At 72.3% G+C, this 111,950-nt stretch carries 110 protein-coding genes and 1 pseudogene (1 of these 111 running past the window's edge); 56 read left to right on the plus strand and 55 right to left on the minus strand.

Translation table 11 applies throughout. The annotated features are described in order from the left end of the window. Nucleotides 1-93: hypothetical protein (locus MTP10_RS42050; protein ID WP_397334528.1), on the minus strand; the 93-nt coding region annotated here is incomplete at its 3' end. 689 nt (nucleotides 94-782) lie between these two features. Here MTP10_RS42050 and MTP10_RS28345 point away from each other — a divergent pair. From MTP10_RS28345 to MTP10_RS28360, 4 genes are all read left to right on the plus strand, one after another. Next, nucleotides 783-1,415, plus strand: a complete 633-nt coding sequence (locus MTP10_RS28345) for a hypothetical protein (RefSeq protein WP_310712813.1) — start codon at nucleotides 783-785, stop codon at nucleotides 1,413-1,415. After that, complete coding sequence (locus MTP10_RS28350) at nucleotides 1,412-2,500, plus strand: NlpC/P60 family protein (RefSeq protein WP_310712815.1); 1,089 nt, start codon at nucleotides 1,412-1,414, stop codon at nucleotides 2,498-2,500. The genes MTP10_RS28345 and MTP10_RS28350 overlap by 4 nt, the downstream gene beginning before the upstream one ends. Then, on the plus strand, nucleotides 2,497-2,889 hold the full coding sequence (locus MTP10_RS28355; RefSeq protein WP_310712818.1) for a (deoxy)nucleoside triphosphate pyrophosphohydrolase: 393 nt from the start codon (nucleotides 2,497-2,499) through the stop codon (nucleotides 2,887-2,889). The genes MTP10_RS28350 and MTP10_RS28355 overlap by 4 nt, the downstream gene beginning before the upstream one ends. A 120-nt stretch (nucleotides 2,890-3,009) precedes the next feature. After that, complete coding sequence (locus tag MTP10_RS28360; RefSeq protein WP_310712820.1) at nucleotides 3,010-4,308, plus strand: hypothetical protein; 1,299 nt, start codon at nucleotides 3,010-3,012, stop codon at nucleotides 4,306-4,308. Nucleotides 4,309-4,389: 81 nt separating this feature from the next. On the opposite strand, the gene MTP10_RS28365 is transcribed toward MTP10_RS28360, so the two are convergent. The 7 genes from MTP10_RS28365 to MTP10_RS28395 all read right to left on the minus strand — a co-directional run bounded on the left by MTP10_RS28365 (nucleotide 4,390) and on the right by MTP10_RS28395 (nucleotide 11,719). After that, a complete protein-coding gene (locus tag MTP10_RS28365; RefSeq protein WP_310712822.1) occupies nucleotides 4,390-5,142 on the minus strand; it encodes a succinate dehydrogenase/fumarate reductase iron-sulfur subunit in 753 nt (250 codons plus the stop codon). Further along, on the minus strand, nucleotides 5,139-7,025 hold the full coding sequence (locus MTP10_RS28370; RefSeq protein WP_310712824.1) for a fumarate reductase/succinate dehydrogenase flavoprotein subunit: 1,887 nt from the start codon (nucleotides 7,023-7,025) through the stop codon (nucleotides 5,139-5,141). Before MTP10_RS28370 ends, MTP10_RS28365 begins: the two co-directional genes overlap by 4 nt. A 9-nt stretch (nucleotides 7,026-7,034) precedes the next feature. Then, complete coding sequence (locus MTP10_RS28375; RefSeq protein WP_310712825.1) at nucleotides 7,035-7,826, minus strand: hypothetical protein; 792 nt, start codon at nucleotides 7,824-7,826, stop codon at nucleotides 7,035-7,037. Between the two features lie 195 nt (nucleotides 7,827-8,021). Continuing rightward, nucleotides 8,022-8,471, minus strand: coding sequence for a response regulator (locus MTP10_RS28380; protein WP_310712827.1), 450 nt, complete (start codon nucleotides 8,469-8,471; stop codon nucleotides 8,022-8,024). Beyond that, a complete protein-coding gene (locus MTP10_RS28385) occupies nucleotides 8,468-9,622 on the minus strand; it encodes an ATP-binding protein (RefSeq protein ID WP_310712829.1) in 1,155 nt (384 codons plus the stop codon). Before MTP10_RS28385 ends, MTP10_RS28380 begins: the two co-directional genes overlap by 4 nt. Next, nucleotides 9,619-10,755 (minus strand): fused response regulator/phosphatase, encoded by a 1,137-nt coding sequence (locus tag MTP10_RS28390; RefSeq protein ID WP_310712831.1) that lies wholly within the window; start codon nucleotides 10,753-10,755, stop codon nucleotides 9,619-9,621. Before MTP10_RS28390 ends, MTP10_RS28385 begins: the two co-directional genes overlap by 4 nt. 34 nt (nucleotides 10,756-10,789) lie before the next feature. Continuing rightward, entirely contained in the window at nucleotides 10,790-11,719 is a 930-nt protein-coding gene (locus tag MTP10_RS28395; RefSeq protein ID WP_310712832.1) for a LysR substrate-binding domain-containing protein, read from the minus strand. 134 nt (nucleotides 11,720-11,853) lie between these two features. Here MTP10_RS28395 and MTP10_RS28400 point away from each other — a divergent pair, with 134 nt between their 5' ends. Genes MTP10_RS28400 through MTP10_RS28410 form a run of 3 tightly spaced genes read left to right on the plus strand, consistent with a single transcriptional unit; the run spans nucleotide 11,854 to nucleotide 15,277 of the window. Continuing rightward, the gene (locus tag MTP10_RS28400; RefSeq protein ID WP_310712834.1) at nucleotides 11,854-12,618 is read left to right on the plus strand and encodes a succinate dehydrogenase cytochrome b subunit; all 765 of its coding nucleotides are present in this window, start codon (nucleotides 11,854-11,856) and stop codon (nucleotides 12,616-12,618) included. Beyond that, nucleotides 12,615-14,540, plus strand: a complete 1,926-nt coding sequence (locus MTP10_RS28405) for a fumarate reductase/succinate dehydrogenase flavoprotein subunit (RefSeq protein ID WP_310712836.1) — start codon at nucleotides 12,615-12,617, stop codon at nucleotides 14,538-14,540. Before MTP10_RS28400 ends, MTP10_RS28405 begins: the two co-directional genes overlap by 4 nt. Further along, nucleotides 14,537-15,277 (plus strand): succinate dehydrogenase/fumarate reductase iron-sulfur subunit, encoded by a 741-nt coding sequence (locus tag MTP10_RS28410; RefSeq protein WP_310712838.1) that lies wholly within the window; start codon nucleotides 14,537-14,539, stop codon nucleotides 15,275-15,277. The genes MTP10_RS28405 and MTP10_RS28410 overlap by 4 nt, the downstream gene beginning before the upstream one ends. A 74-nt stretch (nucleotides 15,278-15,351) precedes the next feature. Here the strand turns inward: MTP10_RS28410 and MTP10_RS28415 are convergent, their stop codons facing one another. Beyond that, on the minus strand, nucleotides 15,352-15,984 hold the full coding sequence (locus MTP10_RS28415) for a phosphotransferase (protein ID WP_310712840.1): 633 nt from the start codon (nucleotides 15,982-15,984) through the stop codon (nucleotides 15,352-15,354). Nucleotides 15,985-16,119: 135 nt separating this feature from the next. Between MTP10_RS28415 and MTP10_RS28420 the strand changes: the two genes are divergently transcribed. Together MTP10_RS28420 and MTP10_RS28425 are read left to right on the plus strand one after the other, a co-directional pair. After that, a complete protein-coding gene (locus MTP10_RS28420) occupies nucleotides 16,120-17,808 on the plus strand; it encodes an ABC transporter ATP-binding protein (RefSeq protein ID WP_310712842.1) in 1,689 nt (562 codons plus the stop codon). Between the two features lie 2 nt (nucleotides 17,809-17,810). Continuing rightward, nucleotides 17,811-19,568 carry an ABC transporter ATP-binding protein gene (locus MTP10_RS28425; protein ID WP_310712843.1) on the plus strand — a complete coding sequence of 586 codons (1,758 nt, stop codon included), beginning with the start codon at nucleotides 17,811-17,813 and terminating at the stop codon, nucleotides 19,566-19,568. 45 nt (nucleotides 19,569-19,613) lie between these two features. On the opposite strand, the gene MTP10_RS28430 is transcribed toward MTP10_RS28425, so the two are convergent. From MTP10_RS28430 to MTP10_RS28445, 4 genes are all read right to left on the minus strand, one after another. Further along, complete coding sequence (locus MTP10_RS28430) at nucleotides 19,614-20,750, minus strand: winged helix DNA-binding domain-containing protein (RefSeq protein ID WP_310712845.1); 1,137 nt, start codon at nucleotides 20,748-20,750, stop codon at nucleotides 19,614-19,616. 8 nt (nucleotides 20,751-20,758) lie between these two features. Then, entirely contained in the window at nucleotides 20,759-21,739 is a 981-nt protein-coding gene (locus MTP10_RS28435; protein WP_310712847.1) for a WYL domain-containing protein, read from the minus strand. 98 nt (nucleotides 21,740-21,837) lie between these two features. Then, entirely contained in the window at nucleotides 21,838-22,959 is a 1,122-nt protein-coding gene (locus MTP10_RS28440) for an epoxide hydrolase (RefSeq protein WP_310712850.1), read from the minus strand. A 58-nt stretch (nucleotides 22,960-23,017) separates the two neighbouring features. Then, complete coding sequence (locus tag MTP10_RS28445; protein WP_310712852.1) at nucleotides 23,018-25,084, minus strand: prolyl oligopeptidase family serine peptidase; 2,067 nt, start codon at nucleotides 25,082-25,084, stop codon at nucleotides 23,018-23,020. 45 nt (nucleotides 25,085-25,129) lie between these two features. Between MTP10_RS28445 and mshB the strand changes: the two genes are divergently transcribed. The 3 genes from mshB to MTP10_RS28460 are packed head-to-tail and all read left to right on the plus strand — an operon-like array spanning nucleotide 25,130 to nucleotide 26,997. Beyond that, the gene (gene mshB, locus MTP10_RS28450) at nucleotides 25,130-26,035 is read left to right on the plus strand and encodes an N-acetyl-1-D-myo-inositol-2-amino-2-deoxy-alpha-D-glucopyranoside deacetylase (RefSeq protein ID WP_310712854.1); all 906 of its coding nucleotides are present in this window, start codon (nucleotides 25,130-25,132) and stop codon (nucleotides 26,033-26,035) included. A gap of 11 nt (nucleotides 26,036-26,046) precedes the next feature. Beyond that, nucleotides 26,047-26,484, plus strand: a complete 438-nt coding sequence (locus tag MTP10_RS28455; protein WP_310712856.1) for a DUF6113 family protein — start codon at nucleotides 26,047-26,049, stop codon at nucleotides 26,482-26,484. Between the two features lie 9 nt (nucleotides 26,485-26,493). Beyond that, nucleotides 26,494-26,997 carry a flavin reductase family protein gene (locus tag MTP10_RS28460; RefSeq protein WP_310712858.1) on the plus strand — a complete coding sequence of 168 codons (504 nt, stop codon included), beginning with the start codon at nucleotides 26,494-26,496 and terminating at the stop codon, nucleotides 26,995-26,997. Nucleotides 26,998-27,269: 272 nt separating this feature from the next. Here the strand turns inward: MTP10_RS28460 and MTP10_RS28465 are convergent, their stop codons facing one another. Further along, nucleotides 27,270-28,223 (minus strand): hypothetical protein, encoded by a 954-nt coding sequence (locus tag MTP10_RS28465; protein ID WP_310712859.1) that lies wholly within the window; start codon nucleotides 28,221-28,223, stop codon nucleotides 27,270-27,272. 75 nt (nucleotides 28,224-28,298) lie between these two features. Between MTP10_RS28465 and MTP10_RS28470 the strand changes: the two genes are divergently transcribed. Together MTP10_RS28470 and MTP10_RS28475 are read left to right on the plus strand one after the other, a co-directional pair. Next, nucleotides 28,299-28,721, plus strand: coding sequence for a hypothetical protein (locus tag MTP10_RS28470; RefSeq protein ID WP_310712861.1), 423 nt, complete (start codon nucleotides 28,299-28,301; stop codon nucleotides 28,719-28,721). A gap of 82 nt (nucleotides 28,722-28,803) precedes the next feature. Beyond that, complete coding sequence (locus MTP10_RS28475; RefSeq protein WP_310712863.1) at nucleotides 28,804-29,832, plus strand: MBL fold metallo-hydrolase; 1,029 nt, start codon at nucleotides 28,804-28,806, stop codon at nucleotides 29,830-29,832. Here MTP10_RS28475 and MTP10_RS28480 read toward each other — a convergent pair. Continuing rightward, the gene (locus MTP10_RS28480) at nucleotides 29,821-31,251 is read right to left on the minus strand and encodes an MFS transporter (RefSeq protein WP_310712865.1); all 1,431 of its coding nucleotides are present in this window, start codon (nucleotides 31,249-31,251) and stop codon (nucleotides 29,821-29,823) included. The genes MTP10_RS28475 and MTP10_RS28480 overlap by 12 nt on opposite strands. 149 nt (nucleotides 31,252-31,400) lie before the next feature. Between MTP10_RS28480 and MTP10_RS28485 the strand changes: the two genes are divergently transcribed. Next, complete coding sequence (locus MTP10_RS28485; protein ID WP_310712867.1) at nucleotides 31,401-32,033, plus strand: TetR/AcrR family transcriptional regulator; 633 nt, start codon at nucleotides 31,401-31,403, stop codon at nucleotides 32,031-32,033. 43 nt (nucleotides 32,034-32,076) lie between these two features. Here the strand turns inward: MTP10_RS28485 and MTP10_RS28490 are convergent, their stop codons facing one another. The 8 genes from MTP10_RS28490 to MTP10_RS28525 all read right to left on the minus strand — a co-directional run bounded on the left by MTP10_RS28490 (nucleotide 32,077) and on the right by MTP10_RS28525 (nucleotide 44,335). Then, a complete protein-coding gene (locus MTP10_RS28490) occupies nucleotides 32,077-34,611 on the minus strand; it encodes a penicillin acylase family protein (RefSeq protein WP_310712869.1) in 2,535 nt (844 codons plus the stop codon). Between the two features lie 166 nt (nucleotides 34,612-34,777). After that, nucleotides 34,778-35,977, minus strand: coding sequence for a cysteine--tRNA ligase (locus tag MTP10_RS28495; protein ID WP_310712871.1), 1,200 nt, complete (start codon nucleotides 35,975-35,977; stop codon nucleotides 34,778-34,780). An 84-nt stretch (nucleotides 35,978-36,061) separates the two neighbouring features. Continuing rightward, nucleotides 36,062-37,837, minus strand: a complete 1,776-nt coding sequence (locus MTP10_RS28500; RefSeq protein WP_310712873.1) for a sigma factor-like helix-turn-helix DNA-binding protein — start codon at nucleotides 37,835-37,837, stop codon at nucleotides 36,062-36,064. A 117-nt stretch (nucleotides 37,838-37,954) separates the two neighbouring features. Continuing rightward, nucleotides 37,955-39,775 (minus strand): UvrD-helicase domain-containing protein, encoded by a 1,821-nt coding sequence (locus MTP10_RS28505; protein ID WP_310712875.1) that lies wholly within the window; start codon nucleotides 39,773-39,775, stop codon nucleotides 37,955-37,957. Between the two features lie 6 nt (nucleotides 39,776-39,781). Beyond that, complete coding sequence (locus MTP10_RS28510) at nucleotides 39,782-41,998, minus strand: hypothetical protein (RefSeq protein WP_310712877.1); 2,217 nt, start codon at nucleotides 41,996-41,998, stop codon at nucleotides 39,782-39,784. Nucleotides 41,999-42,150: 152 nt separating this feature from the next. Further along, entirely contained in the window at nucleotides 42,151-42,927 is a 777-nt protein-coding gene (locus MTP10_RS28515) for a class I SAM-dependent methyltransferase (RefSeq protein ID WP_310712878.1), read from the minus strand. Nucleotides 42,928-43,028: 101 nt separating this feature from the next. After that, nucleotides 43,029-44,087: an ABC transporter substrate-binding protein gene (locus MTP10_RS28520; RefSeq protein WP_310712880.1), complete on the minus strand. Its 1,059-nt coding sequence runs from the start codon at nucleotides 44,085-44,087 to the stop codon at nucleotides 43,029-43,031. A gap of 17 nt (nucleotides 44,088-44,104) precedes the next feature. Then, a complete protein-coding gene (locus MTP10_RS28525; RefSeq protein WP_310712881.1) occupies nucleotides 44,105-44,335 on the minus strand; it encodes a hypothetical protein in 231 nt (76 codons plus the stop codon). 105 nt (nucleotides 44,336-44,440) lie between these two features. Between MTP10_RS28525 and fdxA the strand changes: the two genes are divergently transcribed. The 3 genes from fdxA to MTP10_RS28540 all read left to right on the plus strand — a co-directional run bounded on the left by fdxA (nucleotide 44,441) and on the right by MTP10_RS28540 (nucleotide 46,718). Further along, a complete protein-coding gene (gene fdxA, locus MTP10_RS28530; RefSeq protein WP_310713081.1) occupies nucleotides 44,441-44,767 on the plus strand; it encodes a ferredoxin in 327 nt (108 codons plus the stop codon). Nucleotides 44,768-44,877: 110 nt separating this feature from the next. Further along, nucleotides 44,878-45,948: a succinyldiaminopimelate transaminase gene (dapC, locus tag MTP10_RS28535; RefSeq protein WP_310712883.1), complete on the plus strand. Its 1,071-nt coding sequence runs from the start codon at nucleotides 44,878-44,880 to the stop codon at nucleotides 45,946-45,948. Nucleotides 45,949-46,067: 119 nt separating this feature from the next. Then, nucleotides 46,068-46,718, plus strand: a complete 651-nt coding sequence (locus MTP10_RS28540; RefSeq protein ID WP_310712885.1) for a DUF4178 domain-containing protein — start codon at nucleotides 46,068-46,070, stop codon at nucleotides 46,716-46,718. A 15-nt stretch (nucleotides 46,719-46,733) separates the two neighbouring features. On the opposite strand, the gene MTP10_RS28545 is transcribed toward MTP10_RS28540, so the two are convergent. Continuing rightward, nucleotides 46,734-47,555: a hypothetical protein gene (locus MTP10_RS28545; protein WP_310712887.1), complete on the minus strand. Its 822-nt coding sequence runs from the start codon at nucleotides 47,553-47,555 to the stop codon at nucleotides 46,734-46,736. 37 nt (nucleotides 47,556-47,592) lie between these two features. On the opposite strand from MTP10_RS28545, the gene MTP10_RS28550 reads away from it, so the two are divergent. The 4 genes from MTP10_RS28550 to MTP10_RS28565 all read left to right on the plus strand — a co-directional run bounded on the left by MTP10_RS28550 (nucleotide 47,593) and on the right by MTP10_RS28565 (nucleotide 51,163). Continuing rightward, entirely contained in the window at nucleotides 47,593-48,426 is an 834-nt protein-coding gene (locus MTP10_RS28550; RefSeq protein ID WP_310712889.1) for a 2,3,4,5-tetrahydropyridine-2,6-dicarboxylate N-succinyltransferase, read from the plus strand. Beyond that, entirely contained in the window at nucleotides 48,426-49,481 is a 1,056-nt protein-coding gene (dapE, locus tag MTP10_RS28555; RefSeq protein WP_310713082.1) for a succinyl-diaminopimelate desuccinylase, read from the plus strand. The genes MTP10_RS28550 and dapE overlap by 1 nt, the downstream gene beginning before the upstream one ends. 288 nt (nucleotides 49,482-49,769) lie before the next feature. Continuing rightward, nucleotides 49,770-50,567, plus strand: a complete 798-nt coding sequence (locus MTP10_RS28560) for a TIGR00730 family Rossman fold protein (protein ID WP_310712891.1) — start codon at nucleotides 49,770-49,772, stop codon at nucleotides 50,565-50,567. Between the two features lie 11 nt (nucleotides 50,568-50,578). Then, a complete protein-coding gene (locus MTP10_RS28565; protein WP_310712893.1) occupies nucleotides 50,579-51,163 on the plus strand; it encodes a TIGR00730 family Rossman fold protein in 585 nt (194 codons plus the stop codon). A gap of 114 nt (nucleotides 51,164-51,277) precedes the next feature. Here MTP10_RS28565 and MTP10_RS28570 read toward each other — a convergent pair whose 3' ends face one another. Then, nucleotides 51,278-51,559 carry a hypothetical protein gene (locus MTP10_RS28570; RefSeq protein ID WP_310712895.1) on the minus strand — a complete coding sequence of 94 codons (282 nt, stop codon included), beginning with the start codon at nucleotides 51,557-51,559 and terminating at the stop codon, nucleotides 51,278-51,280. Between the two features lie 28 nt (nucleotides 51,560-51,587). Here MTP10_RS28570 and MTP10_RS28575 point away from each other — a divergent pair, with 28 nt between their 5' ends. Both MTP10_RS28575 and MTP10_RS28580 read left to right on the plus strand, forming a co-directional pair. Then, on the plus strand, nucleotides 51,588-52,463 hold the full coding sequence (locus MTP10_RS28575) for a hypothetical protein (protein WP_310712897.1): 876 nt from the start codon (nucleotides 51,588-51,590) through the stop codon (nucleotides 52,461-52,463). After that, entirely contained in the window at nucleotides 52,460-53,035 is a 576-nt protein-coding gene (locus tag MTP10_RS28580) for a DNA-3-methyladenine glycosylase I (protein WP_310712899.1), read from the plus strand. Before MTP10_RS28575 ends, MTP10_RS28580 begins: the two co-directional genes overlap by 4 nt. Here the strand turns inward: MTP10_RS28580 and MTP10_RS28585 are convergent. After that, complete coding sequence (locus MTP10_RS28585; protein WP_310712901.1) at nucleotides 53,022-53,798, minus strand: enoyl-CoA hydratase-related protein; 777 nt, start codon at nucleotides 53,796-53,798, stop codon at nucleotides 53,022-53,024. The genes MTP10_RS28580 and MTP10_RS28585 overlap by 14 nt on opposite strands. Further along, nucleotides 53,795-54,571, minus strand: a complete 777-nt coding sequence (locus MTP10_RS28590; RefSeq protein WP_310712904.1) for a PaaX family transcriptional regulator C-terminal domain-containing protein — start codon at nucleotides 54,569-54,571, stop codon at nucleotides 53,795-53,797. The genes MTP10_RS28585 and MTP10_RS28590 overlap by 4 nt, the downstream gene beginning before the upstream one ends. Nucleotides 54,572-54,752: 181 nt before the next feature. On the opposite strand from MTP10_RS28590, the gene MTP10_RS28595 reads away from it, so the two are divergent. After that, nucleotides 54,753-54,920 (plus strand): DUF3117 domain-containing protein, encoded by a 168-nt coding sequence (locus MTP10_RS28595; RefSeq protein WP_020545024.1) that lies wholly within the window; start codon nucleotides 54,753-54,755, stop codon nucleotides 54,918-54,920. Nucleotides 54,921-54,999: 79 nt separating this feature from the next. Further along, on the plus strand, nucleotides 55,000-56,409 hold the full coding sequence (locus MTP10_RS28600) for a leucyl aminopeptidase (RefSeq protein WP_310712915.1): 1,410 nt from the start codon (nucleotides 55,000-55,002) through the stop codon (nucleotides 56,407-56,409). Between the two features lie 53 nt (nucleotides 56,410-56,462). On the opposite strand, the gene MTP10_RS28605 is transcribed toward MTP10_RS28600, so the two are convergent. Next, on the minus strand, nucleotides 56,463-57,101 hold the full coding sequence (locus MTP10_RS28605) for an O-methyltransferase (RefSeq protein WP_310712916.1): 639 nt from the start codon (nucleotides 57,099-57,101) through the stop codon (nucleotides 56,463-56,465). Nucleotides 57,102-57,262: 161 nt separating this feature from the next. Between MTP10_RS28605 and sigE the strand changes: the two genes are divergently transcribed. The 4 genes from sigE to MTP10_RS28625 all read left to right on the plus strand — a co-directional run bounded on the left by sigE (nucleotide 57,263) and on the right by MTP10_RS28625 (nucleotide 61,203). Next, on the plus strand, nucleotides 57,263-57,919 hold the full coding sequence (sigE, locus tag MTP10_RS28610; RefSeq protein WP_310712919.1) for an RNA polymerase sigma factor SigE: 657 nt from the start codon (nucleotides 57,263-57,265) through the stop codon (nucleotides 57,917-57,919). Between the two features lie 22 nt (nucleotides 57,920-57,941). Next, entirely contained in the window at nucleotides 57,942-58,448 is a 507-nt protein-coding gene (locus MTP10_RS28615; RefSeq protein ID WP_310712920.1) for a zf-HC2 domain-containing protein, read from the plus strand. A 182-nt stretch (nucleotides 58,449-58,630) separates the two neighbouring features. Beyond that, nucleotides 58,631-60,691 (plus strand): trypsin-like peptidase domain-containing protein, encoded by a 2,061-nt coding sequence (locus MTP10_RS28620; RefSeq protein WP_310712922.1) that lies wholly within the window; start codon nucleotides 58,631-58,633, stop codon nucleotides 60,689-60,691. A 152-nt stretch (nucleotides 60,692-60,843) separates the two neighbouring features. Further along, nucleotides 60,844-61,203, plus strand: coding sequence for a sec-independent translocase (locus MTP10_RS28625; protein ID WP_310712924.1), 360 nt, complete (start codon nucleotides 60,844-60,846; stop codon nucleotides 61,201-61,203). Nucleotides 61,204-61,359: 156 nt separating this feature from the next. On the opposite strand, the gene MTP10_RS28630 is transcribed toward MTP10_RS28625, so the two are convergent. After that, nucleotides 61,360-62,499 (minus strand): Mrp/NBP35 family ATP-binding protein, encoded by a 1,140-nt coding sequence (locus MTP10_RS28630; protein ID WP_310712926.1) that lies wholly within the window; start codon nucleotides 62,497-62,499, stop codon nucleotides 61,360-61,362. 170 nt (nucleotides 62,500-62,669) lie between these two features. Here MTP10_RS28630 and MTP10_RS28635 point away from each other — a divergent pair, with 170 nt between their 5' ends. After that, nucleotides 62,670-63,134: a MarR family transcriptional regulator gene (locus MTP10_RS28635; protein WP_310712928.1), complete on the plus strand. Its 465-nt coding sequence runs from the start codon at nucleotides 62,670-62,672 to the stop codon at nucleotides 63,132-63,134. Here the strand turns inward: MTP10_RS28635 and MTP10_RS28640 are convergent. Next, nucleotides 63,118-63,585: a DUF1003 domain-containing protein gene (locus tag MTP10_RS28640; RefSeq protein ID WP_310712930.1), complete on the minus strand. Its 468-nt coding sequence runs from the start codon at nucleotides 63,583-63,585 to the stop codon at nucleotides 63,118-63,120. The two genes, MTP10_RS28635 and MTP10_RS28640, sit on opposite strands and share 17 nt — an antisense overlap. 43 nt (nucleotides 63,586-63,628) lie before the next feature. Next, nucleotides 63,629-64,834, minus strand: coding sequence for a magnesium transporter MgtE N-terminal domain-containing protein (locus MTP10_RS28645; protein WP_310712932.1), 1,206 nt, complete (start codon nucleotides 64,832-64,834; stop codon nucleotides 63,629-63,631). Nucleotides 64,835-64,930: 96 nt separating this feature from the next. On the opposite strand from MTP10_RS28645, the gene MTP10_RS28650 reads away from it, so the two are divergent. Next, entirely contained in the window at nucleotides 64,931-65,911 is a 981-nt protein-coding gene (locus MTP10_RS28650; protein WP_310712934.1) for an EamA family transporter, read from the plus strand. 65 nt (nucleotides 65,912-65,976) lie between these two features. Here the strand turns inward: MTP10_RS28650 and MTP10_RS28655 are convergent, their stop codons facing one another. From MTP10_RS28655 to MTP10_RS28670, 5 genes and pseudogenes are all read right to left on the minus strand, one after another. Next, nucleotides 65,977-66,348, minus strand: a complete 372-nt coding sequence (locus tag MTP10_RS28655) for a hypothetical protein (RefSeq protein ID WP_310712936.1) — start codon at nucleotides 66,346-66,348, stop codon at nucleotides 65,977-65,979. A 118-nt stretch (nucleotides 66,349-66,466) separates the two neighbouring features. Beyond that, complete coding sequence (locus MTP10_RS28660) at nucleotides 66,467-67,414, minus strand: cytochrome P450 (RefSeq protein ID WP_310712938.1); 948 nt, start codon at nucleotides 67,412-67,414, stop codon at nucleotides 66,467-66,469. After that, nucleotides 67,415-67,561, minus strand: a pseudogene (locus MTP10_RS42055) (transposase family protein); the annotation flags it as partial. 446 nt (nucleotides 67,562-68,007) lie between these two features. After that, nucleotides 68,008-69,177, minus strand: coding sequence for a HAMP domain-containing sensor histidine kinase (locus tag MTP10_RS28665; protein WP_310712940.1), 1,170 nt, complete (start codon nucleotides 69,175-69,177; stop codon nucleotides 68,008-68,010). 74 nt (nucleotides 69,178-69,251) lie between these two features. Beyond that, nucleotides 69,252-69,905 (minus strand): response regulator transcription factor, encoded by a 654-nt coding sequence (locus tag MTP10_RS28670; RefSeq protein WP_310712942.1) that lies wholly within the window; start codon nucleotides 69,903-69,905, stop codon nucleotides 69,252-69,254. A 129-nt stretch (nucleotides 69,906-70,034) separates the two neighbouring features. On the opposite strand from MTP10_RS28670, the gene MTP10_RS28675 reads away from it, so the two are divergent. The 6 genes from MTP10_RS28675 to MTP10_RS28700 are packed head-to-tail and all read left to right on the plus strand — an operon-like array spanning nucleotide 70,035 to nucleotide 76,206. Further along, nucleotides 70,035-71,300, plus strand: a complete 1,266-nt coding sequence (locus MTP10_RS28675; RefSeq protein ID WP_310712944.1) for a lipase — start codon at nucleotides 70,035-70,037, stop codon at nucleotides 71,298-71,300. Between the two features lie 8 nt (nucleotides 71,301-71,308). Next, nucleotides 71,309-72,730 carry a S41 family peptidase gene (locus MTP10_RS28680; RefSeq protein ID WP_310712947.1) on the plus strand — a complete coding sequence of 474 codons (1,422 nt, stop codon included), beginning with the start codon at nucleotides 71,309-71,311 and terminating at the stop codon, nucleotides 72,728-72,730. Nucleotides 72,731-72,743: 13 nt separating this feature from the next. Further along, complete coding sequence (locus MTP10_RS28685; RefSeq protein WP_310712948.1) at nucleotides 72,744-73,286, plus strand: hypothetical protein; 543 nt, start codon at nucleotides 72,744-72,746, stop codon at nucleotides 73,284-73,286. Next, nucleotides 73,283-74,344, plus strand: coding sequence for a peptidoglycan-binding domain-containing protein (locus MTP10_RS28690; RefSeq protein ID WP_310712950.1), 1,062 nt, complete (start codon nucleotides 73,283-73,285; stop codon nucleotides 74,342-74,344). Before MTP10_RS28685 ends, MTP10_RS28690 begins: the two co-directional genes overlap by 4 nt. A gap of 5 nt (nucleotides 74,345-74,349) precedes the next feature. Then, complete coding sequence (locus MTP10_RS28695; protein WP_397334529.1) at nucleotides 74,350-75,000, plus strand: ABC transporter ATP-binding protein; 651 nt, start codon at nucleotides 74,350-74,352, stop codon at nucleotides 74,998-75,000. Beyond that, a complete protein-coding gene (locus tag MTP10_RS28700; protein ID WP_310712954.1) occupies nucleotides 75,001-76,206 on the plus strand; it encodes an ABC transporter permease in 1,206 nt (401 codons plus the stop codon). It begins immediately after the preceding gene. 425 nt (nucleotides 76,207-76,631) lie between these two features. Here MTP10_RS28700 and MTP10_RS28705 read toward each other — a convergent pair whose 3' ends face one another. Both MTP10_RS28705 and MTP10_RS28710 read right to left on the minus strand, forming a co-directional pair. Then, nucleotides 76,632-76,991 (minus strand): hypothetical protein, encoded by a 360-nt coding sequence (locus tag MTP10_RS28705; RefSeq protein ID WP_310712956.1) that lies wholly within the window; start codon nucleotides 76,989-76,991, stop codon nucleotides 76,632-76,634. A 49-nt stretch (nucleotides 76,992-77,040) separates the two neighbouring features. After that, nucleotides 77,041-77,610 carry a biotin transporter BioY gene (locus MTP10_RS28710; RefSeq protein ID WP_310712958.1) on the minus strand — a complete coding sequence of 190 codons (570 nt, stop codon included), beginning with the start codon at nucleotides 77,608-77,610 and terminating at the stop codon, nucleotides 77,041-77,043. Nucleotides 77,611-77,769: 159 nt separating this feature from the next. Here MTP10_RS28710 and MTP10_RS28715 point away from each other — a divergent pair, with 159 nt between their 5' ends. Next, the gene (locus MTP10_RS28715) at nucleotides 77,770-78,708 is read left to right on the plus strand and encodes a CoA ester lyase (RefSeq protein WP_310712960.1); all 939 of its coding nucleotides are present in this window, start codon (nucleotides 77,770-77,772) and stop codon (nucleotides 78,706-78,708) included. 6 nt (nucleotides 78,709-78,714) lie between these two features. Here MTP10_RS28715 and MTP10_RS28720 read toward each other — a convergent pair whose 3' ends face one another. Together MTP10_RS28720 and MTP10_RS28725 are read right to left on the minus strand one after the other, a co-directional pair. After that, complete coding sequence (locus tag MTP10_RS28720) at nucleotides 78,715-79,263, minus strand: DUF6529 family protein (RefSeq protein WP_310712962.1); 549 nt, start codon at nucleotides 79,261-79,263, stop codon at nucleotides 78,715-78,717. Then, nucleotides 79,260-79,994, minus strand: a complete 735-nt coding sequence (locus MTP10_RS28725; RefSeq protein WP_310712964.1) for a hypothetical protein — start codon at nucleotides 79,992-79,994, stop codon at nucleotides 79,260-79,262. The genes MTP10_RS28720 and MTP10_RS28725 overlap by 4 nt, the downstream gene beginning before the upstream one ends. Before the next feature lie 100 nt (nucleotides 79,995-80,094). On the opposite strand from MTP10_RS28725, the gene MTP10_RS28730 reads away from it, so the two are divergent. Beyond that, nucleotides 80,095-81,222 carry a type II CAAX endopeptidase family protein gene (locus MTP10_RS28730; protein ID WP_310712965.1) on the plus strand — a complete coding sequence of 376 codons (1,128 nt, stop codon included), beginning with the start codon at nucleotides 80,095-80,097 and terminating at the stop codon, nucleotides 81,220-81,222. A 492-nt stretch (nucleotides 81,223-81,714) separates the two neighbouring features. Next, the gene (locus MTP10_RS28735) at nucleotides 81,715-84,804 is read left to right on the plus strand and encodes a hypothetical protein (protein WP_310712967.1); all 3,090 of its coding nucleotides are present in this window, start codon (nucleotides 81,715-81,717) and stop codon (nucleotides 84,802-84,804) included. Between the two features lie 30 nt (nucleotides 84,805-84,834). Here MTP10_RS28735 and MTP10_RS28740 read toward each other — a convergent pair whose 3' ends face one another. Next, nucleotides 84,835-85,227: an NUDIX domain-containing protein gene (locus MTP10_RS28740; protein WP_310712969.1), complete on the minus strand. Its 393-nt coding sequence runs from the start codon at nucleotides 85,225-85,227 to the stop codon at nucleotides 84,835-84,837. 73 nt (nucleotides 85,228-85,300) lie between these two features. Here MTP10_RS28740 and MTP10_RS28745 point away from each other — a divergent pair, with 73 nt between their 5' ends. From MTP10_RS28745 to MTP10_RS28755, 3 genes are all read left to right on the plus strand, one after another. Then, entirely contained in the window at nucleotides 85,301-85,927 is a 627-nt protein-coding gene (locus tag MTP10_RS28745; RefSeq protein WP_310712970.1) for a DUF6758 family protein, read from the plus strand. Between the two features lie 41 nt (nucleotides 85,928-85,968). Then, nucleotides 85,969-86,679 (plus strand): MBL fold metallo-hydrolase, encoded by a 711-nt coding sequence (locus MTP10_RS28750; protein ID WP_310712972.1) that lies wholly within the window; start codon nucleotides 85,969-85,971, stop codon nucleotides 86,677-86,679. Between the two features lie 84 nt (nucleotides 86,680-86,763). Beyond that, on the plus strand, nucleotides 86,764-87,672 hold the full coding sequence (locus MTP10_RS28755; RefSeq protein ID WP_310712974.1) for a PD-(D/E)XK nuclease family protein: 909 nt from the start codon (nucleotides 86,764-86,766) through the stop codon (nucleotides 87,670-87,672). A 172-nt stretch (nucleotides 87,673-87,844) separates the two neighbouring features. Here MTP10_RS28755 and MTP10_RS28760 read toward each other — a convergent pair whose 3' ends face one another. From MTP10_RS28760 to MTP10_RS28775, 4 genes are all read right to left on the minus strand, one after another. Next, complete coding sequence (locus MTP10_RS28760; RefSeq protein ID WP_310712976.1) at nucleotides 87,845-88,192, minus strand: MazG-like family protein; 348 nt, start codon at nucleotides 88,190-88,192, stop codon at nucleotides 87,845-87,847. A gap of 108 nt (nucleotides 88,193-88,300) precedes the next feature. Then, nucleotides 88,301-89,203 (minus strand): oxygenase MpaB family protein, encoded by a 903-nt coding sequence (locus MTP10_RS28765; protein WP_310712977.1) that lies wholly within the window; start codon nucleotides 89,201-89,203, stop codon nucleotides 88,301-88,303. Nucleotides 89,204-89,217: 14 nt separating this feature from the next. Beyond that, nucleotides 89,218-90,108 (minus strand): alpha/beta hydrolase, encoded by an 891-nt coding sequence (locus MTP10_RS28770; RefSeq protein WP_310712979.1) that lies wholly within the window; start codon nucleotides 90,106-90,108, stop codon nucleotides 89,218-89,220. A gap of 298 nt (nucleotides 90,109-90,406) precedes the next feature. Beyond that, on the minus strand, nucleotides 90,407-92,302 hold the full coding sequence (locus MTP10_RS28775; protein ID WP_310712981.1) for a DEAD/DEAH box helicase: 1,896 nt from the start codon (nucleotides 92,300-92,302) through the stop codon (nucleotides 90,407-90,409). 349 nt (nucleotides 92,303-92,651) lie between these two features. Here MTP10_RS28775 and MTP10_RS28780 point away from each other — a divergent pair, with 349 nt between their 5' ends. After that, a complete protein-coding gene (locus MTP10_RS28780; protein WP_310712983.1) occupies nucleotides 92,652-93,296 on the plus strand; it encodes a ferritin-like fold-containing protein in 645 nt (214 codons plus the stop codon). Nucleotides 93,297-93,816: 520 nt separating this feature from the next. Here MTP10_RS28780 and MTP10_RS28785 read toward each other — a convergent pair. The 5 genes from MTP10_RS28785 to ligD (MTP10_RS28805) all read right to left on the minus strand — a co-directional run bounded on the left by MTP10_RS28785 (nucleotide 93,817) and on the right by ligD (MTP10_RS28805) (nucleotide 96,899). Further along, complete coding sequence (locus MTP10_RS28785; RefSeq protein ID WP_310712984.1) at nucleotides 93,817-94,047, minus strand: DUF3107 domain-containing protein; 231 nt, start codon at nucleotides 94,045-94,047, stop codon at nucleotides 93,817-93,819. A 121-nt stretch (nucleotides 94,048-94,168) separates the two neighbouring features. Continuing rightward, on the minus strand, nucleotides 94,169-94,789 hold the full coding sequence (locus tag MTP10_RS28790) for a TetR/AcrR family transcriptional regulator (protein ID WP_310712985.1): 621 nt from the start codon (nucleotides 94,787-94,789) through the stop codon (nucleotides 94,169-94,171). Nucleotides 94,790-94,853: 64 nt separating this feature from the next. Then, nucleotides 94,854-95,063, minus strand: a complete 210-nt coding sequence (locus tag MTP10_RS28795) for a hypothetical protein (RefSeq protein WP_310712987.1) — start codon at nucleotides 95,061-95,063, stop codon at nucleotides 94,854-94,856. A 35-nt stretch (nucleotides 95,064-95,098) separates the two neighbouring features. Continuing rightward, a complete protein-coding gene (ligD, locus tag MTP10_RS28800; RefSeq protein WP_310712989.1) occupies nucleotides 95,099-95,974 on the minus strand; it encodes a non-homologous end-joining DNA ligase in 876 nt (291 codons plus the stop codon). 19 nt (nucleotides 95,975-95,993) lie between these two features. After that, nucleotides 95,994-96,899, minus strand: a complete 906-nt coding sequence (gene ligD / locus MTP10_RS28805) for a non-homologous end-joining DNA ligase (protein WP_310712991.1) — start codon at nucleotides 96,897-96,899, stop codon at nucleotides 95,994-95,996. A 96-nt stretch (nucleotides 96,900-96,995) separates the two neighbouring features. Between ligD (MTP10_RS28805) and MTP10_RS28810 the strand changes: the two genes are divergently transcribed. Continuing rightward, nucleotides 96,996-97,895, plus strand: a complete 900-nt coding sequence (locus MTP10_RS28810) for a Ku protein (protein WP_310712992.1) — start codon at nucleotides 96,996-96,998, stop codon at nucleotides 97,893-97,895. An 82-nt stretch (nucleotides 97,896-97,977) separates the two neighbouring features. Here the strand turns inward: MTP10_RS28810 and MTP10_RS28815 are convergent, their stop codons facing one another. From MTP10_RS28815 to MTP10_RS28825, 3 genes are all read right to left on the minus strand, one after another. Further along, nucleotides 97,978-98,274, minus strand: a complete 297-nt coding sequence (locus MTP10_RS28815) for a hypothetical protein (RefSeq protein WP_310712994.1) — start codon at nucleotides 98,272-98,274, stop codon at nucleotides 97,978-97,980. A gap of 153 nt (nucleotides 98,275-98,427) precedes the next feature. Beyond that, nucleotides 98,428-98,763: a hypothetical protein gene (locus MTP10_RS28820; protein WP_310712996.1), complete on the minus strand. Its 336-nt coding sequence runs from the start codon at nucleotides 98,761-98,763 to the stop codon at nucleotides 98,428-98,430. Nucleotides 98,764-99,117: 354 nt separating this feature from the next. After that, entirely contained in the window at nucleotides 99,118-99,429 is a 312-nt protein-coding gene (locus MTP10_RS28825; RefSeq protein WP_310712998.1) for a hypothetical protein, read from the minus strand. Nucleotides 99,430-99,789: 360 nt separating this feature from the next. On the opposite strand from MTP10_RS28825, the gene MTP10_RS28830 reads away from it, so the two are divergent. From MTP10_RS28830 to MTP10_RS28870, 9 genes are all read left to right on the plus strand, one after another. After that, nucleotides 99,790-100,701: an alpha/beta hydrolase gene (locus MTP10_RS28830; protein WP_310713000.1), complete on the plus strand. Its 912-nt coding sequence runs from the start codon at nucleotides 99,790-99,792 to the stop codon at nucleotides 100,699-100,701. Nucleotides 100,702-100,753: 52 nt separating this feature from the next. After that, a complete protein-coding gene (gene moeZ / locus MTP10_RS28835) occupies nucleotides 100,754-101,935 on the plus strand; it encodes an adenylyltransferase/sulfurtransferase MoeZ (RefSeq protein WP_310713001.1) in 1,182 nt (393 codons plus the stop codon). Nucleotides 101,936-102,084: 149 nt separating this feature from the next. Further along, complete coding sequence (locus tag MTP10_RS28840; protein ID WP_310713003.1) at nucleotides 102,085-102,807, plus strand: hypothetical protein; 723 nt, start codon at nucleotides 102,085-102,087, stop codon at nucleotides 102,805-102,807. A 56-nt stretch (nucleotides 102,808-102,863) separates the two neighbouring features. Continuing rightward, entirely contained in the window at nucleotides 102,864-104,081 is a 1,218-nt protein-coding gene (locus tag MTP10_RS28845; RefSeq protein ID WP_310713005.1) for a S8 family serine peptidase, read from the plus strand. A gap of 152 nt (nucleotides 104,082-104,233) precedes the next feature. After that, nucleotides 104,234-105,034, plus strand: coding sequence for a hypothetical protein (locus tag MTP10_RS28850; protein ID WP_310713007.1), 801 nt, complete (start codon nucleotides 104,234-104,236; stop codon nucleotides 105,032-105,034). Next, nucleotides 105,028-106,200 (plus strand): S8 family serine peptidase, encoded by a 1,173-nt coding sequence (locus MTP10_RS28855; RefSeq protein ID WP_310713009.1) that lies wholly within the window; start codon nucleotides 105,028-105,030, stop codon nucleotides 106,198-106,200. The genes MTP10_RS28850 and MTP10_RS28855 overlap by 7 nt, the downstream gene beginning before the upstream one ends. 23 nt (nucleotides 106,201-106,223) lie before the next feature. Next, nucleotides 106,224-106,583: a hypothetical protein gene (locus MTP10_RS28860; RefSeq protein WP_310713010.1), complete on the plus strand. Its 360-nt coding sequence runs from the start codon at nucleotides 106,224-106,226 to the stop codon at nucleotides 106,581-106,583. Between the two features lie 16 nt (nucleotides 106,584-106,599). Further along, the gene (locus tag MTP10_RS28865; protein WP_310713012.1) at nucleotides 106,600-106,905 is read left to right on the plus strand and encodes an MGMT family protein; all 306 of its coding nucleotides are present in this window, start codon (nucleotides 106,600-106,602) and stop codon (nucleotides 106,903-106,905) included. Between the two features lie 102 nt (nucleotides 106,906-107,007). Further along, nucleotides 107,008-109,860 carry a CDP-glycerol glycerophosphotransferase family protein gene (locus MTP10_RS28870; RefSeq protein WP_310713013.1) on the plus strand — a complete coding sequence of 951 codons (2,853 nt, stop codon included), beginning with the start codon at nucleotides 107,008-107,010 and terminating at the stop codon, nucleotides 109,858-109,860. Nucleotides 109,861-109,970: 110 nt separating this feature from the next. Here MTP10_RS28870 and MTP10_RS28875 read toward each other — a convergent pair whose 3' ends face one another. Further along, nucleotides 109,971-110,474, minus strand: coding sequence for a VOC family protein (locus tag MTP10_RS28875; protein ID WP_310713014.1), 504 nt, complete (start codon nucleotides 110,472-110,474; stop codon nucleotides 109,971-109,973). An 82-nt stretch (nucleotides 110,475-110,556) separates the two neighbouring features. Further along, complete coding sequence (locus MTP10_RS28880; protein ID WP_310713016.1) at nucleotides 110,557-111,522, minus strand: YafY family protein; 966 nt, start codon at nucleotides 111,520-111,522, stop codon at nucleotides 110,557-110,559. Between the two features lie 85 nt (nucleotides 111,523-111,607). On the opposite strand from MTP10_RS28880, the gene MTP10_RS28885 reads away from it, so the two are divergent. After that, nucleotides 111,608-111,950 carry the 5' end (the start) of an SAM-dependent methyltransferase gene (locus MTP10_RS28885; RefSeq protein ID WP_310713018.1) on the plus strand. 461 nt of this gene lie beyond the right edge of the window, so the window shows 343 of its 804 coding nt (coding positions 1-343); it begins with the start codon at nucleotides 111,608-111,610; its stop codon lies beyond the right edge, outside the window.

Consider the following 111,950-nt stretch of genomic DNA (forward strand, 5'->3'; position numbering starts at 1 on the left):
GGCGATCGGCACGCCGCCGGCGTAGACCATGTCGAGCACCCCCGCGAACTGGTCGGTGCGGGTGGCGTGCAGCCGCTCGACCAGCTCGACGATCCACCGGTGCGCGAACCGGTCGGTGCGGCCGGTGGTGCGACCGGTGGTGCGACGGGTGGCGCGTCAGGCGGTGCGTCGGGCGGGTCGGGCCCGCGCGTGTCCGGTGGGACCGGTCCGCGGGTGTCGGGCGGCGCGGGCGCGGTGTCCCGGCTGGCGGGAGCGGGCGGCGGCGGCAACCGCGGTGGCAGCGGCGGTGGCGGCAACACCGGCGGTGACGGCGGTGGCGCAGGCTCATCAGGTGGCTCGTCAGGCGGTGGCGGCTGGTTCGGCGGCCGGTCCGGTGGTGGCTGGGCGTCGCGCGGCGGCGGCTCAGGCGGCTCGGGCGGCTCCGGCGGCGGGATCTTCGGAGGCTCGGGGTCCGGCGGGTCACGGTCCGGCGGGTCACGGTCCGGAGGCTCGGGCGGTGGGCTGTTCGGCGGCGGGTCGAGGTCGCGAGGTTCCGGCGGTTCCGGCGGGTCGCGTTCGGGCGGCTCCCGGTGGGGCGACTCGGGCGGCCGGCGGTCGTCGAGCGGCGGCTCCTCGGGCGGCGGGATCTTCGGCGGGTCGTCGCGGCCGGCCGACGCGCCGCGAAGCCGCGCGGAGGAGCCGCCGCCGCTGTGGCTGCCCAGCCGCCGCGGCAACGGCTCCGGCGGTGACGAGCCGCCCGTGCCGTTCTGGCTCAAGCCCGGCGGTCAGGACAGGGACTGACGATGGCCCTGCCCGGTGACAAGCGGGGGCTGGCGTTCGCCGCCATCGTGGTGGTGATCGCCGCCGTCGGCCTCTACGTGACGATGTGGCCCGGCTCCGGCGAATCCGCCGAGGAGGAGCCGGTCGCCGGCCGTACGCCGAGCGGCGTGGTGACCGTGCCGCGCAGCACGCCCCTGGCGACGGCGAGCGACGCCCCGTTCGACATCTACGCGTACCTGCCGATGTCGAAGGAGCAGCTCGCGGCGTCGGCCGATCTGGCCGAGCGGTTCACCGCCGCGTACGGCACCTTCCGCTACGACGAGGACCCGGCGGCGTACGCCGACCGGGTCAAGGCGTTCGCCACGGCGGACCTCGGCGCCGTCCTGGCGCGCACGCTCACCTCGCCCGGCACGGTCGAGCGCAACCGCGCCGACGAGGTGGTGTCCACGGCCACGGCCAAGGTGAAGGAGATCAGGTCGGTGGAGAAGACGTCTGTGGTCCTCGTCGTCACCGGCACCCAGCAGATCACCGCCAAGAGCGGGAACAAGCAGCTCACCGACGACTACGCGGTGACGGTGAGCGAGATGGGCACCGACTGGCGGGTGTTCGACCTGCAACCCGCCGGAGAGGGCCAGGACGGGGACACCACGGGGTGAACCTCTCACGTACCCGCGTGGCCCTGGCACTCGGCGCGGCCGGGGCGGTCCTGCTCGCGCTGGTCATCGTGTCGCCGATGCTCATGACCTCGATCCCGTCGTTCATCGGCAACGGCGGGCAGCAGCCCGACTGCGGGAGCGAGGCGAAGGCGCAGGAGGCGTCCGACTCGGCCGCCTCGGACATCCCGCCCGACTACCTGGAGCTGTACAAGAAGAACGGCGAGAAGCTGGGCGTGCAGTGGACGATCCTGGCGGCCGTGGGCAAGCGCGAGACCGACCACGGCCGGTCCGACCTGCCCGGGGTCACGAGCGGCACCAACTACGCGGGCGCGGCCGGGCCGATGCAGTTCCTCATCAGCACGTGGGGCGGCAAGGCCAAGGTCCCGATGTCGTCGCAGGTCAACGGCTACGCCTCCGACGGTGACGGTGACGGGATCGGCGACATCTACAACCCGGCCGACGCGATCCTCGGCGCGGCCAAGATGCTCAAGCGCAACGGCGCGCCGGAGAACGTGCGGCGGGCGCTGTTCGTCTACAACCGGGCCTGGTGGTACGTGGACCAGGTTGAGGAGATCGCCCGCCGCTATGCCAAATCGGGCGAGGTCCAGGAGCCGCCGGAGGCCGACGGCGCCTGCGACGACCCGCTGGTGGAGGCGGCGCCGAGCGAGGTGGTGGGTAAGATCCTGGCGTTCGCGCTGAAGCAGCGGGGCAAGCCGTACCTGTGGGGCGGCACGGGTCCTGACGCGTTCGACTGCTCGGGGATCATCTACGCGGCCTACCAGGCCGCGGGGCTGCACATCCCGCGCACCACGTTCCAGCAGTGGCCGTACGGCGTGAAGGTGTCGCAGGGCGACGAGCAGCCGGGCGACCTGGTGTTCTTCAACGCGGGGCCGGGCACATCGCCCGACAACCCGGGACATGTGGGGATGGTCGTGTCGAAGGGGAAGATGATCGAGGCGCGGTGCCGGCTGTGCGGGCCGATCAAGGTGACGGCTTACGAGTCGCGTACGAACATCGTGGGCTTCACCCGGCCGCTGCAGAACCCGGACACCCTCGAACAGCTCAAGAAACTGCGGACGCTATGACGGTGGTCGTGGTGGCGGCGGTGATCGTCGATGCGCAGAGGCGGGTGCTCGCCGCGCAGCGTGCCGAGCCGCCCACGCTGGCCGGCGGCTGGGAGTTCCCGGGCGGCAAGGTGGACCCGGGCGAGAGCGAGACCGAGGCGCTCGTGCGCGAGTGCCGGGAGGAGCTCGGCGTGGAGGTCGCCGTGGGGGAGCGGGTCGGCGGCGACTGGGCGCTGGCCGAGGGCTACGTCATGCGGGTGTGGCTCTGCTCCCTCGCCGCCGGCACGCCGGAGGCCAAGGAGCACCTGGCGCTGCGGTGGCTGGCGCCCGGCGAGTACTTCGACGTGGCATGGCTGGGGGCGGACCTGCCGGTCATGCGGGCGGTCGAGGAGGTTCTGCGCGCAGGTTAGCCGGGATTTGTCAGGGAATCTGGCGGTACTTCCGTCTTTACTGTGCCTTTTACCGGACTAAGATTCCTTTGACGATTAAGATCCTCATGACCATGGTTTCGGATCGTGCGGAGGGCACAGGTGGCACGCACGCGAGCGACGGCTGTCTCCGCGATGGTCCTTTCGCTGGGCCTGACCGGCATCGGCGCCGCGCCGTTCGTCATCCAGAGCGCCAGCGCCTCGGTGTCGGCCTACGATCCCGCCGTCGATCCGTGCGACACCGACCAGTTCTGCGAGAGCTCCCCAGAGGTCACGATCACGGTCACCACCACGCTGCCCACGCCTGAGGAGCAGCCGGAGACCACGATCACCAAGACCATCACCAAGTCGCCGCCCGCCACCAAGACCACCCAGCCGACGCCGAAGAAGACCAGGACCAGCACGGCGCCCACCCCGCCGCCCAGCACCCCGGACCAGACCCTCCCACCGGTGGTCCCGCCGCCGCAGACGTCCGCCTCGGTGGAGGATCCGCTCGCGTCGCCGAGCGAGGAGCCCACGGAGGAGCAGAGCCTGCTGTTGCCGAGCGTCGCCGGCACCGACACCCCCACGGCGACGCCCACGGCCACACCGCAGGAGACCTCGACGAGCGAGTCGGTCCAGCTTGAGGTGCGCGCCGCGACTCCGGAGTTCGACCAGGCCGAGATGACGCGCAAGCTCAGCATCCCGGCGCTGGTCATGGTGCTGCTGGTGCTGTTCGCCGTGCTGATCTTCGAGGGGCGGCTGCGCCGCATGGCGCACGCGGCGGCCGTCCGCAGGGCCGGCCCGCAGGTGCCCCGGCCCGACCTGGGCGGCCCGGGGTACCCCGGCGGCTATCCGCCCGGCGGGCCCTACCCGAGTGGTTACCCCATGGGTCCCGGCTACCCGCCGCCCGCCGGTTACCCCGCGGGTCCCGGCTACGCCGCCGCGGGTCCGCACGGCTACCCGGGTACGACGGCGTACGCGCCGATCCTCAGCTTCGTGCCGGTCCAGACGTATCCCGGCGGCCCGCTCCAGTACGGGGCCGTCTACCAGGACCCGAACACGTACGGCGGGCCCGACGCGGGTGTTCCCGTGCTGCCCGGCCTGCCCAGTCCTCCGCCCGAGCCGGCCGCCGAGCCGGTGGTGCTCTACAGCAACGAGCCGGTCGAGGAGGAGCGCCACGGGGCGTACCGGGCGCCGTTCGAGCCGCTGGTCCCGCCGGAGCAGCCGCCGGCCGACATCCCGGCGGGCGGCGCCGCGCCGTTCGAGGCGCCGCCGGAGCATCCCGTGAGCCCGGCATCCGCCGCCGAGACGGGCGACGCGGAGCCCTGGCAGGCGCCCCCGGCCGGCCCCGACCCCAACGCGACGCTGATCGAGTTCCTGCCGGACGAGGACGGCGGCAAGCACCGCCGCAAGCACTGAGCGCTCCGCGCGAGACCCTGACCGAAACGCCGAGGCGGCCGGTGGAATCCCACCGGCCGCCTCGGCGCTTTCAGGCGCGGGTCACTTCGGGCGACGGAAGATCTTGTTGCCGAGCCACACCAGCGGGTCGTACTTGCGGTCCACCACGCGCTCCTTCATCGGGATCAGCGCGTTGTCGGTGATCTTGATGTGCTCGGGGCAGACCTCGGTGCAGCACTTGGTGATGTTGCAGTAGCCGAGCCCGTGCTCCTCCTGCGCCGACTCCTGGCGCTCGGCCACGTCGTACGGGTGCATGTCGAGCTCCGCGATGCGCATGAGGAAGCGCGGCCCCGCGAAGGACGTCTTGTTCTCCTCGTGGTCACGGATGACGTGGCAGACGTTGTTGCACATGAAGCACTCGATGCACTTGCGGAACTCCTGGGACCGCTCGACGTCGATCTGCTTCATGCGGTACTCGCCCGGCCGCACCCCCGACGGGGGCGTGAACGAGGGGATCTCCCGCGCCTTCTGGTAGTTGAACGAGACGTCCGTGACCAGGTCCTTGATGACGGGGAAGGTCCGCATCGGGGTGACCGTGATCGTCTCGTCCTCCTCGAAGGTGGACATCCGGGTCATGCAGCCCAGCCGCGGCTTGCCGTTGATCTCCATGGAGCAGGAGCCGCACTTGCCGGCCTTGCAGTTCCAGCGGACCGCCAGGTCGGGCGCCTGGGTGGCCTGGAGGCGGTGGATGATGTCGAGGACGACCTCGCCCTCGTTCACCTCGACGGTGAAGTCCTCGAGCTTGCCCTCTCCGCCCTCACCGCGCCAGACTTTGAACTTCGCCTTGTAGCTCATCTCGAAATCCCGTCGAACTCTGTCATCTCTTCGTCGGTGAGGTACTTCTTCAGCTCGTCGCGCTCGAACAGCGTGATCAGGTCGTCGCGCATCGCCGGCTGGGTCTTCTCCTCGACGGTGACCGAGGAGCCGTCGGCCGTGGAGCAGACGAGCAGCTTGCGGCGCCACGCGGGGTTCATGCCGGGGAAGTCGTCGCGGGTGTGACCGCCGCGGCTCTCCTCGCGCAGCAGCGCGGCGCGGGCCACGCACTCGGAGACCAGGACCATGTTGCGCAGGTCGAGGGCCAGGTGCCAGCCGGGGTTGTAGATCCGGGACCCGGCGGCGCCGACGAGGCGGACCCGCTCCTTGAGCTTCTCGACGACCTCCAGGGCCTCGGAGACCTCATCGGCCTTGCGGATGATGCCGACCAGCTCGTTCATCGTGCGCTGGAGCTCGTGGTGCACCTCGTACGGGTTCTCGCCGGCGCGCTGCAGCGGGGCCAGCGCCTCCTCCCGGGCCTCGTCCACCAGCTCCTGGACGACCTTGGGCCGGGCGGGCAGCGCGTCCACGTACGCGGCGGCGCCCGCGCCCGCGCGCCGGCCGAAGACCAGCAGGTCGGACAGGGAGTTGCCGCCGAGGCGGTTGGAGCCGTGCATGCCGCCGGAGACCTCGCCCGCGGCGAACAGTCCGGGCACGGCGGCGGCGCCCGTGTCGGCGTCGACCTCGACGCCGCCCATGATGTAGTGGCAGGTCGGGCCCACCTGCATGGGCTCGGCGGTGATGTCGACGTCGGCCAGCTCCTTGAACTGGTGGTACATCGACGGCAGCCGCCGCCTGATCTCCTCGGCCGGCAGGCGGGTGGAGACGTCGAGGAAGACGCCGCCCTGGGGTGAGCCGCGCCCGGCCTTCACCTCGGAGTTGATGGCGCGGGCCACCTCGTCACGGGGCAGCAGCTCCGGGGGCCGCCGGTTGTTGGCCTGGTCGGTGTACCAGCGGTCGCCCTCCTCCTCGGTGGTGGCGTACTTGTCCTTGAACACCTCGGGGATGTAGTTGAACATGAAGCGCTCGCCGTCGGAGTTGCGCAGCACGCCGCCGTCGCCGCGGACCGACTCGGTGACGAGGATGCCGCGCACGGACGGCGGCCAGACCATCCCCGTGGGGTGGAACTGGATGAACTCCATGTTGATGAGGTTGGCCCCCGCCAGCAGCGCCAGGGCGTGGCCGTCGCCGGTGTACTCCCAGGAATTGGAGGTCACCACGTACGACTTGCCGATGCCGCCGGTGGCGAGCACCACGGCCGGGGCGTCGAGGACGACGAGGTTGCCGCTCTCGCGCCAGTAGCCGAAGGCGCCCGAGATGCGCTCGCCGTCCTTGAGCAGGCGGGTGATCGTGCACTCGGCGAAGACCTTGATGTAGGCCTCGTAGTCGCCGTGCTGCTCGTAGTCCTCCTGCTGGAGGGCGACGACGCGCTGCTGGAGGGTGCGGATCAGCTCCAGGCCGGTGCGGTCGCCGACGTGCGCCAGGCGCGGGTACTCGTGGCCGCCGAAGTTGCGCTGGCTGATCTTGCCGTCCTTGGTGCGGTCGAACAGCGCGCCCCACGCCTCCAGCTCCCAGACCCGGTCGGGGGCCTCCTTGGCGTGCAGCTCGGCCATCCGCCAGTTGTTCAGGAACTTGCCGCCGCGCATGGTGTCACGGAAGTGCACCATCCAGTTGTCGTCGGAGTTGACGTTGCCCATCGCGGCGGCGGCCCCGCCCTCGGCCATGACCGTGTGGGCCTTGCCGAACAGCGACTTGCACACGATGGCGGTGCGCTTGCCCTGCTGGCGGGCCTCGATGGCGGCCCGAAGCCCGGCGCCGCCCGCGCCGATGACGACGACGTCGTATTCGTGACGCTCGATTTCCACTGAGATTCCTTACGCGTACGGGAAGGCGATGATGCCCTTGGCGACCAGGCGGACGTAGAAGTCGGCGCCCATGACGGAGAACATCGAGGCCCACGCGAGGGGCTGGTGCTTGGCGTTGAGCTTGGAGACGAAGGTCCAGGCGCGGTAGCGGAGCGGGTGACGGGAGAAGTGGTTCAGCCGGCCTGCGGTGATGTGCCGGCACGAGTGGCACGACAGCGTGTACGCGGCGATCAGGACGGCGTTGAGCAGCAGGATCCAGGAGCCGAGGCCGTTCGGCCGGTGGACGAGCGCGAGGATCGCGTCGTAGGCGAGGATGGCGCCGATGACGATGGCACCGTAGAAGAAGTACCGGTGGATGTTCTGGATGATCAGCGGGAAGCGGGTCTCGCCGGTGTACTTGCCGTGCGGCTCCTGGACGGCGCACGCGGGCGGCGACAGCCAGAACGAGCGGTAGTAGGACTTGCGGTAGTAGTAGCACGTCAGCCGGAACCCGCCGGGCAGGCCGAGGATCAGCAGGCCGGGCGGCAGCGTGTACCAGTCGCCGAAGGGCGCCAGGCCGAAGAGCCTCGCCCCCTCGGGGCAGGAGGTCGCCAGGCAGGGCGAGGAGAACGGCGCGATGTACTCCGGCCCCGGCACGTAGTACGGGGTGTCGAAGATGGCCCACACGCCGTAGACGAGGAAGGCGCTGAGCCCCAGGAAGGTCAGCAGCGGGGCCAGCCACCATCGGTCTGTGCGCAGTGTGCGCACCTTGATCTGCGCACGTTGCCTTCTGACGGGCGCGTCGGGCGTCGTCTGGCTCATCGGGGACCTCTCCACCTCCCGCGGACCCTTCACTCGCCTGGGGTCCGGGTCGTTCGCTGTTGCGCGCGGCGCGGGGCGTCGTCTCCGCTCGGGCGCGCATTGGTGGGGGATACGTTACGACGCCCGCGTGAGCATTTGTGACAAGGGTCACTCACTTTTTCGATGACCCGCTGTGATTCCTGTCACGTCCACGCGTCAGAGGCGCTTCCCCAGGTGCGGCAACTTAACCACCGTGACGAAAAAATCATCTATTTGTCGGACAACTCGGATAAATTGCTCGAAATCGACTGGTTTGGAGACGTACGCGTTGGCGTGCAGCCGGTAGCCCTGGAGGATGTCCTCCTCGGCCTCGGACGTCGTCAGGATGACCACCGGGATGGTGCGCAGGTCGGGGTCGGCCTTCACCTCCCGCAGCACCTCCATCCCGTCCATGCGCGGCAGATTGAGGTCGAGCAGCACCAGGTCGGGCCGCGGCACGTCCTGGTAGCCCTCGTCGCGGCGCAGGAAGGCCATCGCCTGCTCGCCGTCGTTCACCACGTGCAGGCGGTTGCTCACCTTGTTGTACTCGAACGCCTCCCGCGTCAGCAGGATGTCGCCCTGGTCGTCCTCCACCAGCAGCACCTCGATCGGGCGGCCGGCACTCATGCGTCATCACCCGCCGCGGGCAGCGTCCAGCGGAAGGTGGCGCCGGGCCCCTCGGCGTCGCCGTCGAGCCAGAGCCGGCCGCCGTGATAGTCGACGATCTTGCGACAGAGCGCCAGCCCGATGCCCGTTCCCGGGTAGACGTCGCGCGGGTGCAGGCGCTGGAAGATCAGGAAGATCCGGTCGGCGTACTTGCCCTCGATCCCGATCCCGTTGTCCGAGCAGCTGAACTCCCACACGTCGTCCTTCCGCACGGCCTCGATCCGGACGCGGGGCGGCTCCGCGGAGCGGAACTTGACGGCGTTCTCGACGAGGTTCTGGAAGAGCTGCGTGAGCTGGAGCCGGTTGCCGAGCACGCGGGGGAGCGGGCCCGCCGTGACGGTCGCGTCCGTCTCCTCCAGGACCGCCGACAGGTTGTCCAGGGCCGCGGACAGCGCCGGGCCCGTGTCGACGGGCGTCCGCTCCCCGCTCACCCGGCCCACCCGCGAGAAGTCGAGCAGGTCGTTGATGAGGAGCTGCATGCGCTTGGCGCCGTCCACCGCGTAGTGGATGTACTGCCTGGCGCGCTCGTCGAGCCGGTCGCCGTAACGCTGGTCGAGCATCTGCGTGAAGCTGGCGATCTTGCGGAGCGGCTCCTGGAGGTCGTGGCTGGCCACGTAGGCGAACTGCTCCAGCTCGCCGTTCGAGCGGCGCAGCTCGACCGCCTGCTCCTCGGCGCGGCGCCAGGCGGTGACGATGCGCTCGCGCATGGCGTCGACGTGGCCGGACAGCTCCGCCAGCTCCGCCGGGTGCTCGACGGCCGGGCGGTGGTCGTAGTCGCCGGCCGCCACCTGGCGCACCTGCTCGGTGAGCTTGGCGATGGGCTTCAGGACGACGTACCTGACGACGCAGCCCAGCACCACGCCGGTCACCAGCAGGATCAGCAGCAGCACGATCAGCGCCATGTACAGCCTGCCGAGGTGCTCCTCCACCTCGGGGCGGGGCCGGGCCGCGCGGACCTGGTCGATGAGCAGGATCGTGTACACGATGGCGGTCGCGAACGCGAGCGTGACGACCGAGCCGACGACCGCGAACCACCGGCCCATCGGGAGGCTGCCCAGCCCGGTGGTCACGCGGGGCGGCGGCAGCGGCCGGATGCCCGACACATCGCTCATGCCGTCCCCTTCCCGAGGAGCACCATGGCGAGGTCGTCGTCCGGGACGCCCACGTGCCGGATGAGCCGGTCGAGGTCGATGGAGCCGTGCTCGCGTACGAGCTCGACCAGGCCCTCGACGCCGAGCGGCAGGTCGTCCTCGCCGGCCGCGGCCTCGATGAGGCCGTCGGTGTACATCATGATCGCCCAATCCTCTCCGAGAGGAACATCGATGACCTTCCACTCGGCGTCGGCGAAGATGCCGAGCGGCGGCCCGGACGGCGTGCCGTCCACCACGGCCACCGCGCCGTCGCGCACCAGCACGGGCGGCGGGTGGCCTACCACCCGCATCCGGGCATGACGCAGGTCGGGGGTGATCGTGGCCATGCACAGCGTGGTGAAGATCTCCGGAGCCTTGCGCTCGGCCCGCAGCAGCGCGTCGAGCGTGTGCAGCAGCCGCTCGCCGGTCTGCCCGGCCAGCACGAGCGTGCGCCAGGCGATGCGCAGGGCGACGCCGAGCGCCGCCTCGTCGGGGCCGTGGCCGCACACGTCGCCGACCACGACGTGGATCGCGCCGTCGGAGGTCTGCACCGTGTCGAGGAAGTCGCCCGCGAGCAGCGTGCCCTGGTTGCCGGGCAGGTAGCGGGTGGAGTGCTCGACCGCGTCGGTGCGCAGCAGTGCGACGGGCAGCAGGCCGCGCTCCAGCCGGGCGTTCTCCTTGGCGATGAGCTCGGCCTCGACCAGGCGGATCTGGGCCAGGTCGGCCCGCTTGCGCTCCATCGCGTAGCGGATCGCCCGGGCCAGCAGCCGGGCGTCGATGTCCTGCTTGACGAGGTAGTCCTGGGCGCCTGCCTGCACCGCGGCGACGCCCACGTGCGCGTCGCGCAGGCCGGTCAGCACGAGCACGGCCGCGTGCGGCGCGAGGCGCAGCACCTCCTCCAGCGCCTCCAGGCCGGAGGCGTCCGGCAGCGTCAGGTCGACCAGCACGCACTGGATCGCGGTGGTCAGCTTCGGCCTGGTCTCGCGGAGGCTGCGCACCCAGGTGATCCTCGGCGGCGCCTCCGCCTCCTTGAGCAGCTCCTCCACCAGGAAGGCGTCACCGCCGTCGTCCTCGACGAGAAGCAGCGTCAATGTCTCGGAAAGCGTTGCCGTCACACGCGGGCCTCTTCGCAGGTGGAACTGTTGCAGCTCATTGTGCGATGAGCTCGACCCCTTGCGGAAGCGTCCCCTCGTGTCCCGCTTCGACCACGAACGCCAGGAGCGTGGCCCGGAACGCCTGCGCGGCCCTGGTCGGCTCCACGTCCCGGCGGTGCGCCAGCGCCACCGTACGGCTGAGCCCCGGCGGCGTGAGCGGCGTGCCGGTCAGCCCCGGCCGCCCGTCGAGCACCATCGAGGGCACGACCGCGACCCCCAGCCCCGCCTCCACGAAGCGCAGCACCGCGTCCATCTCGCCGCCCTGGACGGCCAGCCGCGGCTCGAACCCCGCCTGCCGGCAGGCGGCCAGCGTGGCCTCCCGCAGGTCGTAGCCGCGCCGGAACATCACCATCGGGCGGCCGCGCAGATCCTCGATGCGCAGGTGCGGCTTGCGCAGCGGCTCGTGGGAGGAGGTCACCACGACCAGGTTCTCCCGCAGGAGCTCCTCGGTGACCAGCGCCGGGTCGTCGCCCTGCAACGGCATGATGATCAGGGACAGATCGATCTGGCCGCGGGCCAGCGCCCTGACCAGGTCCCGCGAGCCGCCCTCCTCGACCAGCAGCTCGATGCCCGGGTAGTCACGGTGGAAGCGGGCCAGCGCGTCGGCCAGCAGCCCCGTGCACAGCGACGGCGTCGCGCCGAGCCGTACGCGGCCCTTGCGCAGCCCGGCCAGCTCGGCGACCTCCTGGCGGGCGGTCTCGGCGTCGGCCAGCATCCGGCGGGCCAGGGGCAGCAGCGCCTCGCCGGCGGCCGTCAGGGTCACGTTGCCGCGCGCCCGGGAGAACAGCGGCGCGCCGAGATCGGTCTCCAGCGCCTTGATCTGCTTGCTGAGCGAGGGCTGGGCGACCCGCATCCGCTCGGCCGCCTGGGTGAAGTGCCTGGTCTCGGCCACCGCGACGAAGTAGGAGAGCTGCTGCAACTGCATGTGATATTCCTCGCACTGACCTGGGCTGTTTCCGCACGCCGGCCGTGCAAACCAGACATCATAGCCGCAGGCTATGGAAACCAGGCCCGTCATGACTTGGACGGATCATCGCTGGATACCTAGCGTCAGAAAACGTGACTGCCACGATAGAGCGCGGCGCCGCCACCGCGCCTGTTAGCTCCCCCAAGTCCGCTCCACCGGCGAAGAAGCCCGCCGCCCGGAGGTCGCAGAAGTTCCTGGCCTCCTCCAACGGCAAGAAGGTCGTCATGGCGGTCACCGGCGCCGTGATGGTCTCCTTCCTCATCCTCCACATGCTGGGCAACCTCAAGATCTTCCTGGGGCGCGAGTCGTTCAACGACTACGCCGACGCGCTGCGCACGCTGCTGGAGCCCATCGCCCCGTACCGGACGGTGCTGACGATCCTCGAGATCGGCCTCGTCGTGTCCGTGGTCCTGCACATGTGGGCCGCGATCTCTCTCGCGAGACGGGCGCACCGCGCGCGGCCGGTGAAGTACGTCGCCAAGAAGTCGCAGGCCGGTGGCTACGCCACGCACATCATGCGGTTCGGCGGCCTCACGATCCTGCTCTTCCTCGTCTGGCACCTGCTGGACCTGACCTTCGGCGTGGTCAACCCCAAGGGCTTCGACTCCGCCCCGGCCGACCGGATGATCGCCGGGTTCGCCGCGTCGCGCTGGTGGGTGACGCTGATCTACCTCGTGGCCGTCGTCATGGTGGGCCTGCACCTGCGGCACGGCATCTGGAGCGCCTTCCAGACGCTCGGCTGGGCCAACCGCGCCCGCTACCGCGCGCTGCGCGCCACCGCCTCCGTCGTGTCCGCCGTCCTCGTCGTCGGCTTCCTCGCCCCGCCGCTCGCCATCACCTTCGGAGTCGTCAAGTGAACTACGTAGAGGGCCCGGAGATCCGGGACACCAAGGCGCCCGAGGGCCCCATCGAGGAGCGGTGGGAGAAGCGCAAGTTCTCGGCCAAGCTCGTCAACCCGGCCAACAAGCGCAAGCTCAACATCATCGTGGTCGGCACCGGCCTGGCCGGCGGCTCGGCCGCCGCGACGCTCGGCGAGCTGGGCTACAACGTCAAGTCGTTCTGCTACCAGGACTCGCCCCGGCGCGCCCACTCCATCGCCGCCCAGGGCGGCATCAACGCCGCCAAGAACTACCGCGGCGACGGCGACTCCATCTACCGGCTGTTCTACGACACCGTGAAGGGCGGCGACTTCCGCGCCCGCGAGTCGAACGTCTACCGCCTGGCCCAGGTCTCGGTGAACATCATCGACCAGGCCGTGGCCCAGGGCGTCCCGTTCGCCCGCGAGTACGGCGGCCTGCTCGACACCCGGTCGTTCGGCGGCGCCCAGGTCTCCCGTACCTTCTACGCCCGCGGCCAGACAGGCCAGCAGCTCCTGCTCGGCGCCTACCAGGCGCTGGAGCGGCAGGTGGCCGCCGGGACCGTGGAGATGTTCACGCGCCACGAGATGCTCGACCTGATCGTCGCCGACGGGCGGGCCCGCGGCGTCATCGTGCGCGACATGGTGACCGGCGAGATCGAGCGGCACGTCGCCGACGCGGTCGTGCTGGCCACCGGCGGCTACGGCAACGTGTTCTTCCTGTCCACCAACGCCAAGGGCTGCAACACCACGGCCATCTGGCGGGCCCACGAGCGCGGCGCGTACTTCGCCAACCCCTGCTACACGCAGATCCACCCGACCTGCATCCCGGTGTCCGGCGAGTACCAGTCGAAGCTGACGCTGATGTCGGAGTCGCTGCGCAACGACGGCCGCGTGTGGGTGCCGCTGCGCAAGGGCGACGACCGCGTGCCCGGCGACATCCCCGAGGACGAGCGCGACTACTACCTGGAGCGCATCTACCCGGCGTTCGGCAACCTCGTGCCGCGCGACATCGCCTCCCGCGCCGCCAAGAACGTCTGCGACGAGGGCCGCGGCGTCGGCCCCGGCGGCCTCGGCGTGTACCTCGACTTCCGTGACGCCATCAACCGGCTCGGCCGGGACGCCGTGGAGAAGAAGTACGGCAACCTGTTCGAGATGTACGAGCGCATCACCGGCGAGAACCCGTACGACACGCCGATGCGCATCTACCCGGCGGTCCACTACACGATGGGCGGCCTGTGGGTGGACTACGACCTGCAGTCCACGATCCCCGGCCTGTTCGTGATCGGTGAGGCGAACTTCTCCGACCACGGCGCCAACCGTCTCGGCGCCTCCGCGCTGATGCAGGGCCTGGCGGACGGCTATTTCGTGCTGCCCACGACCATCGGCGACTACCTGGCGGCCGGCCCGTTCGGCGAGGTCGACGAGGAGGCCGTGGCCGAGGCCGAGGTCAAGGTCCGGTCCAAGATCGAGCGCCTGATGTCGGTCAACGGCAACCGCACCCCCGACTCCTTCCACCGCGAGCTGGGCAAGCTCATGTGGGACTACTGCGGCATGGAGCGCACCGAGGAGTCGCTGCGCAAGGCCCTGGAGCGCATCCCCGAGCTGCGCCGGGAGTTCTGGGAGAACGTCAAGGTCAGCGGCACTTCCGAGGAGCTCAACCAGGTGCTGGAGAAGGCCGGCCGCGTCGCCGACTTCTTCGACCTGGCCGAGCTCATGTGCCTGGACGCCCTGGTGCGGACCGAGTCGTGCGGCGGCCACTTCCGGGCCGAGTCGCAGGACGCCGACGGCGAGGCGCTGCGCGACGACGAGCACTTCGCGCACGTGTCGGCGTGGGAGCACTCCCCGGACGGCGCGCCGGTGCTGCACAAGGAACCGCTCGAGTACGAGTACGTCAAGATGACCCAGCGGAGCTACAAGTGAACCTGACACTGAAGGTCTGGCGGCAGAGCGGCCCCTCCGACGCCGGGCGCATGGTGACGTACAAGGTCGAGGACGTCTCGCCTGACATGTCGTTCCTGGAGATGCTGGACGTCCTCAACGAGCGGCTGATCCTGGAGGGCGACGACCCGGTCGCCTTCGACCACGACTGCCGCGAGGGCATCTGCGGCATGTGCGGCATGGTGATCAACGGCGTCGCGCACGGCGAGCAGCGGGCCACCACGACCTGCCAGCTCCACATGCGGCACTTCGAGGACGGCGCCACCGTCACCATCGAGCCGTGGCGGGCCGCGCCGTTCCCGGTCGTGAAGGACCTCGTCGTGGACCGGTCGGCGTTCGACCGGATCATCCAGGCGGGCGGCTTCGTCTCGGTGCCGGCCGGCTCGGCCCCGGACGCCCACAGCGTGCCGGTCCGCAAGGAGGACGCCGACGACGCCTTCGACGCGGCCACCTGCATCGGCTGCGGCGCCTGTGTCGCGGCCTGCCCGAACGGCTCCGCCTCCCTCTTCACCGCCGCCAAGATCACCCACCTGAGCCTGCTGCCCCAGGGCCAGCCGGAGCGCCTGACCCGCGCCAAGGCCATGGTGGACCAGATGGACGCGGAGGGCTTCGGCGGCTGCACCAACACCGGCGAGTGCACCGCGGTGTGCCCCAAGGGCATCCCGCTGGACACGATCGCCCAGATGAACAGCGACTACCTCCAGGCCAACGCGAAGTAGTCACCCGCGCGCCACGTCGAACCCGTCGACGTGGCGCGCATGACCCTGTTCGGCCAGGGAGAACCGGCGGGCGGTCAGGCCGTCCAGGCGGAGGTCGTGTCGAGGCGGTCCCGCCAGAGCTTCTCGCCGCCGCCTCCCGGCTCCCAGCGGGCCGTGAAGTCCAGCAGGTCGCGGCAGCGGGTCAGCATCGCCGCGTGCCGGTCGCCCCACGAGGGCACCTCCGGGCCGCCCTGCCGGCGGTACGCCTCGAAGAAGCGCGGCAGCAGCGGCACGTGCTCCGGATGGTGCGTGCGGACGATCCACTCGCACCACGACAGGTCCTCGACCGGGGGGCCCGGATGCGCCCACTCCCAGTCGAGGATCGCCACCGGCTCGAACGTCACCGGGTCGAACAGCATGTTCTGCGGGCCGTAGTCGCCGTGGACGATCCCCAGCCGGTGGATGCCGGCCAGCGCCCGCCCGCAGGCGGCCAGCACCTCGGCCGCCCGGCCGTCGTCCAGCAGATCCTGGCCGTGCTCACCGGGCACGAAACGGGTCGTCACGCTCGTCGGCGTGATCTTGTGGACGCGCGGCACCGGCAGACGGCCCCTCAGCCGGCGCAGGAACCTGCTCTCCGTGCGCAGCCGGACCTCCGCCTCGGGGCCCTCGTAACACTTCACGACGAGCGCGCCGTCGCCCACCGTGCTGTTGGTGTACCCGTGCCTCACAGAGACCGATTCTGGCCTACCGACACGCCGGGCGCACCGGGCGGCTCGGCTTGACTATGACGGCCCTGGGAGAAACGTTCCACAGAGTGAAAATGGTTTGCCGCGCGTCGAACCGTTTGTCAACCTTGACTGGCCATGCGCTCCCTTCCTGAAGCCGATCCCGGCATGCCCGACGTCCGCGGCCCGCTCCGCTACCTGTGGTGGAACGCGCGCCGCCAGTTGCCGTCCCTGCTGGGCGGCATCGGCTTCGCGACCGTCTGGTGGCTCGTGCAGGCCCTCGTGCCGGCCGTGCTCGGGAAGGGCGTCGACGCCGTCACCGCCAAGGACGCCCGGTCGCTGGTGCTCTGGTCGCTCGCCCTGCTGGGGCTCGGCCTGGTCCAGGCGTACACCGGGATCATGCGGCACCGGCTGGCCGTCTACAACTGGCTGGCCGCCGCGTACCGGACGGTCCAGGTGACCGCCCGCCAGGCCGCCCGGCTCGGCGCCACGCTGCCCAAGCGGGTCTCGACGGGCGAGGTCGTCAGCGTCGGCAACTCCGACATCGCGCACATCGGCAACTCGATGGACATCCTGCTGCGGGGCACCGGCTCGATCGTGGCGATCGTCACCGTGACCGTGATCCTCATCTCGACCTCGCTGCCGCTGGGGCTCATGGTGCTCGTCGGCGTGCCGATCATGGCCGTGGCCGTCGGGCCGCTGTTACGGCCGCTGCACAGCCGGCAGAAGGCCCAGCGCGACCTGTCCGGCGACCTGTCCACCAGGGCCGCCGACATCGTGGCCGGCCTGCGGGTGCTGCGCGGCATCGGCGGTGAGCGGGTGTTCGCCGAGCGCTACCGCGAGGAGTCGCAGCGCGTCCGCCACGCCGGGGTCGCCGTGTCCCGGGTCGAGTCGCTGCTGGAAGGCGCGCAGATCCTGCTGCCCGGCCTGCTCATCGCGGCCGTCACCGGCGTCGGCGCCTCGTTCGCGCTCGACGGGGAGATCTCCACCGGCCAGCTCGTCGCCTTCTACGGTTACGCGGTCTTCCTGATCGGCCCCATGCGCACGCTCACCGAGGCCGCGGACAAGCTCACCAAGGGCCACGTGGCCGCCCGCCGGGTGGTGCGGATCCTGTCGATGGAGCCGGAGGTGTCCGGCGGCACCGGGACCAGCGGGGGCGGCGTGCTGCGCGACACGTTCAGCGGCGTCACCCTCCAGCCGGGCACGTTCACCGCCGTGGCCGCTGCCGCGCCCGAGGACGCGATCGCCATCGCCGACCGGCTCGGCCGCTACACCGGCGGCGACGTCACCTTCGGCGAGGCCGAGCTGGCCGCCCTGCCGATCGACGAGGTCCGCTCCCGCATCCTGGTCGCCGACAACGGGGCCCGCCTGTTCACGGGCCGGCTCCGCGACGAGCTGGACGTCCGCGGCCACGCCTCCGACGACGACGTACGACGGGCGCTGCGGGCGGCCTGCGCCGAGGACATCGTGGAGGCGCTGCCCGACGGGCTGGAGGCGTCCGTGACCGAGGGCGGCCGGGAGTTCTCCGGCGGCCAGCAGCAGCGGCTGCGGCTGGCCCGCGCCCTGGTCGCCGACCCGGAGGTGCTCATCCTGGTCGAGCCGACCAGCGCCGTGGACGCCCACAGCGAGGCCCGCATCGCCGACCGGCTGACCCGGGCGCGCGCCGGCCGTACGACGCTGGTGTGCACCACCAGCCCGCTGGTGCTGGACCGCACCGACCACGTGATCTACGTCGAGGACGGCAGGGTGCTCGCCGAGGGCACCCACCGGGAGCTCCTGGAGTCCTCGCCCAGCTACGCCGCCACCGTGACCCGAGGGGAGGACTGACGATGGCCCGCGAGATCCTGCCGGTCGCCGACCAGGCGCGGGTGCGCGCCTACGCCCGGCGGCTGACACTGAGGTACCCGCGCCGGCTGGCCACCGCCCTCGCCCTGCACGGGCTGGCCGCCGTCGCCGGGCTGGCCGTGCCGTGGCAGCTCGGCCGGCTGGTCCAGGACGTCGAGAAGGGGGCCGGCGTCAACGTCGTGCTCGTCGCGGGCGGCATCGGCGCCTTCCTGCTGCTCCAGGGCGTGCTGGTCCGCTTCGCGGTGCTGGCCTCGGCCCGGCTCGGCGAGAAGGTCCTGGCCGAGCTGCGTGAGGAGTTCGTCGAGCGGGTGCTCGCCCTGCCCCTGTCCACGGTGGAGCGGGCCGGCTCGGGCGACCTGATCACGCGCACGTCCCGCGACGTCGACTCGCTGTCCCGGACCGTGCGGCACGCCGTGCCCGAGACGCTGATCGCGGTCGTCACGTTCGCGATCACCATGGGCGCGCTCATCCTGGTCGGACCGCTGCTCATGCTGCCGATGCTGGTGGCCGCGCCGCTGCTGTGGTTCGCCACCCGCTGGTACCTCGGGCGGGCCCGCGACGGCTACCTGCGCGAGAACGCCGCCTACGCCGACATGACCGAGGGCCTGGCCGAGACCGTCCAGGGCGCCAGGGCCGTCGAGGCGCTCGGCCTCCAGGGGCGCCGGCGGGAGCGGACCGACCGCGACATCGCCCGCTCCTTCGCGGCCGAGCGCTACACGCTGGGCCTGCGCACGGTCTGGTTCCCGGCCGTGGAGCTGGGCTACGTCGTTCCGGTCGTGTCCACGCTGCTCGTCGGCGGCCTGTTCTACATCGACGGCTGGGTCACGCTGGCCCAGGTCACCGCCGCCACCCTGTACGCCCAGCAGCTCATCGACCCGCTCGACCGGTTCCTCATGTGGATCGACGAGCTCCAGGTCGGCGGGGCGGCCATGGCCCGGCTGCTCGGCGTCGCGGAGGTGCGCGACGACCGCGCCCCCTCCGGCGCGCGGCCCTCCGGCGAGCTGATCGAGGCCGACGACGTCCGCTACGCCTACCGGCAGGGGCGCGACGTGCTGCACGGCGTGTCCCTCACCGTACGGCCCGGCGAGCGGCTGGCCATGGTGGGGCCGTCGGGCGCGGGCAAGTCCACGCTGGGCAGGCTGCTGGCCGGCATCCACGGCCCGCGCGAGGGCACCATGTCGGTGGGCGGCGTCCCGCTGGTGGAGCTGCCGCTGGACGACCTGCGCGGGCACGTCGCGCTGGTCACCCAGGAGCACCACGTGTTCAAGGGCACGATCCGCGACAACCTGCTCATCGCCCGGCCGGAGGCCGACGACGAGGCCGTGCGCGACGCGCTCGCGGCCGTGGAGGCGCTGGACTGGCTCCTGGCCCTGCCGGACGGCCTGGACACGGTCGTGGGCTCCGGCGGGGCGGCCGTCTCGCCGGCGCACGCGCAGCAGCTCGCGCTGGCCCGGCTCGTGCTGGCCGACCCGCACACGCTGGTCCTCGACGAGGCCACCTCGCTGATCGACCCGCGCGCCGCCCGGCACCTGGAGCGCTCGCTCGCGGCGGTGCTGGACGGGCGCACGGTCATCGCGATCGCGCACCGCCTCTACACGGCGCACGACGCGGACCGGGTCGCGGTGGTGGAGGACGGGCGGATCACCGAGCTGGGCCCGCACGAGGAGCTGGTGGCGGCGGGCGGCTCGTACGCGGCGCTGTGGAGCAGCTGGCACGGCGCCCCGGCCCGCACGAGCGGCTGAGGGCCGGGCCCGCGCCCCGGCCCGGACGCGCGGCTGAGGCCCGCCTCAGTCCATGGGCCGGAGGCGGAGGTCGTGCGTCGGCGCGTCGGCGGCGGCGAAGCGGAGCAGGCGCTCGCCCTCCCCGGCGACGGCGGCCTCCTCCGCACCCGTCACAGGCGTGAAGAGGCGGACTTCCAGCGTCGCCGTCCCCTTCGCCCGCCGGATCTCCCACAGCCCGCGCACGAACCCGTCCACCAGCAGCGCCGGGTACACCCCGATGTGCCGGCGGCCCTCATCGGTCATCAGCCGCCGCCGGTCGGCGTGGCCCAGCACCACGTTGTCGAGCGCGGCCAGGAACCGGACCGGGGCGGGGGTGTCCGGGTCGGGCCGGGGCGCCTCCGGCAGGTCGAGCAGCTCGGCGCCCTCCTCGTCCCGGAACACCGCCAGCCGGGGCCGCAGCTCGTCGGCGACCGCCCGCAGCCGGGTCAGCCCGCTCCACGCCTGCGCGTCCTTGACCGTGGCCGGGCCGAAGGCCGCGAGGTAGCGCAGCAGCAGCTCGCGCGCCCTGTCCACAGCCCCGCCAGCGGCCCCGTCCGCGGCCCCGTCGGGGGTCGCGTGCGCGGTCGTGGCCGGCGGGGCGCCGAGCCAGTCGTCCGCCAGCGTGAACGGCGTCGGCCCGCGCCGCCCCCAGGTCCCGTCGGGCGGCGGGTGCACGACCGGCAGCAGCCCCTGCACCGAGCGGGCCAGCGCGACGGGATCCGCCCCCGGCCACCGCTCGGCCAGCGCCCTGCCCAGCTCCGGCCGGGTCAGAACGCCGCCGGAGAGCAGCCCCCGCGCGGTCGCGGCCAGCTCGGCGGGGTCCACGCCCGGCGTCGCCCGGCCGAATGCGCCCCTGCGCCACCGCTCCAGCATCGGTTCCAGCAGCGGACGCAGCCACCGGTAGTCGGCCGCGCTCACGAGGTGCTGGGTGCCCCGGTACAGGGTCGCCCGCACGACCCGGCGCTCGTACAGCAGCGTCGTCAGGTCGTCGTGCCGGAAGCCCGTGACACGACTCCACAGGCCGACGTACGGCGGGTCGGGGTCCTGGGCCTGGAGGCCGGCCAGCCGCTCGACCACCTCCAGCGCCGGCGCGCCGGTACGCGCCAGCAGGAGCTGGCGCTCCAGCGTGGCCCGGTTGAGGGCCCGCCGTGACAGGACGTCCATCGATCTCCTCATTCGTCCTCGCGTGGCCGGTCCGACGGCCATGCCGCGCGCTGGAGGCGCCCCGTGAGGGTGCGCAGGCGCTCCAGCAGCTCCGGAGGCTCCCGCACGTCGAACTCGAACCCGAACGTGGCCACCCACACCGCCAGGTGGTCGAGGCTGTCGGAGCCGATCCGCAGCACACACGTGCGCTCGTCGATCGGCTCCACCACGCCGAGCGTGACCGGCACCTCGCCGGCCACCTCCACCGCCGGTGCGCACATGGTCACGACCGCCTGGTAGCGGTGCGGCCGGGTGGCCGTGGACAGGGTGAGGTAGCGCGCCACGTCCTCGTCGGGCAGCGGGCGCGGCACGAAGCGAGGGCCGTTCGGCACCCGAAGGGACATGCGGTCCACCCGGTACGTGCGCCAGTCGTACCGAGTCGTGTCCCAGCCGAGCAGGTACCATCGCCGGCCGCCGCTGACCAGCCGGTACGGCTCGGCGTCGCGCACGCTCTCCTCGCCCTCGCGCGCGACGTACCCGAACCGCAGCCGCTCCCGGTCGCGCACCGCCGCGGCGATGGCGGTCAGCGTCGCGGGGTCCACCGTGGGACCGGCGGCCGGCATGGTCACCATCGCGGCGCCGAGCGTCCCCACCTGGTGGCGCAGCCGCGAGGGGAGGACCTGGTCCAGCTTGGCCAGGGCGCGCACGGACGTCTCGGCGATGCCGGTGACCGCGCCGCCCGCGGCCGTGCCCAGCGCCACCGCCACGGCCACCGCCTCCTCGTCGTCGAGCAACAGCGGTGGCAGGGCGCCGCCGCTGCCCATCTGGTAGCCGCCGCCCACCCCGCCCACCGCGTCGATGGGGTAGCCGAGCCGGCGCAGCTTGCCGACGTCACGCCGCAGCGTCCGTGGACTCACCCCGAGCCGCCCGGCCAGCTCCGCCCCCGGCCAGTAGGCGCGTCCCTGCAGCAGGCCCAGCAGGCGGAGCAGCCGGGCTGAGGTCTCCAGCACACGACGACTCTGCCATTGATCGCGGCCGGTACCTGACCGCGATCAACGCCGGGTCTCGGGGCGGCCGGCATCGGTCGCGAGCCCGATCGGCGTCCGGCTCAGGTCAGGGCGCGGAAGAACGCCCGGACGTCCTCGGCGAACACCCCCGGCTCCTCCATGGCGAGGAAGTGGCCGCCGGTGTCCTGCTGCGACCAGCGCACGATCGCGTGGTCGCGCTCGGCGTACGGCCGGATGCCGTACTCGTTCGTCCCCGCCAGCAGCACGCCCGTGGGGACGGTGCCGCGCGGCCGGGGCTCCCAGCCCGCCGGGTCGTTGACCTGCTCGTAGTAGATCTGCGCCGCCGAGCCGGCCGTGCCCGTCAGCCAGTAGAGGGTGACGTTGGTGAGGAACAGGTCGCGGTCCACCGGGCCGCCCGCCCAGCGATGGAACATCTCCGCGATCCAGGCGAGCTGCGCGGCCGGGGAGTCGGTCAGGCCGTACGCGAGGGTCTGCGGCGAGCGCGCCTGGATCGCGACGTACCCGGCGGTCGCCTCGTCCAGCGCGGCGGCCCGCTCGCGCTCCACGTCCGTCAGCCGGGCGTCCTCCTCCTCGTCGCCCGCCGGGAACGACAGGATGCCGGTGAGGTGGACGCCGGTGACCCGTCCGGGGGCCAGGCGGCCCATCTCCGGGGCGACGAACGCGCCGGTGTCCCCGCCGTGCACGCCGTACCGGTCGTAGCCGAGGATCTCCATCAGCCGCGTGAACGCCCCGGCGACGCGGCCGGCGGTCCAGCCCGGCTCGGCGAGCGGCGACGAGAACGCGAACCCGGGGATCGAGGGGATCACCAGGTGGAAGTCCTTGCGCAACGGCTCGACCACCTCCAGGAACTCCACGAAGGACATCGGCCAGCCGTGGAGCAGCACGAGCGGCAGCGCGCCGGGATCGTCCGAGCGGATGTGGGCGAAGTGCACGCTCTGGCCGTCGAGGACGGTCGTGAACTGCGGCAGCGCGTTGAGCCGCCGCTCCTGGGCGCGCCAGTCGAACTCCGACCGCCAGTAGGCGGCCAGTTCCTTCGCGTGCTCCACGGGAGTGCCGCGGGTCCAGCCGGTGCCGGGCAGGCCGGCGGGCCAACGGGTGGCGTCCAGCCGGCGCCGGAGCTCGTCGAGCTCGGCCTCGGGGACGTCGATGTGAAAGGGGACGGGCGCGGGCACGCTCGCGTGAGAAGAGGTCGGTGAAGACATGGCCGCGACCCTAGGAAGGATCGCGGCCACCTTCTGTCCTCCGGTGCCGGGACCGGTGTCAGTCGCCCAGCGCGCGCTTCAGGAAGTCGACCTGGAGCAGCAGCAGGTTCTCCGCGACGACCTCCTGCGGCGTCATGTGGGTGACGCCCGACAACGGCAGCACGGTGTGCTGGCGGCCCGCCGCGAGCAGCGCGGACGACAGGCGCAGCGTGTGGGCGGCCACCACGTTGTCGTCGGCCAGGCCGTGCACGAGCAGCAGGGGCCGCTCCAGCTTGGCCGCGTCGCCGAACAGCGAGGAGTTGTCGTACACGTCCGGCTGCTCGTCCGGGTGGCCCAGGTAGCGCTCGGTGTAGCAGGTGTCGTACAGCCGCCAGTCGGTCACCGGCGCCCCCGCGACGGCCGCGTGGAACACGTCCGGCCGGCGCAGCACCGCCAGCGCCGCCAGGTAGCCGCCGAACGACCAGCCGCGGATCGCCACCCGCCCGAGGTCGAGGTCGTCGGGGTACTGTTGGGCCACGCCGTGCAGCGCGTCGATCTGGTCCTCCAGGGCCGGGGTCGCCAGGTCGTCGAGCACCTCGCGCTCGAACGCCGGCCCCCTGCCGGGCGTGCCGCGGCCGTCGGCCACGATGACCGCGAACCCCTGCTCGGCGAACCACTGGCTCTCCAGGTAGCCGCCCCGCCGGTTGAGCACGCGCTGGGCGTGCGGCCCGCCGTACGGGTCCATGAGGACGGGCAGCCGACCCGAGCCCGGCTCGTGCCAGGAGGGCAGCACCACGGCTGTGGCCAGCTCGCGGCGGCCGGAACGGCCGAGCGATACCCGCAGGTCCAGGCCGGGTCGCTCGGCCACGGACGGGATCGGGATGGCCATGCCGTCGCGGCGCACGACCGTCGTGGACACGCCCTCCGCGTCGAGGCTCTGCTCGGTGAGCACGCCGACGCCGCCGGCCATCCGTCCCGAGAACACCCCGGAACGGGTCGAGACCGGAAGCAGCGAGTGGCCGTCCCACGTCCAGAGCTGGATCTCGGTCGGGTCGCCGCTGGCGCTGAACAGCACGCTGTCGTGGTCGACGTCGAGCACGGCCCGCACCTGCAGCGTGGGCGGCGTGACCGCGCGGTCGCCGACGAACAGGCGGTGGCCGCCGTCGGCGGATGCCACCCACACCAGCGAGCCGTCGTCCAGATGGGCCGGCACGCCGTTGACGATGTCCACCCAGGCGGGGTCCGTGTCCTCGCGCACCAGCGTCGAGGCGCCCGTCGCCGGATCCACCTCGAACAGCCGCAGCGCCTTCTGGTGGCGCGGCATCGTCACGATCGACAGCGCGTGGGAGTCCCAGGCGGCCGTGGTCAGGTACTCGTCCTCGAACGGCACCGCCACCCGCGAGCCGTCGAGCCCGAGCACGAACAGCTCGGTGACCGCGTTGGGCGTGCCGGCGGCCGGGTAGCGCTGGGCCGTCGGAGTCCGGTCGGGGTTGGCCGGGTCGGCGATGTACCAGGTGTGGACCGGGGCCTCGTCGGCCCGCTCCACCAGGAGCGCGTCGCCGCCGGGCGACCACCAGTGGCCGCGCATCCGGTCCATCTCCTCGGCCGCGATGAACTCCGCCAGCCCGTAGGTCACGGTGGGGGACTCCGGCGTCGCCAGCGCGCGGTCCTCGCCCGAGGCGAGGTCCTGGACGCGCAGGGCGCCCTCGGACACGTACGCGACATGCCGGCCGTCCGGGGACAGGCGCGGGTCGATCACCGCGCCCGGCGCGTCCAGGCGGCGCGACCGGCCGCTCGCCAGCTCCGTCACGTACAGGCCGCCCGCCAGGGCGAACACGGCGGCCGTCACCGCGGCGTCGGTGCTGTAGGCGACCACGCCGCCCGCCTGCTCACGGCTGCGCTCGCGCCGGGCGCGCTCCTCGGGCGGCAGGTCGCCCTCGTCGGCGTCGAGGGCCCGCGGGTCGACGACCAGCCGCTCGACGTGGGTCTCGGTGTCGAGCTCCCACAGGCAGGTGACCGGGTCGGTGCCGGCCTTCGTCCGCAGGAACACCACCCTGGAGCCGTCGGGGGAGATCGTGAAGCCCCTGGGCACCCCGAGGGTGAACCGGCGGGTCCTGGCCGACAGACGCGGGAAGCTCTCACTCATGGGCCCAATCCTGCCAGGAGGCGGCCGTTGGTTACGCTCTGACTCATGACCGATCGACGGCTGCTGCTCGTTCACGCTCACCCCGACGACGAGTCGATCGGCACCGGCGCCACCATGGCCCGCTACGTGGCCGAGGGCGTCCACGTCACGCTCGTGACCTGCACGCTCGGCGAGGAGGGCGAGGTCATCCCCGGCCACCTCGCGCACCTGGCCGCCGACCGCGACGACGCGCTCGGGCCGCACCGGATCGGCGAGCTGGCCGCGGCGTGCGCGGCGCTGGGGGTGCACGACCACCGCTTCCTCGGCGGTCCGGGACGCTGGCGCGACTCGGGGATGATGGGCGTCGCCTCGAACGACCGTCCCACCGCGTTCTGGCAGGCCGACCTGGACGAGGCCGCCGGGGAGCTGGTCAAGGTCATCCGCGAGGTGCGGCCCCAGGTGCTCGTGACGTACGACGCCAACGGCTTCTACGGGCACCCCGACCACATCCAGGCGCACCGGGTGTCGTGGCGGGCGTTCGCGCTGGCCGCGGACGCGGGGTTCGGGGAGGGCGAGCCGTGGCAGATCGCCAAGCTGTACCACACGGCCGCGGCCAGGTCCGTGATGCGGCGCACGGCCGAGGCGCTGCGCGAGACGCGCTCGGGCTTCATCGCCGAGGACGTGGACGACGTGCCGTTCGGCAGCCCCGACGAGGCGATCACCACGGAGATCGACGCGCGGCCGTGGGTGGGGGCCAAGCTGGCGGCCCTGCGGGCCCACGAGACGCAGGTCACGGTGCGGGAGCCGTGGTTCGCGCTGTCGAACGGGATCGGGCAGGAGGCGCTCGGGGTCGAGCACTTCGTGCTGGCCATCGGGGTGCCGGGGCCCGCGCTGCCGGGCGCCCCGGCCGAGGCGGGCGGCCTCGGGGAGCCCCACAACCGCGAGAACGACCTGTTCGCCGGGATCCACTAACCTCATCACCCATGGAGGAAGGCGGCTTCGACACGGAGCGACGCGGCCAGGGCGAGTCGGCGCTGGGAGGCGCGGCCTACGGCATGCTGTTCGTGCTGGGGGTGGTCATGGGCGTCGTCGGCGGGTTCACGCAGGCCGCCTGGCACGCCGGCCCCGTCCCGGTCGCGGCGATCGGCTGGCTGCTGGTGCTGTTCGCCGTGTGCCTGGGGGCGGGCAGGATGCTGCGGTCCCGGGCCGGTGCGGCGGTGACGGCCGCGGGCTGGCTGCTGGTGTCGATGCCGTTCTCGTTCCCGCTCTCCCAGGGCGATCTGGTCATCTCGGGGGGCGCCGCCGGCTATGTCTACCTGTACGGGGGCATGGTCGCGGTGGTGGCCGCCTTCCTGCTGTCGCCGGCGTCGTCGCGCGGCTCGTGGCTGCTGCGCGGACAGGTGCCGCGTAACCCGACGTAAAGTACATCCGTGCACCATGATTCCCTCAAGCGGCACGTGGACCGGCAGACGTACCGGAAGGTCGTCGGGAGGTTCGCCACCGGAGTCGCGGTCGTCACGACCCGCGTCGGCGAGGTGGATCACGCGATGACCGTCAACTCGTTCACATCCGTGTCGCTGGATCCCCTGCTGGTGCTCTTCTGCGCCGAGAAGGTGGCCCGCTTCCACGCGGCGGTGCTGGAGGCGGGGGTGTGGGGGGCGTCGGTGCTCCCGGCGTCCATGGAGGACGCCTCACGCTTCTTCGCCCACCGCGGCCGTGCGCTCGACGGCCAGCTCGCCCGCTGGCCGCACCACCGGTCGCCGGCGGGGGTGGCGCTGTTCGACGGGGCGATCGCGACGCTGGAGGCGACGACGTCGGCGGTCCATCCGGGCGGCGACCACTCGATCATCGTCGGCACCGTGACCCATCTCGGCAGCCCTTCCGACGGCGCCCCCCTTCTGTACCACGACGGCCGGTACAGCTCTTTCTCCTGACGTCTCTTTCCTTCTCCCTACGGCAGAGCTCCTACAGCCCAGCTTTTACGGCAGAGCACGGGAGGGCCCGGTCGCCGCACGTGGCGGGCGTCCGTCCAGGGGCACGCTCCTCCGGCGTGCGGGGCCGGGCGCCGCTACGCGCGCGACGTGAGCCGCCACCGTGGCGGTCCTTGGCCGGGGGATGTCTCTCGGGACACCCCGAACCCACCCCGGAGTAGCCGGTGCCGGTATCAAGGGCCGGGTCCTCCGGGGTGGTGGTCATGGGGAAGGGTTCACCGCGGCGGCGCCTGGGTGGGCGGGGCGGTCGTCGTGGCCGCCTGTGGTGTGGTTTCCGGGGTGGGCGACACGGACGGAGGCTCCGCGGGGGGCTCCGTGGCCGGTGGGCAGGCGGGGACGGGCTCCGCCGGGACCGGGCCCGTGTCGGTGGGTGTGAGCGTTTCGGCCGGTGGCGTGTCGGCCGGTGGCGTGGCGGCCGTGTCCGTCGGCGTCGGGGTCTCGGGGACCGGCGTGGCCGAGGGCGGCGTGATCGACGGCGTCGTGGACGTGGATACGCCCTCCGACGGCACCTCCGGCACGGGGGTCTCCGTGGACGGCCGGCACGTGAACGTCACCGTGGCCGTCACCGTCTCGGCGGGCGCGGTCTCGGTGACCGTCTCGGCCGGGGCCGTGACGGTCGTCGTGACCTGCTCGGTGGCGGTCTCCGTCGCCGTGATCGTGACGGTGCCGGCGGGCTCCGGGGTGGTGGTGACCGTCACCGTCTCCGCGGGGGCCGCCGTGGGAGTGGCCGTCACGGTCCGCGTGGGCCACGGCAGGGCTTTGGCCTTCACCTTCGGCTTGCCCCGTACCTTGTACGTGCCCTTGCCGAGCTTCTTGGTGACCTGCCCGGCGCCGGTGGTCACGGGCAGCTCGGTGGTGGCCGTCCTGCAGGACTTGCCTCTGCACACCTTCTGCCTGACGGTGAAGCGGGCCGCGCCGTCGTACGTGATGGAGACGTTCAGATGGGAAACGCCGTCCTTCTTGACGACCTTCGTCTTCGCGGTGTACGTCCCGACTGTGGGCGTCGAGGACGACGAGGGAGTGGGCGTGGCGGTGGACGCCACCACCACGCGGAGAGGGGGGTCGGATAAGCCCAGGGGATCGGTCGCTGAAGTCTGCGTGATGGCGATGCCGCCGGCGCCGGCCAAGGCCAGCGCACCGAGCAGCGCGCCCAGGGTCGTCAATCTCATGATCCTGCTCTCAGGGGAGATTTCAGGACTCAGATCATTATTCCGACTTGTCAAGATTGGTCAAGACTGAGACGTATGAACGGGCGCTATCGGTTCCGGCGGGTGGCGAACTATGTCAATCTCTCCACTCCGCTCGGTCTGCTCATCTCCGTCATCGGCGGAGCCTCCAGGCAGCCCGGACCCAACGGGCTCATCCTCGCCCACGGCTACCGCTACCGCTTCCCCATCGCGGGCGCGTTCACCGTGGGCAACGTCGTCCTCACCCGGAGGCCCGAGCTCGACGAGCGGCTCGTCCTGCACGAGGGGCGGCACGCCACCCAGTGGGCCTGGTGCGCGGGACTGCCCATGCTGCCGCTGTACGTGGTCTCCATGCTGGTCTCGGTGGTCGTGTGCGGGCATCAGGCGTCGTACAACGTGTTCGAGCGCCTGGCGGGGCTCGACGACGGCGGCTACCCGCACGCGCCCCCACGCTGGCGCAGACGCCCGCCCATGCCCTGAACGCGAGCACCACCGCACCCGCGGGCGCGCAGGTGAGAAGCGGCTCACGTGACTGATCCGTCACCCAGGGCAGGGGCGGATCATGACGAGTTCCCCCGTTCCTCCGCGAAAGTGGCCGGACAGCTTCAAGGACCGGCTCACCGCCCCCCTCCCCGAATACCGGGAGCTGCTGAGCGTCACCTGGAACGGAGGTCTGCGCCCCGATGTCGGCGACGCCGACCTCATCCCGGTGCGCCGCGAGGGCGGCCTGCCCCGCCCGGCCGACGGCGAGACCATGGTGACGTGGGTGGGTCACTCGACGTTCGTGGTGCAGGTCGAGGGCTTGACGATCCTGACGGACCCGGTGTGGTCGCGCAAGATCCCCGGCGTGCGGGGACGCCTCACGCCTCCGGGGGTGGCCTGGAGCGACCTGCCGAAGATCGACGCCGTCGTGATCAGTCACAACCACTACGACCATCTGGACGCCCCCACGGTGCGCAGGCTGCCGAGGAACACGCCGATGTTCGTCCCCGCCCGGCTGAAGCCCTGGTTCGACCGGCGCGGTTTCACCGACGTGACCGAGCTGGACTGGTGGGAGTCCGCCACCGTCGGCGGCGTCACGCTCGACTTCGTCCCGGCCCACCACTGGAGCCGGCGCGGCGTCTTCGACACCTGCCGGACGCTGTGGGGCGGGTGGGTGATCGGCGGCTCCGTCTACTTCGCCGGCGACACCGGGTACGGCGAGCGGCTGGCGCAGATCGGCGAGCGCCACCCGGGACTCGACCTGGCCCTCATGCCGGTGGGCGGGTACGACCCGCACTGGTTCGCCAAGGCCGCCCACGTCGACCCGGCGGAGGCCGTGCGCGGCTGCCTGGACGTGGGGGCCCGGCGGATGGCCACCATGCACTGGGGGACGTTCGTCCTGTCGAGTGAGCCGCTGCTGGCGCCGATCGAGCGGGCGCGTCAGGAGTGGGAGGCTCACGGCCTGGCCCGCGACGACCTGTGGGACCTCGCGGTAGGCGAATCCCGCACCTTCACCCCGGCCGGGGGCAAGCAGCCCGTGCCGGTGTCGGAGGTCGACGGAGACCGGCCGTCGGAGGTCGGCGGGGAGCGGGTCGAGCTACGCGTGTGACCGGGCCGGCCGGGACGCCTCCCGGGCGGGGCGGGGCTGGGGCTCGGGGGCGGGACCGGCCGCGGCGGGAGTGGCCGCGGCGGTGGCTTCCCGGCGTTCGGGCAGGTGGATGAGGCGCCAGGCGATCAGGGCTGCGGCGATGTAGGCGGCGCCGACCAGGAGGAACGACAGAGCCGCTCCGGCGGTCCAGCCGGGGGTGACGGCCAGCACGGCGCCGATGGAGGCGATGCCGAGCAGGGAGCCGATCTGCCTGTTGGCGTTGAGGACCGAACCGGCGGTGTTGGCGTGGCGGGTGCCCGCCGCGTTCACCGTGGCCGCCGTCAAGGCGGGGGCGATGAAGCCGCCCGCGACGCCGGTCAGGCCGAGGGCGACGGCCAGTGCCCAGTACGCGGTGGAGGGCGACAGCGCGACCAGGGCCAGCGAGGCCGCTCCCGCGACCAGGAAGGAGCCGGCCAGCAGCGGACCGGCCGCGATGCGCCCGGAGACGCGGGCGAAGACGATGTTGCTGACCGGAATGAAGATCGTCAGAGGCAGGAGCTCCAGCCCGGCCTGGAGCGGGGTCGCGCCGCGGGCGTGCTGGACGTACAGGCCGAGCATGAACAGTGACCCGTAGAAGGCGGCGTTGAACAGGAAGCCCACGGCGTTGGCGCCGGCGAAGCGGGCGCCGCGGAACAGCGCCCAGGGCATCACCTGGTTGTCGGTGCGGCGCTCGCGGCCGATGAGCACGACGGCGGCGATCGCGGCGGCGGCGACGGCGCCGATCACCGGGGCCGCGTCCCAGCCGAGCTGCGGCCCCTCGATCAGCGCGAAGCTGATGCCCGCCAGCCCGACGACGACGGCGGCGTGCCCGGGAGCCGCCAGCGGCCGGGCGTCGCCCTCCGTCCGGGCGATGTACCGGCGGGTCAGGAGCATGCCCGCGATGCCGATCGGCAGGTTGATCAGGAAGATGCTCGGCCAGCCGAACGCACCGACCATGATGCCGCCGACCGTCGGGCCCAGCGCCATGGACGAGGAGACGATCGCCGACCAGACGCCCAGCACCTTGGTGCGTTCGCGCGCGTCCGGGAAGGCCCGCACCAGGAGCGCGAGGGAGCTCGGCATGAACAGCGCCGCCCCGGCCCCCTGCAGGAGCCGCGCCGCGATCAGCACCTCGATGCCCGGTGCCGCCGCGGAGGCCAGCGACGCGACCCCGAAGATCCCCATGCCCCACAGGTAGACCCGTCTCGCGCCCACCCGGTTCGCCAGGCCGCCGGCCAGCATCAGCAGGGCGGCGAAGGTGAGGACGTAGCCGTCCACGGCCCAGGTGAGCTGGGAGAGGGAGGCGTGCAGGCGTTCCTGGATCGTGGGCCCGGCGACCTGCATGACGGTGGTGTCCAGGCTGGCCATGACGAACCCGGCGGCCAGCGCGGTGATCTTCATCGGGCCTGACGGAATCCTGGGCATGATCGACCTCGCGTTCCCGAAGCTAAATGGACACTTTCTGTCCAGATCCGGACGCTAGTACAATCGGACGCAACGTGTCCACTTAAATCGGACCAGATTGGTCCACTTGTCGCTAGGCTGGCGGCATGACGGCAACAGCACTCGCGGTGGACCGGCTCCTGGACGACGGCTCCGGCCGACGCCCGCGCGCCGACGCCCGGCGCAACGTGGAGCGCCTCGTCGTCGCCGCCCGTCAGGCCGCCGCCGAGGGCGGCGAGATCACCGCCCACGAGATCGCGCGCCGCGCCGGTGTGGGCATCGGCACGTTCTACCGCCGGGTCGGCTCACCCGAGGCCCTGCTGGAGGCGGTCCTCAGCGAGGTGCTGGGGGAGATCGTCGCCAAGGGCGACGAGGGGATGGCAGATCCGGACCCCTGGGCGGGCTTCACGACGTTCGCCCTGTCCTACATCCGCCTTCGCAACGAGCTGTGCGACGTCAACAAGCGCCTCGGCGACGTCCTTGACCATTCCCGAGCCGAGCTGCGCGACCGCATCCGGCTCCTGGTGGAGCGCGCCCAGCGGGCCGGAGTGATGCGTACGGACGTGACCTGGGAGGACGTGGCGTTCCTCATGGTGGCCGCGTCCTCCACCGGACCCCACACCCTGGGCCTCCAGGCGGGCGCCCGCCAGTGGGACCGCAACCTCCAGGTCGTCCTGGACGGCCTGCGGACCCCCGATCCCGGCACCCTCCCCGGCGAGCCGCCCGCTCTGGCCCTCTGACCCGCCGTCGCCAGACCCGGCCGGGCCGTCAACGGCGACCGGGTCAGGGGCGGAGGCGAAGGGTGTGGACGGCGGCCTGTTTGACCGAGTCCGGCTTGGAGCGCATCGGCAGCAGCTCGCCCCTGGCCCAGGTCTCCGCCTGGTCCCAGTAGTTGGCGTGGAAGGCGTGACCCGAGGCGCCCGTCAGGTTGATCCAGCGGGACTTGTCCAGGTCCGCCAGGTCCACCACCATCCGCATCGACGGCACCGACGTGACCGCGTACCCCTTGGCGACGTTCCAGCCGGTGGCGTCCACCGCGTCCTTGCCGCCCGCCACCCTGAGCGGGCCCCGGTTGAACAGCGCCTCCACCGGCGCGATGCCCGAGGTGCCGAGCGAGGCGTTGGTGAGCGTGAGCCGGTGCAGGTCGCCCCAGCGCCAAGCGCGGACGTCGGGGCCGAGCAGCTCCGACACCTCCTGGTAGGCGTCGGCCATGGCCTGCCGCAGGATGTCGTCGCGGGTCTCCGTGCGGCCCTTGGTGGTGGTGTCGTCCCAGAACGGGTCGTCGGGTGTGTCGAGCAGCCGCCGCACCACCACGTACCACCGGTCGCCGCCGCTCGCGCGGGCGCCCTCGGGGAGGTCGTCGTCGAAGGTGGCGCTCAGCAGGTGGCGCCAGACGGCGTTGAAGTACGCGGCGGGCGCGGAGTCGACGCCCTGCGAGCCGTCCCAGTCCTTCAGCAGCTCCCTGGCCTGCACGGCGGCCCCGGCGAGCTCCACGTCCATGAGGGCCGGCACCAGGGTCTCCGCCAGGCCGTTGCAGGTGTCCTGCTGGATCGAGGACATGGTCGAGGCGTCGACGTCGCCCTTGGCGATGGCCTCCCGCAGCCGGTCGGTGATGCGCTGCGAGCGGTAGCCGTACGACCAGTCCTTGGTCAGCAGCGGCTGGTAGCGGCGCGGGTCGATGACGGCGTTGTTGGCCGTGACGATGTAGCCCTCGGGCGGGTTCTCCACCGACGGGAGGCGGTCGTACGGGATGGGCGCGGTCTTCCAGTCGTACTCGCCCGTCCAGCCGGGCACGGGCCAGGTGCCGTCGCCCTTCTCGCGCACCGGGATCCGGCCGGGCGCCTGGTAGCCGATGTTGCCGGACGTGTCGGCGTACACGAGGTTCTGGGCGGGCACCTCGAACAGTGCGGCCGCCGCCCGGAACTCGTGCCAGTCGCCCGCCTCGTTGAGCGCGAAGATCGCGTCGGCGGTGCGGCCGGGCATCAGCGCGGTCCACTGGAGCGCCACCGCGTTCGCGCCGGCCGACGGCTTGACGTCGCCCATGACCTCGTTGATCAGCGGCCCGTGCCTGGTGCTGCGCACCTCGATGGTGACGGTGTCGCCGCCCGCCACCTTGATCTTCTCCTGCCGCTTCTCCAGCTTGACCTGCTCGCCCTGGTACAGGTACGTGTCACCCGTCACCTGCTCAAGGAACAGGTCGGCCACGTCCGGCCCCAGGTTGGTGAACCCCCAGGCGATCTTGTCGGTGTGGCCGATGACGACGCCGGGGACGCCCGAGAAGGTGAAGCCCGTCACGTCGTACGAGCACCGCTCCGACAGCTCGCGGCAGTGCAGCCCGGTCTGGTACCAGACCGACGGCATCGCGGCGGACAGGTGCGGGTCGTTGGCGAGCAGGGGCTTGCCGCTCCTGGTGTGCTCGCCGGAGACCACCCACGAGTTCGAGCCGATGCCGTCGCGCTCGGCGGTGCTCATCGTGCCGGGCACGGCGTCCAGCGTCCGCGCGGCCTGGGCGAGCGCGGCGGCGGCCGGTCCGTGAGGACGCGTGCCCGCGCGCAGGCGCGGCGCGGCCGTCTGGTCGAACCGGTCCTGCCGGATCGCGCCCCGCGTGACGATCGGCGCGTGCTCGTCGAACGGGTATCCCGGATAGAGCTGCTCGACCCGGTCACGCGGCAGCCTGGTGAGGGCGAGCGCGCGGTCGATCTCGTCCTCCATGTTGGAGCGCAGGTCCCAGGCCATGGCCTTGAGCCAGGCGACGGAGTCGAGGGCCGTCCACGGCTCCGGCTCGGCGTCGACGCCGGTCGCCTTGAGCACGGAGTACTCGAGGCTGCGGTCGGAGGCGTTGGGGTTGGCCTTGAGCCAGGCGTTCACGCCCTTGGCGTACGCGTCGAGGTAGCGCCGGGTGCGCTCGGACAGCTCGGACAGCTCCTGCTCGGCCACCCTGCGCCAGCCCATGGTGCGGATCGCCTTGTCGCTGTCGAGCGTCGCCTCGCCGAACAGCTCCGACAGCCGCCCGGCGGTGACGTGCCGCCGGAAGTCCATCTCCCAGAACCGGTCCTGCGCGTGCACGAACCCCTGCGCCATGAACAGGTCCTCGGAGGTGTCCGCGTAGATCTGCGGGATTCCTGATTTATCGCGATAAATCTCTACATTCCCGGTTAAGCCGGGCAGCCGGAGCGACCCGTCCACCTGAGGGTAGGACTTCCGTACGGTGTGGACGACGACGCCCGTCAGCACCAGCGCGAGGGCGAGGAGAACGGTCAGCGCCCGCGCCAGCCAGCGCAATGGCCAGGGCAGCCAGGCGTAGGGCCTCAACCTCACGAATACCTCCGATCCTCCGCGTCCTCCCGCGCCGGACCCTTAGTCTGACAGCCCCTGATCACTCCTCTCGCCCGGCTCGCACCGGCTCCGGGAGCTCCCGAATCCGCCTGTCACGGCGCATTCATTCATGATCACGTTCCGTGCGGGAGCGCTCGGGGCGAGGGTCTCAGCGGCTCTTGCCGATGTCGCTGGACAGGTCGAGCCCGAGCACCTGGTCCACGTGCAGGAACGACTCGAACTTCGTCCCCGGCGGCACCGACGCGTCGTCCGCCAGCTCCCGCAGCGCCCGCAGCGCGCCCGGAGTGTCCAGGTCGTCGTCGAACGCGGTCTCGACGCGCTTGACGTACTCGGCGGCCATGGGCGCGCTGGGCGACTCCGACCACTCCGCCACCAGGGTCCGCCAGTGGCGTACGGCGCGGTCGGCGGCACGCAGGGAGTCCCAGGTGAGGACGATCGGCCGCCGGTAGTGGTGCTCCAGGAACGCCATCCGCACGGCCAGCGGATCCAGCCCGGCACCCACGACCTCGGCCAGCGACACCCCGCCGTCCCCGGCGTCCCCCGTGTCCGGCGGCGGCGCTTCGCCCTCCCGCGCGTGCCCGCCCGGCTCGCGGTCGTCGAAGCGCACGTCCGCCGCCTGGACCCGGTGCCGCGCCACCTCGCGCCCGGCCGCCGCGTCGGACTGGGCGCGCTCACGGTCCTCGTACGGCCGGCGCGGCCCGGCCCCGCCCACGTGGACGTCGACGCGCCCCCCGAGCAGGCCCAGCGCCACGGCCGAGCACACCACGTGCGGACCCGGCACGCCCCGACCCCAGGGCGAGTCCCAGGACGGCTCGCCGCCCGAAGGAAGCCACAGCACCCAGTCGGCGGGGGAGCGCCCGCCCTCGGAACGCTCACCGGCAGGCAGCGGCGGCAGACCGGGGAACGAGCCGGCGTCGAAGAACACCGGCCCCTCCGGCGCTACGTAGGCGTGCCCCTTCTCCACCAGCGCCCCGACGAGCTCGACCACGTACGGGATCGTCTCGGCCACGGACGGCGCGTGCTCGGCCGGCCGGCAGTTCAGCGCGGCGGCGTCCCGGAGCGCCTGCGCGCCGGCCTCCCCCGACCCGCGCGGCGAGCAGGCCACCACCCGCACCCGGCCGCGTTCGAGGATCCGCCGGATCAGGTCCGCCAGCAGGAGCGACCGCAGCTCACCGAGTCCGGGCCGCCCGTCCGGCCGCCCGCCGGGAAAGCCGCCGGCGACCCCGCCCGGCCCCGACCGCCCGTCCGGCCGGCCGGTCACGGCGGTCCCGCACGCGTACGTCCGCAGTGCCCGCCCGGCGGCGATCTCCTCGGCCGTCCCGGTCCGGCTGTCGTGGATCCGTAGCATGGCTCCGAGCCTAACCGGCCCGCCCGTGCCCGGAGATCACCGCGCCGCCCCGCACCGGACCCGGGGAGGCCGGTACACGAGCGCTCAGCCGCCCAGGAAGCCGAGGATGTCGCGGTCGCCGCGCTCCCGCAGCCGGGCCAGCACCTCGTCGCGCGTCGCCGTGTCCGGCAGCCCCACCCGGGCGCCGATCAGCCGCAGCCCCTCGGCCTCGGAGGTCACCGGCGCGGTGTAGCCGATGAGGTAGAGCGCCCGGTTCAGCGGCGGCATCGTCACCGGCGCGGCCGGCAGGTAGCGCGTCAGCAGCTCGCCGCCGTCGGACACGGTCAGGAAGACGTGGTCGCCCTCGCCGGCCTTGAAGTCGGCCAGCACGTTGCGGATCGACCCCATGGTGGGCTGGTTGTGCCAGCTCACCACCACGTCCCCGGACGGCGTGGACGCGGTGAGCTGCCCGCCGGGAGCCATGCCCAGGTACGCCGCGAACCCGGTCGGCAGCGGCGAGCCCGACCCGCGCAGGTGCTCGGCGTTGACGTCGACCCGGTGCCACCACCGCCCGTCGCGGCTGCGGAAGCTGCGGCGCGTCAGCGAGACGTCCTTGCGCGGCTGGTACGGCTCCGCCGCGCCGCCGGCGGGCGCGGTGCCGGCCACCCGGATCCAGCCCCGCTGGGTCCGCTCGAACCCCGGTCCGCCCGAGTAGGCGCGGACCGAGCTCTCGCTGACGTCGTAGCGGGAGGTGAGGTTGGTGACGATGGTGCTGACCGACGCCTCGCCGCCGGCCCGCTCGATCTCGCGGGCGATCATCTCCCGGATGCCGAGGTACTCGTCGCCGCCCCACCGGGTCAGCCCGTACTTGTTGCGGTCGACCCGCAGGAACCGGTCGTCGGCGGTGAGCTGGTTGCGGATGCCGACGAGGCTGTAGTCCTCGCCGATGCGCTCCTGGATCTCCTCCGGCGGCAGCGGCTTGCCGGCCACGGCCAGGACGGCCTCGGCCTTCTCGTTGATGCTGCGCGGCCATGGCACCACATGCTGCTCCAGCACGCGCAGCTGCGGCACGGACTTGATCCAGCGCTCGGCGACATCCTCGCGAACCCCGAGCTGGGCGACCATGGTGACGGCCTCGGCGAGCGGTCGCGGGCCGTCGGTGAAGAGCTGGCGCGTCTTCTCCCGCAGCTCCTCGGCGCCGCCCGCGACGAGCCAGCCCTCGGACTGCTCGTAGCCGGTCAGCAGCGTCCGTACGAACCTCCAGGCGGGGATGCCGAGCGTGCGCAGCTCCGCGCGGTGCCACGGCACGGCCGCGGCGAGGTCGTCGGACGGCACGGCGGATCCGAGCCGTCCGCGGAGCCAGGTGACGTGCGCGACGAGCGGCACCGCGTCGGGACCGCCGAGCCAGGCCTCCACGTGGTCGCGCAGGTCCCGCTCGATCTGCCTGATGCGCTCCCGGGTGACCGAGAAGCGCTGCGCCAGCTCGTCCAGGGTGACCCGCTGGACCGCGTAGAGCCGGTCGCGGGCGATGGCCCGCTGCCGGTCGTCCATGGCCCTGAACAGGCCGTCGACGAGGTCGGGCAGCGGCTTGTCGCGCCGGACGGGGACGGCCGGCGCGTCGGCGGGCTCCAGCAGGCGCTCGAACACCCCGCCGAACAGCTTCTGGACCACGTCCTTGCCCAGCATCTCCGGCGTGCGCTCGGCCTCGGCCGGGTCGGAGAAGCGCAGCAGCGGCAGGATGTCGCCGAGCAGCAGGTGGCCCCAGCAGGCCACGGCGAGGTCGGCGAGGTGGCCGGCGACGCCCTGGGTGCCGATGACGGCGCAGGCGCGGTCGAGCGGGATCGCCTGCCACCAGGCCTCTGGCAGCTGGGGATCTTCCACGATGGGCGCGACCTGACCAGGAGAGGTCCAGCGCACAGGTGGCGCGAGGTCGCTCAGGCTGAGGTTCATTCGGGTCCAACCGGCAATGGGAAGAAATCCGCAGTTCAGACTATGTGCTCAGAACGACAGAAATGGGCTGCCCCTTCCTGAGTGGGAGACGTAAAGGATCGATCGCGCCCGCGTGCACGCCACGTACAGCATGCCGCGTTCGCGCTGGAGCGCGCGGGCCCGGGCCGCCGGGTCGTCGGGCGGCGTCTCGGGCACCACGCCCTCGGCCACACCGATGACCGCCACCCTCTCGAACTCCAGGCCCTTCAGGTTCTGGAACGTCGACACCCGCACCTCCCGGTCGCCGAGCGCCCGCCGGGCCTCCCGCACCAGCGCGGGCGTGCGCGCGGCCACGGCGATCTCACCGGGCGGCACCCCCTCGGCGAGCCAGGCGCCGACCGTTCCGGCCAGGCCGGCGAGCTCCGCCTCGGGCGACTCGTAGGCCAGCACCACCGGTCGTCCGCCGTCGCGCGTCGCGCGCAGGCCGTACAACGGAGACATACCCTTGACCAGCCCGTCCACCGGCCCGCCGCCCCGCAACCGGACCGCGAACGTCAGCAGCTCCTGCGGCAGCCGGTGGGAGACCCGCAGCGTGCGCTGCTCGGCCGGGATGCCGAGCGCGCCGAGGGCCACGCTCGTGTCGGTCACCCGCTGGTGCGGGTCGCCGACGATGAACAGGTCGTCGTGCGTGTGCGGCGCCGCCGCCCGCAGCAGCCGCCACTGCGCGGGGCTGTAGTCCTGCGCGTCGTCCACGACGATGTGACGGTACGGCTTGCGTCCCGGATCGACGTCGTCGAGCAGGTCGCCCGTCGTCCTCGACAGCAGCCGGAGCGCCTCGTCGGTCAGCTCGGCCAGCGTCCGGGCCCCCGGCCCGATCAGCGCGGGACGGCGGCCCTCGGCGTCGCTCACGATGCGCATGGCCAGCCGCTCGGGGTTGTCCACCTCGACCCGCTTGCGCACGGACTCGTCGGCGATGAGCGTGTCCAGCCGGGCCGACAGGTCCTCGCCCAGGCTCTGGGAGAACGTCACCAGCAGCACCGGCCCCTTGCCCCGCGCGGCCAGATGGGCGGCCCGGTGCAGCGCCACGAGCGTCTTGCCGGTGCCCGGGCCACCGATGACCAGCAGCGGCTGCTCGTAGCGGGGGGCGTGGGCCAGCCGGTGCTGGGGCGGGTGCAGGAACGTGCACCACTCCGGCGCGCTCAGCACCCGGTCCAGCTCCACCTTGTCGGCGACGAACGCCGCCCGGTCCGGGCTGCGGCGCAGGGCGGCGTGCAGGTCCTCCGTGTCGATCTGGCGCGGCTCCTCGTCCACGGCGCGCCAGCCGTCGAGCTCCCGCCACGCCTCCGACAGGGTTCCGCCACGGGCCAGCACGGACAGGGGGGCGTGCTGGGTGGGCGGCAGGAGGGGTTCGAGCGCGTCCACGTCGGCCTCGGTGGTGATCAGCCGGATCAGGGGCAGCGCCCGCACGTCGATGCCCAGCGCGAGCAGGTCGCCGTCGCAGATCGGGTCGAACAGCCGTGCCGGGCCCGCCGACCTGCGCAGCGCCGGCTCCACCCGTTCGAGCGCGTCGGCGTCCCACTCCTCGACGACGCCCAGGACGGGGTTGATGCCGAAGCGGTGCCGGCGGGCGTGCGACCACGCCTCGGCGTCGGGCAGCACCGTGCGCAGCCAGTACACGTCCCGCTGCCGCACCACGACGCCGCGATGGCCCTCGCCCAGGCGCAGCGTCGCCACCCGCGCGTCACGCGCGCCCCGCACCCGCTCGGGGTGCGGGCCGCCCGCCACGTTCAGCAGGAACCGGCGTAACGCGACCACGGCGTCCCTGCGCACCGGCGGAGCCAGTGCGCTGAGCCGCCCGGGGAACCCGGGGCCGATCGCGAGCCGCGGCACGCCGGCTCAGTCCAACAGGGCGAGCAGGTCGCGGTCGCCGCGCTCGCGCAGCCGGTTCAGCAGATCCGGCAGGGCCACGGGCCCCGTCAGGCCGATCCGGGTGGCGATCACCCGTGCGGCCTGGTCGCGGGTGCCGCCCGGAGCGGTGTAGCCGACCAGGCGGAGCGCCTTCGTGATCTTCTCGGCGCCCTGCGCGGCCACCGGCAGGTGCCTGGCCCGCAGCACGCCCTCGTCCGACAGTGTGAGGAACAGGTGGCCGCCCTCCTTCGCGCCGACGTCCACCAGCAGCCGCTCCACCGACTCCAGCACCGGTCTGCCGTGCCAGGTCATCGTCAGCTCTCCCGCCGCGCTGCGCACCGTCCGCGTCTCGCCGGGCGACAGCCCCAGGTACGCGGCGAACCCGGTCGGCAGCGCGCACTCGCCCCCGCCGAGCTGCTCCGCCGTCACGTCCACGCGCAGCCACCACCTGCCGTCCGGCTGCCGGAAGCAGCGCCGTGTCTGCGAGACGTCCTTCAGCGGCTGGTACGGCTTGCCGCCCCCCTGCTCGCCCCCGTGCTGCTCGCCCCCGTGCTGGCCGGCCTCGTGCGGACCGGCCTCGTGCAGGCCGGCCTCATGCTGACCGGCTTCTTGCAGGCCGGCGGCGGGAGGCTCGTCCACGTGGTGCTCGCCGGACCCGCCGTTGCTCTCCCCGGACGCCGGCGTGGCCGGCATGAACGCCTGGAACATGGACGGCCCGGGCGGTCCGGGTGGTCCGGGTGGTCCGGGCTGCGCGGGCGGCCTGGGCTTCCGGACGGGGAGCTCGGGCGCTGGGGACGCCGGTGGGGCGGCCGGCACGCCGTTGGCGGCGGGCACGGCTGCCTGCGGGGGCCGGGGCGGCAGGGTGGCCAGCACGAACTGCCAGGCCGGCACCTCCAGCGCCTTGATCTCCTTGGCGTGCCAGGGCGCGGCTCCGATGACCCGGTCGCGGGGCGCGGCGGGGCCGATCGTCCTGCGCAGCTCGTCCAGGTGCTCCCGGTACGGGGCCGCCTCGTCACTGGCCAGCCACTGGTCGAGGCGGGCCCGCAGCCGCTCCTCGGTCTCGGAGATCTCGGTCGGCGGCACGGCGAACAGCTTGGCGAGCTGGTCCACGGCGGACGGCTCGTCGGTGAAGACCCGGTTCTGCGCGACGGCCCAGCTCTTGTCGTCGAGCCCGGCGAAGGCCGCCTCGATCAGCTGGGACAGGTCCCGCGCCGCCTGCCCGCCCTCGGCCTCCGGCTCGTCGTCCTCGGTCTCGTCGTCCTCCGTCGCGGGGCCGTCGCCCTCCGGCCGACGGCCGTCGAGCTCGGCGGCCTGCGGCTCCTCGTCCTGCGGCTCCACGGCCTCAGGCTCTTCCGCGCGCGGCTCCGCGGCCTCATGATCCGCGGCCTCATGATCCGCGGCCTCGTGATCCACGGGCTCGGGCTCCACGGCCTCGGGCTCCGCGATCTCTTCGGCCTCGGAGTCCGCGACCTCGTCCACGATCTCCGGCACATCGGGCCCGGCCTCGGCCTCGACGGCCTCCAGCTCAGCCTCGACGGCCTCCGGCTCGGGCTCCTCGGACTCGGCGGCGTCCACGGCCTCGACCGGCGCCTCCACCGGCTCGGGCGCGGGCCCGCCCGCGACAGGCGCGTCCACGGCAGCCTCGGCGCCCACAGGCTCTGCCACGACGGGCTCTGCCACGGCGGGCTCTGCCACGGCGGGCGAGGCCACGGCGGGCTCAGCGACGGCGGGCGAGGCGGCAGCGGGCACGGGCGGCACGACGGATGGGGCCGGCACGACGGACGCGGCAGCGGGGGAGGGCAGAGGGGACACCCGGGCGAACACCGCGGAGAACAGCGTCCCCAGCACCGCCCGCGCCTGGATGAACGGCTGGTCCACCAGCTCCCGGCCGGTCAGGGCGAGCAGTCCCGCCCACGAGCCGGCGCGGTCGAGCGCGATGGCGACGTGCGGCTCGTCCGCCTCCTCGGGATCCAGCACGTGCAGCGCGGGCAGGATGTCACCCACGGCGGCGGCGGGCCACTGCTCCAGCGCGATCTCCGTGAGCAGCTCTCCCAGTGCCTCCGGCCCGATGACCGCGAGGACGCGGGGCAGCGGCAGGCTGCGCCACCAGGCGTCCGGAAGGTCCGGCTGCCCGGTGAGCAGCGTGATCGTGGACGCGTCGCTCCACCTCAACGGTGGTACGAGGTCGCTCAGGCAGAAGTTCATCCCGTTCCGTTCACCGGCCCCTCACGCCGCCGTGTCGTCGCAAGGCTCGTCAAGCTGATCAAAACGTGCGTATCGCGGTGCGGGCACAGTCTCGCCGCCCACGGAACAGACCATAGTCCGGCAAAACAGCCCTACGCATCATGGACTACGCATCAGCGCCGGACAGCGGCGAAGCGCAGGCGCACGTAATCCGCCATCCAGCCCGTCTCCCTGCGCAGCGCGGGCGCGGCCAGCTCGTTGACCCGGCCCAGCAGCGGCGCGACGACCTCCGAGGGCAGCCCCTCGATGACCGAGGAGGCGAACATCCGCACCCAGTCGGCGGCTCCGCCGGGGCACTCCTCAAGGGGCGTGGGACGGTCGAAGTACTCCAGCAGCCGCACCACGAAGCCTTCCTGCTCCAGGCGGCGGGCGTACTCGGCGGGCGTGGGGAAGTACCAGGGCAGGTCGGGCTCGCGCAGCCCGTACTCGCGCCAGGCCGTCAGCATGGCGGCGGTCAGCTCGGCGCAGTTGCCCGCCCCGCCCATCTCGGCGACGAACCGGCCCCCCGGGACCAGGGCCTCGCGGACGTTGGCGATGACGGTGGCCGGGTCGCGGCTCATCCAGTGGAGCGCCGCGTTGGAGAAGACGGCGTCGTAGGCCTGGACGACGGTGAAGTCGTGGCCGTCGCCGACGATGAAGTCGATGCCGGGGTGCTGCGCGAGCGCCTTCTCGATCATGGCGGGGGAGCCGTCGATGCCGAGCACCTCGGCGCCGCGCGCGGCGATCTGGGCCGTCAGCACGCCGGTGCCGCAGCCGAGGTCGAGAACACGCTCCCCGGGCCGCGGATCCAGCAGGTCGACCAGGGGAGCGCCCTGGGTGGAGACGTAGCCGAAACTGCCGTCGTAGGCGCGACTGCTCCACCGCTCCAAGCTCGGTGCGTCATATCGCAAGACGATCAGCTCACATTCGTCAGACATCGGGCCCCCGTGGCCGTGCTGTCCGTTCACTTTAGAGGCTGAGCGTCGCTATGACATACCGAGTCACATCGGTCTCACCGGACGCTCTTTGTCCATTCTCTCTTTAGATAGGACTTTCCCGCGTCGGTTTGCGGGATCGTGAGCAGGACCGGCGGTCCGGGCGGGACGGGCAGCTTGGCGGCCTGCTCGGTGTCGAGCTTGCCGCGCATGAGCATGGCCTCCGCGCGCGCCGGCCGGGCGTACCCGCGCTGCAGCAGATTCTGGCCCTCGTCGGAGAAGAGGAACTCCTCCCACAGCCGGGCCGCGGCCGGGTGCGGCGCGCTCTTGGAGATGGCCTGCACGTGGTACGAGCCGAGCGGGGCGTCCTTCGGGATCGTGACCCTCCATCCGTCGGGGTTCTGCGCGGCGCGGCGGGCGTTGACGTGGTCCCAGCTCACGATCACGTTCGCCTTGGCGGGCTCGGTGAGCCGCCCGGCGTGCCCGAGCCTGCCGAACAGCTCCACCCCGCGCCGCGGGTGGGGCGTGCCGCGCTCCAGCGAGGCCGCCATGACGCCGTCGAAGGCCGCCTCCGCGCGCAGCGGGTCGCCGTCGAGCGCGACCGTGTAGCCGGGCTTGGTGAGGTCGGCGAACGAGGTGGGCGCGGGGACGCGTGGGTCGTAGCCGATCGACATGTACGAGCCGTAGGCGGCGTACCAGGCGCCGGTCGGGTCCTTGACGTCGTCCGGCAGGTCCTGCCAGCCCGCCACCTTGTACGGCGAGAAGTGGCCGGCGTGGGCCACCGCCACGTCCAGCGTGAGGTCGTACACGTCGGGCTTGGGCTGCACCGCCGCCTGGAGCTGGCGGGCGCTGCTGGCGTTCGGCTCCAGCTCGTTCACCTTGACGCCGTACTTGTCGGTGAAGGCGGCGAGGATGCCCCCGTAGTTGACCCAGTCGTGGGGGAGCCCGATCACGGTGAGCGACCCCTCCTGGCGGGCCGCCGCCACGAGCCGGTCCATGTCGCCGAAGCCCTCCTTGAGGGAGAGGGCCCGCGCGTTCACCGGCGGGAGCGGCTTGGACGGCGTGCTGGTGGTGGACGCGCCGCACCCGGCGCTGACGAGGATGGCTGCCGCGGCGGCACACATACGTACGGTCACACGGCGAATACTCGCCGCTACGGACGCCCAGGTCGAGGAGGCGCGGCCGGTACGATCCTGGCCGCCACCAGACTCTCCTCGGAGATCTCCACGAGCGTGCCGTCCCTTTTACGCACCCGCAACACGCCGTGCTCCCACGATTCCAGGACGCCGACCGCGTCGCTGAACCCGCCGGGAACCCGTCTGCGCGTGGTGATCCGGGCGCCCACGTCGGCACTTGTGACGCTGATCACCAGACGAGCGGCCATGAGTTTGCCACCCTCCGTTTCGGCCAGCCGACAAGCACGGCAATACTAGGGCCTAGCAAACCGCGGTCAGATTCAGCCATGGTGGCGGAGAAGAAGGAGCTCGAGGTGACCTACGTCATCGCGCAGCCTTGCGTGGACGTCCTGGACAAGGCGTGCATCGAGGAGTGCCCCGTCGACTGCATCTACGAGGGCGAGCGCATGTTGTACATCCACCCGGACGAGTGCGTGGACTGCGGAGCGTGCGAGCCGGTGTGCCCCGTCGAGGCCATCTTCTATGAGGACGACCTTCCTGAGCAGTGGAAGGACTTCTACAAGGCCAATGTCGACTTCTTCGAGGACCTGGGCTCGCCCGGCGGCGCCTCGAAGGTCGGGAAGATCGAGAAGGACCACCCGGTCGTCGCGGCGCTGCCGCCTCAGGGTGAGGGCGACTAGCCGCCCGCACGCCGTGGGCGGTCGCCCGGCCGGCCCGGCGCCACGGTGTGCGCCGGTGCCGTGACGTGCGCCGTCGCGGTACGGCCCGCACCACCGAGACCTGGAGTTCCGTGAACACCCTGCCCGACTTTCCCTGGGACAAGCTGGAGCCCTACAAGGAGCGCGCCCGCGCCCATCCCGACGGGGTCGTCGACCTGTCGATCGGTACCCCGGTCGACCCGGTGCCCCCGGCGGTCCAGGAGGCGCTGACCGCGGCCTCCGACAGCCCCGGCTATCCGATGACGCACGGCACCCGGCGGCTGCGCGAGGCGGCGGCGGGCTGGCTGCGGCGCAGGCACGAGGTCACGGTGGACCAGCGCGACGTGCTGCCGCTGATCGGGTCCAAGGAGTTCGTCGCCTGGCTGCCGACCTATCTCGGCGCCAAGCGGGTGGTGCTGCCCGAGCTGGCCTATCCCACGTACGACGTGGGCGCGCGGCTGGCGGGCGCCTCGACGCTGGCCTCGGACGGCCTGCTGGCCCTCGGCCCCGAGCGCCCCGACCTGGTGTGGATCAACTCGCCGGGCAACCCCACGGGCCGCGTGCTCCCGGCCGAGCACCTGCGCAAGGTGGTGGCCTGGGCCCGCGAGCGCGGCACGGTCGTGGCCTCCGACGAGTGCTACATCGAGCTGGGCTGGGAGGAGCGACCGGTCTCCATCCTGCACCCCGACGTCTGCGGCGGCTCCCACGAGGGGCTGCTCGCCGTCCACTCGCTCTCCAAGCGGTCCAATCTGGCCGGCTACCGAGCGGGTTTCGTCACGGGCGACCCGGCTCTGGTGAAGCGCCTGCTGGAGGTCCGCAAGCACGCGGGCATGATCATGCCGGCCCCGGTGCAGGCGGCGATGGCCGCCGCGCTGGCCGACGACGGGCACGCCGACGAGCAGCGGGAGCTCTACGCGGCCCGCCGCGCGCGGCTGCGCCCGGCGCTGGAGGCGGCCGGCTGGCGCATCGACCATTCGACAGCGGGTCTCTACTTCTGGGCGTCCAACGGAGAAAAATCGTGGGATCAGGTCGGCAAGCTCGCTGATATCGGTATTTTGGTCGCGCCAGGGGAATTCTACGGAGCGGCGGGCGGGCAGCACGTGCGCATCGCGGTGACCGCCACCGACGAGCGCGTCGATGCGGCGGTACGCCGCCTCCAGTAGGATCCCGGCACAGCCCGCCCCCCCGGCGGGCGCGTACATGTCAATAAGGGCGTTACTCAGGGCGTTGACAAAGGCGCTCGCCGAGACAGACCGCGAGTGGAGCGAGCTGAGCTATGGGCATGACCGCCATGGTCGTACTCGGACTGAGCATCGCCACCGTCCTCCTGCTGCTGGTGGCCTTCCTGGTCGTCATGCGCCAGGGCAGGAAGGGCCGGACTGCCGAGCCGCCGGTCGAGGTCGCTCCCCTCGAGACCCCGTTGCCGGCGCCGGTGGGCGTGGTGCTGTATGCCGGGTCCGACTACGCCGACCCCCGCACGATCAAGGTCGGCGACGGGATCGAGGTCCACGGCTCGCCCGCGCGTGTGCTGGGCGCCGTGTTCGTCTCCTGGCAGGGGCACGAGTGGACGGAGTTCCTCCTGCGCGACGTCGCCCGCCGCCGGCAGTGGCTGTCGGTCGAGATGCTCCAGGGCGACCCGCCGCACCTGGAGGTGTTCATGTGGACCGAGGTGCCCACGCAGGGCATGGTCCCCGCCAAGAGCATGCTCATCATGGAGGGCGTCGAGTTCTTCCCCATCGAGCGCGGCACGGCGGCCTTCCGGTGCGAGGGCGACACCGGCCTGCCGGAGCGCGGCCTGCTCGACTTCGCCGACTACCGGGCCTCCGACGGCAGGCTGCTGTCCTTCGAACGGATCCAGGGCGGCTCGTGGACCGCCAGCTACGCCAGCCCGCTGGCCCCCGGCTCCATCGCCATCGTCAGCCGCGCCACCTGACCCGGGCACGTCCCGCTACGACAGCTCCACCTGGGCGTCGCCGGCCTTGCCGCCGGCCTTCCAACCCTCCACGTTCGCGTCGTTCTTCCACACCGCGCCGCTGAACCCCACCCGGCTCAGTCCGTACTTCTGCGCGTACGCCACCGACCAGGCCGCGATCAGCCATCCGCGGCGCGTGCTCGTGACGGCCGGGTCGCCGATGGCCCGCGCTAGCTGGCGGCGCGCCTCGGTGGCCTTGGGCTTCGGCGGCGCCGTCTCCCCCTTGGCCGGCGGGTACCAGCAGTGGAGGGCGCGCGGCACCCGGCCGGTGAACGTCGCGGCGAGGATCTTGGCGTCCTCCTCGTGCGGGGCGTAGGCGTAGCCGCCCGCCGAGCGCTGCACCTCCTGGGCGGCCTCGGCCAGCGGGATCTTCCGGTAGTTCTTGACCTTCACCAGTGCCGCGAAGAACTTGTTGGTCGCGTAGACCGGGTCCATGAGCTGCTTCTTCTTGCCCCAGCCCTGCGACTCGCGCTGCTGGAACACCCCGACCGAGTCGCGGTCGCCCCCGGGCAGGTTGTAGAGCTTGGACTCCTGGAGCGCCGTGGCGTAAGCGATCACCACGGCCCGCTCGGGCAGCCTGCGGCGCGCCGCGACGGCGGCGATGGTGGCCGCGATCTGCGCCTGCTCGATGTCGAGGTCGAGGACGCCCTCCGGGGTGCGCACGCTGCAGTAGGCCTCCGGAGGGGCGAGCGGCTGCGCCTTGCTGAGCAGCTTGAACAGGCCCACGGAGATCGCCACCGCGAGCACGACGACGATGGCCGCGATCGTGATGACACCGCGGGAGAAGCGCACGCGCACTCTGGAAAACCTACCCGGCCGGATAAGCTCCGTGGCCATGAGTGACCAGAGCACGTCGTCACCGATCCCACCGGCGGTCGACGCCCTGTGGGAGCTGCGCGCGGAGCTGTCGCCCCAGGACACCGAGGCGCGCGCCGTGGTGGTGGGCGCGATCGACCTGCTCGACACCGGCAAGGCACGGGTGGCCGAGGTGTCGGACGGCGAGGTGGTGGTGGACGAGCGGGCCAGGCGGGCGATCCTGCTCGCCTTCAAGGTGCTCGGCATGGCCCGGTCGCAGGTGGGCGACTTCCAGCACATCGACCGGGTGCCGCTCAAGACCACGTTCGACGGCGTGCGCGTGGTGCCCGGCGCGATCGCCCGCTGGGGCTCGTACGCCGCGCCCGGTGTGGTGCTGATGCCGTCGTTCGTCAACATCGGCGCCCACGTCGGGTCCGGCACGATGGTCGACACGTGGGCCACGGTCGGATCGTGCGCCCAGATCGGCGCCAACGTGCACCTGTCGGGCGGCGTGGGCATCGGCGGCGTGCTGGAGCCGCCCGGGGCGCTGCCGGTGGTCGTGGAGGACGACGCGCTGGTCGGCAGCCGCGCCATGCTCGTCGAGGGCGCCCGGGTGGGACGTGGCGCGGTGGTCGGGGCGGGCACGATCCTGTCGGCGTCGATCCCCGTGATAGACGTGGAGACGGGCGAGGAGCTGGCCCGTGGCCGGGTGCCCGACTGGTGCGTGGCCGTCGGCGGCACCCGTCAGAAGGAGTTCCCCGGCGGCACGTTCGGCCTGCCGTGCGTGCTGGTGATCAAGCGGCTGGAGCCGGGGCAGCGGCACGACAAGGCGGCGCTCAACGAGGCGCTGCGCGAGCACGGGGTGAACACGTGATGCTGGACCTGACCCAGGACGTCCGCGACCTGACCGCGGCGATCGTCGACATCGAGTCGGTGAGCGGCGACGAGCGGGAGCTGGCCGACGCGGTGGAGGGGGCGCTCGGCGCGCTGCCGCACCTGAAGGTCGACAGGTCCGGCGAGACGGTCGTCGCCCGCACCACGCTCGGGCGGGGCGAGCGCGTGCTGATCGCCGGGCATCTCGACACCGTCCCCGTCCACGCCAACCTGCCGAGCCGCGTCGAGGGCGACCTCCTCCATGGCTGCGGCACCTCCGACATGAAAGCGGGCGTCGCCGTCGCGCTCAAGCTCGCCGCGGCGCTCCCCGCGCCCAACCGGGACGTCACGTACGTCTTCTACGACTGCGAAGAGGTCGAGGCCGAGCGCAACGGGCTCAACCGGGTCGCCCGCGACCACGCCGACTGGCTCGCCGCCGACTTCGCCGTGCTGATGGAGCCGACGGACGGGGTGATCGAGGGCGGCTGCCAGGGCACGCTTCGGGCCGAGGTGCTGGTCACGGGCAAGCGTTCGCACAGCGCCCGGTCGTGGTTCGGGGTCAACGCCATCCACGGCATCGAGCCGGTCCTGGCCCGGCTGAACGCCTACCAGGCGCGCCGGCCGGTCGTCGACGGGCTGGAGTACCACGAGGGGCTGAACGCCGTCGGGGTGCGCGGCGGGGTCGCGGGCAACGTCATCCCGGACACGTGCGTGGTCACGGTCAACTACCGCTTCGCGCCCGACCTCACCGAGGACCAGGCGCGGGCGCACGTGCGCGAGGTGTTCGACGGGTTCGAGGTGAGCTTCACCGACGGGGCCCCGGCCGCCCGGCCGGGCCTGACGCACCCGGTGGCGGCGGCCTTCGCCGCGGCCGTGGGCGGCGAGCCGCGGGCCAAGCTCGGCTGGACGGACGTGGCGCGGTTCTCGGCGCTGGGCATCCCGGCCGTCAACTACGGCCCCGGCGACCCGAACCTGGCGCACCAGCAGGGGGAGTACGTCTCCCGGCAGAAGATCGTGGAGAGCGAGCGGGCGATGCTCGACTGGCTCTCGGCCTGACACGGGACCCCGGAACATGAAAGTGGCTTTCCTCGCCGGCCATTTGGCGGGGAAAGCCACTTTCAGTCCCGAGCAGCACCCTCGGCAGTTAGACGCAGGCGAGTCGAAATCCGGTTCCCCTCTTTTTTCATGATTTTTTGCCACCCCCCACACGGGCGTTGACCTGCTATTTTGCTCGGACGGCCCAGTCGGTGGGCCGTCCACGGCCCGGTCCGCGGGGAGGTGCGCCGGCGCCGGAGGGAACGGCCCCTGGTTCAGGGGCACAGAAGGAGGGCTAGCGTGATCCGCATGGATACGACACGTCGCGAGCGCCGTCAGGGCCAGGCCGTGGTCCGTGGCAGCCTCGTCCCCGAATCCACGCACGACCAGCGCCTGCTAGACCGGCAGGGCCCCGCCGACTGGGTCCACATGGACCCGTGGCGGGTGCTGCGGATCCAGGCGGAGTTCGTCGAGGGCTTCGGCCAGCTGGCCGAGCTGCCGCGGGCCGTCACGGTCTTCGGCTCCGCCCGCACCCCCTCCGACTCCGCCGAGTACGCCATGGGCCGCGCGCTCGGCCGGGCCATCGCCGAGGCCGGCTACGCCGTCATCACCGGCGGCGGACCGGGCGTGATGGAGTCGGCCAACCGCGGCGCCTCCGAGATCGACGGCGCCGTCTCGGTGGGACTCGGCATCGAGCTGCCGTTCGAGCAGCGTATGAACGAGTACGTGGACCTGGGCATCGAGTTCCGTTACTTCTTCGTCCGCAAGACCATGTTCGTGAAGTACTCGTGCGGCTTCATCGCCCTCCCCGGCGGCTTCGGCACGCTGGACGAGCTGTTCGAGGCTCTCACGCTGGTGCAGACGCACAAGGTCACCTCGTTCCCGGTCGTGCTCATGGGCTCGGAGTTCTGGGGCGGCCTGATCGACTGGATCAAGAGCACGCTGCTGGGCACCGGCAAGATCGCCGAGCAGGACCTCGACCTGATCACCGTCACCGACGACGTGGACGAGGCCGTGCGCATCGTCGTCGAGTCCGACCAGGCGCGCTCCGGGCTGCGCCAGGAGGAGATCGAGGCGGCCGCGGGCCACACCGCCGAACCCCAATAAGCTGACATGCCGTGAATGTCTGCGTGTTCTGTGCGTCCAGTCAGAAGATCGACCCCAAGTACGTGGAGCTGGCGACGCATGCCGGCACCGAGCTGGCCAGACGTGGCCACACGCTGGTCAGCGGCGGTGCCACCGTCTCCTGCATGGGCGCCGTCACCGCAGCCGCCCGGGCGGCGGGTGGGCGCACGATCGGCGTCATCCCTCAGGCGCTGGTGGACATCGAGATCGCCGACCGCGACTCCGACGAGCTGATCGTCACCCCCGGCATGCGCGAGCGCAAGGGCGTCATGGACGAGCGGTCCGACGCCTTCCTCGTGCTGCCGGGCGGCATCGGCACCCTGGAGGAGCTGTTCGAGATCTGGACGGCCCGCGTCCTGGGCATCCACGACAGGCCCCTGGTCATCCTCGACCCGTGGGGTCTGTACGCGCCGCTGCGCGCGCTCGTGGAGCACATGTACGACGAGGGGTTCACCCGGGCGAACGTCTTCGACGCGATCTCGTGGACGACGTCGGTGGAGGAGGCGCTCGACCACATCGAGAGCCGCGCCCAGCCGGTGCGCCCCACGGCGGAGGAGCTGGGCGAGGCCACGGGCTGAAACCACGGGCCTCGGATCACGGAGCCTCGGGCCCCGGCGTTCAGGGCCCGAGTGTTCAGGGCCCGAGTGTTCGGGGCCCAGGTGTCCGGGGCCGGTGCTTTCAGTCCGGTGCTTTCAGGCCAGGGCGCGGCGGGCCAGGGCCGGGGGGCGACGGCCGGCCAGCGACTCCGTCATCTCCAGCGCCAGGCGTACCTGGTCGGTGTGCTCGGTGACGAACACCCGCGCGCCGTGCCAGCAGTAGACGGCCGCCGCGGCCAGCGCGGCATCGAGCTCCGGTGGCAGGGTGACCAGCACGGTCGCGCCCGCCCGCGCGAGCGCCGCGGCCTCGGCGGGCGAGCCCGCGGGGGTCCAGGCGGGGTCCGGAGACGCACCGGGTGCGACAACTGCGGGACTCATGCCTCGATGGTATGAGTACGATGCCCATGTGCTGGTCATCCTCGCCATCGCGGCGCTCGCCATCCTGGCCTGCGTGGTGCTGGTCTCCCTTGGCAGGGGCGGTGAGCTGACCGAGTTCCCGCCGGACGTGCCGCCCCTCGACCTGCCCGAGGCCACGCGGCTCACGGCTGTCGACTTCATGGCGCTTCAGCTTCCGGTCAACATCGTCGGCTATCACACACAGAGCGTCGACGAGACGTTGCGCAGAGCCGCCAGCGCGATCAGCGCCCGCGACACGCGCATCGCCGTGCTGGAGCAGCGAGTCTCGGAGCTGATGTCGAGCCGCCTGTACGCGCGCCAGGAGCTGTACGCCTCGCCCGGCGGCGCGCCACGGACCGACCACGAGCCCGACGGCCCCGCCGAGCTGCCCAGCCTGCCCGAGGACGGCGACCCGATCGCAGCTCAGCCCGACCCGATCGCCGCTCAGCCGGAGCCGATCGCGATCCCGGCCGCCGAGGTGGCGCCCGCGGAAGAGCCGGGCACGCCTGCCGCGGACGGCGTTCCGGCGGATGCGAACGGCGTTCCCCCCGAGCCAGAGCCCGAGCCCGAGCCCGAGCCCGGCGAGAAGGCCGCGCACACCGGCGAAGGGACCGCGGACACGCGCGACGAGACAGCGGACCCCCACGAGGAGCCCGCGCACACGCGCGAGGAGCCCGCGGACCCCCACGAGGAGCCCGCGCACACGCGCGAGGAGCCCGCGGACCCCCACGAGGAGCCCGCGCACACGCGCGAGGACACTTCGGGCCCGCGCGACGAGGCCGCGGACACGCGCGACGAGACGGCGGACACGCGCGAGGAGGCCGCCCGCACGCGGGTGGAGCCGGCGCGGGCGGTGGCGGGCAAGGAGGGGGACGAGCGCGCGTGACCGAGCTGATCCGCTGTACCTGGCCGGGCCTGGCCGACCCCCTCTACACGGCCTACCACGACGAGGAGTGGGGCCGTCCCGTCCACGGTGACGACAAGGTGTTCGAGCGGGTGGCGCTGGAGGCGTTCCAGTCCGGGCTGTCGTGGCTGACGATCCTGCGCAAGCGGGAGAACTTCCGCGCCGCCTTCGACGGCTTCGCCATCCCGAAGGTCGCCGCGTACACCGAGAAGGACGTCGAGAGGCTGCTCGGCGACGCCGGGATCGTCCGCAACCGCGCCAAGGTCGAGGCCGTGATCAACAATGCCCGCGTCGCGCTCGACCTGCCCGGCGGGCTGTCGGAGCTGGTGTGGCGGCACGCCGACCCGGGCGCCCCGACGCCGAGGACGATGGCCGACGTGCCCGCCGTCACGCCGGGCTCCAAGGCGCTGGCCAAGGAGCTGAAGCGGCATGGGTTCAGATTCGTCGGCCCGACCACCGCCTACGCGCTCATGCAGGCGATCGGCCTGGTCAACGACCACATCGAGGGCTGCCTGGCGCGCCCCCCGGCGACGGGCGTGCTCAGCGGCCGGTGAACGACGGGCGCTCCTTGGCCAGGAAGGCCCGGGTGGCGTCGCGGTGGTCGCGGGTGGCGGCGCACTCGTCCTGCAGGAGCGCCTCCAGCTCCAGCGCCTCCGGCAGCGTGTGCGTGGCGGCGTAGGCCAGCGCCCGCTTGGTGGCCGCGTATGCGCGCGTGGGCCCCTGCGCGAGCCGTACCGCCAGCTCCCCGGCGGCCTTGAGCACGTCGTCCGGCGGCACCACCCGCGTGACGAGCCCCAGCTCCAGCGCCCGCGCGGCGTCGACCGGCTCGCCGAGCAGCATCAGCTCGGCGGCGCGCCCCGCGCCGACGAGGCGTTGCAGCGTCCAGGACGCCCCCGAGTCGGGCGCGAGCCCGATGCCGGAGAACGCGAGCGCGAACTTGGCCCGCTCCGAGGCGATCCGCAGGTCGCAGGCGAAGGCGAGCGAGGCACCCGCCCCCGCGGCGACGCCGTTGACGGCGGCCACCACCGGCTTGGCCATGGTGGTGATGAGCTCCACCAGCGGGTTGTAGTGCTCGCGCACGGTGCCGGCCAGCCCGCGCCCGGCCTCCAGGTTGTCGGCGTGCTCGCGCAGGTCCTGGCCGGCGCAGAAGGCCCGGCCGGAGCCGGTCAGCAGCACCGCCCGCACCTGGTCGTCGCCGGCCGCCCGGCGCAGCGCCTCCAGCAGGGCCGACTTCACCTCGGCCGTCAGCGAGTTCATCGCCTCGGGCCGGTCGAGCGTGACGGTGGCGACGGAGTCGGTCAGGTCATAGCGGATCACGGCAGCTCCCTGTCGACGAACGCGGCGGCTGAGGGCAGCAGGCGGGACGCCTCCTGCTCGAAGTACGCTCTGGCCTGCTCACCGGGCCAGCCGGCCGGCAGCAGCTCGGGCGGCAGGCCGGGGTCGCGGAAGAGGAAGTTGCGCCACCCGTGCACGAGCCTGCTCCTCGTCGCGAACACCTGGTCGTCCGGCGCCCCGCCCGGCAGCGCCCCGACCAGCGTGGCAGCCTCCGTCAGCCATCGCTCGTACGCCTCGCCGACGGCGTCCAGATCCCAGATCCGGGCCACCAGCTCGCGGGGGTCGCCCTCCAGCGCCGCGTCGAACCTGTCGGCACGCAGCCCCTCACTGGCGAGCAGGTGGTCCACCTCCCGGGAGGAGCGCGGCCCGGCCCAGGTGGTCTCCGACAAGGGCGCGTACCCGAGGAACGCGAGAACGGCCTTGACCCGGTCCCTGCGCGGCCGATCCCTCATCGGCTCCAGAACGATCAGGTGCCACCGTCCGTGCCAGGCCGGTGTTCCCGCTCGGTAAATTCTCGACGCTGCGTCGTCCAGTCTTCTGACGCACTTCGGCGTGAGCCCGTAGCCGGCCCCCTGGGGCAATCTGACGGGCTCCAGCCAGCCCTGCCTGACCATGCGGGAAACGGCGGTCCGCACGGCGGGAGCGGCGATCTCCAGGGGTTTCATGAGGCGTACGAGAGCCGCCACGGAGGCCTGTCCGCCGCGCGGGCGCAGGTGGTCTCCATAGAGGTCGAACAGGGCGGCGCGTGCGTGCACGCTGTCCAGTTTGGACGTCTTCTCCACCCCCGACAACGCATTCTGGGAGGAGATCGTTACCCATGAGCGCTCTCGATGCGGGAGAATAGGACATCACAGAAGACGTGAATGCGCCGCCCTCCCTAGCGGGCGGACTGAAAACCGCGGGCCGCGGGAGCCCAAGGCAGGAAGGGATGCACGCATGGCGGCGATGAAGCCGCGGACCGGCGATGGTCCGCTCGAGGTCACCAAGGAAGGGCGCGGCATTGTCATGCGGGTCCCTCTGGAGGGTGGTGGCCGGCTCGTCGTGGAGATTTCCGCAGACGAGGCCAAGGCGCTCGGCGAGGCGCTGAAGAACGTCGTCGGCTGAGAGCTCCCGAGTAAGACCTGGTCCGACGGCCCTGGCGTATCCGCGCGCCAGGGTCGCTGACGTTTGAGGAGAATGTTCCGTGCCCATTGAGACCACTGCATCGGTGGTCGCCGGCGTCCCGGACGACGCCGAGCTGCTGGCCGTCCCCTACACGCCCGAGCTGATTCCCGCCGTCGAGCTCGACCTGCCGGTGCCCCTGCCCGGCCTGCTGGCTCACTACGAGGCCAAGGGCGAGGCCGGCGAGATCGTCGAGGTCCCCGTGGCACGGGAGGGCGGCGTCGGGCGCGTCCTGCTGTACGGCGTCGGCGACGGCTCGCCGAAGGCGCTGCGCAAGGCGGCGGCGGGGCTGACCCGCAGGGTCAAGGGCCGCGAGGAGCTGACCGTGGTGGCGCCGGAGGGTGACGTCGCCGCGTTCGCCGAGGCCGCGCTGCTGGCCGCGTACTCCTTCCGCATCGGCCGGCCGGGCAAGCCGCCCGTGCGCTCGCTGCGGTTCGTGTTCGCCGACGAGCAGGCCGTCCGGCGGGGAGAGACCGTCGCGCAGGCCGTGGCGCTGGCCCGTGACCTGGCCAACACGCCCGCGTCGGTCAAGACGCCCGCCTGGCTGGCCGAGCGCGCCGCCGAGCAGGGCGTGCCCGTGCGGGTGTGGGACGAGGAGCAGCTCCAGGCCGGCGGGTTCGGCGGCATCCTCGCCGTCGGCCGCGGCTCGGCCAACCCCCCTCGGCTCATCCAGCTCTCCTACGTTCCCGAGGGCACCCCCGAGCGGCACGTCGTGCTGGTGGGCAAGGGCATCACGTTCGACTCGGGCGGCCTGTCGCTCAAGCCGACCGAGAACATGAAGACCCAGAAGACCGACATGGCGGGCGGCGCCGTGGTGATCGCCGTCATCGGCGCGCTGGCGCGGCTGGGCGTCCCGGTCCGGGTCACCGGCCTGGTCGCCTCCGCCGAGAACATGCCGTCCGGCACCGCCCAGCGGCCCAGCGACGTCATCACCCACTACGGCGGCCGCACGGTCGAGGTGCTCAACACCGACGCCGAGGGCCGGCTGGTGCTGGCCGACGCGCTGGCCTACGCCGACGCCGAGCTCGACCCCGACGCGGTCGTCGACATCGCCACGCTGACGGGCGCCATCACCGTCGCGCTCGGCCGCAACGTCGGGTCCGTCTACTCCACCGACGACGACCTCGCCGGCGCGCTCGTGGCCGCCGGCCGCGACAGCGACGACCGGCTGTGGCGGATGCCGCTCATCGACGAGTACGCGCCGGCCCTGGAGTCGCCGATCGCCGACCTGGCCAACGTGGAGAGCGGCAGCACCTACGGCGCCGGGTCCATCACGGCCGCGCTGTTCCTCAGGGAGTTCGCGGGCAAGAGGCCGTGGGCGCACCTCGACATCGCCGGAGTGGGCCGCAGCACGGTCGACGACGGGATCCTGACCAAGGGGGCCACGGGCTTCGGGGTGCGGGTCCTGCTGGAGTGGCTGACCCGCGCGTAGCCGCGCGGGGGCCGCGCCCGCGTGGGCCGAAGGGCGGCGGGCGCGGGACGGCGCTAGTCGGCGATCTTGACGGCGGCGAGCAGGCCGTCGCCCAGCGGCATCAGCAGCGACCGGAGACGATCGTCGCCCTGCACCAGCTTCCCCAGCTCCCGCAGGGCGACCGTGTCGGGGTCGCGCTGGGTGGGGTCGGCCACGCGGTTGTGCCACAGCACGTTGTCGAAGGCCACGATGCCGCCCACGCGCAGCAGCCGGACCGCCTCGGCCAGGTAGTCGGCGTACTCCTGCTTGGCCCCGTCGGCGAAGACCATGTCGTAGCCGCCGTCCGACAGCCGGGGCAGCACGTCGAGCGCCCGGCCGGTGATCAGCCGCACCCGCCCGCCGGCGAAGCCCGCCTCGGCGAACGCCTGCCGCGCCAGCCGCTGGTGCTCGGGCTCAACGTCCACGCTGGTCAGCGTGCCGTCGGGGCGCATGCCGCGCAGCAGCCAGAGCCCCGAGACGCCGCAGCCGGTGCCGATCTCGACGACCGACTTGGCGTTGAGCGCCGTGGCGAGGAAGCAGAGCGCCGCCCCGCCCCCGGGAAGGATGGGCACGGCGCCCATCTCCAGGCCGCGCTGCCGCGCCGCGCGCAGGATCTCATCCTCGTGATGGAACTGCTCCGCATAGGCCAGAGTGGCCTCCACCTGACTGGTCATCGGCCTCCTCCCCCCACTTTCGTGCGATTGGTCACCGATCGCAGCCTAGGGGAGTAGCGCCAGGACGGGAACTCAGGAGCACCCTGAGGCGTTGCAGGTTTAAACGGGCTTTGCCGGTCCGGAAGGCAGGCAGTGCGCATGAGGGGACGAAAGCAGGCACTATGGCGGTAGCTGTGGTCCCAAAGAGAGGAGATCTGGTGGACGAACGCGACCACCAGGCCGATGCCTCCGTGTCTGATTGGACGCCTCCCACCTGGGAGGAAGTGGTGCGGACGCACTCCGCGCGCGTTTATCGGCTGGCGTACCGCCTGACCGGCAACGTCCATGACGCCGAGGACCTCACCCAGGAGGTCTTCGTACGGGTCTTCAGGTCGCTGTCGAGCTACACGCCCGGGACGTTCGAGGGCTGGCTGCACCGGATCACGACCAATCTGTTCCTCGACATGGCGCGGCGCAAGCAGCGCATCCGGTTCGAGGGACTGGCCGACGACGCCGCCGAGAGGCTGCGCGGCCGGGAGCCGTCACCGGCGCAGGCGTTCGACGACGCCCATCTCGAACCCGACATCCAGGCCGCGCTCGACGCGCTCGCCCCCGAGTTCCGCGCGGCGATCGTGCTGTGTGACATCGAGGGCCTGTCGTACGAGGAGATCGCGGCCACGCTCGGGGTCAAGCTGGGCACGGTCCGGAGCCGTATCCACCGTGGCCGGGCGCAGTTGCGCGAGGCGCTCGAACACCGGGCCCCGCGACACTCACAACTTCCCCCGCCTGTAGTCCCCCCGCCAGCATTCCCGTCGGGGCCCCGTGGGGAGGAAGTCTGATATGTCGCATCTTGGAGAACGCGTGTCCGCACTCGTGGACGGCGAGCTCAACCATGCCGAGCGCGATCGCGCGTTGGCTCATCTGACGTTCTGCGCCGACTGCAGGCGGGAGGTCGAGTCGATGCGGGCGCTGAAGTCGCGCCTGCGCTCGCTCGACGAGCTCGCCATGCCGGCCGACCTGACGATGTCGCTGCTGCGGATGGCCGAGCCGGGCGGCCCGCTGCCGCCCCGCGAGCGGCCCTTCCCCGCGCGGACCTTCGGAGGTGTCCCGCTGCCGGGCCCTCATTCCATCGCGCCCCTGGACAACCGCCCCCGCAGGGACGCGAACGGCGGCGTTTCCGGCCCCGGCCGCCGGGGTAGGCGGCGCGGCACGTACGTGGCGGTCGGCGTGGTCTCCGCGGCCGTCGCCCTCGGCACCTTCTTCGCCGCGTCCGGCGCCGGGCAGACCAGCACGCCGCCGCCGGTCGAGCTGTTCCGGCAGAACACCCCCGCCTCCACCCAGGCCACCCCGCCCACCGCCACGCCCTGACCAGGACACGGCGGGCTGGGATACTCGGTGGCGTAGTCCACGGCGTCGGGGGCATACGATCGGAGTTCGGGGTTTTGGAGAGGAACCGCCGGTAGAAGCGTGGTTCCTGACCATTGCTTTACGACTCTCGTATGCCGATCGCACCAGGATTGCGGTGTCGAGCAAGGAGTGGTGAGACGTAGATGACCGACGAGAAGCGCCCGGGCGAAGGACGCATGCCGTCGGACTTCCCTGTGACTCAGGGGCGCCCGGAATTCCGGCCCGCGGACGGCCAGGCCGACCGGCCTGGCGGCGGGCCGGAAGCGCCCTCGTCCGGCTCACCGGGCTCCTGGGAACCACCGAGCTCCTCCGAATCGCCGGGCGCCGCCTGGGGTTCACCCGCCTTCTCCGACGCGCAGGGCGCCTATGGCCGGCCGGAAGGCCCGCAGGAGCCGTACGGCTCGCAGGGGTCCTGGCGGGCAGCCTCCGGGCACCCGGGTGACGTGCCCGTCTTCGGCGCCCCTCAGGGCCCCTACGGGGGCCCTTCGCCCTCGTTCGGCTCTTCGGATGACCGTGGTGACCGTGGTGGCGAGGCAGGGGACGGGGCGCCGTTCCAGGCGGCCTCCGGGGACGCCCGTGACGCCTCCGGCGTCGGTCCGGGTGACGACGCCCAGCGTGGCCGCTCGCCGTACGAGCCGAGCCGTGAGGCCGGGCAGGAGCCCAGGCCGGAAGGGCAGGAACGCGGGCAGGAGAGCGGTCAGGAAGGCGGCGCTCCCGGCGAGCCTCCCTTCGGACGCCCCGGCGCGGGTGACCCGCCCTTCGGCCGGCCCGACGGTCCCGACACGCCGTTCGGCCGCCCTGACAGCGGCGACCCGTCGTTCGGACGCGCCGACGACTCGCCGTTCGGCCGCCCCGATGGCGGTGACCCGCCCCACGGGCGGGGCGACGCGGGCGAGGCGTCGTTCGGCGCCGAGGGCGGGTCGTCCACCCGCGCCTACGAGAGCCCGTTCTTCGGCCCCTCAGCCGGCCCCCAGCCCTACGGCGGCGACACGCCCCCGCCGCCCCCGCGTCACGCGCTCGGGATGGGCCCCGGCTGGGCTCCGCCGCCTCCCGGAGGCGGCGTCGCGGCGGCCCCCCGGCGTGGCCCCGGCATCGGCGTGCTCGTGGCGCTGGCCGTGGTCATCGCCCTGGTCGCCTCCGCGCTCGGCAGCATCGGCACCTACCTGCTGACCCGGTCCAACGGCACCGACCCGACCTACAGCCTCGGCCCCGCCCCGACCGGCGCCACCAACCGGGCGCCCGACTCGGTGGCCGGCGTGGCGGCGCGGGTGCTGCCCAGCGTCGTGTCGCTGGAGGTCGGCAACGGCAGCAACACCGAGGGCGCCACGGGCTCCGGGTTCCTGATCAAGAACGGCTACGTGGTGACCAACAACCACGTGGTCGCCATGGCCGCCAAGGGCGGCGAAATTAAGATCATGTTCTACAACCGCAAGACCACGACCGGCCGCATCGTCGGCCGGGACCCGGGCTCCGACCTGGCCGTGGTCAAGCCCGAGGACACCTTCGGCACGCCCGAGATCAACCTGGGCAACTCCGACCAGGTCGTGGTCGGCGACCCGGTGATCGCGGTCGGCTCGCCGCTGGGCCTGTCCGGCACGGTCACCACGGGCATCGTCAGCTCCCTGAACCGGCCGGTCATCGCCGGCGACGAGAGCGGCGGCTCCGAGGAGCCCGCCTACATCAGCGCCATCCAGACCGACGCCGCCATCAACCCCGGCAACTCCGGCGGCCCCCTGGTCAACGGCAAGGGCGAGGTCGTGGGCGTCAACTCCGCGATCGCCACGCTGAGCCGCTCGCTCACCAACCAGAGCGGCAGCATCGGCCTCGGCTTCGCCATCCCGGTCAACCAGGCGCGGCGCGTGGCCGAGGAGCTGGTGACGAGCGGCAAGGCCAAGCGCCCCAAGATCGGCATCGTGCTCGACCCCGACTACAAGGGCCAGGGCGTCCGCATCGCCTCCGAGCCCGCCGAGGGCCGCCAGCCGGTCGACCCCGGCGGTCCCGCCGCCAAGGCCGGGCTGAAGGCGGGCGACGTCATCCTGGAGCTCGACGGGCTGCGCCTGCAGGACGGCAACGAGCTCATCGCGCTCGTCCGCAGCAAGTCGCCGGGCTCGCACATCACGGTCAAGTACCAGCGCGCCGGGCAGGAGCGCACGGCCACCCTCACGGTCACGGCCGACGCCGAGCCCGCCCCGACGCCGTCCTGAGCCGTACCGAGGCCGTATCCGGGGCCGGTGACCGGTCCCGGGTACGGCCTCGGGTACGGCCGGGGCTGGGGGTCGATCCGAGCGCGGGAGCCTTTAGGCTGGGATACGCCGGGGTTGTCCTCGGAGTAGTTGGACTGCGCTAGGAGCTCACGGTGTTCGGACTCGGGTGGCTTGAGGTCGGGGCGCTGATCGTCATCGCGCTTCTCGTCTTCGGGCCCGACAAGCTGCCCCAGGCGGCGGCGCAGGCGGGCAAGACGCTGCGCAACCTGCGCCGGATGGCCAACAACGCGCGCGACGACCTGAGAGCCGGCCTGCCGCCGGAGTTCTCCGACTTCGACCCGGCCGACCTCAACCCGCGCACCTTCGTTCGCAAGCACCTGCTGGACGACGTCGAGGACGCCTGGAACGCCAAGCCGGGCGAGCTGGAGACGGCCACGGCCGCGCCCGTGCCGGAGCCGGTGGACGAGCTGGGCTACGGCCAGATCCCGCCGTACGACTCCGAGGCGACCTGACGCCGCTCGTCGGAGCCCGCCGAAACCCGCGACAACAGACGCCGCTCGTCGGAGTCCGCCGAAACCCGCGACAACAACGGCGGCGACAACCCGCGACAGCCTGCGGAGACGCGGCGGGCCCGCTCGGTGTGAGCGGGCCCGGAGCGGGAGCGGGTGCTAGCCGCGGTTGGGGGACAGGCCGAGCTGGAGGCCCTTGAGGCTGGAGGACCGCTTGCTCAGCGTGCCCGCGATCGAGCGGAGCTCGGCCGCCGCCGGCGAGTCGGGGTCGGTCAGGACCAGCGGCTTGCCCTCGTCGCCGCCCTCGCGCAGCCGCAGGTCGATCGGCACCTGGCCGAGCAGCGGCACGCGGGCGCCGAGCGTGCGGGTCAGCGCGTCGGCGACCGTCTGGCCGCCTCCCTCGCCGAAGACCGCGATGCGCTCGTCGCAGTGCGGGCAGGGCAGCCACGCCATGTTCTCGATGACGCCGGCGATCTGCTGGTGGGTCTGGGCGGCGATCGACCCGGCCCGCTCGGCCACCTCGGCGGCGGCCATCTGCGGCGTCGTCACCACGAGGATCTCGGCGGACGGCAGGCGCTGGGCGACCGAGATGGCGATGTCCCCGGTGCCCGGAGGCAGGTCGAGGAGCAGGACGTCGAGGTCGCCCCAGTAGACGTCGGCGAGGAACTGGTGCAGCGCCCGGTCGAGCATCGGGCCGCGCCACACCACCGGAGTGTTGCCCTCCGGCTTGAACATGCCCACCGAGATGACCTTGATGTCATGCGCCATCGGCGGCATGATCATGTCTTCGACCTTGGTCGGCCGTTCGGAGGCGCCCAGCATGCGAGGGATGCTGTGGCCGTAGATGTCGGCGTCCACGATGCCGACCTTGAGGCCGCTCGCCGCCATGGAGGCGGCCAGGTTGACCGTGACCGACGACTTGCCGACGCCGCCCTTGCCGCTGGCCACCGCGAAGACCCGGGTCAGCGACCCCGGCTGGTTGAAGGGGATCTCCTTCTCGGGACCGCGGTCGCCGCGCAGCTTGGTCTGGAGCTCCTTGCGCTGCTCCGTGCTCATGACGTCCAGTTCGATCTCGACGCCCGTGACACCGTCGAGCCGGGAGACCGCAGTGGTGACGTCACGGCGGATGGTGTCCTTCAGTGGACAGCCCGCGACCGTGAGATAGACGCCGACGCGAACCACGCCGCCGGGCGCGAAGTCGACGCTCTTGACCATTCCGAGATCAGTGATCGGACGACGGATCTCGGGGTCGATGACGGTGGCGAGGGCGGCCGTCACCTGTTCCTGGGTTGGTGCCATCGAAGTCTCGGCACGAAGGGAGTGCCGTCCCTCCTTAGTGGTCTCTGTATGTCAGGCGCTGCACGCCGGTGAGGATGCCCCTCCATGGTATGAACCAGGGGCACGGCACGGTTAATCCGTGCCGCGTCGATGGCTGTATAGGTGTGCGTGCAACAAACTAAGGTTACTCCGTGACTCTTCTGCGCGACGAGGGCCTCACCGTCGAGGAGCTGGCCGTCTGGCGGATGCTGCAGCGGGCGCAGGTGCGGATCACGCGCCATCTGGAGGCGGAACTGCTGGACGCCCACGACCTGCCGCTCGCGTCGTACGACGTGCTGTCGCAGCTCGCCGAGGCGCCCGGGCGGCGGCTGCGGATGAACGACCTGGCGGGCAGGGTGCTGCTGTCCCGCAGCGGCCTGACCCGGCTGATCGACCGGTTGCAGCGCGACGGGCTGGTGAGCCGGGAGGCGTGCGAGAGCGACGCCAGGGGGCTGTTCGCGGTGCTGACGGACGCGGGAGCGGCTCGGCTGGCCGAGGCCACGCCCACCTACTTGCGCGGTGTCCGCGCGCAGTTCCTCGACGTCCTGGGCCCCGGCGAGGTCACCCGGGTGCGGGAGCTCGCGGCGCGGCTGGCCGAGGTCACGGGCGCTCCCTGAGCTCCTCCAGCAGATGCTGGAGCTCCGAGCGCAGGTAGTCGCGGGTGGCGACCTCGCTCAGCGCCATCCGCAGCGCGGCGATCTCCCGGGTCAGGTACTCGATCTCCGCCTGGTTGCGCTCGGCGGCCTCGCGGTCCTGCTCGTACTGGACCCGGTCGCGGTCGGCCTGCCGGTTCTGGGCGAGCAGGATGAGGGGCGCCGCGTACGAGGCCTGGAGCGACAGCATGAGCGTGAGGAAGATGAACGGGTACGGGTCGAAGGCCAGGTCGGCCGGGGCGACGGCGTTCCAGATGACCCAGACCGCCACGAACACCGTCATGTAGACGATGAACCGCGCGGTTCCGAGGAAGCGGGCGATCCGCTCCGACAGGCGGCCGAACGCCTCCGGGTCGTAGTGCGGGCGCAGCGTGCGGCGCAGGTCGCGCGGCTGGTCCAGCCGCTCGGCCGTCACGACGGCTCCCCGGCACCGGAGAGCCGGGCGGGCCGGCGGGCGCTCATGGGTGCGCGCCTTCGCGCCAGTCGGCCGGGAGCATGTGGTCGAGCACGTCGTCCACGGTGACCGCGCCCACCAGCCGCCCCAGCTCGTCCACCACGGGCGCCGCCACCAGGTTGTAGCTGGCCAGGTAGCAGGCCACCTCGGGCAGTGTGAAACCCGGCCGGATGGGGTCGATCGACGGGTCGAGCACCGAGCCCAGCAGCGTGGAGGGCGGGTCGCGCAGCAGCCGCTGGAAGTGGCTGACGCCCAGGTACGCCCCCGTGGGCGTCTCGTTCGGCGGCCGGGTCACGTACACCTGGGCCGCGACGGACGGCGCGAGGTCCTTCTGCCGGATGTGCGCGAGCGCCTCGGCGACCGTGGCGGTCGGCGGCAGGATCACCGGCTCGCTGGTCATCATGCCGCCGGCCGTGTCCTGCGGGTAGGTGAGCAGCCGCCGCACCGGCGCGGCCTCGCCCGGCTCCATCAGCGCCAGCAGGTGGGCGGCCTGGTCGGCGGGCAGGTCGTTGAGCAGGTCGGCGGCGTCGTCGGGGTCCATCTCCTCCAGGACGTCCGCGGCCCGCGCGGGTTCGAGGGTGCTGAGGATGCCGATCTGGTCGCGGGGAGGCAGCTCCTCCAGCACGTCGGCGAGCCGGTCGTCGTCGAGCGCGCGGGCGATCTCGATCCGCCGCTTGCCGGGCAGCTCGTGCAGGGCGCTGGCCATGTCGGCGGCCCGCATCGACTCGAACGCGGCGATCAGCCCGGCGGCGCCCTGGTCCCTCTGGAGCTGGTCGAACCCGGACACCTCGCCCCAGGCCATGATCCGGGGGTCGCGCCGCCGCCTGCCCCGGTACACGGCGACATTGGTGATCTCCCAGGCCGACGGCCTGGTCTCCTCCATGGCGACGTCGAAGACCGTCATCTGCTCGCCCCCGGCGCTCACCGTGCGGTCGAGCATCTCGCCGATGACGAGGGTCTCGGTCGCGCGCTTCTCGAAGCGGCGCAGGTTGAGCCGGCCCGTGAAGACGACCGCGCCGGCCTCGATGCCCCGTACGCGGGTGATGGGCAGGAAGACGCGGCGGCGCGGCTGCACCTCGACCACCATGCCGTGGACGGCGGGCGGCAGGGTCCCGCGCAGGCCCACCACGACGTCCCTGATCCGGCCGATCTGGTCGCCGGCCGGGTCGAAGACCGAGGTCCCGGCCAGGCGGGCCACGAAGATCTTCATACCGAGCAGGCTAACAGCCGGGCGACATTGCGCCCCGGACGCCCGGCATGTCAGTATCAAAAGATAAGAACGGTAATTACGGCGAATGGTGTGGGAATGAGATACACGGGACTCGCGATGGCGCTCGTCTCGGCGTGGTGCTTCGCGTTCTCCGGACCCATGGCCAAGTACCTGAACGCGGCCGGGCTGGCGCCCATGGAGGCGGTCTGGGTGCGGATGGGGGGCGCGGGGCTGCTGATGGTCGCCGTGCTGGCCGTGCTCAAGCCGTCCGCCCTGCGGATCCCGCGCTCGCGGCTGCCGTTCTTCGGGCTGTACGCCGTCGTGGCCGTCGCCGGGGTGCAGTCGCTGTACTTCGCCGCGCTCACCCGGCTGCCCGTGGGGATCGCGCTGCTGCTGGAGTACATGGCGCCGGTCATGGTCGTGGTCTGGGTGCGCTTCGTGCGCCGGATCCGGCTGCCGCGCTCCGCGTACCTGGGCGCGGTGACCGCCGTGGTGGGGCTCGGCATCGTGGTGGAGGTCTGGGACGGCCTGCGGCTGGACGCGCTGGGGCTGCTGCTGGCCCTGGTCGCCGGGGCGTGCTGCGCCGGATATTTCCTGATGAGCGATAGCTTCGGGGACGACGTGGATCCGCTGGGGCTCATCGCCTGGGGCATGCTGGGCGCCGCCGTGGTGCTCGTGCCGTTCGCCCGGCCGTGGAGCATCCCCTGGGAGGCGTTCACCCGCTCGGTCGCTCCCGAGGGAGGCGGCCTCACCCTGCCGGCGTTCGGGGCGTACCTGTGGATGGTGCTGGTGGCGACCGTCGCGGCGTACATCCTGGGCGTCAACGCGGTGCGTCGCCTGTCGGCGGCCGTCGGCGCGACGGTGGCGTCGTTGGAGGTCATCGGCGGCGCGGTGGTGGCCTGGGCGCTGGTGGGCGAGGCGCTCGGGGCGTTCCAGATCATCGGCGGGCTGCTGGTGCTGTCCGGGGCGCTGCTCGCCCAGACGGCGGCCTCCCGGGGCGGGGCGCCGGCGACCGGGTCCGCGCCCGCGCAGTCGTCCGCCGAGGCCGGCCTGGCCCTGGACCGCGCACAGAGCTGACCGGCCACGACATGCTGGACGTCGCCCTGCGCCGGCGCCACGTCTCGGCGAACCGGGAGGGCGGGTCAGGACTCCAGGGGTGTGAGGCGGAGGACCGTGGAGTCCCGGGCCCAGCGGTCCGCCAGGTGGGCGCCGTCGCGCGCGTTGAGCCGCTCCTTGGCCAGCGCCGCGACCGCCTCCGGCTCCGCCCGCTGGTCGACGACCTGGACCGCCGCGTCGAACTCCACCAGCCGCGCCCCGTTGTCCTTGCTGCGCAGGGTGACCCGGACCCGGTCGAGGCCGGCGAGTCCCGGAAGGTCCTGCTCGCCGCCGCCGGTCACGATGTGGATGGCGCCGTCGTGCCAGGCGTGCCAGGCCAGGCGGGGACGGTCGAGGCCGAGCCAGAGGACGCCGGACTTCTTCGCGCCCTCCTCGATGGCCGCGCGTGTGTCGCTCACGTCCCGACTGTAATCCAGCGCGGTGATCCGGTGGCAGGTCGCGTGGCGGTCCGCCTGCAGTCGCCGCTCGGAACCTCGCAGAACAGAACTGTCACGCGCGAACGGCTGACCAGCGACCTCACAGGGTCACGGGGAGCGACGTCAAACGCCACGTGCCGGGGTCGGGAGCGCGTCGCGCGCCCTCCGGACCGGCCGCCAGGTCCGGGAGGCGGCGCAGCAGAGCCGACAGGGCCACACCGGTCTCCACGCGGGCCAGGGAGGCGCCCAGGCAGAAGTGGGCCCCGTGGGCGAACCCCAGATGGGTCGCCTCCCGGGCCCGGGTGACGTCCAGCCGGTCCGGGTCCTCGAACACGCGCGGGTCCCGGTTGGCGGCGGCGACCGAGGCCGTCACGGCGTCCCCCGCGCGGATGGCCGCCCCGTACAGCTCGACGTCCTCGCTCGCGTAGCGGGGGACCGTCAGCAGGATCGGGCCGCACCAGCGGGTCAGCTCCTCGACGGCGCGGGGCATGAGGCCGGGGTCCGCGACCAGTGCCCGGAGCTGGGCGGGCTCGGACAGCAGGACGTGGACGGCGTTCGCGATGAGGTTCGCCGGGGTCTGCCCGGCGAGGACCAGGTGCCAGACCAGCGTGACCAGCTCGGTGTCGCTGAGCCGGTCGCCGTCCTCCGCCTGCGCGCGGATGAGATCCGCCAGGAGGCCGGACGGCGCGTCGCCGGTCGGCGGGGCGGCGCGCCGGCGGGCGACCGCCTCCCTGGCGCCCGCCATGATCCCGGGGATGGCCGCGGCGAACCCCGGGCCCGCCCCCGCGGCGACGAGCGTGCCGAACTCGCGCCAGCGCGGCCGGTCCTCCTCCGGCACGCCCACCAGCTCGCAGATGACCTCCATCGGGAGCGGGGTCGCGAAGTGCCGCAGCAGGTCCACGACGCCGTCGCCGGCGTGGCCGGGCAGCTCGTCCAGCAGGCGCTCCACCACGCGCTCGATCGCGGGCCTGAGCGTCTCATAGCGGTCGGCCAAGCCCGGCACCTGCTCGTGGAAGGTCTGCCGCGTGCAGTTCAGGTTGCTACACACCAAGCGTCGTAACCTCAGCTCGATCACCACAGGCATCCCGTCTACCGGGCGATCGGCCAGGCACCGCCGGTGATAGCCGTGCACCTTGCTCGTGGCCACCCGGCACGACGGACAGGACACTGGAGCACCCCGCGTGCGGGCCACCACCTGGATCCGACCGTCCTAACGGTCCACCTGCTCGATCTCCACCGCTGCCAAGTGTGGGAAGAGCATCGCTCACCATGCCACGGTTGCACACCGTTCACAGTCTCATCCAGAACAGCAGAAGGTAGGGAATCGGTACAATCTGTTACCGCGAGAATCTTGGTAGAGCCTGAAGGGTGATACCCCCCTACCAGTCCTCGACGGCGTCCGGGACAAAGAGGTCCGGCAGTGCGCCCATCAAGTCGGGATCGAAGAATCCCTGACCTCGTCCCATCGGAGATCCGTCATGCCGTCATGCTGCCCGGTCGCATGGCCTGCCGCAGGGTCGCACCGGGCGGCGTGGGGACGTTGGCGAGACGTTCCAGAAGCTGGTCAAGGGCGGCCTGGCCGTCGTCGACTGCGGCCCCGCTCGTCATCGGTGAGCGGGATGCGGGGGTGTTCAAGCAATGCTAGGTGGGTGGCGGGAAGGTGACAGTGGTGCGCATCCCGCCTTCCGGGCGTGGTTGGGCGTCGAGTCGCGCGCCGTGGGCGGTGGCGATGGCCTTGACGATGGATAGCCCGAGGCCGAGTCCGCTGTCGCGACTGGCCCTGGCTGTGCCAGCGCGCTGGAACGGCTGGAACAGTCGGTCGATCTCACTCTCGGGGATAACGGGCCCGGTGTTTACCACTGTGAGCACGGCGCCTCCGTTCGAGAGGCTGGTAGTGACGTGGACAGTGCCGGAGGGGGCGTTGTGGCGCAGCGCATTGTCCACGAGATTGGTCACCAGGCGTTCGACGAGGCGAGGAGCCCCGGCGGCCGGGGAGGAGTCGAGCGTGGCGTCCAGACGGATTCCCCGGCGGTCTGCTTCCGGGCGATGCGTGTGGATGGTGTGATCGGTGATGTCGGCCAAGTCGAAGGGTTCGTAGTGGTCGAGTCCAGCCTCGCTGCGGGCGAGGGTGAGCAGTGCCTCGATCAGGCGCTCCTGTTGAGCATTGGCCGACAGCACCCGTTCGCACACGAGGCGCAGTTGATCGGCGTGGGCGCCGGGATCGCTGAGGGCCACCTGGACCACCGTGCGTTGCCGGGCGAGCGGGCTGCGTAGTTCGTGGGAGGCATTGGCGATGAACTGGCGCTGGGCCGTGAAGGACGCCTCCAGCCTGCCGAGCAGTTCGTCGAAAGTGTCGCCGAGTTCTTTGAGTTCGTCGTCGGGTCCGGTCAGTGCCAGCCGCGCGTGCAGGCTGGTCGCGGAGATCTGCCTGGCGCTCCTGGTGATAGTGCGCAGCGGGCGCAGGACGCGTCCGGCCACGATCCAGCCCAGCACGATCGAGACGACCGACATGATGGCCAGGGCGATGGCCGACTGGGTGAGAAGTGAGCGCAGTTCGGCTTCGTGCTGGCGCACGGCCCGGGTGCGCATGTGGTCGGCTTGAGCCTGGACCTGGTCGGCGGTCAATCCTTCCGGGATGCCCAGCAGGTGGTGGCCGTCGTCCGGGGCGCCATCGGCGGCGCCGATCAGGTGGCCATCTTGGCCGTCCAAGACGACTGCGCTGGTGGAGTGGACGACCAGAGCATAGGTGACGGCGAGCAGGCAGGCACCGGACAGCAGGAAGAGCGCGCCGTAGAACAGGGTCAGACGCATCCGGATGGTACGGCGAGGCCGGCGGGACACGGGCCCTATCAGACGTGATGGAGGCTGGCGGGACATGGGCACCCTCAGATGCGATAGCCGGACTTGGACACCGTCTCGATGATCGGCGGATCCCCGAGCTTGGCCCGCAGCCGGCTGATCGTGATCTTGACGGTGTGGCTGAACGGGTTGGCGAACTCGTCCCATGCCCGTTCCAGTAGCTCTTCAGCCGAGACCGTCCGCCCTCGGGAGGCCAGCAGCAGTTCCAGAACGCCGAATTCCTTGGGAGTCAGCTCCAGTTGCCGCCCAGCTCGGGTGGCCAAGCGCTGCGCGGTGTCCACGACAAGATCTTCGTGGCGGAGGGTCGGGGGGACGGCGGGGTGGGCCCGCCGCGCCAGCGCGCCGATCCGGGCCACCAACACTGGGAAGTCGAACGGCTTGGGCAGGTAGTCGTCGGCCCCCAGACCGAGCCCGTCGACGAGATCCTCGTTCGTCGCCGCGGCGGTGAGCATGAGCACCCTGCTGCGGCAGCCGGTGCTGACGAGCCGGGCACAGATCTCGTCACCGTGCATGCCGGGCAGGTCGCGATCGAGCAGGATCACGTCGTAGTCGTTGTCGAGGGCGCGCTCCAGCCCGGTGGGCCCGTCGAGTGCCACGTCCACGGCCATCCGTGAGCGGCGCAGGCCGGCGGCGATCGCCTCGGCCATCTCCTCGTCATCCTCGATCACGAGTATGCGCACCGTCGTCAGTCCTCCCGTCGTCTCCCTGCAATCTGCCGAACAGGGAGTTTCAGGAAGGTATCAGCCACTCGCCGACGATACTTTTCTGAAACCGCTGCCTGCGTACACCTGTTCACCATGACAGATGACGTGCACAGCGCCGCCTTCGGCCGGCGCAGACTCCTGAGCGGCGCGGTGGGTCTCGCCCTCGGTTTGGCCGTGGCGCCGACCGTACTGCCGGCCGCCGCGCAGACCGCAGGCCGGCGGCTGACGCTGCCCGCTCCCACCGGCTCGTACGACGTCGGCACGGTGTCGATGCGTCTGGTGGATCATGACCGGCAGGATCCCTGGTGGGAGACGAAGCACGACCGCGAGCTGATGGTCACCCTGTGGTATCCGGCCAGGCGCGGCGGAATGGTCACTGCCTGGATGGAGCCGAAGGAGCTGGCCCACTACCGGACCACGACCACCAACAACCTGAAGGAGATGGCCAAGCGGCTCGAGCTGGGCGACGTGGATATCTCGCTGGACAAGGTGCGCTTCCCGCTCACCCACGCCCGCACCGGCGCCCCGGTTCGTCCCTCCTCCCGCCCGTACCCGGTGGTGCTCTACTCGCATGGCGCGGGGGAGTCCCGCTGGCTGGGCACCACTATCGTGGAGGACCTGGCCAGTCGCGGCTACGTCGTCGTCGCTATCGACCACACCTATGACGCCGACGCGGTGCAGTTCCCCGGTGGACGAGTGGAGACCGTCCGGCCAAGCCTCGACAAGGACGGCGCCTACAGCGTGATGAAGGTGCGCATCGCCGACACGCGGTTCGTGCTCGACCGGCTCGCCACCGGACGCTCGCTGCCCAAGGAACTGGCCGACAGCATGGACCTGCACCGGATCGGTATGTTCGGGCACTCCTTGGGCGGCTCGACCACCGCCCAGGGCATGGCCAACGACCCGCGGATCAAGGCCGGGATCGACCTGGACGGCCACGTCATCCCGACCGTCACCGTCGCACCGCCGATGCCGCGGGAGAAGGTGGCCGAGTTGGTGGGAGAGGTCGCCACCCGCATAGGCGAACGCCCTCTCATGATCATGAGCAGCGATGGCAAGGGACCCGAGGAACTGGGCGTCCTGATGTCCGGCTTCTGGAACAAGCTGCGCGGCGAGCGGCGCTTCTTGTCCATCGTCGGCACGACGCACGCCAGCTACACCGACGCCAAGTCGATCATCTACCAGCTGGCTGAGATGAAGGTCATCCCCGAGGCTCTGACACAGACGGTCGGCACGATCAACCCGGCGCGGGCGGCCGCTGCCGAGCGCGCCTACGTGGCCGCCTTCTTCGATCGCCATCTGCGCGGGGACCATGGCAGCCTGCTGGACGGGCCGTCCGAGATCTATCCCGACGTTCGCTTCTTCGAGTGAGGAATCCCTTGCCAACGATCAAACCGCTGCTCGCCGCGTCCGTCGGAGCGCTGCTCCTGATATCCGGCACGGCGGCGCAGGCCGAACAGGGCACAGTGGGGCAGGCCGAGAAGGCGGCGGCGTGTGCCGCCGCAAATGGTCCTGCTCAGCCCGAGCCGCTGAAGGCCACCACGATCGCCACCATCGAACAGGCCTACGACTGCATTTACGACCGCTACTACGACAGCAAGGTCCTTGACGACCGCAAGCTGCTGGTCGCGGCGTTCGCCGCGTTCGCCCAGGAGCTGCACCGGAACGGGCGGGACGTGGCCGAGGCGGTGATGCCCGCGCTGACGGGCGACCGCGAGGGCGACTGGGACGCCTTCAGCGCCGTCTACCAGCGCGTGACCGGTCTGCTGCCGAACGACGCCGCGCTGCGGCAGTCTCTGGCCGCAGCGACCCTCAGCGGCCTGATCCGCGCCCTGGGCGACAACCACGCCAAGTGGCAGCGCGCCGAACTGCCGCCCGGCTACCAGCCGGGCCAGGAGTACGGGCTGGGCATCACCACCTTCCCCTCCAGCGGTTTGATGACCGGCGCGCCGCAACAGGCGCTGCCTCCGCTGTACGTCCGCGGCGTGCTCGGCGGAGCGGCCGCCAAGCACGGGCTGCGCCCCGGTGACGTCATCGAGGCGGTCAACGGTGACACGCCGTTCGCCGGCGGCGTTCTGTCGCCGGGCGTGGTCAACATGCTCTACCCGCAATACCCGCAGACCTCCGCGGTCCGGCTCAAGCTGCGCCGCCCGGCCACGGGCCGGACCTGGACGGTGGCGCTGAAGCCCACCCTGTACAAGCCCGCCTCCAAGACCGTCGACGCCAAGCTGCTGGACGACGGCATCGCCTACGTCAAGCTGACCGGCTTCGCGCCGAAGGCCGCCGACGCCGTGCTCCAGGCGATCGCCGGCCTGGGCAAGGCGAAGGCAGTGGTCCTCGACGTGCGTGGCAATCGCGGCGGCTCCCCGGAAGAGGCCAACCGGCTGCTCGGCGCGTTCGCGCACGGCAAGGTCACCGCGTACCTGTGCGATGCCACGGGCACCTGTCAGGCCACCCGCACCGACGACACCGTTCCGCTGCTGAACCTGCCCCTGGCGGTGCTCACCGACCGCGACTGCGCGTCGGCCTGTGATCACTTCACCTCCGCGGTCAAGGCGCACGACATGGGCACGCTCGTCGGCACCCGTACCGCTGGCATCGTGTCGGGACCGGCCACGGCGTACTTGCTGGACGACAACAGCGCCCTGCTCCTGCCCGCGCTCTACCACCTCGGGCCGAACCACGAGGTCATCAACCGTATCGGCACGCCGCCCCACCACTACGTGCCGACGACCGCGAAGGATGTGTCCACGGGGCGCGATCCCGTACTGGCCAGGGCGCTGGCCGTGCTCGCCGAGTAGAGAAGGACGTCTCATGCGTATCACGACAGTCATGGCGCTCGGCCTGCTGATCACGGGCCTGACCGCGTGCGGCCAGGCGTCGACCGGCGCCCACGTCGCCTCCGCCGGCAGCCCCGCCGCTACGGCGAGCTCCGCCGGCACCACCTCACGGGAGGATGGCGGGCTCAAGTTCGCGCAGTGCATGCGCGAGCACGGCATCGACATGCCCGACCCGCAGGGCGAGGACGGCAGAATCCAGGTCAAGCTCCCTGAGGGTGCCGACCCGCAGAAGGCCAAGACGGCCATGGAGCAGTGCAAGCAGCATCTGCCGAACGGGGGAGAGCCGGAGCAGGCCGACCCAGCCAGGGTGGAGCAGCAACGGAAGTTCGCCCAGTGCATGCGGGAGAACGGGGTCCCCAAGTTCCCCGACCCGGACGCCAACGGCGGCTTCAAGATAGGCCCTGACACCGGCATGGACCCCAACGACCCCAAAGTCCAGGCTGCCCGGCAGACCTGCGCCAAATATCAGCCGGCCGCGCCCTCCGGCGCTCCGACCGAAACCTGGAGCGGTGGGTGACCCGGACCACATGGGTGTCCGGGATCCTGGCCGCGGCGGTGCTCGCCGCCGCGGCCTGGCTCTGGCTCCACGACGGCGCGGCGGGGACGTCGCCGCGACCGTCGGCAGGCGGCCTGCCCCCGGCCACTGCGAAGGTCATCCGGCAGACGCTGATCGACACCCAGACCGAGCCGGGCACCCTCGGCTACGGCCCGGAAACGGTCCTGTCGAACAAGCTCAGCGGGACCCTGACGCGCGTGCCCGCCGTGGGAGCCACGGTAAGGCGCGGTAAGGCCGTCTACCGGGTAGACGACACCCCGGTCACGCTCCTTTACGGGTCGCTGCCCGCCTACCGCGCGCTGTCACCGGGCGTGGAGGGCGCCGACGTCGAGCAGTTCGAGCGCAACCTGCGCGCGCTGGGATACAAGGGGTTCACCGTGGACGACTCCTACTCCTCCCAGACCGCCACGGCGGTGCGGGCGTGGCAGGACGACCTCGGCCTGCCGGAGACGGGCACGGTTGAGCTCGGCCGCGTCGCGTACGCGCCGAGCCCGATCCGGGTGGACGCCCACAAGGCGAACGCCGGCGACACTCTCCAGCCAGGCACGCAGGTGCTGGCCCACACTGGCACCACGCGCGTGGTCACCGTGGAACTGGAGGTGTCCGAGCAGCGGTTGGCCGCCAAGGGCGCCGCGGTGAGCGTCGAACTGCCCGACGGCAAGACCGTCAAAGGCAAGATCGCCAAGACTCAGGTCGTCATCGACACCGGCGGCGACAGCGGCGGCGAGAGCGCGGACCCGGAGACGAAAATCGAGGTCACGATTGCGATCAGCGGCGCGAAGGCCGCCTTCGACCAGGCGTCGGTGGACGTCGCCTTCACCGCCTCCAGCCGCAAGAACGTGCTGACTGTGCCGGTGACCGCGCTGCTCGCCCTTGCCGAGGGCGGCTACGGCGTCCAGGCGGTGGACGGCACCACGACGCGGATCGTGCGGGTGCGTACCGGCCTGTTCGCCGACGGCCGGGTCGAAGTGAGCGGCGACGGCCTCCGCGAGGGCATGACCGTGGGGATGCCGTCATGAACGCCATGGTTGAGCTGCACGAGGTGACTAAGACCTACCCCGGTGGCGTGACGGCCCTGGGCGGCGTCACGCTGTCCATCGACCACGGTGAGATGGTGGCCATCGTGGGCCCGTCCGGCTCGGGCAAGTCGACCATGTTGAACATGATCGGCACGCTGGACCGGCCCACCACTGGAACGGTCCGCATCGACGGCCACGACGTGGCCGCCTTGCCGGACCGGCGGCTGTCGGCCCTGCGTGCCCGCCGAATCGGCTTCGTCTTCCAGCAGTTCCATCTCGCCCCCGGCCTGTCCGCCCTGGACAACGTCGCGGACGGTCTGCTCTACACCGGTCTGCCGAAGCGACAGCGCCTGCGCCGGGCCAGGGAAGCGCTGCTCCGCGTTGGGCTCAGCGACCGGCTCGGCCACCGGCCGCACGAGCTGTCCGGCGGGCAGCGGCAGCGGGTGGCCATCGCCCGGGCGGTGGCTGGCGAGCCGGGGCTCCTCCTGGCCGACGAGCCCACCGGCAACCTGGACTCGGCTTCCGGGGCGGGCGTGATGGCGCTGCTGCGCGAGCTGCACGCCACCGGCACCACGCTTGTGGTCATCACCCACGACCGGGAGATCGCCGCGAACCTGCCGCGCCAGGTGGTCATGCGCGACGGGACAGTGATCTGAATGTCGGCATATCAGCTCTCCCCGGCCCGGTTGAGTCCGCGTGACGTGCTCGGCGTGGGCGCGGCCGGGTTGCGCACCCGCCCACTGCGGGCGTTCCTGTCGGCGCTGGGCATAGCGATCGGCATTGCAGCGATGATCGCCGTGGTCGGCATCTCCTCCTCGAGCCGGGCCGAGCTGGACCGCACGCTGGACGCGCTCGGCACCAACCTGCTCACCGTGTCGCCGGGCAACACCCTGTTCGGCGACGACGCCACCCTGCCCCGCGAATCCGTCGAGATGATCTCCCGTATCGGCCCCGTGGAGCAGGTCTCCGCCACCGGCAAGATCACCGACGCCCACGTCTACCGCACCGACCGCATCCCGCAGGCACAAAGCGGCGGCATCTCCGTACAGGCCACGAACCTGGACCTGCCGCGGACCGTGGGCGCCACCATCGCCCGCGGCACCTGGCTCAACGCGGCGACCGCCCGCTACCCGGCCGTGGTCCTGGGCGCCACGGCAGCCCGGCGGCTCGGCATCGGGGACGCAGGCCAGAACATCCAAGTGTTCCTCGGCGGCAGGTGGTTCACCGTCGCCGGCATCCTGCAGCCGGTGCCGCTGGCCCCCGAACTGGATTCGGCGGCGCTGATCGGCTGGCCGGCCGCGGCGGCGTACCTGACCTTCGACGAGCGCCCCACCACCATCTACACCCGCACCGCCGACGCCGCCGTCGAAGCGGTCCGGGCGGTGCTGGCGGCCACGGCGAACCCGCAGGCGCCCAACGAGGTGAAGGTCTCCCGGCCCTCCGACGCGCTGGCCGCCCGCCAGGCCACCGACCGCGCCTTCACCGGGCTGCTGCTCGGCCTGGGTGGCGTGGCCCTGCTGGTGGGCGGGGTCGGGGTGGCCAACACCATGGTCATCTCGGTGCTGGAACGCCGCGCCGAGATCGGGCTACGGCGCTCGCTCGGCGCGACGCGGGGACAGATCCGGCTGCAGTTCCTGGCCGAGTCGCTGGTGCTGTCCGCCCTCGGCGGCCTCGCCGGCGTGCTCTCCGGCGCCGCCGCGACCGCCCTGTACGCGCGTACCCAGACCTGGCTCACCGTCGTGCCGCTCTGGGCCATGGCGGGCGGCCTGGCCGCCACGGTGCTGGTTGGCGCGATCGCCGGTCTGTACCCGGCCATCCGCGCCGCCCGCCTGTCACCGACCGAAGCCCTCTCCGCGACCTAACCCCGTTGTTCCCCAGAATCCGATCTCCCCACGCGCCAGGAGCCAAGGAATGCCTCAGGGCTCTCCTGCACGTGTTTTCCCTCATCGAAGGGATCCACAAGATGAATCGTGCGAAAGCTGCCGCCGTGGCTGGGCTCGCCTGCGCGACGCTGATCGCAGGCGTTGCCGCCCCCGTCACCGCTGCCCCGGCAGGGTTGTCCGCGGTCGCCGTACGTGATGTACCGCGGAGTGCCGATGTGCAGCGGGCGGTCAACGAGTTGGCGAAGCGGTCCGGAGTGGAGGCAAGCTACGCGACACCGACGGGGTGAACGCCACCGACGCGTGGGCGGCCGACGGCGTGATTTCCACCGCACACGACCTCTCCGCCTTCTACCGCGCGTTCCAGCAGGGCAAGCTGCTGCGCCCGGACCTGAAGGAGATCCTCATCAGCCGCCCGCAAGGCCAGCCGACAGATCCTGCACGATGCGCCGACTCGTTCCTGGGCGCCGGCCCCGGCTCCCTCTCCGTGACCTCCGCCTCCCCGCGGGCGCGACCAGCCGGCGCAGCCGCAGGTGTTCGGGCCCGTCCATCTCCGACATGGTCCGCATGTACGGCAGGCAGTCCTCGGGAACGTCCGGCCGCAGGAAGCTGCCCGAGGTGATCGCGAACCGGGCGTCCGCCAGCATCGCGCGGGCGCCCTCGTGCCGGGTCAGCGTCCACAGCGGTGGGAGGCCCGGCGTCAGGACCCGAGCGATCGGCGAGCGCTCCCTGGCCCGGCCGTACGCGGTGAACGGGTCACCGACCACGAGAAAGGCCGGGCTCCGAAGAGCCCGGCCCTCGCCGATCGCGGCCCGCCTAGCGGCGGGCGAGCTTCCAGGCCAGCGGCAGCAGGCCGGCCGCCACAGCGATCTTGGCGGCGTCGCCCAGGAGGAACTTGCCGGCGCCCTCCACCAGCGCCGTCCCCAGGTCCAGGCCGGTCACCGCCACGAGCACCGGCAGGCCGAACGCGTAGATGATGACGTTGCCCAGCGCCATCGTGCCGACCGTGCCGAGGACCGTGCGGTCGGCGCCGCGCTCGGCGAGCTTGCCGACGACGGCCGCCGCGGCGATGAAGCCCAGCACGTAGCCGAACGTCGCCCCGCCGAAGCCCGAGCTGTGACCCGCGAACCAGGGCACGCCCGCGATGCCGGCGACGAGGTAGAGGGCCATGCTGGCGGCGGCCCGGTTCATGCCGAGGGCCGCGCCCACCAGCAGGACGGCGAAGGTCTGGGCCGTCACGGGCACGGGCCAGAGAGGGACCGTGAGCTGGGCGGCCAGACCGGTCAGGCCCGCTCCTCCGACCACGAGGGCGACGTCGCGGACACGGCTGCCCGGCAGCAGGTCGGACAGGACGGCGGGGCGGATCGACACGGGGGCGGATGCCATCAGGGCTACACTCCTTCGCTTGGTCTTGCCCCTATTGTTGGCCGTCGCCCGCTTCGTGTCCTGCACCGGGTGTGCCAAGAACGACCCGACCGGTTTGTACGGGTGCGATAGAAGCCGGTCGCCGTGTCCCTCTCAGGCGGACCCACTAGCGTGTGCCGCATGCGCTCACGTCGTTCGGTTCTCGCGGTGCCCGGCAGCAACCTCCGGTTCCTGGAGAAGGCCCAGGGCCTGCCGGTGGACGAGGTGTTCCTCGACCTGGAGGACTCCGTCGCGCCGCTGGCCAAGGATCAGGCCCGCGCCAACGTCGTCACCGCGCTGCGCGAGGGCGACTGGACCGGCAAGACCCGCGTCGTCCGGGTCAACGACCTGTCGACGCAGTGGACGTACCGCGACGTGATCGGGGTCGTCGAGGGTGCGGGCGAGCACCTCGACTGCCTCATGCTGCCCAAGGTCCAGGACTCCACCGAGGTCGTCTGGCTGGACACGCTGCTCACCCAGATCGAGAAGGCCATGGGCTTCGAGGTGGGCCGCATCGGCATCGAGGCGCAGATCGAGAACGCCCGCGGGCTGGTCAACGTCGACACCATCGCGGGCAGCTCCCGGCGGCTGGAGACGCTGGTGTTCGGGCCCGCGGACTTCATGGCCTCGCTCAACATGCGGACCCTCGTCGTGGGCGAGCAGCCCCCCGGCTACACCGAGGGCGACGCCTACCACTACATCCTCATGCGGCTGCTCATGGCTGCCCGGACGCACGACCTCCAGGTGATCGACGGGCCGTACCTCCAGATCAAGGACGTCGAGGGGTTCACGCGGGTGGCCCGGCGGTCCGCCGCGCTCGGCTTCGACGGCAAGTGGGTGCTGCACCCGTCGCAGGTGGACGCGGCCAACGCGGTGTTCTCGCCCACCCAGGAGGACTACGACCACGCCGAGCTCATCCTGGAGGCGTACGAGCACTCCACGACGGTCGAGCGGCGCGGGGCCGTCATGCTGGGCGACGAGATGATCGACGAGGCGTCGCGCAAGATGGCGCTCGTCGTCGCCGCCAAGGGCCGCGCCGCCGGGCTGAGCCGTACGAAGACGTTCCAGCCCGGCGAGTGACTCCTGTCAGAAGGTGACCCCGACGCTGGTGAAGAACCAGAACGCCGAGGTCAGCCAGAGGCCCACCAGCGCCGTGAACACCAGCCCGCCCAGCACCGGCAGCGTCCAGCCCGGCGTTCCCCGCCTGGGCAGCGCCAGCATCTTGGCGGTGAAGAGGCCGTAGAAGAAGCAGCCGAGCAGCGAGTGGGCGAGCACCCGCGGCACGTCGTACTGGAGTCCCAGCGCGTACAGGCAGTGGAAGGCGACCGGGATCGTCAGGACGAACGCCAGCCGGCCCGACCAGCGGTGCACGGCCGGCGGCACGGGGACCCGCAGCCTGCCCCACATCGACAAAGCCGACACGATCTGCACGATCGCCAGCAGGAACGCGCCCGTCGTCAGCCACGCCTTCATCGGCAGCGCCCCCGAGAAGCCCGCCGGTCCCACCGCGAAGCCCGTGGGCGCGTGGACCCGCCCGTAGACGCCCAGCGCCACAGTGGCGAGCGCGCCCGCGAGCAGGGGAGTGAGGAGGACGGTCAGGCCGCCCGGCCGTCTGCGGCGCACGGTGGTGGTCATCGCATCTCCTCGATGAAGCCGTCGACGTCCTTCGGGTAGAGGGTGGCCTCGCCGGCGGTCACGGGCTCGGTCGGCCGCTCGCCGTCCAGCTCGGGCACCTGGATCTGCTCCTCGCCGGCGAACGCCGCGCCGACCTGGGTGAAGCCGCCCTGCGGCCGCTTCAGCACGATCCAGCCGGCCCGGATCTTCGCGCCGCGCACCTGCGCGGTCGCCCGGTACAGGCCCGAGGGCTTCCTGACCACCGGCGCGTCGAACGTCCACCGCTTGCCGCCGACCTTCAGCCACCCCTTGGCCTTGCCGTCGCCCAGGGTGGCCCCCGCCGCCGCGCCGCCGAAGCCCGCGAGGCCGACCTTCCCGCCGACCGCGTCGCCCTTGAACCACGCCTCGGAACGGCCGTCGCAGAAGTACCCGACGGCCTTGTCGCCGCGGACCGAGATGGCGATGAGGCCGCCGTTGCGGTCCACGTGCCCGCCGTAGTCCGCCTTGGCAGGGCCCTTGGCCGTACGGGTCGGCGACGGCGTGGCCCGCGGCGTGCCCTCGGCGGGCCGCGCGGTCTGGTCGTTCGCGGCGTTCTCCGGGCTCTTGGTGCTCTCCGGGCTCTTGGTGTTCCCGGTGGTGCTCGCGGTGGCGGTGCGGTCCGCCACGGGTGCCGCGGTGACGCTGGCGACACCGAGCCCCGCGGCGAGCACGGCGCCGGCCGCCAGGGTGAGGACAGGTCCCAGCCTTGACATTGGATCCGCTCCCAGGCTCGACATGCTGACACCACGAGCATCCGCCCAAAAGGACGAGCCGTCTGTGAAGTAATGCGCATCGGATGGACAGAATGTAAAGATGCAGGAGAACTCAGGACCCCAGCTTCCGTACGGCACGGAGCCGCCCGGTCCCGTCCACCAGCCCTGGCGGGCGGGCTCCCCTGAGTCCGCCCCGCAGCCGCCCGCCCCGGCGGCTCCCCCCTACGGCGCGCCGCCCTACCCCGCCCATCCGGGCCACCCAGCCTACGGCGCGCCCCTGCCGCAGCCGGTGTCCTGGTTCGCCCCCACGCCCTCGGGCGCCCGCTACGACCACCTGGCCAGGACACCCCTCGCTCGCCCGTGGCGGCAGATCGTCGGGACGCTGGTGGTAGCCCTGGGGTTCCTGGTCGTGGGCGTCGTGGTGGTCCTGGCGGGCTCGGTGTTCGCCACGATCGCCGGGCTGCCGATGCCGATCACCGCGGACGAGTCGTTCGGCGACCCGGTGTTCGGGATGGCGGTGCTGCTGCTGTCGATCGCGGCCGTGCTGCCGCTGGTGTTCGGGACCGCCGCGCTGGTGCAGCAGCGCAGACCCGGGACGCTGTCGTCGGTGGCCGGGCGGCTGCGCTGGCCGTGGCTGCTGTCGTGCGCCGGGGTGGCCGTGCTCGCCCTGGTGTTGGGACAGGCCGCCCAGGCGGTGGCGCTCATGCTGTCGGGGGAGGACACCTCCGACATGTTCGGGTGGGCGGGCTGGCGCGAGTTCGTGCCCGCCCTGATCGTGATCGTGCTGCTGGTGCCCTTCCAGGCGGCGGCCGAGGAGTACATCTTCCGCGGGTGGGTGCTCCAGGCGCTGGGCGCGCACGTGCGCAACCCGGCGTGGGCGATCGTGCTGGGTGCCGCCCTGTTCGCGTCGCTGCACGGCTACACGGGGGCGGGGCTGTTCGACGTGTTCGCGTTCGGCGCGGTCATGGGGTGGCTGGCCGTACGGACCGGAGGGCTGGAGGCGCCGATCGCGCTGCACGTGGTCAACAACATGATGGCCTTCGGGGTGAGCGCGGCGGCGGGACAGCTCGACGACGCGCTGCGGCAGGGTGCGGTGCCGTGGCAGGCGCTCGCGGGGACCGTGGTGCAGCTCGGGGTGTTCGCCGGCGGGGTTCTCTATCTCGCGAAAAAGCGGTCAATCAGCGTTATCTCTGATAAATACGGCGACGGGGTTGAGGAATCTCGCTAGAGAGGTCTCGCCATTCTGGCTTCGGCGTGCTGGTCTGGATGCTGTGGGGAGGCGAGGATGGCGGAGGTGATCATCTCTGTCCGGCGGGGTACGTGTCGACGCGTGCCGGCATTCCCGGGGACAGGCGCCTACAAGTGATCCCCAGCCCTGGAGCGGTCCGAATCGTCCGGCCGAATCCCGGAAATGCGGTTTTGTGCCCTGTTGATCAGGTTCGACCCGTTCGACGAGCTCGACTAGGAGGTGCGCCGCGTGGCCTCCGCTCCCAGCGATCCGCCACGGCGACCGCCGGGTGACGACGACCCTCACCCGGAATCCGTCCCGGACCCGTCCACCACGGCTCCATCCGCCACACCTACGCCCCCGTCGTCCCCGCCCCCGCCCGCGTCCCCGTCGGCATCGGCATCGGCATCGGGGGAGCCTCGCATCAGGCACTCTCCGCCGGGCCCCACGGACGACCGGGCCCGTGGGTTACCGCTGGCGTCGCCCTGGGGGATGCCGCCGTTCTCGTCGCCCACTCCGGAGGACGAGGAGCCGGAGGAGCCGCCCCGGGGGCGCCGGCCGTACAGCTCGCCCACCGCAGAGCCGGAGGCGGAGCCGCGCCGCAGGCCCCGGCGGCTGGTGAACCGGCCCGACAAGCTGGTCGCCGGCGGCCCGCCCCGCCCCCAGCCCCATCGCCCCACCCCGCGGGGCACGGACCCCGGCGCCGAAGGGCGGGACGACCTGCCGCCCGGCGTGGTGCCGGCGGGCGTGATCCCGCCCGAGGTGGTGGACCCGGGAGTGCTGCCGACCGGGGTGGTGCCGGGCTCCTGGTTCGAGAGCCGCGACGCGGCCCCGGGCGAGGCGCCCGCCGCCGCCGACGGCGGGCACGGTCCGGACGGTGACGAGGACGACGATCTCCCGTCCCGTGCGCGTCCGTACGTGGCCGCCCCCCTGCCCGTGATCGACGCCCCGCCCCCCGCCGGAGCCACCGCCGAGACCCGGCATGCCGATCGCGAGGAGGACGGCCGCGAGCCCGGGGATGAGCCCGGCCACCGGCCCGGGGACCGGCCCGAGGACCGGCGTGAGGACCGGCCTGTGGATCGGCCCGACGACCGGCCCGACGACCGGCCCGACGACCGGCCTGAGGAGAGGCCGGGTGACGAGGTCGAGGTGCGGCGGGTGGGCAGGCCGCCGGCCGGGCGCCCCACGAGGCCCGATCTGCTCGTCGCCTCCGGCCCGCCCCGATCCGGCGCCCACGGCGGGCGGCACCACCGGGGGCCGGCACCCTCGGCCGTACGGCGAGCCGGCCCCGTGCGCGGGCGGCGCAGCATGGCCGCCCCCGTGGCCGTCGTCCTGGCGCTCGCCCTGGTCATCGCCGGCACCGTGATCGTGTGGCGGTGGAACGCACCGGGCGAGCCCGCGCTGCGCCTGGCGGCCGGCACCGGGCGGTCCGGCGACGACCTGTTCACGGTCCCGTCCGCCGGCGACGGCTCCAACCAGGTGCTCAACGACATCGCCGCCGCCGGCAAGGCCGTGGTCGCCGTGGGCAGCGACACGACGAGCCCGACGCCGCGACCGCTGTTCCTGTTCTCGCCGGACAGCGGCAGGACGTGGCGGCTCGGCAAGGTCAGCGGCGGCGCGACGACCTCGACGGTGCGGCGGGTCGTCGGCGGCGACGGCCGCTGGCTGGCCATCGGCGGCGACGTCAGCGGGGGCGTGAGCGGGGCCGGCGGTGGACCCGGTGGTGGACGGGGCCTGTGGACCAGCGCCGACGGCCTCGGCTGGGTTGCCGTGGAGGAGAGCGGCCTGGCGGCGTTCAGGGACGGCGACGTGGTGGCCGACGTCGCGCGGACCCGGTCGGGGTTCGTGGCGGTGGGAGGCACGGCTCGGGAGGACGGCGGCCTCGGCCCGGCGGCCTGGCAGTCGTCCGACGGCCGCGCCTGGCAGCGGACCGACCTGCGCGCTCTGGACACGTTCGACCTGCGGGCGGTCGTGGCCAGGGGGGACACGGTCATCGCCGTGGCCCGGCCGGCGCAGGGCGACGGCTCACGGGTGGTGCGCTCGGCCGACGGCGGGCGCACCTGGCGGGCGACGGGGTTCCAGCTCCCGGAGGCGATGCCGCGGGCCGGGTCGCTGGCCGTGCTCCCGGAGCGGTTCGTGCTCGTGCCCACCCGTCAGCGCACGATCGAGGGCGACGTGCGGGTGTACTGCTCGCCGAGCGGCGAGCAGTGGGCGCAGTGCGGCTCGATCGGCGGGCTCGGCGGCGAGAGCCCCGGCGTCGAGTCGGTGATCACCCATCCGGGCGGCGTCGCCGTGGTCGCGCAGGCGAAGCTCGACTCGTACGAGGTGCTGACCAGCCGCGACGCGCGTGCCTGGACGAAACGCGCGGACCTGGCGGGGCTGCGGGGCGCCACGCTGCGCGGGGTCACGATCACGCAGTCGGGCACGCTGCTCGCGGGCGGCGACCAGGCGGCGGCGGACGTCGACAACCAGCTCGTCCTGCTGGCCGCGCCGCCGCGCGGCCGGGCGGCGCGCGTGCGGCGGGCCGACGTGGAGGGCCTGTCGCGGATCGCCCGCCGCACCAACGGCCTGGCCGCCCACGAAGGCCGGTACGTCGCGGTCGGCAGCGCCTCCGGCGACGCCGGCATCTGGACCAGCCTCAACTGGAAGAGCTGGACCTCGATGAGCCTCGGCGGCCCCCGCGAGCAGGAGCTCGACGACGTCGTGCACGGCCGCCGCGGCTGGCTGGCGGCCGGCTCCACGCAGACCGGCATCGGCGTCACCGAGCCGCTGCTCGTCACCTCCGAGGACGGCCGCTCCTGGAAGCGGGTGCCGGCGGGCGGCGACCTGGCCCGCCCGCAGGACCACGCCCGCCTGGCCGTGACCGCCGTGGCGGCCGGCCCGGAGGGGTACGTGCTGGCCGGCGAGGACACCGGCGCCTCCGGCACGACCGGCCCCGCGCTGTGGTTCACCCGCGACCTGCGCAAGTTCACCCGTTCCCGCAAGCTGCCGCAGGGCGGCTCCGGCGTCCGCGTGCTGGACCTGACGGCCAACGCGAACGGCTACGTCGCCGTCGGCGCGGCCGGCGGCGGCGACGGGGAGCGCGGCGTCGTCTGGGTCTCGGAGGACGGCGTCAACTGGAAGGCCCGCAAGCGGCTCGTGCCCGACGGGGCGGCCGCGGCCGGGCTCCGCCACGTCGCCGCGTACCAGGGCCGGATCGTCGCCATCGGGACGGCCCGGGCGCAGGGGGCCCTCCGGGCGTTCGCGGCCGTCTCGGAGGACGACGGCGCCACCTGGAGCACGTCGTGGCTGCCCGCCGAGCGGGCGGCGGACGTGTACGACCTGGCGGCGACGGACCAGGGGCTGGTGGCCGTCGGCTGGCACGGCACGCCGGGCGACGCCGACAGCGCCGCGTGGATCTCCCAGGACGGCGCGTCGTGGACCCGCTCGGACCTGACGAAGGACCGGCTGGGCGGACCCGGCATGCAGTGGCTGGCGGCGGTCACGGTGACCGGATCGGAGGTGGTGGGACTCGGCCGCAGCACCACCTACGACGCCGACCACCTCATCCTGTGGACGTCCACCCTCACGTCCGGCCGCTGAGGTCCTGACCCGGCTCGACGGAGCGCCGGGTCAGGGCCACACCTCCCACTCGCGCAGGGCCTCGGCCAGTCCCTCGGTGAGCGGCAGCCGCACGAGGTCCCGCGGAGAGCACCAGCGCGCGTCGGCCGCGTCGTCGGCGGCGGCCAGCGTGCCGCCCGTCACGGTCGCGAGGTAGTCGCGGATCTCGTACGTCACCCCGCCCGGCCCCGGGCGGTCCACGACGCCCGCGAGGCGGCCCACGGCCACGCGCAGGCCCGTCTCTTCCAGCACCTCGCGCTCCAGCGCGGCGGCGTCCGTCTCGCCCGCCTCGACCCGGCCGCCCGGGATCGACCACAACCCCTCGCCCGGCGGGTGTCCGCGCCGCACGAGCAGCAGCCGGCCCCGCCCGTCCTTGATCACCGCGCCCACACAATTTACGCGCACCTGACCAAGATTACGGCGACTCGACGGCGCCGCCCTTGACGACACCGGGCTTCACGACGCACCGTTGATAGCTGTGACAGCGGCTCCAACCTGCCCACGGTGCTTTGGCCCGCTTCACGGGCCCAACGTGTGGTCCAGCGCATGGCGGTGCGACGCGCACGGCGACGTCGTGCCCTTCCAAGCCCCCCTCCCGCCCTCGGACGTGGCCGTCGGCGCGCTGCGCAAGAGCTCGGTCGTGCCCCTGTGGATCCCGTGGCCGCTGCCTGCCGGGTGGCTCGTCACCGGGTTCGCCGAGGCGGGCGACGAGCGCAGCGGCGGCCGGGCCGGCGTGGTCGCGCTCAGCGGACCGTCGCTCGCCCACGGACCGGCCGACATGCTCCTGATCGCGGAGGAGCCGGGCGTGGGGCTGGGGGCGGCGTTCGCCGGGCTGAGCGGGCCCGACCCGGGGGAGGGGTTCGACTCCGGGCCGCCGAACGCCAAGGTCGAGGTGCTGGGCCATCCGACCCCGCTGTGGTGCGTCGGCGCGGGCTCCGACCGGGCCGTCTACGCGGGCGAGGCGCTGGGCAACTGGCTGTGGGCGATCGCCTGGCCGGCCGACGCGGGCTGCGTGATCGCCCTGACCGACCTGAGCCTCCTCGACCTGCGTGACCACGACTTCGACCTGCCCTTCGGCGCGTTCTCGCCGCGCCTCGGCGGCTGACCAGTACGCTCCGCCAGCCGGACGGACTAGAGTGCGGAAGCGTGACAGCGCGTATCGAGCGAGTGGTGACCGAGGGCGTCGTCGACATCGACGGCACCGAGCACAAGGTCGAGAACAACACCTGGATCGTGGGCGACGACGACGAGGTGATCGTCATCGACCCGGCGCGTGACGCCGACAAGATCCTTGAGCAGGTCGGTGAGCGTGAGGTGCTCGCCGTCATCTGCACCCACGGCCTGCCCGACCACGTCGGCGCGGCCATCGAGGTGGCCAGCAGGGACGAGTCCGTCATCGCCCTCCACCCCAAGGACAAGCAGCTCTGGCGGGACACCTGGACCGAGACGTGGCCGGACATCGAGATGGAGGACGACGGCGTCTTCGGCGTCGCCGACGTCCAGCTCGACGTCATGGAGACGCCCGGCATCAGCCCCGGCGGCGTGTCGCTCTACTCCGAGGCGCTCGGCGCCGTGTTCACCGGCAAGACGCTGCAGGCCGACGGCCCGGGCAAGCTCGGCGGCGAGTACCCCGCCCTGCCCGACCAGCTCACCGCCATCGGCGGGCGCCTGTTCACGCTGCCCGGTGACACCCGCGTGCTGGCCGCCCACGGCGACGAGGTCACCATCGGCGACCTGGAGCCGCACTTCGACGACTGGGTGTCCGGCTCGCTGACCCGCACCGTCACCGAGGAGGAGGGCCCGCTCGCCGACGGCACCCGCGTCGCGGGGATCAGGCTCGACCCGGGCGACGACTAGGGTGCGAGGGCTCCGCAGCGACCGGAGTGACGAGGGAAGGCGGCGGCTCCGCGGCGACCGGGCCGCCTGCACGGGGTGGAGGCCATGAACGCCGACCAGCTCCCCCTGGAGGGGATGCCGCGGCGGCTCTACTCGTGCACGCCGTCGCGGCTCAACACCTGGCTCGACTGCCGGCGCCGCTACCGGTTCACCTACCTCGACCGGCCTCAGCCGCCCAAGGGCCCGGCCTGGGCCCACAACAGCGTCGGCGCCAGTGTGCACAACGCGCTGGCCGGGTGGTGGCGCGAGCCGTACGAGCGGCGCACCCCGCTGACCGCGGCCATCCTGCTCACCAACGGGTGGATCAAGGAGGGCTTCCGCGACGAGGAGCAGTCGGCACGGTGGCTCGGCCGTGCCCGTGACCTGGTCTCCGGCTACGTCAGCACCCTCGACCCCTCCGACGACCCGGTCGGCGTGGAGCGCACCGTCGCCACCCGTACCAAGGTCCTCGCGCTGTCCGGGCGGATCGACCGGCTCGACCGGCGGGGCGACGAGCTGGTGGTCGTGGACTACAAGACCGGGCGGCGGCCGCTCACCCAGGACGACGCCCGCTCGTCGCTCGCGCTGGCCGTCTACGCGATCGCGGCCTCCCGGATGATGCGCACGCCCTGCCGCACCGTCGAGCTGCACCACCTGCCGACCGGCGAGATCGTGGAGTGGCGGCACACGGACGAGTCGCTGGAGCGGCATCTGGGGCGGGCGGAGGAGGTGGCGGTCGAGGCGTCCGCCGCCGACGAGCGCTACCGTGAGGCCGTGGCCGCGCCTCCGCCGTCCCGGTCGAGGGCGCCGCGGGGCGCCCCGCAGGGGCCGGCGGTGCGGGTCCCGCCCGAGGTGGAGGCGCTGTTCACGCCCAGCCCGGGGCCGATCTGCTCCTGGTGCGACTTCCGCCGCCACTGCCCCGAGGGCCTGGCCGCGGGCCCCGACCGCAACCCCTGGGATGGGCTCGCCGACTAGGAACCCTCAGATCCGCCGACGGTCTCGTACCTGATCAGGAGGCAGCCACTCAGCCTTCAAGATCGGCGTACTCGGCGATGCCGGGACTGCCGGTCGCTCACGGCGCCGGCGGCCGTCTCCCGGCTGGACGACGCCCCGCTCAGGCGAGGCCGGCCACCCGGCAGCGACCCGTTCAGGCGAGGCCGGCTCGCCGGGCGACGACATCGACGTGCTCGGAGAGCAGTTCGAGCAGGTCCGCCGGCTCCGGGTCGTCGGCGTGCAGGTGGGCCAGGGCCGTCAGGGCGGTCATGGCCACGTCCAGGAGTTCGTACTCGACATCCTGGCGCGTGGCGGACCGGCCCTTGCGGGGATTCTGGCCGGTGACGCCGACGAGTGCGTTGATCGCCTCGCCCGCCTCCTCGGCGACCTTGGCGACCCTGCCCCACAGCAGCGCCTCAGGGTCACGGTCGAGGTTGTCCGGCGACTGGTCGATCCAGGTGGACACCGCGCGGATGAGCGCGTTGGTCCGGTCGTGGTTCATCGACCCGGACTCTACCGGCCGCCCTGCCCGCCCGGACATGGAACTGGACCTGGACCGGTATCGGTTCGGGCGTGGAGGCGGCGACACCCGGCCCGCGCCACGGGCCGGTCAGTTCTTCGGCCGGCGGCGCGGGTCGGTCAGGCCCCTGAGCCCCTTGCTCACGTCGTAGCCGGCCGTGCCGAGCCGTTCGCGGCAGCCCCTCAGCATGGTCCGGGTCGCCGGCATGAACGCGCGGTCGTGCACCGGCTCCGGCAGGCTGTTGAGCGCCAGCCGGAACGCCCGCAGCCCCGCCGTCACCAGTCCCGGCGGCACCTCCGGCAGCACGCCGTACATCCGCCTCGCCCACTCCGGCAGCGAGTAGTAGCACAGCGCGCCGAACGGGAAGTAGAGCGGCTTGCCCGCCGACAGATGCCGCAGCTCCCGCGGCAGCCTCGGCCACAGCAGGAACCGCACCGTCGCGGCCGCCTCCTCGGTGACGCGCAGCGACGGCCGCGCCTGCTTGAAGTAGGCGTCCATCTCGGCGCACGAACCCGGAACGTCCTCGGGGTGCAGCCCGACGTAGGCGGCGCTTTCGCGCTGCTCGCGCAGGTAGCGATCGGCGTCGCGCTCCGTCAGGCCGAGCCCCCCGCGCCGGGCCACCTCCAGGTACGACGACACCTCGGCGCAGTGGACCCACAGCAGCAGCTCGGGGTCGTCCACGCGGTGCCTCGCGCCCGTGTCCGGATCGGTGACGCGCAGCGCACGGTGGATGCCGCGCACCCGCCTGCCGATCTCGGCCGCCTCCTCGGGGCTGCCGAACGTCACCCGCCCCACGAAGTCCGCCGTGCGGCGCAGCCGGCCGAACGGGTCGTCCTGGAACGTGGAGTTCTGCCAGACGCCGCGCATGGCGAGCGGGTGCAGCGCCTGGAGCATCAGCCCGCGGACACCGCCGACCCACATGGAGCGGTCGAGGTGGACCCGCCAGGTGGCGCTGTCAGGAGGTTGGACGACGATCTCGTCGATGCCGGCCATGATGGGCAGCAGGATTACACGGAGACGGACCTGGTGTCCAAATGGCGGCTCTCCGCCCGGTTCCAGAACCTGACGAGCGCGGCCGCCGTCGTCTCGGGTGCCTCCACGGCCGGCGAGTGGGCGGCGCCGGGCACGACCACGATCTCCGCGCCCAGGGCCGTGGCCATCTCCGCCTGCGTCTCGGCGGGCCAGCCGTCGTCGTGCTCGCCGTACAGGACGAGCGTCGGCACCTCGACCTGGCGCAGCTCGTCGGTGCGGTCGTGCATGCTCACCACCTGCTCGGCCATGCGGGACAGGCCGGTCGGGGAGTTGGACAGCAGCCGCCTGCGCAGGAACGCCAGGATCTCGTCGGGCACCCCCGCGGACAGCGCCTCCGGCTCGAAGGCGTCGTCCCAGACCTGCTCAAGGCCGAGCCGCGGCACCTCGTCCATGATCCGACGGCTGGCGTGAGCCCGCCGTCCGACGATCGCGGCCGGGCCCGAGCTCATCAGCGTGAACGAGGCGAACTTGGTGCGCCCGTCGATGACCGCCTCCCGCGTCACGAGACCGCCGAAGGAGTGACCCACCAGATGGAGCGGCTCGCCGTCGGCGACGACCTGGGCCAGCAGGTCGATGTCGGCGCCGAGCGCGGCGCACGTGTAGGCCTCGGGGTCGTCGGGGCCGGGCGTCTCGTACTGCCCGCGCAGATCGACCGCGAGCACCCTGCGGCCGGACTGGGCCAGCGTCTGCAGGACCGCGATGAAGTCCTCCTTGCTGCCGGTCAGGCCCGGGACCATCAGCGCCGGCCAGCGCTCCGCCACACCGCTGACGGGCAGCGCCTCAAGGGCCGCGAAGGTGCCCTCGGGCGTCTCCAGCTTCTGCGGCACAACGCCAGGTGGCAGGTTGAGGAATCGCGGCGTACTCACGTGGGGCAACAATACCCCGAGGTCAGCGGTCCGACACCGGCGAAGTGAGGACGCTGGTGCGAGTTCTGAGGAGTTGTCCGCATGCGCGAAGTGGAGTCCGGCCGGCGGCTGAGCTGCCGCGACTCCTGGCGCGCGGTCGCTCCTGACGTCCCGTTCCGGCGTACCGGGCGGTGAACGCGACCGTGCGGTGAACGCGACAGGGCCGGTGAACGCGACCGTGCGGTGAACGCGACAGGGCGCGCACCGCGAAGGTGCGCGCCCTGTGGTCCGGACGTGTCCGGGGGTTCTTCCGGAGGCGTCAGCCCGTGCGGCGGCGATTACCGCCGCCGCCACCGCTGCCGCCGCCACGAGCCTGGCGGCGCTGCTGCTTGCGCTCCGTCGCGGCCGACGGCGCGATGTCGTCGTCGTCCGTCGCCAGATCCGGTGACTGGAAGATCACCGCGAACGGGCTCGGCGGGATGATCCGCTCCGGCTCCTTGCGGGCCGGGGGCGGCGGGGTGGACAGGAAGCTCGGCTCCGGAACGCGCTCGGCGACCGGCTCCTGAACGCGCCCGCGGTCCTCACCGCGTCCGCGCTCGGCGGCGTCCTCCCGAGCACGTCCGCGCTCGGCGACGTCCTCCTGAGCACGTCCACGCTCCGTGGACGGCTCCTGGGCACGGCTCCGGGAGATGACGGGCTCCTTCTCCTTGACACCCCGATCCTTGACGCCCCCATCGTTGACGTCGCGATCCTGGACGTCCCGCTCCTTCGCCTCCCGCGGGCCGGCCTCGGCGGCCGGCTGGGCGGCGGAGCGGCGGGTACGGCGGCGCGGCTCGGCGGCCACCGCCTCCACCTCGTCCGCGGAGATGATCGCGGGTGTCTCGTCGGTCCTGCGCGAGCGGTTGTCCACGACCTCTACCTCCGCGGTCTCGACGGGGCTGTCTTCGGCCAGCTTGCCGCCACGGGTGCGGCGGCGCTGACGCGGCGTGCGCGGCGGACGCTCCTCGCGCTCCTCACGCTCGTCGCGGCGGCGACCCCGTACGCGCGGGCGGCCGGTCTCACCGAGGTCCTCGATGCGCTCGGCCGACAACCCCACCCGCGAGCGGTTGGCGTGCGGCAGGACGCCCTTGGTGCCCTCGGGGATGCTGAGCTCGGAGTAGAAGTGCGGCGACGTCGAGTAGGTCTCCGCCGGCTCGGCGAAGTCGAGCCCGAGCATCTGGTTGATCATCTTCCAGCGGGTCAGCTCCTCCCACTCGACGAAGGTGACCGCGATGCCCGTGCGCCCGGCCCGGCCGGTGCGGCCGATGCGGTGCACGTAGGTCTTGTCGTCGGTGGGCGCGTCGTAGTTGACCACGTGGGTGACGTCGTCGATGTCGATGCCGCGCGCCGCCACGTCGGTGGCGACCAGCACGTCGATCTTGCCGTTGCGGAACGCGCGCAGCGCCTGCTCCCGCTGGCCCTGGCCGAGGTCGCCGTGGACGGCCGCGACCGCGAACCCGCGGGTGTCGAGCTGCTCGGACACCATGTCGCAGGCCCGCTTGGTCTCGCAGAAGACCATGGTGAGCCCGCGGCCCTCGGCCTGGAGCAGCCGGGACACGATCTCGATCTTGTCCATCCGGTGGACCCGCCAGACGAGCTGGCGGACCTGCGGGGTGGCCTCGCCCTCGCCGCTGTCGTGCTCGGCGCGGACGTGGGTGGGCCGGTTGAGGTACTTGCGCGACAGCCCGACGATCTCGCCCGGCATGGTCGCCGAGAACAGCATGGTCTGCCGCTGCTCGGGGATCAGCTTGAAGATCCGCTCGATGTCGGGCAGGAAGCCCAGGTCGAGCATGCGGTCGGCCTCGTCCAGCACGAACGAGGTGACCTGGCTGAGATCGAGATGCTTCTGCTTGACCAGGTCGAGCAGCCGGCCGGGGGTGCCGACGATGACGTCGACCCCGGCCTTGAGCGCCTCGACCTGCGGTTCGTACGCGCGACCGCCGTACACGGTCAGCACGCGCGAGCCGAGCTTGCCCGCGGCCGTGACCAGGTCCTCGCTGACCTGGGTGGCCAGCTCGCGGGTGGGCACGACGACGAGCCCGCGCGGCTTCTTGCGGTTCTTGCGCGGCTTGCCGATGCTCTGGAGCATCGCGATGCCGAACGCCAGGGTCTTGCCGGTGCCCGTGCGGGCCTGTCCGATCAGGTCCTGGCCGCTCAGTGCGAGCGGGAGTGCCATTTCCTGGATCGGGAACGGTGTGGTGATGCCCTCGGTCTCGAGGGCATCGGCGATTTCTGGAGTGACTCCGAGGTCTCGGAAAGTCGTCAGCGTGGCCTGCCTCAGTCTCAAATGAAGGCGGGCCTGCCGGGACCGACGGGCGGAAAACGTTCCCCGTTGCCTGGGTCCTCGCGGTAGAGCCAGCCCTCTCGCGTCATTAGCGACCGCGGCCCGGGGAGCGGGGGTTTTCGAGGGGATCCCCCGAATTTACACAGTGCGGTCGCACTTTCACAGAGCAGTGTACTCGATACCACAACGTTGGCCGAGCTTCTGGATGTTCCCGAAGATTTCGCGAAGTACGCTGCGTTCCATGAAGGAGTCTCCTGGAGTGGTCGATCTGCTCGGTGTGCTGGCATATGCCGAGCTCAGCGCCTTCGCGCGGATGACCGAGGACGCCGCGTCCCTGGCCCCCTCCCTGGCGGACCGGGCGGCGCTCAGCGAGCTGGCCCTGGCCGAGTACGCGCACTTCCGGCTGCTGCGTGACCAGCTGGCCGAGCTGGGCGCCGATCCGGAGGAGGCCATGTCGCCCTTCGTGGAGGCGCTGGACGGCTGGCACACCCAGACCGCGCCGGGCGACTGGCTGGAGGCGCTGGTCAAGGCGTACGTGGGGGAGGGCATCGCGTTCGACTTCTACCGGGAGGCGGCCAAGCGGCTGGACCCTCCGCTGGCCAAGCTGGTGGACCAGGTGCTCGCGGACGAGGGCCGGTCGGAGTTCGCGGTGGAGCGGGTCAGGGCGGCCCTGGAGGCCGACCCGGTCGCCGCGGGCAGGCTGGCGCTCTGGGCGCGGCGGCTCGTCGGCGAGGCGCTCAGCCAGGGGCAGCGCGTGGCGGCGTCCCGGCCGGAGCTGGCGCGCATGCTGGTCTCCGCGGACGCGGACGACCAGGCGGAGATCTCGCGGATGTTCGCCCGGCTGACGGAGGAGCACGGCAAGCGCATGACCGCCCTGGGGCTGTGACGCCCGGGTACGGCGTCCGGAGCAGCGGGCGCCCAGCCAGGGGGCGCGTCCGGGGCTGCGGCGCCCCAGGAGGGCGTACGGCGGCGGCGCCCAGGACGCGTACGGCGGCGGCGCCCCAGGAGGGCGTACGGCGGCGGCGCCCAGGAGGGCGTGCGGGGGCGGCGGACGTCCGGGGCGGGTGTCCGCGGGCCTCTCAGGACAGGCGTGGGGTCCTGAATCTCCTCAGGGGCAGGCGCGCGCTCCTGGGCGGGTGAGGCGGCAGCCCCACGGTGGCCGGCCGGCCGGGAGGCCGGCCTTGGACGGCTCGGTGGCTGGACAGCGCGCGCTCTCCCTGCGGAGCACGGGGCGCGAGGTCCAGCGACTGGGTCCGCATCTCGTCAAGGAACCGCCGTGGCGGCGCCAGGCCCTCATAGATGCACGGTACAGCGGTTTCGCCTTCCGCGCCCGCCCCGGCGTCGAGCGGGGGCGGGCGCGGGGCGATCGGCGGGGGTGGCTGGGGGCGCTCCCCCTCCGCGTCAGGTCAGAGGGTGCCGCCGAAGCCGACCGGACGGGACTCGTCCTCGCCGATCTCGACGAATCCCAGCGACGAGGTGGGCACGAGCACACGCCGGCCCTTCGTGTCGGTGAGCGAGACCACGCCGCGCTCGACCGCCAGAGCGTTCCTGATCTCCTCTTCGACCTGCTCGGCCGACAGCTCGGTCTCGACGACGAGCTCGCGGTGTACGGACCGCACACCGATCTTGACTTCCATCGTGCTCCCTTTCGTGCCTGTGGACGCGGCCGCTCCGAGCTGACGCTCGATGGGGGCTGGCCCCTCCATGGTCGCCCCTCCGGGGCGGGAGCGGGCGGAGTGATCGCGCCCAGCGAACGGGTTAAGCCGTACGCGGAAAACCGCTGATGCCGCGCCAGGCGAGCCGGGCGACGAGCTGCTCGGCCGCCTCCTTGGGGATGGAGCCGTGGGTGGTGACCCAGTACCGGGCGCTCACCTCGGCCATGCCGACCAGGCCGACGCCGAGGAGGTGGGCCTCGTCGCTGGTGCAGCCGGTGTCCTCCTGGATCACCGCGCTGACCATCTCCGCGCACTCGCGCAGCGAGCGCTCCACGCGCTGGCGCACCGGCGCGACGTTGCGCAGGTCGGACTCGAACACCAGGCGGAACGCCTCGCCCTGGGTGGAGACGAAGTCGAAGAACGCCGCGAAGGTCGCCTGCACCCGCAGCTTGTTCTCGTGGGTGGAGGCCAGGGCCTCGCGGCACCGGTTGACCATGTCGTCCACGTGCATGTCGAGAAGCGCCAGGTACAGCTCAAGCTTGCCGGGGAAGTGCTGGTAGAGCACCGGCTTGCTGACCCCGGCCCGTTCGGCGATCTCGTCCATGGCGGCCGCGTGGTAGCCGTTCTCGACGAACACTTCCTGGGCGGCGCTGAGCAGCTGCCGGCGGCGGGCGAGTCGGGGCAGCCGGGTGCCCCGGGGCTTGGCGTCCGGGGTTGCTGTCACGCGGGTCTCCCATGGGTCTGTTCAGTGTGCCCTGTCGGCACATCCTACGTGCGGGTAGGCGGCCTCACCGGTAGTCGTCGTCATCGAGGTCCACGACGCGGTCCTGGTCGGCCGCGTCGGCGGGATCGGCCTCCAGCGGGAGCGAGGCACGCGGCCGTCCCGTCTCCTCGCGGTAGGAGCGCTGCTGCTCGGCGGCGTCGGCCTCCGGCGCCTCGATCGACAGCTCCTCCTCCTCGAAGGTGCGGTCGTCGTCACGCGTGTCCATCTCCGACATGTGAGGTCCCCTTCCAGATGTGGATGTTCACCAGACTACGCCCGGGCGAAAAGATCCCCGTGTTCCTCCGCGCGCGCCAGCACGTCGGCCGCGGTGAAGACCAGGTCGTCGGGGTGTTCGCAGCTCTCGACCTCCTCCCACAGCAGGGGCGTGGAGACCGTCGGGCGTTGCCCGGCCCGCAGCGAGTAGGGCGCCACGGTGGTCTTCGCCGGGTTGTTCTGGCTCCAGTCGATGAACACCTTCCCGGGGCGAGCCTTCTTGGCCATCACGCTCACCACCCGATCCGGGTGCTCCTTCTCCAGGAGCTGGGCGAGTCTCCTGGCGTACGCGGACGGCTCCTCGCGGCAGTCCCAGGAGGCGTACAGCTGCATGCCCTTGTTGCCGCTCGTCTTCGGCAGGGCGGTCAGTCCCTCGACGCGCAGCACCTCGCGCAGCGTGAGCGCCACCTCGCAGCACTCCACGATGGTGGCCGGGGCGCCCGGGTCGAGGTCGAAGACCAGCGTGTCGGGCGCCAGCGCCTGCCCGTCCTCCGACACCCGCCACTGCGGGACGTGCAGCTCCAGGGCGGCCAGGTTGGCGTAGTACACGAGCGTGGGCAGGTCGTCGACGACGGCGAAGTCGATGGTCTCGCGGTTCTTGGTGCTGCCGGGCGCCGGGAGCCGGGCCGTGCGGACCCAGCCGGGAGTGTGCTCGGGCGCGTTCTTCTCGAAGAAGAACGCGCCTTCGACGCCGTTGGGGTAGCGCTTGACGGTCAGCGGCCGGCCCCGCAGGTGGGGGAGCAGGAGGGGCGCGACGCGGCTGTAGTAGTCGATGACCTCGGCCTTGGTGAAGCCGTCCTCGGGGTAGAGGATCTTGTCGAGGTTGCTGAGCACCAGCTCGCGCCCGTCGACGCGGACGGGGACCTTCTTCACGGCGTGACCTCCGCGGCGCTCACAGGGTGACCTCCGCGGGGATCTTGTCGGGGCGAAGCCCACGCCACACGGGGTGCCGGAGTCTCAGGTCGTCGGTCCACATCGTGTAGGCCACCTCCCCGACGATGTCCGGTCTAACCCACCGGTTCCGCCACGGCACGGGATCGCCGAACGGGCTGTGCCGGATCTCCAGGGGCGCCAGCAGGGCGTACAGCTCGTCGAGCGTGGCGTCGGTGAATCCGGTCCCGACGTGACCGACGTACCGGAGCCCCTCGCCGGTGAACACGCCCATGAGCAACGACCCGATGCCGCCCGCCCGGCGGCCCTTGCCGGGTTTCCAGCCGCCGACGACCACCTCGGTGGTGCGCAGGTGCTTGACCTTGACCCACCACGGGGAGCGCTCGCCCGGCCGGTAAGGGGAGTCCAGCCGCTTGGCGACGACCCCCTCCAGGCCCTGCTCCCGCGTGGCCGCGAGCAGGTCCGACTCGCCGGGGAAGTACGGCGGGGCGCCGGCGTCCAGCTCGTCGAGCAGGCCGCGCCGGTCACGGTACGGCAGGTCGAGGAGCGGGGTGCCGTCGAGGTACAGCAGGTCGAAGGGGAGGAAGGTGATGGGGTGGAGGCGCAGCACGGCCGGCTCGGGGTCGGTGAGGTTCATCCGCCGTTGCAGCCGCGTGAAGCTCGGCCGGCCGCGGGGGTCGAAGGCCACCAGCTCGCCGTCGATGACGGCGCTCTGCACGCCGAGCCCGGCGGCGGTCTTCGCCTCGCGTACGGATATCTCCGGATAGCGGCGGGTGTAGTCGGCGCCGTGCCGCCCGGTCAGCCGCAGGCCGCCGTCGAGGTGGAGGAGCGCCCGGATGCCGTCCCACTTGACCTCCAGGCCGTAGCCTGCCCGGTCCTTGGGGAGTTCGCCGGGTACGGCCAGCATTGGTTCGATCGAATGTGGCATTAGGTATGGCATTCCTTGCCCCATGACGGGTATGTGCCCATTGGCCGGCCACCTGTTACCGCTTGAGGAGTGACCATGCGCAGCATCTGGAAGGGTGCGATCTCCTTCGGGCTGGTCACGATCCCCGTCAAGCTCTTCTCCGCCACGGAGCAGAAGGACGTCACCTTCCACCAGGTCCACCGCGAGGACGGCGGCCGCATCCGCTACAAGCGGGTCTGCACGGTGGACGGCGAGGAGGTCTCGTACTCCGACATCGCCAAGGGGTACGAGCTGGCCACCGGCGAGATCGTGGTGCTGACCGACGAGGACTTCGAGGACCTGCCGCTCAGCTCGTCGCGCCGCATCGACGTGCTCCAGTTCGCCCCGGCCGAGCAGATCGACCCCATCTACTTCGCCAAGTCGTACTACCTGGAGCCGGACGGGCAGGGCGCCAAGCCGTACGTGCTGCTCCGGAACGCGCTGGAGAGCTCGGGACAGGTGGCGGTCGTGAAGGTGGCGCTGCGCCAGCGCGAGTCGCTGGCGACGCTGCGGGTGCGCGACGGCGTGTTCGTGCTGGAGACGATGCTGTGGCCGGACGAGATTCGCAAGCCGGACTTCGAGTTCCTGGAGGAGGACATCGAGGTACGGCCGCAGGAGCTCAAGATGGCCGAGTCCCTGATCACCACGATGGAGTCCGACTTCGACCCGACCGAGTACCACGACGCCTACCGCGAGGCTCTGCAACAGGTGATCGAGGCCAAGGTGGAGGGCAAGGAGGTCGTCGCGCCCCAGGAGGGCGAGGAGGAGGGCGGCCCCGCCGTGGACCTCATGGCCGCGCTGCGGGCCAGCGTGGAGGCCGCCAAGCGGGAGCGCTCCGGCCAGCCCGCCAGGGGCGGGAAGACGGCGGCCAAGGAGCCGAAGACCGTCGAGGAGAAGGGGACGCGCAAGGGCGAGGAGAAGGCCGCCCCCAAGCGCAAGACCCGCAAGTCAGCCTGAGCCCGGCAATCCGGCACCCTCGAACGCAACGCGCCGTGTGACCCACAGGTCACACGGCGCGCTTTTCGCACGGCTTCCCCGGTTACTGGCCGGGTCCCCGGGTGATCGTGACCGTGGGCCGCGGCCGCGGCCGGGAGGTCGAGATCGCGAAGGCGTCGGCGTCGGCGTGGTTGTGGTTGGTGCTGACGTTGTTGTTGCGCAGGCGGATCCTGATGCGGTTGCGGTGACCGTCGCCCCAGCCGCCGGCCTGCAGGCCGACGGAGGCGGTCGGCGTCGTGGCCGAGGCGGACGACATGGTGGCGGAGGCGATGGCGACGACGCCGCCGGCCAGCGCGACGGCGGTCACGACGCCCGCGACCGCGTGCTTGTACATGGACATGCGGATGCTCCTCGAAACGTGATGGTTGATGGCGCTACATAACGAACGAGTGCCTGCGTTCGCAGGGCCGCCGCTGGGGCGGGACCTGACGACGGTGAACGCAGGCACTCGATGGATGAGCCGAGGCTCGATCCGGAAGGCTCGACCGGTCGGCTACTCGACCGGGCCGCGGCCGCGACCGCGGTCGTCGTCGCGCGCCACGGCGATGGCGTCGGCGTCGGCGTCGTTGTCGTTGGTGTTGACGTTGTTGTTGTGGATGTGGAAGCGCAGCCTGATCCTGGAGTTGCCGCCGTTGTTGCCGCGGCCCCAGCCGCCGCCCCAGCCGCCGCAACGCCAGCGGCAGCCGCAGCCCCAGCTGTGGCCGCAGCTCGTGCTGAAGTCCACGGAGGTGGCACCTGCGGTGGCCGTGGTGGTGGCCGCGCCCAGAGCGACGAATCCGCCGGAAAGGGCCGTGGCGGCCGCGAGGCCCGCCATCGCGTGCTTGAACATGAATTCTCCCCGAAGAATGGTGAGTGAAAGTGCCGCCCGGGCGCTTGCTGCGGCGCCGCGGGAATGGCCGGTGAAAGCGCTCCGGAGGTGCTGCCGAACGCGCCGGGAAATGGGCTGGAGTTTCCCCGGTCCAGCTACGGGTCCTACGTCTTGCTATGTTTCTCTGCGATTTCTGTGGTGCCCGTGTCCGCCGAGGGGGGTCGCCGTTCGTCCTGGCGAACGACGACCCCGATGAACGCGGGCGCTCCTCAATCGTGAGCGCGGGGCTCACCCCGGCCGGAAAGCGGCGCACGGCTCACGTGCGCCCCGGCCGGCCCGGCGCTCCGATGGAGCGCCTCAGGGCTCGGACGACGGTCAGTCGTCGTCCTCGCCGTGCCGCGACACGGCAACGGCGTCGGCGTCGGCGTCGTTGTCGTTGTTGTTCACGTTGTTGTTGTGGATGTGGATGTGGATCTTCACGCGCTGGTGGCCGCGACGGCCGCCCCAGCCACCGCGGAAGCCGCAGCCCCAACGGCGCCAGCAGCCCATGCTGAAGTCACCCGACGTGCTGGTGACCGTGGTGGCACCGGCGGACGACGCGGTGGTCAGCGCGCCGACGGTGACCACGCCGCCGGTCGCGGCGGTGGCCAGCGCGAGACCTGCGATTGCGCTCTTGAACGTGGGCATTGAGTTCCCCCCTAAAGGATCGGTTGCCCTGGTTCTTTTGGCATATTCCGTCTTGAACGGAATATGCCGTGGATGGTGACCAAAAGCCCCATCCGACGCTTTTCATTTCCGGCGGCCGGGGGCTGCAAACGAGAATCGGGCCGTTTTGCTATACCCTAACGGTCCCATTGCTCTTATTAAGTGTTTATGAAATGAATTGCCATGATATGTCCGTTTTGCTCTGCCAGTTCGGCGGATATGCCGCACTAATAGAAGCAGCCACATCCCGAAAAATGCTATTAAGTCCCTTATGTCATGGGATGGTGTGATGTGTCGCGAGGCGGGTCGCTATCGTGGACTGGGCGCGAACGAGGAGGGCACATGGCAGCAGAGCCGATCCCGCACTGGCCAGGACGCATGGTCGGCTCGGTGCACGTCAGATCCACCCCGGACGGTGCTCCCGAACAGGCCGTGTTCGTCCATGGGCTGGCCGGGGCCGCCACCAACTGGACGGACCTGATGGACGAGCTCAAGGACGTCGTCACCGGCCACGCGATCGACCTGCCGGGCGCCGGCCACTCACCGGCCCCCGAGGACGGGGACTACAGCGTCGCCGCGCACGCCAGGGCCGTCATCGGCCTGCTGGAGCGCACGGGGCCGGCCCACCTGTTCGGCAACTCGCTCGGGGGAGCGGTGGCCGTCCGCGTCGCCGCGGAACGCCCCCGCCTGGTGCGCTCGCTCACGCTCATCTCGCCCGCGCTGCCCGACCTGCTGCCCAGGTACGGGCCGGTCCGCGTGGCCGCCGCGGCGACGCCCAGGCTCGGCGAGTGGGTGGCCGACAAGCTCCGGCTCGTCCCGGCCGAGCAGCGCATCAACGCCTCGTTCGCGATGGTGTGGGCCAACGTCGGCGCCGTCCATCCCGTACGGCTGCGCGACGCCGTCGAGGAGCTGCGCAGGCGCGACGACCTGCCGTACGCCGGAGCCGCCATGATCGGCTCGGCCCGGGGCATCGTCGCGGAGTACTTCGCGGAGTACTTCCGGCGCGGCGCGGACAGCCTGTGGCGGTGCGCCGCCCGCGTCCAGGCGCCCACGCTGATCATCCACGGCCGGCACGACCGGCTGGTCCGTCCCGCCATGGCCGCCAAGGCGGCCCGCACGTTCCAGCAGGTCAGGCTCGTTCTGTTGCCCAGGGCGGGGCACGTGGCGATGATGGAGATGCCCTCCGTGGTGGCCGCCGAGGCCCGCCGTCTGATCGGTGAGACGCGATTGGGGAATGCCCCGCTCACCGGCTAGGTTCCAACCTGAGGAACGTGAGATGGGTCCCCCTGGAACGGGAGCGTAGAAAGTGTCGTTGCCACCGCTGGTCGAGCCGGCCGCCGAGCTGACCGTTGACGAAGTGCGCCGCTACTCACGCCACCTGATCATTCCCGACGTGGGGATGGCCGGGCAGAAGCGGCTGAAGAACGCCAAGGTGCTCTGCGTGGGCGCGGGCGGCCTGGGCTCCCCCGCGCTGATGTACCTCGCGGCGGCGGGTGTCGGCACGCTCGGCATCATCGACTTCGACGTCGTCGACGAGTCCAACCTGCAGCGCCAGATCATCCACGGCCAGTCCGACGTCGGCCGGCCGAAGGCCGAGAGCGCCGCGGCGACCGTCCGTGAGATCAACCCGCTGGTCGACGTGATCGTCCACAACACCGCGCTGACCAACGACAACGTGATGGAGATCTTCTCCGGCTACGACCTCATCGTCGACGGCACGGACAACTTCGCCACCCGTTACATGGTCAACGACGCGGCGGTCCTGCTCGGCAAGCCGTACGTGTGGGGCTCCATCTACCGCTTCGACGGGCAGGCGAGCGTGTTCTGGGCCGAGCACGGCCCCTGCTACCGCTGCCTCTACCCGGAGCCCCCGCCTCCCGGCATGGTCCCGTCCTGCGCCGAGGGCGGCGTGCTCGGCGTGCTGTGCGCGTCGATCGGCTCCATCCAGGTCAACGAGGCCATCAAGCTGCTCACCGGCATCGGCGACCCGCTCGTGGGCCGGCTGATGATCTACGACGCCCTGGAGATGAAGTACCGCGACGTCAAGGTCCGCAAGGACCCCGAGTGCGTGCTGTGCGGCAAGAACCCCACCGTCACCGCGCTGCTCGACGACTACGAGGCGTTCTGCGGCGCGCTCTCCGACGAGGCCGCCGAGGCGGCCTCGGGCTCCACGATCACCGCGCAGGAGCTCAAGGCCATGCAGGACAACGGCGACAACATCTTCCTCGTGGACGTCCGCGAGCCGAACGAGTACGAGATCGTCTCCATCCCCGGCGCCACGCTGATCCCGAAGGGCGAGTTCCTCAACGGCTCGGCGCTGGAGCGGCTGCCGCAGGACAAGCGCATCGTGCTGCACTGCAAGTCGGGGGCACGCTCGGCGGAGGCGCTGGCCATCGTCAAGAACGCCGGCTTCTCCGACGCCGTCCACGTCGGCGGCGGCGTGCTGAGCTGGGTCAAGACCGTGGACCCCAGCCTGCCGTCCTACTGACCGCGGAGTGCTTCACCGGACCGGCCGTCCCTCGGGGCGGCCGGTTCTTTCGTTGCTTCGGGCTGTCGGTGGTCCGGAGATAGACCGGTTTCTGCTGCTGGTCCGGTTTCTGGGGATGGCACCGGGTCGCCCGCATTAAGGTCGAAGCCGTGGACATTGCCCGCCCCTGCTGGCCTGCCCTCGTGGTGGCCTCCGCGCTGACGCTCGTCTGCGCGGTGACCGCCGGGGTGGCGGCCGGTGCGGCGGGCACGGAGCTGACCCGCGGCCCCAACACCGCCGAGCTGCGCGCCGCCGTCAAGCGGGAGACGGCCGAGCGGTGGCGTGTCTGGCCGGCGGGGCGCGTCTTCCCGGCCCGCCTGGCGTACTCCGCCGAGCAGGGCGGCATCGAGCAGGCCAGCCGGATCGGCATCTCGCCGCGCACGGGCTGCGCCGGGGCCGTGGACCCGGCAGCCGACGCGGCGCTGCGCCGGGCCGGCTGCCGGGCGGTGCTCCGCGCCACCTACATCGACGCGCTGCGGGGCGTGCTGGTCACCGTGGGCGTCGCCGCGTTCCCCGACGAGCGCGCCGCCGCCCGCGCCACGGCTGCCTTCCCGCAGGCGGGAGAGCCGGTTCCCGGCCTGCGCCCGCTCGCGTTCCGCGGCACGGTCGCCGACCGCTTCACCCCGTCCGTACGGCAGGCCGGCTCCGTACGCCAGGCCGGGCCGTACGTGGTGCTGACCACGGCGGGACAGGCCGACGGGCGGCCGGCGCGGACGGCGGGGGAGCAGCGGCCGGCCGTCTTCTCGTACGGGAGCGAGCTGGCCGCGCACGTCCTGCACAGCCTGACCACTCCCAGCCTGCCCGACTGCGCCGCGCCGGAGTGGCGATGCTGAATCCCCGAGCGCTGAATCCCCGAGCGCTGAATCCCCGGGCCCTGAGATTCCGGGTGATGAGATTCCGGGTGATGGGCGCCGGTGTGGTGGCGGCCGGGGCGGTGCTGGTCGCCGGGGCGCCCGCGCTGGCCGACGACGTGCGCGGCGAGCAGCAGCCGGTCATCGACACCCTGGAGCTGCCCAGGGCGTGGCGGGCCACCAGGGGCGGCGGGGTCACCGTGGCCGTGCTCGACTCGGGCGTGGACTCCCTGCACCGCGACCTGGCCGGCTCCGTTACCGTCGGCAAGGACTTCACCAAGGGCGCCAACCCGCCAGGCGTGCGCCCCCTCCGCCTGCACGGCACGTACATGGCCTCGCTCATCGCGGGCCACGGGCACGGCCCGGACGGCTCGCGCGGCGTCATCGGCGTCGCCCCCGAGGCCGAGATCCTCTCGGTGCGGGTGATCCTCGAGGACGAGGAGCGGGGGTTCCGGGTGTTCAACACGCATCCGCGCTTCGAGAACGTGGTGGCGCGGGGCATCCGCTACGCCGTCGACAAGGGCGCGGACGTGATCAACCTGTCGCTGTCGAAGGAGCTGCCGACCAGGGAGGAGCGGGCCGCGATCGGGTACGCGATCTCCAGGGGCGTCGTGCTCGTGGCCGCGGCCGGCAACGACGGGGCGCGCGGGGGCGGTGCCGGCCATGAGGCGCCGTACTCCTACCCGGCGGCGTTCCCCGGCGTGGTGGCGGTGGGCGCGACGGACCGGCGGCTGCGGCGGGCGACGTTCTCCAACGGCAACTCCTCGGTGGTGGTGGCCGCGCCGGGCGTCGACATCATGGGTGCGGGACCGGGCGACCAGTACTGGATCGGCCGCGGCACCTCGCAGGCGACCGCGCTGGTCTCCGGAGTAGCCGCCCTCATAAAAGCGAAATATCCGGAAATGTCGCCGCCATTGGTCGCCCGAGCCCTCACCGCGAGCGCCATCGACCGGCCCCCGGGCGGCTACGACACGGGCACCGGGTTCGGCGTCGTGAACGCCCGCCGCGCCCTGGCCGAGGCCGCCCGGCTGGCCCGCCACACCGAGACCGCCACCGGCGGCCAGGCCCAGGACCCGGCCTACCCTGTGGGAGGCGGGGCGTCGGCCCCCGTCCAGGTGGTCGCGCGCGACCGGGACAGGGTCCACGCCTACGTCGCCGTGGCCGCCGTGGCTGCGGGCGGGGCGCTGGCCTCCGTGGCCGCCATGTACCTCCTGGTCAGGCGCGTGCGCCGCGCACACAGCCTGCAAGACGCATGATCCGCGTGCCAAGGGGGACGAAATACACACCGAGCGACCCCGGGAACGAGGCGGTGGTGAAGGCACGTAGGACGAATTCGGGGCTCCCGCGCGCCGGAGGGACACCGGGACGGCGAAATCCCCTGGGCTCCCAGTCCGGTCGCCGCTCGCGGGTGCGTGCCTGGCCGGCGGCCACCACCCGCGCCGGCACAGCCGCCCGGGAGCGTGCCGAGCGGGAGGAGTTGCGGCGTGGCGTGCGCTACCGCCGCTGGTTCGTCGTGCTCGTCGGCGCCGTCATGGCCATGTCGGCCGTCGTCGTGCTGCTCGGGACCGTCGGGCTGCTCGCCGAGAACCGCTCCCGCCCCCTGACCCCCGCCGAGCAGAACCGCTACAAGCAGGAGGAGATCGCCCGCCGCTGGCAGGCGTGGCCGGCGACGGGCGTGTTCCCGGAAGAGGTCAAGTACCAGGGACTCGACAGCGCCCAGCAGTACGCCCGGCGCGTCGGCATCGCCCCCGAGACGGAGTGCCGCGACGGCGTGGACGCCTCGGTGGCCGCCGTCCTCGACGACCACGGCTGCGTGACCATGCTCCGCGCCACGTACGTGGACCAGACGGCCACGTTCGTGTTCACGGTCGGCGTGGCCGTGCTCAAGGACGAGGAGGCCCGGCTGTCGGCGACCGAGCAGCTCAGCCAGGACGACCGGGTGGGCGTGCTGCCCGTGGCGTTCCCCGGCACGGTGACCGAGCGGTTCGGCACCGAGCAGCGCCAGCGCGCCGGCTGGGTGGGCGCCGGGCCGTACATCGTGTTCTCCACCGCGGGCTACGCCGACGGGCGCACGCGCGCGGCCGTCCCGCCGGAGGAGATCCTGCACAGCGAGCTGTGGCCGGCCGCCAAGTCCATCGGCAACCAGATCGCCTACTTCCTCGCCGACCCGCCCAAGGTCCCGCCCTGCACCCAGGGGAACGTGTGCTGACCGCCGCCGTCCGCGTGCTCGCCGCCGCGGCCCTGACCCTGCAGTCCCCCGCGAGCGTCCCCGTACGGGAGCAGCAACAGTGGGTGCTCGACGCGCTCAACGTCGAGCAGGCGTGGGCCGTCACCAAGGGCCGCGGCGTCACCGTCGCCGTCATCGACAGCGGCGTGGACCCGAAGCTCAAGGAGCTGCGCGGCAAGGTGACGACGGGCCCTGACATGAGCACCTCGTCCGTGCAGCGCGAGGCCAGGCCCGGCGAGCACGGCACCTCCATGGCCGCGCTCGTCGCCGGCTCGGGCGCCAAGAACGGGCTGGTCGGCGTCGCGCCCGACGCCCGCATCCTGTCCGTGCCGCTGGCCCTGGACGAGGAGCCCGGCACCGGCACCATAGAGCCGGCGCCCGCCCCCCGTCCCGACGAGGACTCCGGTCTGGAGAGCCCGCTGGCCAGGGGCCTGCGCTACGCCGCCAACCACGGCGCCCAGGTCGTCAGCATGTCGATCGGCGGCTACGGCCCGCTCAAGTCCGAGCGCGAGGCCGTCTCCTACGCGCTGGGCAAGGGCGTGGTGCTGGTCGCCGCCGTGGGCAACGACGGGCAGACCGGTTACGCCCAGCAGAAGGGCACCTCCTACTGGAGCTTCCCCGCCGGCTACCCGGGTGTCATCGGCGTGGCGGCCGTGGACAAGCAGGGAAGGCGGGCGCCGTTCAGCAGCGACAACCTGTCCGTCCTCGTCGCGGCGCCCGGCGTGGGCGTGCCCGTGGCCAGGATGGGGGGCGGCTACGAGCCGTCCGAGGGCACCAGCTCGGCCGGCGCGCTCGTCGCCGGGGTGGCCGCGCTGATCAAGGCCCGCTACCCCGCCCTGCCGCCCGAGCGGGTGGCGCAGGCCCTGTCGTCCAGCGCGCGCGGCCGTCCGGCGGCCGGGTACGACGACAAGGTCGGCTTCGGCGTGGTCGACGCGGGCGCCGCCCTCAACGCCGCCGAGCGCCTCGCGCAGGCCAAGCCCGCGCCGGACGTGTCCGACGACCTGCACTTCGGCGAGGGAGAGGACAGCCCGGCTCCGTCGCGGCCCGGACCCGAGCCGTGGCGGCTCTGGCTGTTCGGCGGGGCCGCCCTCGTGGCGCTGGTCACGTTCAGCGGGGCGATCATGGCGCTCAATCAGCGTAGAGGGTGAAAGATCCGCTATGGTCCCGCGTCATGGGATACGAGCTGCGCGTGGTCCGGGAGGCGCCGATCGCCTACGCCGACCTCGCGAGGGCGATCGCGCCGGCCGGGTTCGAGCTGCGCGGATCGCGGGAGATCGTCGCCAGGCACGGCGGCGGCGCGCACACCGTGGCACGCTGGACCGACCAGGTGGTCGGTGAGCCCGGATCCGACTGGCAGGTGGCACAGCTCGTCCGGCTGGCCGCGCTGCTCGGCGCCCGGCTGGTCGGCGAGGACGGTGAGAGTTACACGCTGCGCGACGGCGTGGTCCAGGTGACGGCCGGCGGCACGACGACCGATCTGGGCAAGTTCGACGAGATCATCGACGCGGGTCCCGCCGCGTGGGGACCGTGACGCCGCGGGGCCGCCGGTGAACCCGTACGCGGAGCGCGTCCTCCAGGTGGTGGAGTCCATCCCGCCGGGCCGCGTCATGTCGTACGGCGACATCGCCGAGTATCTCGGCGAGGGCGGCCCGCGCCAGGTCGGCGCCGTGATGTCCACGTGGGGCGGCGGCGTGCCGTGGTGGCGCGTCGTCCACGCCGACGGCGGGGCCGCCTCGGCCGGTCATCTCCAGGAGTGCCTCGAGCACTGGCGGGCCGAGGGCACGCCCAGACGGGGCGAGAAGGCCGACATGCGGACCGCGCGCTGGGACGGGCGTTCAGTGGATTCTCAGTAAAACGTTTGAGCTGCGGATTCGCCCCGACGGTGCATCTGCGGTACGAGACTCCCCTTAGCATGGGCAAAACAGGTGATGGCGGTCCGAAAGGCGGTGCCCCCCATGGCCACCGGCGTAACAGCCCAGAGCCAGGGCGGAGTTCCGGCCGCCGATCGTCTGAAGGTCGTCCAGGATCTCTGCGATCGTGGCGAACCCCTCGACGCGATCATGCGCGCGGTCGGTCCTGGCGGTCAGGACGCGGCGTTCGACGCCGAGGTGCTCAGCGGCCCGCTGGGCGCGCGGATGGACGTCGCCGTCAAACGCGGGCCCGCCCGCCGGCGCGAGCTCGTCACCCTGCTGCGCCCGTACCTCGCGGCGGTGGACGAGCGCGTCAAGCGCGACCTGCCCGTCGCCCGCCGCCTGATCTGCCACCTCGTCGAGCACCGCCCCGACGAGGAGCTCATCGACGGCGAGACGCTGGCGACGGCCGTCGCCGCCGCGGCCGAGCCGTCCAAGCGCATCCGCAAGGGCCTGCGCTGGTACGCCGACCTGCCGTTCCAGGACGAACTGCCGTCCGCGCTGTACGAGCTGCGGCGCTCCGACATGGTGCCGGTCACCCACATCGACGACATCCAGTGGGTCGACGGCAGGCTGCGCATCACCGGGTTCGCCTACCTCGCCGGGCTGTCGGTGCGCAGCCGCCGCTTCAACCGGGCGACCGTCGTGCTGCGCGGGCCCCGCTGGCTGCCGCCCGTGCGCCTGCGGACCCGCCGGACGTTCGAGCCGGAGGCCACCCACGGCGCCCGCGAGCCGGGCTGCAACTACGACTGGTCGGGGTTCTCGGCCGAGCTGAGCCCCTGGTCGCTGCGCTGGCGCGGCGCCGTGCGCGGCGTCGTCCACGCCGCCCGCCGCCGGATGCGCCACCGGCCGGCCGTGGCCGACGCCACGACGTGGCGGGCCGAGATCGTGTTCTGGAGCCGCGGCGCCCGCGCCACCGGCCTGCTGCGCGGCTTCGCGGTGGGCCGCGCCGAGCGTCCCGCCGGGCTCAAGCTGCGGCCCGGCTGGTGGGTCAGGCCCACGTGGACGTCCGACCGCGCCCTCCAGGTGGTGCTCCAGCCCAACCGGGCCGAGCTGACCGGCGTCTCCGTCGAGGGCGACCGCCTGGAGCTGAAGATCTTCCTGCCCGGCCGTACCGTCACCAGGGGGCACGCCCGGCTGGGCGGCCACCGCATGGCGGCCGACTTCACGCCCAAGGACGGCGGCACGGAGGTCGTGGTCGTCCAGGCCGTCTCCGCGCTGCTCCACGAGAAGGACGGCCGGCGGCTCTGGGTCGAGCCCAAGGGCGACCCGGCGGCCTCGGTCATGCTGGCCGACCTGGTCGACACCCGGGCCACCATCGGCGACCGCGAGATCACCGTGCTCGGCGACCGGCGCGACCGCGTCATCGTCTCGGCCCACCGCATCCGCCCGGTCATCTCCTCGGCCGTCTGGGACGGGTCCGCCCTGGTCCTGCGGGGGAGCTACCCCGACGCCCCCGGGCACCGCGTCCTCACCCTGCGCCACCGCTCCGGGCTCTGTTACGGCATCCCGATGGAGCGCGACGGCGAGAACTTCTCCGTCCGGATCACGCCCTCGGCCATGGACCGGTTCGGCGAGAGCCTCCCGCTGTCCTCCGGCACCTGGAACCTGTCGACCCGCCACCCCTCCGGCGAGATCGTCCCGCTGCGCATGGACCACGCCGCCCTGCCGGGGCTGGACGAGGAGCCGCGCGAGCTGGGCGGGCACGCGTTCCGGATGGTGTCCACCCGCTTCGACGTGCCGGTGATCGCGGTCGAGGAGTCGCGGCCCGCCGACGAGAAGGGCGTGGCCGGCACCCACGTGCTGCGGAAGGTCTTCTACCCGGCCCAGCGCACCGAGCCGCTCACCGACGCGACCGTCTACGTGGTCAACGACGGCCGGCTCTACGCCGACAGCGTCCGGGCCGTCTACGAGGAGCGGCTGCGGCGCGGCGACGACCGCGAGCACATCTGGATCGTCAAGGACGGCGCGTTCACCCCGCCGGGCGGCGCCACCGTGGTGCGCGCCGGCAGCCGCGAGCACCACGCCGCGCTGGCCAGGTCCCGCCACATCGTGACCAACTCCTTCCTGCCCGTCTGGTTCCGGGCCCGCGAGGACCAGGTCGTCCTCCAGACCTGGAACGGCACCCCGGCCAAGCACGTCGGCAACGACCAGCCGCACATGGCCCGCGACCCCCGGCCGCCGATCTGGCACCGGCAGGCGACGGAGGTACGCGGCTGGGACGTGCTGCTGTCGCAGTCGCCGTGGGCGACGCCGGTGCTGCGCAAGGCGTTCGGCTTTCAGGGCGAGGTCCTGGAGAGCGGGCTGCCGCGCAACGACGTGCTCACCTCGCCCGACCGCGAGCGGCTGGCCGCGCGGGTGCGCGAGCGGCTGGGGCTGGCCGAGGGCAAGCGGGTGGTGCTGTACGCGCCGACGTACCGCGACTACGACCGCAAGAACGCCATGGTCAAGCTCGACCTGGCCAAGGCGCGGGAGGAGCTGGGAGCCGACCACGAGCTCCTGGTCCGGGCCCACCCCATGCAGGCCATGCCCGCCGTCCCCGACATCGCCCACGACGTCACGACTTATCCGGATATGGCGGATTTGTTGCTGGTGACGGACGTGCTGGTCACGGACTACTCGTCCGTCATGTTCGACTTCGCCGCCACGGGCCGCCCTATGGTCTTCTACGCGTACGACCTGGCCAAGTACTCCTCCCGGCGCGGCCTGTACGTGGACCTGCCGGAGATCGCCCCCGGCCCGGTCCTGTCCACCTCGGCCGAGGTCGTCGAGGCCCTGCGCTCGATCGACCAGGTGGCGGCGGCCCACAGGGACCGCTACGACGCCTTCCGGGCCACCTACGCCCCGAGAGACGACGGCAAGGCCACGGCCCGCGTGGTGGACCGCCTCTTCTCCTGACCCGTACTCCTGACGTGAGAGGCCCCGGCGCTGCCGGGGCCTCTCACGTCGGCGCTGGGGGCAATGGATTGCGGGGCCAGACCATGTGAGGCCGGACGACGTGACGGCGGTCAGCCGCCAGAAGGAGCGGTGGGCGGGAAGATCTCGGTCTCCGGACGCTGCATGTACTCCATGGCCGCCGTGAACACCGGGTCGCTCCAGCGCCGCTCCAGCTCCTCCGGCGACACGTCCTCGATGCGGGTCTGGATCCACCACACGTTGCCGAACGGGTCCCGTACCCGGCCCACCACGTCGCCGAAGGCCAGGTGCGTGACCTCCGAGATCGGCGTGCCCCCGGCGGCGACGGCCCGCCGGTGGACGGCGTGGGCGTCCTCGACGTACAACCGGACGAACGCGGGCGTCGCGGGCCAGCTCGGGTCGGCGTCGAACAGCATCACGATCGCGTTCCCGATGCGCACCTCGGCGTGGCCGATCACGCCACGGGCGTCGACGACCCGGCCGAGCTCCTCGCCCCCGAACGCCTCCTTCAGGTAGTCGATGACCGCGGCGGTGTCGCGGGAGATGATCCACGGGGTGACGGTGGTGTAGCCGTCGGGGATGGGCTTGACGGGCATGTCGCCGCCTCCTGTGCCGTGTTGCGGAATGTCTGCTCCGACACTAGACAGGGAGTAGGTCAGGTTCCGTCCTACACGGTCCTCAGGAGGCGCCCGCGGTGGCGCGGAGGGCCCGGCCGCCCAGCTCGCGGAGGTGTTCCAGCAGCTCAGGGGGCTCGTGCACCTCGAACTCGCAGCCCAGGGTGAGCAGTCGGAACGCCAGCCACTCCAGGGTGTCGCTGCGGCCGTCCAGCCGGCAGGTGCGCTCGTCGACGGCCGTCACGTCCTCCGTGCCGTCACCCAGGCGGGTCCTCACGTACTCGGCCGGAGCGTGCAGGGTCACGACCGCGCGGTAGGTGGGGGCCAGGGTGTGGAGCTTGGAGACGACGAAGGCGGCGGCGTCCGGGGCCGGCAACGGCCTCGGCGCGAACCGTGCGCCCGTGGGCCAGGGCCGCTCGACGCGGTCCACCCGGAAGACCCGCCAGTCGTCCCGCTCGCAGTCGTACGCGAGGAGGTACCAGCGCCGGCCCCAGGTGACCAGTGCGTACGGCTCCACGTGGCGCCTGCTCTCGGCGCCGTCGCCGGACCGGTACGCGAAACGCACCCGCTCCCCGGCGGCGGCCGTCGTGGCGAGCGACGTGAGGATCTCCGGGTCGATACTCGGCCCGGCGACGGGCGGCGGCGCCGACGTGGCGGTGCTCAGGGCGCCGACCCGCGCCCGCAGCCGGGACGGCAGCACCTGCCGCAGCTTGGCCAGGGCCCGTACCGATGCCTGGTCGATGCCGTCCACGGCGTGCCGGGTCACGGTGCGCAGGCCGACGGCGATGGCCACGGCTTCCTCGTCGTCGAGCAGCAGCGGCGGCATGGCCGTGCCCGCCACCAGCCGGTAGCCGCCCGCGCCGCCCATGCTCGCCTGCACCGGGTAGCCGAGGTCGCGCAGCCGTTCGATGTCCCGGCGGATCGTGCGCGGGCTGACCCCCAGCCGCTCCGCGAGCTCGCTGCCGGGCCATTCACGCGGGGTCTGCAGCAGCGACAGCAGAGTCAGCAGGCGGGCGGAGGTGCCGGACATGTCCCTCAGAATGCCCTAAACGCGTACGGCCTTCATGTTCACGGCACTAGGATCATGGTCGTCGCAGCATCGAGAGGGGACCGACGTGGCCGAGACGCCGGATCAGTGGAAGAGCGCCATCGACACGACGCGCCCCAGCATCGCCCGCGCCTATGACGTCGTGCTCAACGGCAAGGACAACTTCGAGGTCGACCGCGCGTTCGTCGCGGAGATCGTGAAGGTGGTCCCCGAGATCTACGACGTGGCCACGTACAACCGGGAGATCCTCGGCCGGGGCGTGCGGTTCCTCGTCGAGCAGGGCGTCAGCCAGTTCATCGACCTCGGGTCCGGGCTGCCGACCCTGGAGAACACCCACCACGTCGCCCAGCGCGCGAACCCCGAGTCCCGCGTCGTCTACGTCGACAACGACCCGATGGTGCTGGCCCACG

The sequence above is a fragment of the Nonomuraea sp. 3-1Str genome (assembly GCF_031570565.1).
Lineage (GTDB): Bacteria > Actinomycetota > Actinomycetes > Streptosporangiales > Streptosporangiaceae > Nonomuraea.

Excerpts from the sequence above, each read along its gene's own strand:
- MTP10_RS28795 (WP_310712987.1), bottom strand. The coding sequence starts at position 95,063 with ATGTCGGAGATGGACACGCGTGACGACGACCGCACCTTCGAGGAGGAG.
- MTP10_RS28385 (WP_310712829.1), bottom strand. The coding sequence starts at position 9,622 with ATGAGCGATGTGTCGGGCATCCGGCCGCTGCCGCCGCCCCGCGTGACC.
- MTP10_RS28345 (WP_310712813.1), top strand. The coding sequence starts at position 783 with ATGGCCCTGCCCGGTGACAAGCGGGGGCTGGCGTTCGCCGCCATCGTG.
- MTP10_RS28425 (WP_310712843.1), top strand. The coding sequence starts at position 17,811 with ATGGCCCGCGAGATCCTGCCGGTCGCCGACCAGGCGCGGGTGCGCGCC.
- MTP10_RS28695 (WP_397334529.1), top strand. The coding sequence starts at position 74,350 with ATGGTTGAGCTGCACGAGGTGACTAAGACCTACCCCGGTGGCGTGACG.
- MTP10_RS28470 (WP_310712861.1), top strand. The coding sequence starts at position 28,299 with ATGAACGGGCGCTATCGGTTCCGGCGGGTGGCGAACTATGTCAATCTC.
- MTP10_RS28755 (WP_310712974.1), top strand. The coding sequence starts at position 86,764 with ATGAACGCCGACCAGCTCCCCCTGGAGGGGATGCCGCGGCGGCTCTAC.
- MTP10_RS28875 (WP_310713014.1), bottom strand. The coding sequence starts at position 110,474 with ATGCCCGTCAAGCCCATCCCCGACGGCTACACCACCGTCACCCCGTGG.
- MTP10_RS28785 (WP_310712984.1), bottom strand. The coding sequence starts at position 94,047 with ATGGAAGTCAAGATCGGTGTGCGGTCCGTACACCGCGAGCTCGTCGTC.
- MTP10_RS28650 (WP_310712934.1), top strand. The coding sequence starts at position 64,931 with ATGAGATACACGGGACTCGCGATGGCGCTCGTCTCGGCGTGGTGCTTC.
- MTP10_RS28860 (WP_310713010.1), top strand. The coding sequence starts at position 106,224 with ATGGGATACGAGCTGCGCGTGGTCCGGGAGGCGCCGATCGCCTACGCC.
- MTP10_RS28485 (WP_310712867.1), top strand. The coding sequence starts at position 31,401 with ATGACGGCAACAGCACTCGCGGTGGACCGGCTCCTGGACGACGGCTCC.
- MTP10_RS28765 (WP_310712977.1), bottom strand. The coding sequence starts at position 89,203 with ATGGCCGGCATCGACGAGATCGTCGTCCAACCTCCTGACAGCGCCACC.
- MTP10_RS28430 (WP_310712845.1), bottom strand. The coding sequence starts at position 20,750 with ATGGACGTCCTGTCACGGCGGGCCCTCAACCGGGCCACGCTGGAGCGC.
- MTP10_RS28665 (WP_310712940.1), bottom strand. The coding sequence starts at position 69,177 with ATGCGTCTGACCCTGTTCTACGGCGCGCTCTTCCTGCTGTCCGGTGCC.
- MTP10_RS28550 (WP_310712889.1), top strand. The coding sequence starts at position 47,593 with ATGAGTGACCAGAGCACGTCGTCACCGATCCCACCGGCGGTCGACGCC.
- MTP10_RS28870 (WP_310713013.1), top strand. The coding sequence starts at position 107,008 with ATGGCCACCGGCGTAACAGCCCAGAGCCAGGGCGGAGTTCCGGCCGCC.
- MTP10_RS28820 (WP_310712996.1), bottom strand. The coding sequence starts at position 98,763 with ATGTTCAAGCACGCGATGGCGGGCCTCGCGGCCGCCACGGCCCTTTCC.
- MTP10_RS28815 (WP_310712994.1), bottom strand. The coding sequence starts at position 98,274 with ATGTCCATGTACAAGCACGCGGTCGCGGGCGTCGTGACCGCCGTCGCG.
- MTP10_RS28830 (WP_310713000.1), top strand. The coding sequence starts at position 99,790 with ATGGCAGCAGAGCCGATCCCGCACTGGCCAGGACGCATGGTCGGCTCG.
- MTP10_RS28810 (WP_310712992.1), top strand. The coding sequence starts at position 96,996 with ATGCGCAGCATCTGGAAGGGTGCGATCTCCTTCGGGCTGGTCACGATC.
- MTP10_RS28420 (WP_310712842.1), top strand. The coding sequence starts at position 16,120 with ATGCGCTCCCTTCCTGAAGCCGATCCCGGCATGCCCGACGTCCGCGGC.
- MTP10_RS28845 (WP_310713005.1), top strand. The coding sequence starts at position 102,864 with ATGAGATTCCGGGTGATGGGCGCCGGTGTGGTGGCGGCCGGGGCGGTG.
- MTP10_RS28560 (WP_310712891.1), top strand. The coding sequence starts at position 49,770 with ATGGATACGACACGTCGCGAGCGCCGTCAGGGCCAGGCCGTGGTCCGT.
- MTP10_RS28605 (WP_310712916.1), bottom strand. The coding sequence starts at position 57,101 with ATGACCAGTCAGGTGGAGGCCACTCTGGCCTATGCGGAGCAGTTCCAT.
- MTP10_RS28365 (WP_310712822.1), bottom strand. The coding sequence starts at position 5,142 with ATGAGCTACAAGGCGAAGTTCAAAGTCTGGCGCGGTGAGGGCGGAGAG.
- MTP10_RS28645 (WP_310712932.1), bottom strand. The coding sequence starts at position 64,834 with ATGAAGATCTTCGTGGCCCGCCTGGCCGGGACCTCGGTCTTCGACCCG.
- MTP10_RS28715 (WP_310712960.1), top strand. The coding sequence starts at position 77,770 with ATGCGCTCACGTCGTTCGGTTCTCGCGGTGCCCGGCAGCAACCTCCGG.
- mshB (WP_310712854.1), top strand. The coding sequence starts at position 25,130 with ATGACCGATCGACGGCTGCTGCTCGTTCACGCTCACCCCGACGACGAG.
- MTP10_RS28735 (WP_310712967.1), top strand. The coding sequence starts at position 81,715 with ATGCCGCCGTTCTCGTCGCCCACTCCGGAGGACGAGGAGCCGGAGGAG.
- MTP10_RS28525 (WP_310712881.1), bottom strand. The coding sequence starts at position 44,335 with ATGGCCGCTCGTCTGGTGATCAGCGTCACAAGTGCCGACGTGGGCGCC.
- MTP10_RS28775 (WP_310712981.1), bottom strand. The coding sequence starts at position 92,302 with ATGGCACTCCCGCTCGCACTGAGCGGCCAGGACCTGATCGGACAGGCC.
- MTP10_RS28380 (WP_310712827.1), bottom strand. The coding sequence starts at position 8,471 with ATGAGTGCCGGCCGCCCGATCGAGGTGCTGCTGGTGGAGGACGACCAG.
- ligD (WP_310712991.1), bottom strand. The coding sequence starts at position 96,899 with ATGCTGGCCGTACCCGGCGAACTCCCCAAGGACCGGGCAGGCTACGGC.
- MTP10_RS28630 (WP_310712926.1), bottom strand. The coding sequence starts at position 62,499 with ATGGCACCAACCCAGGAACAGGTGACGGCCGCCCTCGCCACCGTCATC.
- MTP10_RS28355 (WP_310712818.1), top strand. The coding sequence starts at position 2,497 with ATGACGGTGGTCGTGGTGGCGGCGGTGATCGTCGATGCGCAGAGGCGG.
- MTP10_RS28725 (WP_310712964.1), bottom strand. The coding sequence starts at position 79,994 with ATGTCAAGGCTGGGACCTGTCCTCACCCTGGCGGCCGGCGCCGTGCTC.
- MTP10_RS28710 (WP_310712958.1), bottom strand. The coding sequence starts at position 77,610 with ATGGCATCCGCCCCCGTGTCGATCCGCCCCGCCGTCCTGTCCGACCTG.
- MTP10_RS28760 (WP_310712976.1), bottom strand. The coding sequence starts at position 88,192 with ATGAACCACGACCGGACCAACGCGCTCATCCGCGCGGTGTCCACCTGG.
- MTP10_RS28475 (WP_310712863.1), top strand. The coding sequence starts at position 28,804 with ATGACGAGTTCCCCCGTTCCTCCGCGAAAGTGGCCGGACAGCTTCAAG.
- MTP10_RS28730 (WP_310712965.1), top strand. The coding sequence starts at position 80,095 with ATGCAGGAGAACTCAGGACCCCAGCTTCCGTACGGCACGGAGCCGCCC.
- MTP10_RS28685 (WP_310712948.1), top strand. The coding sequence starts at position 72,744 with ATGCGTATCACGACAGTCATGGCGCTCGGCCTGCTGATCACGGGCCTG.
- MTP10_RS28375 (WP_310712825.1), bottom strand. The coding sequence starts at position 7,826 with ATGAGCCAGACGACGCCCGACGCGCCCGTCAGAAGGCAACGTGCGCAG.
- MTP10_RS28780 (WP_310712983.1), top strand. The coding sequence starts at position 92,652 with ATGAAGGAGTCTCCTGGAGTGGTCGATCTGCTCGGTGTGCTGGCATAT.
- MTP10_RS28700 (WP_310712954.1), top strand. The coding sequence starts at position 75,001 with ATGTCGGCATATCAGCTCTCCCCGGCCCGGTTGAGTCCGCGTGACGTG.
- MTP10_RS28445 (WP_310712852.1), bottom strand. The coding sequence starts at position 25,084 with ATGAGTGAGAGCTTCCCGCGTCTGTCGGCCAGGACCCGCCGGTTCACC.
- MTP10_RS28465 (WP_310712859.1), bottom strand. The coding sequence starts at position 28,223 with ATGAGATTGACGACCCTGGGCGCGCTGCTCGGTGCGCTGGCCTTGGCC.
- MTP10_RS28440 (WP_310712850.1), bottom strand. The coding sequence starts at position 22,959 with ATGTCTTCACCGACCTCTTCTCACGCGAGCGTGCCCGCGCCCGTCCCC.
- MTP10_RS28570 (WP_310712895.1), bottom strand. The coding sequence starts at position 51,559 with ATGAGTCCCGCAGTTGTCGCACCCGGTGCGTCTCCGGACCCCGCCTGG.
- MTP10_RS28720 (WP_310712962.1), bottom strand. The coding sequence starts at position 79,263 with ATGACCACCACCGTGCGCCGCAGACGGCCGGGCGGCCTGACCGTCCTC.
- MTP10_RS28510 (WP_310712877.1), bottom strand. The coding sequence starts at position 41,998 with ATGAACTTCTGCCTGAGCGACCTCGTACCACCGTTGAGGTGGAGCGAC.
- dapE (WP_310713082.1), top strand. The coding sequence starts at position 48,426 with ATGCTGGACCTGACCCAGGACGTCCGCGACCTGACCGCGGCGATCGTC.
- MTP10_RS28480 (WP_310712865.1), bottom strand. The coding sequence starts at position 31,251 with ATGAAGATCACCGCGCTGGCCGCCGGGTTCGTCATGGCCAGCCTGGAC.
- MTP10_RS28395 (WP_310712832.1), bottom strand. The coding sequence starts at position 11,719 with ATGCAGTTGCAGCAGCTCTCCTACTTCGTCGCGGTGGCCGAGACCAGG.
- MTP10_RS28595 (WP_020545024.1), top strand. The coding sequence starts at position 54,753 with ATGGCGGCGATGAAGCCGCGGACCGGCGATGGTCCGCTCGAGGTCACC.
- MTP10_RS28540 (WP_310712885.1), top strand. The coding sequence starts at position 46,068 with ATGACCGCCATGGTCGTACTCGGACTGAGCATCGCCACCGTCCTCCTG.
- MTP10_RS28825 (WP_310712998.1), bottom strand. The coding sequence starts at position 99,429 with ATGCCCACGTTCAAGAGCGCAATCGCAGGTCTCGCGCTGGCCACCGCC.
- sigE (WP_310712919.1), top strand. The coding sequence starts at position 57,263 with ATGGCGGTAGCTGTGGTCCCAAAGAGAGGAGATCTGGTGGACGAACGC.
- MTP10_RS28495 (WP_310712871.1), bottom strand. The coding sequence starts at position 35,977 with ATGCTACGGATCCACGACAGCCGGACCGGGACGGCCGAGGAGATCGCC.
- MTP10_RS28620 (WP_310712922.1), top strand. The coding sequence starts at position 58,631 with ATGACCGACGAGAAGCGCCCGGGCGAAGGACGCATGCCGTCGGACTTC.
- MTP10_RS28455 (WP_310712856.1), top strand. The coding sequence starts at position 26,047 with ATGGAGGAAGGCGGCTTCGACACGGAGCGACGCGGCCAGGGCGAGTCG.
- MTP10_RS28880 (WP_310713016.1), bottom strand. The coding sequence starts at position 111,522 with ATGTCCGGCACCTCCGCCCGCCTGCTGACTCTGCTGTCGCTGCTGCAG.